Source organism: Salipiger bermudensis (genome assembly GCF_019801965.1).
GTDB lineage: Bacteria > Pseudomonadota > Alphaproteobacteria > Rhodobacterales > Rhodobacteraceae > Salipiger > Salipiger bermudensis_A.
Genome location: NZ_JAHVIA010000001.1, coordinates 1 through 113,026, shown reverse-complemented (window position 1 = coordinate 113,026; position 113,026 = coordinate 1). Strand labels below are relative to the sequence as shown.

Annotated in this window: 100 protein-coding genes and 1 tRNA gene (1 of these 101 cut by a window edge); 70 read left to right on the top strand and 31 right to left on the bottom strand. The window is 67.6% G+C overall.

Features of this window, described 5'->3' with window-relative positions:
* Positions 1-1,437, top strand: the 3' portion of a protein-coding gene (locus KUV62_RS00495) for a TrkH family potassium uptake protein (protein WP_222601733.1). The gene continues 12 nt to the left of window position 1, outside the view; the window shows 1,437 of its 1,449 coding nt (coding positions 13-1,449); the start codon falls outside the window, past its left edge; its stop codon occupies positions 1,435-1,437.
* A gap of 49 nt (positions 1,438-1,486) precedes the next feature.
* Here KUV62_RS00495 and gghA read toward each other — a convergent pair whose 3' ends face one another.
* Together gghA and KUV62_RS00485 are read right to left on the bottom strand one after the other, a co-directional pair.
* Complete coding sequence (gghA, locus tag KUV62_RS00490) at positions 1,487-3,895, bottom strand: glucosylglycerol hydrolase (RefSeq protein ID WP_222601732.1); 2,409 nt, start codon at positions 3,893-3,895, stop codon at positions 1,487-1,489.
* A 249-nt stretch (positions 3,896-4,144) separates the two neighbouring features.
* On the bottom strand, positions 4,145-4,750 hold the full coding sequence (locus KUV62_RS00485; RefSeq protein ID WP_222601731.1) for a 2-hydroxychromene-2-carboxylate isomerase: 606 nt from the start codon (positions 4,748-4,750) through the stop codon (positions 4,145-4,147).
* 310 nt (positions 4,751-5,060) lie between these two features.
* Here KUV62_RS00485 and KUV62_RS00480 point away from each other — a divergent pair, with 310 nt between their 5' ends.
* Positions 5,061-5,828, top strand: coding sequence for a 3-hydroxyacyl-CoA dehydrogenase (locus KUV62_RS00480; RefSeq protein WP_222601730.1), 768 nt, complete (start codon positions 5,061-5,063; stop codon positions 5,826-5,828).
* 416 nt (positions 5,829-6,244) lie between these two features.
* On the opposite strand, the gene KUV62_RS00475 is transcribed toward KUV62_RS00480, so the two are convergent.
* Complete coding sequence (locus KUV62_RS00475) at positions 6,245-9,322, bottom strand: valine--tRNA ligase (RefSeq protein WP_222601729.1); 3,078 nt, start codon at positions 9,320-9,322, stop codon at positions 6,245-6,247.
* Positions 9,323-10,046: 724 nt separating this feature from the next.
* Positions 10,047-10,256, bottom strand: coding sequence for a DUF1127 domain-containing protein (locus KUV62_RS00470; RefSeq protein WP_222601728.1), 210 nt, complete (start codon positions 10,254-10,256; stop codon positions 10,047-10,049).
* Between the two features lie 236 nt (positions 10,257-10,492).
* Here KUV62_RS00470 and KUV62_RS00465 point away from each other — a divergent pair, with 236 nt between their 5' ends.
* Positions 10,493-11,557 (top strand): Mrp/NBP35 family ATP-binding protein, encoded by a 1,065-nt coding sequence (locus tag KUV62_RS00465; RefSeq protein ID WP_222601727.1) that lies wholly within the window; start codon positions 10,493-10,495, stop codon positions 11,555-11,557.
* Between the two features lie 202 nt (positions 11,558-11,759).
* Here the strand turns inward: KUV62_RS00465 and KUV62_RS00460 are convergent, their stop codons facing one another.
* From KUV62_RS00460 to KUV62_RS00445, 4 genes are read right to left on the bottom strand one after another with little or no spacing between them, the layout of a single operon-like run.
* On the bottom strand, positions 11,760-12,878 hold the full coding sequence (locus KUV62_RS00460) for a DNA polymerase III subunit delta' (RefSeq protein ID WP_222601726.1): 1,119 nt from the start codon (positions 12,876-12,878) through the stop codon (positions 11,760-11,762).
* Positions 12,875-13,501 (bottom strand): dTMP kinase, encoded by a 627-nt coding sequence (gene tmk / locus KUV62_RS00455; protein WP_222601725.1) that lies wholly within the window; start codon positions 13,499-13,501, stop codon positions 12,875-12,877. The genes KUV62_RS00460 and tmk overlap by 4 nt, the downstream gene beginning before the upstream one ends.
* Positions 13,498-14,673 (bottom strand): D-alanyl-D-alanine carboxypeptidase family protein, encoded by a 1,176-nt coding sequence (locus KUV62_RS00450; RefSeq protein WP_222601724.1) that lies wholly within the window; start codon positions 14,671-14,673, stop codon positions 13,498-13,500. The genes tmk and KUV62_RS00450 overlap by 4 nt, the downstream gene beginning before the upstream one ends.
* A 50-nt stretch (positions 14,674-14,723) precedes the next feature.
* Positions 14,724-15,653, bottom strand: a complete 930-nt coding sequence (locus KUV62_RS00445; protein ID WP_222601723.1) for an SPOR domain-containing protein — start codon at positions 15,651-15,653, stop codon at positions 14,724-14,726.
* A 260-nt stretch (positions 15,654-15,913) separates the two neighbouring features.
* On the opposite strand from KUV62_RS00445, the gene KUV62_RS00440 reads away from it, so the two are divergent.
* The 7 genes from KUV62_RS00440 (at position 15,914) to KUV62_RS00410 (ending at position 21,158) form a co-directional block, all read left to right on the top strand.
* Positions 15,914-16,003 (top strand) — tRNA-Ser (locus KUV62_RS00440).
* Between the two features lie 772 nt (positions 16,004-16,775).
* Positions 16,776-17,600, top strand: coding sequence for a DUF305 domain-containing protein (locus KUV62_RS00435; RefSeq protein WP_222601722.1), 825 nt, complete (start codon positions 16,776-16,778; stop codon positions 17,598-17,600).
* Between the two features lie 2 nt (positions 17,601-17,602).
* Complete coding sequence (locus KUV62_RS00430) at positions 17,603-18,364, top strand: glutaredoxin family protein (protein WP_222601721.1); 762 nt, start codon at positions 17,603-17,605, stop codon at positions 18,362-18,364.
* A 78-nt stretch (positions 18,365-18,442) separates the two neighbouring features.
* Positions 18,443-18,766 carry a hypothetical protein gene (locus KUV62_RS00425; protein ID WP_222601720.1) on the top strand — a complete coding sequence of 108 codons (324 nt, stop codon included), beginning with the start codon at positions 18,443-18,445 and terminating at the stop codon, positions 18,764-18,766.
* An 84-nt stretch (positions 18,767-18,850) separates the two neighbouring features.
* Positions 18,851-19,282 carry a c-type cytochrome gene (locus tag KUV62_RS00420; RefSeq protein ID WP_222601719.1) on the top strand — a complete coding sequence of 144 codons (432 nt, stop codon included), beginning with the start codon at positions 18,851-18,853 and terminating at the stop codon, positions 19,280-19,282.
* Between the two features lies 1 nt (position 19,283).
* Complete coding sequence (locus KUV62_RS00415) at positions 19,284-20,672, top strand: multicopper oxidase family protein (RefSeq protein WP_222601718.1); 1,389 nt, start codon at positions 19,284-19,286, stop codon at positions 20,670-20,672.
* A gap of 51 nt (positions 20,673-20,723) precedes the next feature.
* Positions 20,724-21,158, top strand: coding sequence for a c-type cytochrome (locus KUV62_RS00410; protein ID WP_222601717.1), 435 nt, complete (start codon positions 20,724-20,726; stop codon positions 21,156-21,158).
* Between the two features lie 94 nt (positions 21,159-21,252).
* Here the strand turns inward: KUV62_RS00410 and KUV62_RS00405 are convergent, their stop codons facing one another.
* From KUV62_RS00405 to KUV62_RS00385, 5 genes are all read right to left on the bottom strand, one after another.
* A complete protein-coding gene (locus KUV62_RS00405) occupies positions 21,253-21,558 on the bottom strand; it encodes an SHOCT domain-containing protein (RefSeq protein ID WP_222601716.1) in 306 nt (101 codons plus the stop codon).
* 174 nt (positions 21,559-21,732) lie between these two features.
* Positions 21,733-22,029 (bottom strand): copper-binding protein, encoded by a 297-nt coding sequence (locus KUV62_RS00400; protein ID WP_222601715.1) that lies wholly within the window; start codon positions 22,027-22,029, stop codon positions 21,733-21,735.
* A 59-nt stretch (positions 22,030-22,088) separates the two neighbouring features.
* The gene (locus tag KUV62_RS00395; protein WP_222601714.1) at positions 22,089-23,441 is read right to left on the bottom strand and encodes a multicopper oxidase family protein; all 1,353 of its coding nucleotides are present in this window, start codon (positions 23,439-23,441) and stop codon (positions 22,089-22,091) included.
* Positions 23,438-24,841 carry a TolC family protein gene (locus tag KUV62_RS00390; RefSeq protein WP_261395124.1) on the bottom strand — a complete coding sequence of 468 codons (1,404 nt, stop codon included), beginning with the start codon at positions 24,839-24,841 and terminating at the stop codon, positions 23,438-23,440. The genes KUV62_RS00395 and KUV62_RS00390 overlap by 4 nt, the downstream gene beginning before the upstream one ends.
* Positions 24,838-25,056, bottom strand: a complete 219-nt coding sequence (locus KUV62_RS00385; protein ID WP_222601713.1) for a hypothetical protein — start codon at positions 25,054-25,056, stop codon at positions 24,838-24,840. The genes KUV62_RS00390 and KUV62_RS00385 overlap by 4 nt, the downstream gene beginning before the upstream one ends.
* A 1,161-nt stretch (positions 25,057-26,217) precedes the next feature.
* Here KUV62_RS00385 and KUV62_RS00380 point away from each other — a divergent pair.
* The 4 genes from KUV62_RS00380 (at position 26,218) to KUV62_RS00365 (ending at position 29,169) form a co-directional block, all read left to right on the top strand.
* Positions 26,218-27,921: an alkaline phosphatase family protein gene (locus tag KUV62_RS00380; RefSeq protein WP_222601712.1), complete on the top strand. Its 1,704-nt coding sequence runs from the start codon at positions 26,218-26,220 to the stop codon at positions 27,919-27,921.
* 94 nt (positions 27,922-28,015) lie between these two features.
* Positions 28,016-28,189, top strand: a complete 174-nt coding sequence (locus KUV62_RS00375; RefSeq protein ID WP_222601711.1) for a hypothetical protein — start codon at positions 28,016-28,018, stop codon at positions 28,187-28,189.
* A 128-nt stretch (positions 28,190-28,317) separates the two neighbouring features.
* Entirely contained in the window at positions 28,318-28,509 is a 192-nt protein-coding gene (locus KUV62_RS00370; protein WP_222601710.1) for a hypothetical protein, read from the top strand.
* A gap of 219 nt (positions 28,510-28,728) precedes the next feature.
* Positions 28,729-29,169: an integrase core domain-containing protein gene (locus KUV62_RS00365; RefSeq protein ID WP_222601709.1), complete on the top strand. Its 441-nt coding sequence runs from the start codon at positions 28,729-28,731 to the stop codon at positions 29,167-29,169.
* Between the two features lie 119 nt (positions 29,170-29,288).
* Here KUV62_RS00365 and KUV62_RS00360 read toward each other — a convergent pair whose 3' ends face one another.
* Positions 29,289-30,194, bottom strand: coding sequence for a LysR family transcriptional regulator (locus tag KUV62_RS00360; RefSeq protein WP_222601708.1), 906 nt, complete (start codon positions 30,192-30,194; stop codon positions 29,289-29,291).
* Between the two features lie 117 nt (positions 30,195-30,311).
* Here KUV62_RS00360 and KUV62_RS00355 point away from each other — a divergent pair, with 117 nt between their 5' ends.
* The 5 genes from KUV62_RS00355 (at position 30,312) to KUV62_RS00335 (ending at position 38,037) form a co-directional block, all read left to right on the top strand.
* Positions 30,312-31,244, top strand: coding sequence for an alpha/beta hydrolase (locus KUV62_RS00355; RefSeq protein ID WP_222601707.1), 933 nt, complete (start codon positions 30,312-30,314; stop codon positions 31,242-31,244).
* An 81-nt stretch (positions 31,245-31,325) separates the two neighbouring features.
* A complete protein-coding gene (locus KUV62_RS00350) occupies positions 31,326-32,288 on the top strand; it encodes an alpha/beta hydrolase (protein WP_222601706.1) in 963 nt (320 codons plus the stop codon).
* Between the two features lie 922 nt (positions 32,289-33,210).
* Entirely contained in the window at positions 33,211-34,956 is a 1,746-nt protein-coding gene (locus KUV62_RS00345) for a sigma-54-dependent Fis family transcriptional regulator (RefSeq protein WP_222601705.1), read from the top strand.
* Between the two features lie 140 nt (positions 34,957-35,096).
* The gene (locus KUV62_RS00340) at positions 35,097-36,896 is read left to right on the top strand and encodes an NAD(P)/FAD-dependent oxidoreductase (RefSeq protein WP_222601704.1); all 1,800 of its coding nucleotides are present in this window, start codon (positions 35,097-35,099) and stop codon (positions 36,894-36,896) included.
* 112 nt (positions 36,897-37,008) lie between these two features.
* Complete coding sequence (locus KUV62_RS00335) at positions 37,009-38,037, top strand: 2,3-butanediol dehydrogenase (RefSeq protein ID WP_315901552.1); 1,029 nt, start codon at positions 37,009-37,011, stop codon at positions 38,035-38,037.
* Between the two features lie 407 nt (positions 38,038-38,444).
* On the opposite strand, the gene KUV62_RS00330 is transcribed toward KUV62_RS00335, so the two are convergent.
* From KUV62_RS00330 to KUV62_RS00320, 3 genes are all read right to left on the bottom strand, one after another.
* Positions 38,445-40,145 carry a tetratricopeptide repeat protein gene (locus KUV62_RS00330; protein ID WP_222601702.1) on the bottom strand — a complete coding sequence of 567 codons (1,701 nt, stop codon included), beginning with the start codon at positions 40,143-40,145 and terminating at the stop codon, positions 38,445-38,447.
* Positions 40,146-40,196: 51 nt separating this feature from the next.
* Positions 40,197-40,427: a hypothetical protein gene (locus KUV62_RS00325; RefSeq protein ID WP_222601701.1), complete on the bottom strand. Its 231-nt coding sequence runs from the start codon at positions 40,425-40,427 to the stop codon at positions 40,197-40,199.
* A 133-nt stretch (positions 40,428-40,560) separates the two neighbouring features.
* Positions 40,561-41,511: a homocysteine S-methyltransferase family protein gene (locus KUV62_RS00320; RefSeq protein ID WP_261395122.1), complete on the bottom strand. Its 951-nt coding sequence runs from the start codon at positions 41,509-41,511 to the stop codon at positions 40,561-40,563.
* 254 nt (positions 41,512-41,765) lie between these two features.
* On the opposite strand from KUV62_RS00320, the gene KUV62_RS00315 reads away from it, so the two are divergent.
* The 3 genes from KUV62_RS00315 (at position 41,766) to KUV62_RS00305 (ending at position 48,399) form a co-directional block, all read left to right on the top strand.
* Entirely contained in the window at positions 41,766-45,305 is a 3,540-nt protein-coding gene (locus KUV62_RS00315) for an AAA family ATPase (protein ID WP_222601699.1), read from the top strand.
* A 108-nt stretch (positions 45,306-45,413) separates the two neighbouring features.
* Positions 45,414-46,379, top strand: coding sequence for an MYG1 family protein (locus KUV62_RS00310; RefSeq protein WP_222601698.1), 966 nt, complete (start codon positions 45,414-45,416; stop codon positions 46,377-46,379).
* A gap of 388 nt (positions 46,380-46,767) precedes the next feature.
* Complete coding sequence (locus KUV62_RS00305) at positions 46,768-48,399, top strand: hypothetical protein (RefSeq protein WP_222601697.1); 1,632 nt, start codon at positions 46,768-46,770, stop codon at positions 48,397-48,399.
* Between the two features lie 41 nt (positions 48,400-48,440).
* On the opposite strand, the gene KUV62_RS00300 is transcribed toward KUV62_RS00305, so the two are convergent.
* A complete protein-coding gene (locus tag KUV62_RS00300) occupies positions 48,441-49,334 on the bottom strand; it encodes a LysR family transcriptional regulator (RefSeq protein WP_222601696.1) in 894 nt (297 codons plus the stop codon).
* A gap of 188 nt (positions 49,335-49,522) precedes the next feature.
* Between KUV62_RS00300 and KUV62_RS00295 the strand changes: the two genes are divergently transcribed.
* From KUV62_RS00295 to KUV62_RS00255, 9 genes are all read left to right on the top strand, one after another.
* Positions 49,523-50,530, top strand: coding sequence for a hydroxyacid dehydrogenase (locus tag KUV62_RS00295; RefSeq protein WP_222601695.1), 1,008 nt, complete (start codon positions 49,523-49,525; stop codon positions 50,528-50,530).
* Positions 50,527-51,213: an RraA family protein gene (locus tag KUV62_RS00290; RefSeq protein ID WP_222601694.1), complete on the top strand. Its 687-nt coding sequence runs from the start codon at positions 50,527-50,529 to the stop codon at positions 51,211-51,213. Before KUV62_RS00295 ends, KUV62_RS00290 begins: the two co-directional genes overlap by 4 nt.
* A gap of 30 nt (positions 51,214-51,243) precedes the next feature.
* Positions 51,244-52,200: a Bug family tripartite tricarboxylate transporter substrate binding protein gene (locus tag KUV62_RS00285; RefSeq protein ID WP_222601693.1), complete on the top strand. Its 957-nt coding sequence runs from the start codon at positions 51,244-51,246 to the stop codon at positions 52,198-52,200.
* A gap of 65 nt (positions 52,201-52,265) precedes the next feature.
* Positions 52,266-52,715, top strand: a complete 450-nt coding sequence (locus KUV62_RS00280; protein WP_222601692.1) for a tripartite tricarboxylate transporter TctB family protein — start codon at positions 52,266-52,268, stop codon at positions 52,713-52,715.
* 7 nt (positions 52,716-52,722) lie between these two features.
* Positions 52,723-54,228, top strand: a complete 1,506-nt coding sequence (locus KUV62_RS00275; protein ID WP_222601691.1) for a tripartite tricarboxylate transporter permease — start codon at positions 52,723-52,725, stop codon at positions 54,226-54,228.
* 124 nt (positions 54,229-54,352) lie between these two features.
* Positions 54,353-55,327, top strand: a complete 975-nt coding sequence (gene dctP / locus KUV62_RS00270; protein WP_222601690.1) for a TRAP transporter substrate-binding protein DctP — start codon at positions 54,353-54,355, stop codon at positions 55,325-55,327.
* Positions 55,328-55,335: 8 nt separating this feature from the next.
* Positions 55,336-55,851 (top strand): TRAP transporter small permease, encoded by a 516-nt coding sequence (locus KUV62_RS00265; protein WP_222601689.1) that lies wholly within the window; start codon positions 55,336-55,338, stop codon positions 55,849-55,851.
* Positions 55,851-57,143, top strand: coding sequence for a TRAP transporter large permease (locus tag KUV62_RS00260; RefSeq protein WP_222601688.1), 1,293 nt, complete (start codon positions 55,851-55,853; stop codon positions 57,141-57,143). The genes KUV62_RS00265 and KUV62_RS00260 overlap by 1 nt, the downstream gene beginning before the upstream one ends.
* The gene (locus KUV62_RS00255; RefSeq protein WP_222601687.1) at positions 57,140-58,090 is read left to right on the top strand and encodes an SMP-30/gluconolactonase/LRE family protein; all 951 of its coding nucleotides are present in this window, start codon (positions 57,140-57,142) and stop codon (positions 58,088-58,090) included. The genes KUV62_RS00260 and KUV62_RS00255 overlap by 4 nt, the downstream gene beginning before the upstream one ends.
* A gap of 22 nt (positions 58,091-58,112) precedes the next feature.
* On the opposite strand, the gene KUV62_RS00250 is transcribed toward KUV62_RS00255, so the two are convergent.
* The gene (locus KUV62_RS00250; RefSeq protein WP_222601686.1) at positions 58,113-59,141 is read right to left on the bottom strand and encodes a LysR family transcriptional regulator; all 1,029 of its coding nucleotides are present in this window, start codon (positions 59,139-59,141) and stop codon (positions 58,113-58,115) included.
* Positions 59,142-59,251: 110 nt separating this feature from the next.
* Here KUV62_RS00250 and KUV62_RS00245 point away from each other — a divergent pair, with 110 nt between their 5' ends.
* From KUV62_RS00245 to KUV62_RS00170, 16 genes are all read left to right on the top strand, one after another.
* Positions 59,252-60,118, top strand: a complete 867-nt coding sequence (locus KUV62_RS00245; RefSeq protein ID WP_222601685.1) for an ABC transporter permease — start codon at positions 59,252-59,254, stop codon at positions 60,116-60,118.
* The gene (locus tag KUV62_RS00240; RefSeq protein WP_222601684.1) at positions 60,118-60,903 is read left to right on the top strand and encodes an ABC transporter permease; all 786 of its coding nucleotides are present in this window, start codon (positions 60,118-60,120) and stop codon (positions 60,901-60,903) included. The genes KUV62_RS00245 and KUV62_RS00240 overlap by 1 nt, the downstream gene beginning before the upstream one ends.
* A gap of 44 nt (positions 60,904-60,947) precedes the next feature.
* Positions 60,948-62,084 carry an extracellular solute-binding protein gene (locus tag KUV62_RS00235; RefSeq protein ID WP_222602349.1) on the top strand — a complete coding sequence of 379 codons (1,137 nt, stop codon included), beginning with the start codon at positions 60,948-60,950 and terminating at the stop codon, positions 62,082-62,084.
* A gap of 65 nt (positions 62,085-62,149) precedes the next feature.
* Positions 62,150-63,235, top strand: coding sequence for an ABC transporter ATP-binding protein (locus KUV62_RS00230; protein WP_222601683.1), 1,086 nt, complete (start codon positions 62,150-62,152; stop codon positions 63,233-63,235).
* On the top strand, positions 63,232-64,569 hold the full coding sequence (locus tag KUV62_RS00225; protein WP_222601682.1) for an aspartate aminotransferase family protein: 1,338 nt from the start codon (positions 63,232-63,234) through the stop codon (positions 64,567-64,569). The genes KUV62_RS00230 and KUV62_RS00225 overlap by 4 nt, the downstream gene beginning before the upstream one ends.
* Positions 64,570-65,496, top strand: coding sequence for a 3-keto-5-aminohexanoate cleavage protein (locus KUV62_RS00220; protein ID WP_222601681.1), 927 nt, complete (start codon positions 64,570-64,572; stop codon positions 65,494-65,496).
* A complete protein-coding gene (locus tag KUV62_RS00215) occupies positions 65,493-65,972 on the top strand; it encodes a GNAT family N-acetyltransferase (protein WP_222601680.1) in 480 nt (159 codons plus the stop codon). The genes KUV62_RS00220 and KUV62_RS00215 overlap by 4 nt, the downstream gene beginning before the upstream one ends.
* Positions 65,969-66,991: a histone deacetylase family protein gene (locus tag KUV62_RS00210; RefSeq protein WP_222601679.1), complete on the top strand. Its 1,023-nt coding sequence runs from the start codon at positions 65,969-65,971 to the stop codon at positions 66,989-66,991. Before KUV62_RS00215 ends, KUV62_RS00210 begins: the two co-directional genes overlap by 4 nt.
* Positions 66,992-67,327: 336 nt before the next feature.
* Positions 67,328-68,914 (top strand): arylsulfatase, encoded by a 1,587-nt coding sequence (locus KUV62_RS00205; RefSeq protein WP_222602348.1) that lies wholly within the window; start codon positions 67,328-67,330, stop codon positions 68,912-68,914.
* 145 nt (positions 68,915-69,059) lie between these two features.
* Positions 69,060-70,031 (top strand): HAD family hydrolase, encoded by a 972-nt coding sequence (locus KUV62_RS00200; protein ID WP_222601678.1) that lies wholly within the window; start codon positions 69,060-69,062, stop codon positions 70,029-70,031.
* 22 nt (positions 70,032-70,053) lie between these two features.
* Positions 70,054-71,058 carry an AAA family ATPase gene (locus tag KUV62_RS00195; protein ID WP_222601677.1) on the top strand — a complete coding sequence of 335 codons (1,005 nt, stop codon included), beginning with the start codon at positions 70,054-70,056 and terminating at the stop codon, positions 71,056-71,058.
* A 10-nt stretch (positions 71,059-71,068) separates the two neighbouring features.
* Entirely contained in the window at positions 71,069-72,046 is a 978-nt protein-coding gene (locus KUV62_RS00190; RefSeq protein ID WP_222601676.1) for a DUF58 domain-containing protein, read from the top strand.
* Positions 72,047-72,069: 23 nt separating this feature from the next.
* On the top strand, positions 72,070-72,519 hold the full coding sequence (locus KUV62_RS00185; protein ID WP_315901551.1) for a DUF4381 domain-containing protein: 450 nt from the start codon (positions 72,070-72,072) through the stop codon (positions 72,517-72,519).
* Positions 72,516-73,523, top strand: a complete 1,008-nt coding sequence (locus KUV62_RS00180; RefSeq protein WP_222601674.1) for a VWA domain-containing protein — start codon at positions 72,516-72,518, stop codon at positions 73,521-73,523. The genes KUV62_RS00185 and KUV62_RS00180 overlap by 4 nt, the downstream gene beginning before the upstream one ends.
* The gene (locus tag KUV62_RS00175; RefSeq protein ID WP_222601673.1) at positions 73,520-75,076 is read left to right on the top strand and encodes a VWA domain-containing protein; all 1,557 of its coding nucleotides are present in this window, start codon (positions 73,520-73,522) and stop codon (positions 75,074-75,076) included. The genes KUV62_RS00180 and KUV62_RS00175 overlap by 4 nt, the downstream gene beginning before the upstream one ends.
* Positions 75,073-76,362, top strand: coding sequence for a hypothetical protein (locus tag KUV62_RS00170; RefSeq protein WP_222601672.1), 1,290 nt, complete (start codon positions 75,073-75,075; stop codon positions 76,360-76,362). The genes KUV62_RS00175 and KUV62_RS00170 overlap by 4 nt, the downstream gene beginning before the upstream one ends.
* A 23-nt stretch (positions 76,363-76,385) precedes the next feature.
* Here the strand turns inward: KUV62_RS00170 and KUV62_RS00165 are convergent, their stop codons facing one another.
* The 5 genes from KUV62_RS00165 to KUV62_RS00145 all read right to left on the bottom strand — a co-directional run bounded on the left by KUV62_RS00165 (position 76,386) and on the right by KUV62_RS00145 (position 81,486).
* Complete coding sequence (locus KUV62_RS00165; protein WP_222601671.1) at positions 76,386-77,165, bottom strand: citryl-CoA lyase; 780 nt, start codon at positions 77,163-77,165, stop codon at positions 76,386-76,388.
* Positions 77,162-78,376, bottom strand: a complete 1,215-nt coding sequence (locus tag KUV62_RS00160) for a CaiB/BaiF CoA transferase family protein (protein WP_222601670.1) — start codon at positions 78,374-78,376, stop codon at positions 77,162-77,164. Before KUV62_RS00160 ends, KUV62_RS00165 begins: the two co-directional genes overlap by 4 nt.
* Complete coding sequence (locus tag KUV62_RS00155; RefSeq protein WP_222601669.1) at positions 78,366-79,889, bottom strand: tripartite tricarboxylate transporter permease; 1,524 nt, start codon at positions 79,887-79,889, stop codon at positions 78,366-78,368. The genes KUV62_RS00160 and KUV62_RS00155 overlap by 11 nt, the downstream gene beginning before the upstream one ends.
* Before the next feature lies 1 nt (position 79,890).
* Entirely contained in the window at positions 79,891-80,388 is a 498-nt protein-coding gene (locus KUV62_RS00150; protein WP_222601668.1) for a tripartite tricarboxylate transporter TctB family protein, read from the bottom strand.
* A 114-nt stretch (positions 80,389-80,502) separates the two neighbouring features.
* Positions 80,503-81,486 (bottom strand): tripartite tricarboxylate transporter substrate binding protein, encoded by a 984-nt coding sequence (locus KUV62_RS00145; protein WP_222601667.1) that lies wholly within the window; start codon positions 81,484-81,486, stop codon positions 80,503-80,505.
* A gap of 135 nt (positions 81,487-81,621) precedes the next feature.
* On the opposite strand from KUV62_RS00145, the gene KUV62_RS00140 reads away from it, so the two are divergent.
* The 3 genes from KUV62_RS00140 to KUV62_RS00130 are packed head-to-tail and all read left to right on the top strand — an operon-like array spanning position 81,622 to position 84,703.
* A complete protein-coding gene (locus KUV62_RS00140; protein WP_222601666.1) occupies positions 81,622-82,290 on the top strand; it encodes a response regulator transcription factor in 669 nt (222 codons plus the stop codon).
* A complete protein-coding gene (locus KUV62_RS00135) occupies positions 82,287-83,657 on the top strand; it encodes a sensor histidine kinase (protein WP_222601665.1) in 1,371 nt (456 codons plus the stop codon). Before KUV62_RS00140 ends, KUV62_RS00135 begins: the two co-directional genes overlap by 4 nt.
* A complete protein-coding gene (locus KUV62_RS00130) occupies positions 83,627-84,703 on the top strand; it encodes a substrate-binding domain-containing protein (protein ID WP_222601664.1) in 1,077 nt (358 codons plus the stop codon). Before KUV62_RS00135 ends, KUV62_RS00130 begins: the two co-directional genes overlap by 31 nt.
* A 37-nt stretch (positions 84,704-84,740) precedes the next feature.
* Here KUV62_RS00130 and KUV62_RS00125 read toward each other — a convergent pair whose 3' ends face one another.
* From KUV62_RS00125 to KUV62_RS00100, 6 genes are all read right to left on the bottom strand, one after another.
* Positions 84,741-85,541 (bottom strand): HpcH/HpaI aldolase/citrate lyase family protein, encoded by an 801-nt coding sequence (locus KUV62_RS00125; RefSeq protein WP_222601663.1) that lies wholly within the window; start codon positions 85,539-85,541, stop codon positions 84,741-84,743.
* Positions 85,535-86,371, bottom strand: a complete 837-nt coding sequence (locus KUV62_RS00120) for a MaoC family dehydratase N-terminal domain-containing protein (protein WP_222601662.1) — start codon at positions 86,369-86,371, stop codon at positions 85,535-85,537. Before KUV62_RS00120 ends, KUV62_RS00125 begins: the two co-directional genes overlap by 7 nt.
* Complete coding sequence (locus KUV62_RS00115; RefSeq protein WP_222601661.1) at positions 86,371-87,471, bottom strand: CaiB/BaiF CoA transferase family protein; 1,101 nt, start codon at positions 87,469-87,471, stop codon at positions 86,371-86,373. The genes KUV62_RS00120 and KUV62_RS00115 overlap by 1 nt, the downstream gene beginning before the upstream one ends.
* A complete protein-coding gene (locus KUV62_RS00110) occupies positions 87,471-88,634 on the bottom strand; it encodes an acyl-CoA dehydrogenase family protein (RefSeq protein WP_222601660.1) in 1,164 nt (387 codons plus the stop codon). The genes KUV62_RS00115 and KUV62_RS00110 overlap by 1 nt, the downstream gene beginning before the upstream one ends.
* A gap of 419 nt (positions 88,635-89,053) precedes the next feature.
* Positions 89,054-89,974 carry an SDR family oxidoreductase gene (locus tag KUV62_RS00105; protein WP_222601659.1) on the bottom strand — a complete coding sequence of 307 codons (921 nt, stop codon included), beginning with the start codon at positions 89,972-89,974 and terminating at the stop codon, positions 89,054-89,056.
* Between the two features lie 41 nt (positions 89,975-90,015).
* Positions 90,016-90,792, bottom strand: a complete 777-nt coding sequence (locus tag KUV62_RS00100) for an IclR family transcriptional regulator (RefSeq protein WP_222601658.1) — start codon at positions 90,790-90,792, stop codon at positions 90,016-90,018.
* Positions 90,793-90,881: 89 nt separating this feature from the next.
* On the opposite strand from KUV62_RS00100, the gene KUV62_RS00095 reads away from it, so the two are divergent.
* The 8 genes from KUV62_RS00095 to KUV62_RS00060 are packed head-to-tail and all read left to right on the top strand — an operon-like array spanning position 90,882 to position 99,200.
* Entirely contained in the window at positions 90,882-92,048 is a 1,167-nt protein-coding gene (locus KUV62_RS00095) for an acyl-CoA dehydrogenase family protein (protein WP_222601657.1), read from the top strand.
* A gap of 2 nt (positions 92,049-92,050) precedes the next feature.
* On the top strand, positions 92,051-92,470 hold the full coding sequence (locus KUV62_RS00090) for a PaaI family thioesterase (RefSeq protein ID WP_222601656.1): 420 nt from the start codon (positions 92,051-92,053) through the stop codon (positions 92,468-92,470).
* Between the two features lie 25 nt (positions 92,471-92,495).
* Positions 92,496-92,876, top strand: a complete 381-nt coding sequence (locus KUV62_RS00085; RefSeq protein ID WP_222601655.1) for a Zn-ribbon domain-containing OB-fold protein — start codon at positions 92,496-92,498, stop codon at positions 92,874-92,876.
* Positions 92,873-94,027, top strand: coding sequence for a thiolase (locus KUV62_RS00080; protein ID WP_222601654.1), 1,155 nt, complete (start codon positions 92,873-92,875; stop codon positions 94,025-94,027). Before KUV62_RS00085 ends, KUV62_RS00080 begins: the two co-directional genes overlap by 4 nt.
* Positions 94,024-96,144, top strand: coding sequence for an acetate--CoA ligase family protein (locus KUV62_RS00075; RefSeq protein ID WP_222601653.1), 2,121 nt, complete (start codon positions 94,024-94,026; stop codon positions 96,142-96,144). The genes KUV62_RS00080 and KUV62_RS00075 overlap by 4 nt, the downstream gene beginning before the upstream one ends.
* Positions 96,134-96,997 carry a MaoC/PaaZ C-terminal domain-containing protein gene (locus KUV62_RS00070; protein ID WP_222601652.1) on the top strand — a complete coding sequence of 288 codons (864 nt, stop codon included), beginning with the start codon at positions 96,134-96,136 and terminating at the stop codon, positions 96,995-96,997. Before KUV62_RS00075 ends, KUV62_RS00070 begins: the two co-directional genes overlap by 11 nt.
* Positions 96,994-97,755 (top strand): enoyl-CoA hydratase/isomerase family protein, encoded by a 762-nt coding sequence (locus tag KUV62_RS00065; RefSeq protein WP_222601651.1) that lies wholly within the window; start codon positions 96,994-96,996, stop codon positions 97,753-97,755. The genes KUV62_RS00070 and KUV62_RS00065 overlap by 4 nt, the downstream gene beginning before the upstream one ends.
* Positions 97,749-99,200 carry a hypothetical protein gene (locus tag KUV62_RS00060; protein WP_222601650.1) on the top strand — a complete coding sequence of 484 codons (1,452 nt, stop codon included), beginning with the start codon at positions 97,749-97,751 and terminating at the stop codon, positions 99,198-99,200. The genes KUV62_RS00065 and KUV62_RS00060 overlap by 7 nt, the downstream gene beginning before the upstream one ends.
* A gap of 70 nt (positions 99,201-99,270) precedes the next feature.
* Here KUV62_RS00060 and KUV62_RS00055 read toward each other — a convergent pair whose 3' ends face one another.
* A complete protein-coding gene (locus KUV62_RS00055) occupies positions 99,271-100,197 on the bottom strand; it encodes a LysR family transcriptional regulator (protein ID WP_222601649.1) in 927 nt (308 codons plus the stop codon).
* A 182-nt stretch (positions 100,198-100,379) separates the two neighbouring features.
* Between KUV62_RS00055 and KUV62_RS00050 the strand changes: the two genes are divergently transcribed.
* From KUV62_RS00050 to KUV62_RS00005, 12 genes are all read left to right on the top strand, one after another.
* Positions 100,380-101,510, top strand: coding sequence for a TAXI family TRAP transporter solute-binding subunit (locus tag KUV62_RS00050; RefSeq protein ID WP_222601648.1), 1,131 nt, complete (start codon positions 100,380-100,382; stop codon positions 101,508-101,510).
* Between the two features lie 73 nt (positions 101,511-101,583).
* Positions 101,584-103,536: a TRAP transporter permease gene (locus KUV62_RS00045; protein ID WP_261395108.1), complete on the top strand. Its 1,953-nt coding sequence runs from the start codon at positions 101,584-101,586 to the stop codon at positions 103,534-103,536.
* A gap of 11 nt (positions 103,537-103,547) precedes the next feature.
* A complete protein-coding gene (locus KUV62_RS00040) occupies positions 103,548-104,213 on the top strand; it encodes a 3-oxoacid CoA-transferase subunit A (RefSeq protein WP_222601646.1) in 666 nt (221 codons plus the stop codon).
* Between the two features lie 11 nt (positions 104,214-104,224).
* Positions 104,225-104,860: a 3-oxoacid CoA-transferase subunit B gene (locus KUV62_RS00035; protein WP_410000831.1), complete on the top strand. Its 636-nt coding sequence runs from the start codon at positions 104,225-104,227 to the stop codon at positions 104,858-104,860.
* Positions 104,860-105,732, top strand: a complete 873-nt coding sequence (locus tag KUV62_RS00030; protein WP_222601645.1) for an HpcH/HpaI aldolase/citrate lyase family protein — start codon at positions 104,860-104,862, stop codon at positions 105,730-105,732. The genes KUV62_RS00035 and KUV62_RS00030 overlap by 1 nt, the downstream gene beginning before the upstream one ends.
* Positions 105,733-105,782: 50 nt before the next feature.
* Positions 105,783-106,748, top strand: a complete 966-nt coding sequence (locus tag KUV62_RS00025) for an NAD(P)H-dependent flavin oxidoreductase (protein ID WP_222601644.1) — start codon at positions 105,783-105,785, stop codon at positions 106,746-106,748.
* 12 nt (positions 106,749-106,760) lie between these two features.
* On the top strand, positions 106,761-108,101 hold the full coding sequence (locus KUV62_RS00020) for an MmgE/PrpD family protein (protein ID WP_222601643.1): 1,341 nt from the start codon (positions 106,761-106,763) through the stop codon (positions 108,099-108,101).
* Positions 108,102-108,534: 433 nt separating this feature from the next.
* Positions 108,535-109,842 carry an ATP-dependent nuclease gene (locus tag KUV62_RS00015; protein WP_261395105.1) on the top strand — a complete coding sequence of 436 codons (1,308 nt, stop codon included), beginning with the start codon at positions 108,535-108,537 and terminating at the stop codon, positions 109,840-109,842.
* A gap of 217 nt (positions 109,843-110,059) precedes the next feature.
* Entirely contained in the window at positions 110,060-110,377 is a 318-nt protein-coding gene (locus KUV62_RS22650) for a hypothetical protein (RefSeq protein ID WP_261395104.1), read from the top strand.
* Positions 110,367-111,560, top strand: a complete 1,194-nt coding sequence (locus tag KUV62_RS00010; RefSeq protein ID WP_261395102.1) for a UvrD-helicase domain-containing protein — start codon at positions 110,367-110,369, stop codon at positions 111,558-111,560. The genes KUV62_RS22650 and KUV62_RS00010 overlap by 11 nt, the downstream gene beginning before the upstream one ends.
* On the top strand, positions 111,557-111,703 hold the full coding sequence (locus tag KUV62_RS22645) for an ATP-binding domain-containing protein (protein ID WP_315901550.1): 147 nt from the start codon (positions 111,557-111,559) through the stop codon (positions 111,701-111,703). The genes KUV62_RS00010 and KUV62_RS22645 overlap by 4 nt, the downstream gene beginning before the upstream one ends.
* Positions 111,704-111,832: 129 nt before the next feature.
* Complete coding sequence (locus KUV62_RS00005) at positions 111,833-112,891, top strand: hypothetical protein (protein ID WP_222601642.1); 1,059 nt, start codon at positions 111,833-111,835, stop codon at positions 112,889-112,891.
* The last annotated feature ends 135 nt before the right edge of the window (positions 112,892-113,026 follow it).

The window sequence follows — 113,026 nt, the reverse complement described above, 5'->3', positions numbered from 1 at the left end:
CGTCCCGTCGCATATGTCATCGGTCTGCTCGTCGCCACGCTGGGCGCGACCATGTTCCTGCCAATGCTCGTCGACATCGCCGAGGGGCGGGGCGAGTGGCATGTCTTTCTCGAGACCGGCCTCGTCACCATGCTCACCGGCGGCCTGATCTCGCTGGCCTGCGCCAACGCGGTGAAGGAGGGGCTGACGTTGCAGCAGACCTTCCTGCTGACCGTCGGCGTCTGGGCCGCGCTGCCGATCTTCGGCGGGCTGCCCTTCATCTTCGGCGCCACCGAGGCCAGCTTCACCGATGCCTATTTCGAGGCCATGTCGGGGCTCACCACCACCGGCTCGACGGTGTTCAGCGGGCTCGACGACCTGCCCAAGGGGCTGCTCCTGTGGCGCGGCATCCTGCAATGGCTGGGCGGCATCGGCATCATCGTGGTCGCCATGGTGTTCCTGCCCGAGCTGCGGGTCGGCGGCATGCAGGTGTTCCGCTCGGAAGCCTTTGAGACGATGGGGAAGATCCTGCCACGCGCCACCGAGATCGCCTCCTCGATTTCGACCATCTATGTCGGCCTCACGCTGGCCTGCGCCGTGGCCTACCTGCTCTGCGGCATGAACGCCTTCGACGCGACGGTGCATGCGCTCACCACGATCTCGACCGGCGGCTTCGCCAATTACGATGCCAGCTTCGGCACCTTCTCCGGCCCGGCGGAATACGTGGCGTCGGTCTTCATGATCGCCGCCGCGCTGCCCTTCGTGCGCTACGTGCAGATGATGAACGGCCATTACACCGCGCTCTGGCGCGACAGCCAGGTGCTCGCCTTCTTCGGCACCATCGCGGCGCTTGTCGCGGTGATGGCGGTGACGCTGGTCTCGATCTTCCCGCATCACCCGGAGCAGGCGGTGCGCGAGGCGCTGTTCAACATCACCTCGATCATCTCGGGCACCGGCTACGCCTCGGTGGATTACATGCAGTGGGGCCCGTTCATCATCACGATGTTCTTCTTCATCGGGCTGATCGGCGGTTGCGCCGGCTCGACCGCCTGCTCGGTGAAGATTTTCCGCTACCAGATCCTCTTCGCCTCGATCCGGGTGCAGCTGCGCCGCATCCGCGCGCCGCACGGCGTCTTCACCCCGCGCTTCCAGGGGCGCCCGGTGGATGACGACACGCTCTCCTCGGTGCTCAGCTTCTTCGCCTTCTTCGTAGTGTCGCTGGGTGTCTTGTCGGTGGGTCTCGGGATGACCGGGCTCGACTTCATCACTTCGCTCTCGGGCGCAGCGACGGCGCTGGCGAATGTCGGCCCGGGGCTCGGCGACCAGATCGGGCCCGCGGGCAATTTCGCCGGCATCAACGACACGGCGAAATGGATGCTGGCCTTCGCCATGCTCACCGGCCGCCTCGAGGTGATGGCGGTCTTTACCCTGTTCACCCTGCGCTTCTGGCGCGCCTGAGGCGCGCCAGTGCCGAACGCCTCGACAGGCGGCGCGCCAGCGCCGTGGGTCAGTGCGGCTCGCCGGCGAGATGGGTGATGTCGAGCCCGCGCGTGTAGACCAGCGCCATCGAGTCGCGCAGCACCAGCGGTCCGCCGATGTAATCCGGCCCGATGCCGGGGCCGCGGATGGTCAGGTGCCAGTCGTTGCGGCTGACGCTGTCGGGCAGCAGGTCGAGCGGGTCGAGCTCGTCGGTCGCGCCGCCCTCCATATGGCAGACGGTGAACACCTCGCCGCCCTGCGGCGCGTTGCGCAGCGAGACGAAGACCGTGCGGCCGTCGATCGGCTCGACATAGCGGAAATGGTCGTCGTCGCGCAGGTTCTGGCGCAGCCACGGGTTGTTGAGCCGGAACATGCGCAGTCGGCGCATGGCGTTGGTCTGTACCGGATCGAGCTTCGAGGTCGAGTGCGAGACGTTGCAATACTCGTGCATGTCATCCATCCACGCCCGCGCGATCTGCTTCAGCCCGCCCACGGTGATCGGGCGCGGGCCGGCCAGCGGCGGCTCCACCGCGTTGAGTAGCGTGGCGATGGTGTTGAGATCGTAATCCGTCACCTCGACCAGCGCCGGCAGGAACTCGAGGAAGCGAGCGAGATCCTCGCGGGTCTCGAAGCCCAGCTCCTTGAGCCAGCGGAAGGCGCCAGGGACGGAATAGCTGTATTCATCGACCTGCCATTTGAGCGAGATCGCCTCCTCGGCCACGACCTTGACGCCGTACTTGTCATCCTGGTTGCGGATGAAGCCCCAGCTGGCGCGCGCGGTGGCGTTGAGGAAATCCATCGGCACGCCGGGCAGGGCGGCATAGGTCAGGATCGACACGGCCGGATTGTCATAGGCCTTGTCGAGGATCTCCATCTTGGTGTCGCCGAGGCGGGTGTTGATGTTGAGCTTGGGGTTGACCTGCGTGCCCCGGCGCAGCGTGTCATGGTTGGCGGTGCCCGAGATCCAGTTGGAGCCGCGCTTGAGGATTTCCCACAGGCGCCAGTATTTCGACAGCCAGAAGGTATATATGAACGGCGTGTTGTGGGCGAAGGTCAGCGGCCCCCACTGGAACACGTCCGGATCGGTCTCCTTCTGGTTCTCGATCACCGCGCGGTAATCCGAGCTCAGCTCCCAGTCTTCCTGCGGCCAGGGCCGGCCATCCTCGAAGACGAACCACGGCCGGTAATCGACGCCGGCGACGTTCTGCACCACCTCCGACATCTCCTGAAGGTAGTCGTCATCGTGGCGCATTTCCTGCGTCGAGGCATCCCACCACTTGAAGTCCTGCGCACCGTCGACCCGCACCCCGTCGGCGCCGAAATCCACCTTGCGGCGCTGCAGCTCGAGCAGGATCGCGCGGACGAAGGGATTGTTGTAGTCGAGATTCTGGCCGTACATGTTCGGCCCGGCGAAGAAATGGCTGTTGAGCGCGTTGAGGCCCTGGTTGTCGGAGTGGCCGAACACCACGTCGAGCACCAGCATCTTGGGCCAGCGCGGGAAGTTGTGCAGCACCGCTGCAAGGTCGATCAGCTCATCCGGTCGCGCCGTCTCGAGCAGCACCGGGTTCACCGTCGCCATGCCCGAAATCACGATGTCATAGCCCCAGTTGGTGGTGTCGGGGCGCATCAGGTGGGCGGTGACGGTGTCGTCGTCGCACTCGACATCGGTCCAGAAATCCGGGCCGGCCTCGTAGACGGTGGTGGGCTCGACCGGCAGCAGCTGCACCGCGTCGTAGCCGGCGAACAGCTCTTCATCCGGCTCCAGCGACAGGCCGGCGCCGACGCGCACCGCGAGGCGCTCGAACTGGCGGGTGAGCGAGGCCAGCGTGCCGCCGGGCGTGGCGGTGGGCACGTGGACCTGCAGGATCGAGGTCGGCGGCGCGAACTTGTAGGGGCCGTCGGCCTTTCGGACCTGCTCGAAATAGCCCTTGTCCTGACGTCGCGCCTGCATCGCCGGTACGTCATAGATCTCGGCCGGGGAGAAGGCGCCATATGGCAGGGAGGCGGCGAGCGGATCGAGGATGCGATGATAGGCGCCCTCCTGGTCGCGGTAGACCAGCGCGTAGAAATCGCCGATCTGGTCGCGGCTGCCGGCCTTGAGCCCGCTGGCGGCGGCAAAGGTGAAGGCTTCGCAGCGCGCCACCGGCAGCAGCACCCGGTCGAAGCGCACATCGCCCTGGCTCGCGGTCAGGTCGAGCTCTTCCTGAGGGCGCAGGACCTCGAGGAACACGTCGCCATCGGCAATGCGCCAATCGAGCAGTTCCGGCGTCCAGAAGCCAAACTCCACCCGCTCGCCATCGACCAGCGCCCCCAGCTGCCGCGCGATCTGCTTGCCGGCGGCAAAGCGGTCGGGGGCGGTGTTGAGCACCTCTTGGCACCAGTCGGCGCGCGCCTCGGCGGCGGAAAGGTCGGCGAGGATGGCGGGCGTGTCTGTCATGGCGTCTCGGTCCTGTCTCGTTGCTCATGTGCCGCAGCCGCGCGCCCCCTCGGGCCGCGGCGCGGAATGTCTGGCGATCTGCGGGAGGGGGGATGCAATAGGGCGAACCCTCCCGGACGAACCGGCGGGCCGTCCCGCCTGTCCTCCGGTCAACCTAAGGCGCTGAGACCTGTCTGCAACGCGAAAGGCGGGGTTTCGCTGCAAGGCCGGGGCGATGTTTTGGGCAAAGCGCGTTCAGGCGGCAGAGGATCAGGCCGCGGCCTTGAGAAGCTTCTCGCGCATGAACTCGATCCGATCCTGTCCCCAGAACCGTTCACCATCAACCACATAGGTCGGAGAGCCGAAGATCTCGGCCTCGATCGCGGCCTGCGTCACCGCGTCGGCCTCATCGCGCACCGCCTCGCTCTCGGCCTCGTGCAGGATCTCAAGAGCGGGCATGTCGATCTGGCGCAGCGCCTCGCCGAGATCGCCCGGATCCGAGATGTTGCGGCCCTCGGCCCAGACCCCGCGCAGGCAGGCCAGCGTCACCGCGTCCTGATCGAGCCGGAGCCGCCCGGTGGCGAGAATGACCCGGCAGGGCAGGCGCACGTCGACCGGGTGATGCGCCGGGTTCGAGGTCATGCGCAGGCCGCGCAGCCGCGCCCAGCGGCGCTGATCTTCCATGCGGTAGCTCTGCCGCGCCTCGCATTGCTCAAGCGGATGGGTCGTCCCCATCTCGGCATAGACCTTGCGGATGTCCATCGGGAAGAAGCGCACATGCGCTCCGGCCTCGGCGGCCAGCGCCATCAGCGCCTGGTGGCCGAGATAGGTGAACCCGGAGGCCGGTGAGAAGAAATAGTCGATGGTCTTGCGCATGACGCCCCCAGATTTTCGAAACTGGCTTCGCAACCTTGATCGGCGGTCCGCGTCGGCGGCCCCGGCTCACAGGGCCCCGAACCGGATCGTGGGATCATTGACGCGCGGCGCGGCTTCGCTTGTCAACGCGGGCTCCCCGGGCAGGGCCGAGTTGCAGCATCAACTCGGAGCGATCCGGCGGAATCTCTCCCGCAGGCGCAAAGAACGCCGGAAATTTGCGCAGTTTTGAATCGCCTTCGTGACGCCGCGCTCGCCATTGTCAGCGCCGCTGCCGTGGCTATGCTCCGCCGCAAACAGGGAGGGTTTGCTGATGAAGATCGAAGATCACGTGTTCCTCGTGACCGGTGGCGGTTCGGGGCTTGGCGCGGCGGTGGCCGAGATGCTGGTGGGCGCGGGAGGCCGCGCGGTGCTGCTCGACGTCAACGCCGAGGCCGGCAAGGCCAAGGCGGAGGAGCTCGGCGAGGCGGCGCATTTCGTCATGACCGACGTGACCGACGGGGCGCAGGGCGAGGCGGCGGTGGCCGCGGCGGTCGAGCGCTTCGGGCGGCTCGATGGTCTGATCAACTGCGCCGGCGTCGCGCCGGGCGAGAAGATCGTCGGGCGCGAGGGGCCGCACAGGCTCGAGAGCTTCGCGCGGGCGGTGACGATCAACCTCGTGGGCACGTTCAACATGCTGCGGCTGGCGGCGGATGCGATCTCGAAGCAGGCGCCGGGCGAGGGCGGCGAGCGCGGGGTGATCATCAACACCGCCTCGATCGCGGCCATGGACGGGCAGATCGGGCAGGCGGCCTATGCGGCCTCGAAGGGCGGCGTGGCCTCGCTGACGCTGCCGGCGGCACGCGAGCTGGCGCGGCACGGCATCCGTGTGGTGACCATCGCGCCGGGGATCTTCGGGACGCCTATGATGGCGGGGCTGCCGCAGGAGGTACAGGACAGCCTCGGCGCCTCGGTGCCGTTCCCGCCGCGCCTCGGCGATCCGGCCGAATACGCGGCGCTGGCGCGGCACATCATCGAGAACCAGATGCTGAACGGCGAGGTGATCCGCCTCGACGGCGCGCTGCGCATGGCGCCGAAATAGGGCGGGACGTTCGGGCGCTGTGCGCCCTCGGAAGATCCGAGCGTGTACCTAGCGCGGGAACAAGGCCGCAGGCCGCTTCTCACACATCGCGGTCCGCGATGTGTTGCCGGCAGGCGTTTGCCAGCAAACGCCGAGAGGCGCGCCATCGGTCATGCTGAAAGCATGCCTCTGACATGGCCCGCCCCCCGGGCTGGCGATTTGGTGACGCTTGGGCACAGTTTCGAGGTCTTTCGGACTTGGCCGGGATAAATCGAGAGGCTCGAAGCACAGATCGCCATCCCGCAGGCCGGCGATGGCGCGGCGGCGTCCCGGAATGGTGAGGTGAGGACTGGCTCAAGGGGCAAGTGGACGAGGTCCCAAACGCAAACCGCCGCCCCGAAGGGCGGCGGTTTCGTTTCCAGCGACAGAGGAAATCCTCAGCCAATCTCGGCCAGGCGCGCCAGCGCTTCCTTGAGCTTGGCCTCTTCCTCTTCGCGCGCGGCGAGGTTCTCGCGGGTCTCCTCGACCACCTCCTCGGGCGCGCTCTCGACGAACTTGGGGTTCTTCAGACGCCCGCGCAGGCCGCCCAGTTCCTTGCCGAGCTTGGCGATGTTCTTCTCCAGACGGGCCTTCTCGGCCTCGACATCGATGATGTCGGCCAGCGGCAAACCGAAGGTCGCCCCTCCCACCGGTACGGTGACGCAGCCCTTGGGGAAGCTGTCGACCGCTGTCAGGCTCTCGAGCCGCGCCAGGCGCTTGATCAGCGCCTCGTTGTTGGCCCAGGCCGCTTCGCCCGCGGCGTCGATCTCGGTCACCAGCACCGGGACGTAGAGCCCCACCGGCACGCCCATCTGGGCCCGCGCCGAGCGCACGCCCTCGATCAAGGAGATCACCCAGCGCATCTCGGCATCCGCCGCCGGGTCGAGCAGGTCGGCGGTGGTGTAGGTCGGCCAGTCGCCGTGCACGAGCATCTTCGAGCGCTCGCCCAGCGTGCCCCAGAGCTCTTCGGTGATGAAGGGCATGATCGGGTGCAGCAGGATCAGGCACTGGTCGATCACCCACGACATGGTCGCCTGCGTCTCGGCCTTGGCGGCCGCATCCTCGCCCTGCAGGAGCGGCTTCGAGAACTCGACATACCAGTCGCAGACCACGCCCCAGACGAAGGCATAGAGCGACAGCGCCGCGTCGTTGAAGCGGTAGTCGGCCAGCGCGGCATCCACCGTCTCGCGCACCCGCGCGGTCTCACCAAGGATCCACTTGTTGACCGTGGCCTGCGGGGCAGGGCGCCCGCCTGCCAGACCGACCGCGCCGTTCATCTCGGCGAAGCGGGCGGCGTTCCACAGCTTGGTGCCGAAGTTGCGGTAGCCGGCGATGCGCTGCATGTCGAGCTTCAGCACGCCACCCAACGAGGCCATGGCCGCGTTGGTGAAGCGCAGCGCGTCGGCGCCATACTCGTCGATGATCTCGAGCGGGTCGACGACATTGCCGAGCGACTTGGACATCTTCTTGCCCTTGGCGTCGCGCACCAGCCCGTGCAGGTAGACGTCCTTGAACGGGATCTCGTCGACCACGGCGAGCTGCATCATCATCATCCGCGCCACCCAGAAGAACAGGATGTCCTGCCCGGTCACCAGCACGCTGGTGGGGAAGTAACGCTCGAGCTCGGCGGTCTTCTCGGGCCAGCCCAGGGTGCCGATCGGCCAGAGGCCGGAGGAGAACCAGGTGTCGAGCACGTCGGGATCGCGGAACACCGGGATCGCCTGCGGCCGGCGGCGCTGGTCGACGCCGGTGAAATCGGTGCCCTGCTCGAGCAGCGCGGCGAGGTGATCCTCCGCCGCCGCCGCATCCTCGACCATCAGGAACTCAGCATCCTCGCCGAAGAAGGCGTGCATTTTCTTCAGCGCCTCTTCCTCGGAGGCGGCACAGAACGAGCGCCACTCGTCGCCCAGGCCCGGCGTGTGCCAGACCGGGATCTGGTGGCCCCACCAGAGCTGGCGCGAGATGCACCAGGGTTCGATGTTTTCGAGCCAGTGGTAATAGGTCTTCTCGCCGCTCTCGGGCATGATCCGCACGCGTCCCTCGCGCACGGCATCGAGCGCCGGCCCGACGATCTGCGCGGTGTCGACGAACCACTGGTCGGTGAGCATCGGCTCGATGACGACCTTGGAGCGGTCGCCGAAGGGCTGCATGATCGGCTTGGCCTCGACCAGCGGCACCCATTGCGCCTCCTCATCCCGCGCCTCGCCGCCTTCCTCGGGCGCCACCGGCGCCTTGGCCGCGGCCTGGCCCAGCCGCGGATCGGTGACCTCGGTCATCACCGCGAGGCCTTCCTCGGTGATCTCGCGCACCACCGCCTCGCGCGCCTCGAACCGGTCGAGCCCGCGCAGGTGATCGGGGACGAGGTTCAGCGCGTCGGCCTCGTGCTCGGTGAGCGTCAGCTCGCCGCGGGCGACCTTCTGCGCGGTCTCGGCGGCCTCGGCACAGGAGGTGCCGTCGGCGCGCATCGTGCCGCGGGTGTCCATCAGGCGATACATCGGGATGCCGCCGCGCTTGGCGACCTGGTAGTCGTTGAAGTCATGCGCGCCGGTGATCTTCACCGCGCCCGAGCCGAATGTCGGGTCGGGATATTCGTCGGTGATGATCGGGATCAGGCGGCGATGCTCCTTCGGTCCCACCGGGATCTCGCAGAGCTGGCCGACGATCGCCGCATAGCGCTCGTCCGACGGGTGCACCGCGACGGCGCCGTCGCCCAGCATGGTCTCGGGGCGGGTGGTGGCGATGGAGATGTAATCACGCTCCTCCTCGAAGAGCACGTTGCCGTCCTCATCCTTCTCCACATAGGTGTAGGTCGCGCCGCCCGCCAGCGGATACTTGAAGTGCCACATGTGGCCCGGCACCTCGATGTTCTCGACCTCGAGGTCCGAGATCGCGGTCTCGAAATGCGGGTCCCAGTTCACCAGCCGCTTGCCGCGGTAGATCAGGCCCTTCTCGTACATGTCGACGAAGACCTTGATCACCGCGTCGTGGAAATTGCCTTCCTCGCCGGCCGGCGCGCCCTCGGCACCGGACATGGTGAAGGCGTTGCGCGACCAGTCGCAGGAGGCGCCGAGGCGCTTGAGCTGGTTGATGATGGTGCCGCCCGAGTGCTGCTTCCACTCCCAGATCTTCGCGGTGAAGGCCTCGCGGCCCATCTCGCGACGGGTGGCGTTGCTCGAGTCCTTGGCCAGCTCGCGCTCGACGACCATCTGCGTGGCGATGCCGGCATGGTCCTGCCCGGGCTGCCAGAGCGTGTCGAAGCCGCGCATCCGGTGCCAGCGCACCAGGATGTCCTGCAGCGTGTTGTTGAACGCGTGGCCCATGTGCAGCGAGCCTGTCACGTTGGGCGGCGGGATCATGATGCAGAAGCTTTCGTCGCGCGAGGCGTTGGCCCCGGCTGCGAAGGCGTCCGCCTGTTCCCATGCTTCGTAGATGCGCGCCTCTGCGGCGGCCGCGTCAAAGGTCTTTTCCATCGCCATGGGTCGTCTTCCCGTGCCTGCATGCATTGTCCCGCCTCGTCTACCCAATGGCGGGGCAAAGGGAAAGGCTGCACGTCCCGCGCCGCCCCCGTGGTTTTTTCTGGCCAAAAATATCCCGGGGAGTCCGCGCGCCCCGCGCGGACGGGGCAGAGCCTCGAAATCGCCTGTCAACCTGCGATGCGGCGGGGGGGGGCGGCAATGAGATGAAGAAACGAAAAACGGCGGCGCCCGGGAGGAGGAGGGGCGCCGCCGTCTGATCATTCCGACGGCCCAGGGAGGAGGAGAGGGCTTCGGAAACCGGCTGGACCGTCAGGTCCGGATTTGGGGTGCGGCGGGATCAGGGAGGAGGAGAGATCCCGCCGCGTATCGAACGCCCCAGGGAGGAGGAGAGGGGCTCCGAAACTGTCGGGCGCGTGGCCCGGATGTAGGGTGCGACGGTGCCAGGGAGGAGGAGAGGCACCGTCGCGTATCGAACGCCCCAGGGAGGAGGAGAGGGGCTCCGAAACTGTCGGGCGCGTGGCCCGGATGTTGGGACGCGGCGGGATCAGGGAGGAGGAGAGATCCCGCCGCTCATCGAACGCCCCAGGGAGGAGGAGAGGGGCTCCGAACTGTTGGGCACATGGCCCGGTGTCTTTGCGGCGGCGACCTCGGGAGGAGGAGTGAGGTCGCCGCCGGGCTCGATGCGCTCAGGGAGGAGGAGGAGAGCGCCTCGAGAAATCTGTGTTCAGGCCTCGTAGGCGGCCTGGTAGGCGATCCGGCGGATCATCGAGCGGTGCAGCCCGAGATCGCTCAGTTCGCGGTTGCTCAGCTGGCCGAGCTCGCGCAGCGTCTCCTTGTAGAGACGGCGACGGGCAGTGCGCTCGCGCAGCGAGGCGATCATACCGGCGAAGAAGCCGTTCGAGCCTTGGGTGCTGGTGTCGGTTGCGTATGCCATGTTCGTTGCTAGCCTGTGTTCGTGTATCTCTGTGTTGGCCCTAACATGTGGCAAATGCTGCGACTGCACAATCCTGCCATAACTCAATGCCGCTATGCAGCATCTGCATGGGCCGGCTGAGGGAGAGCTAAGCGAAAGCAACGCGTTAAGCGTAACAATTGAGCGGACTGTGTACGAGCGTTGCGCCTGGAGCAACGTGACGCTACGTCGGTCTGCAGAAATGGAAAGGATAGACCATGTCCCCGACACAAGAGGCGGTGAAGGCAGAGCTTGCGCGGCTCGAGCTGCCCGACGGCGGAAACCTGATTTCGCGAGACATGATTCGAGCTTTGAGCATTGAGGGAGGGGCCGTGCGTTTCGTCATCGAGGCGCCCTCTCCGGAGATCGCCAAGCACATGGAGCCGCTGCGCGCGGCGGCCGAGCGCGCCGTGATGGCGCTTGACGGCGTGGTCTCCGCAAGCGCGGCGCTCACCGCGCATGGCCCCGCGGCCAAGGCGCCGTCGCTGAAGATCGGCGGCCATGCCAAGCCGCAGGAAGGCCGGATGAACCCGCCCGGCGTGAAATCGGTGATCGCCATCGGCTCGGGTAAGGGCGGGGTCGGCAAGTCCACCGTGTCGTCGAACCTCGCGGTGGCGCTGGCGCGGGCGGGCAAGAAGGTGGGGCTGCTCGATGCCGACATCCACGGGCCCTCGCAGCCGCGCATGTTCGGCATCTCGAAGCGCCCTGCCAGCCCCGACGGCAAGACCATCATTCCGCTCGAGGCACATGGCGTCACGCTGATGTCGATCGGCTTCATGCTGCCCGAGGACAAGGCCTTGGTCTGGCGCGGCCCGATGCTGATGGGGGCGCTGCAGCAGATGATGATGCAGGTGGAGTGGGGCGAGCTTGATGTGTTGCTCATCGATTTGCCGCCGGGCACCGGCGACGTGCAGCTTTCTCTCGGCCAGAAGAGCGACCTGACCGGCGCCATCGTGGTCTCGACGCCGCAGGACGTGGCGATGATCGACGCCCGCAAGGCGCTCGACGCGTTCGACACGTTGAAGGTGCCGGTGCTCGGGCTGATCGAGAACATGTCGATGTTCGTCTGCCCCGACTGCGGATTTGAGGCGCATCTCTTCGGGCAGGGGGGCGTGGCCGCCGAGGCCGAGAAGCTGGGCCTGCCGGTGCTGGCGCAGCTGCCGATCGATCTCGACACCCGCATCGGCGGCGACGAGGGCCGCCCGGTGGCGCTGGGCGAGGGGGTGATGGCGCAGGCCTATGCCACGCTGGCGGACCGCTTCATCAAGGGCGGGATCGTCTGAGGCGCCGGTCACTCTCTATATAAGGGGAAAGGAGGGGGCGCTGCCCCCTCTTGGCGCATGGCGCCAATTCACCCCCGAGGTATTTTGCAACCAGAGAAGGGCAGGGCGCAGCGCCCCTGTTTTCTCTTCGTCAAAAATACTCCCGCCGGAGGCATCCGGCCTTCCCGGGTGCGATGCCACCGGGGCGGAGCAAGCTTCTGCCTCAGGCGACCTTGTGCAATTGCAGGATCATGTCGAGCACCAGCGCGGCCGGATCGACATTGACGGAGCGCGCGTGGCGGGCGCGGTCGCCGGCTTCCTGGGCGAGCTGCGCCCATGCGCGGCCGGTGGCCGGGTCGGGCGAAAGCCGCGACAGCATCGCCGCCTCGCCGGGCGCGGCTTCGGGGGAGGGGGGCGTGCCGGTGACGCCGGTGCGGGCGAGCCGGGCGAGCAGCGTGTCCATCAGCGTGAGGGTCAGGTCGAGCCGCGCCTCGTTGGCCTTACCGGCGGTGCTCTCGCCGAGCGCGATGGCGCGCGGGCGATCGAGCCGCGGCAGCGTGTCGAGGATCTGCACAAGGTCGCCGTAGAGCTTCAGCCCGTCGTGGTTCAGCAGCCTCATCGCGGCGCCCACCGAGCCGGAGGACAGCGCCGCCAGCGCCTGCGCGTCGGCGGCGGCCACCTCGGCGCCGGCTTGGCCGAGCGCGCGGGCCATGTCTTCGGTGTCGAGCGGCGCCAGCCGCAGCTCGCGGCAGCGCGAGCGGATCGTCGGCAAAAGCCGCGACGGCTGGTGCGCCACCATCAACAGCGTGGTGCGCGCCGGCGGCTCCTCCAGCAGCTTGAGGATGGCGTTGGCGGCGCTCACGTTGAGCTCGTCCATGCTGTCGACGATCACCACCCGGCGCCCGCCTTCCGCCGAGGACAGGGTGAAGAAGCCTTTGAGCTTGCGCACCTCGTCGACCGTCAGCTGCGTCTTGAGCCGCTTGGCCTTGTCGTCCCAGGCCCGGCGCAGCAGGAACAGCCCCGGCTCCGACAGCGCCAGTGTGCGGCGCATCACCGGGTGATCGGCGCCGATTTCCAGCGTCTCGGGCGGCGGCGGGGCGCCGAAGAGCCCGTCCTCCTCCGGATCCGGCGTCGCCAGAAGGAAACGCGCTATGCGCCAGGCCAGCGTCGCCTTGCCGAGGCCCTTGGGGCCGGTCAGCAGCCAGCCATGATGCAGCCGGCCGGTGGTGAAGGCGGTGAGGAAATCCTGTTCGGCCCTGTCCTGGCCGAAGAGCCGCACGGTCTCGCGCGGGTGCGGCGCGCCCTCGACGCGGTCGGGCTGGGGAATCTCGGTCTCGCTCATGCCTGCGCTTGTAGCGCGGCCCGCACATCCTGCGCCACCGCTTCCGGTGGGCGATTGCCGTCGATGATGCGAAAACGGTCGGAGAACTCGGCGGCCAGCGCCAGGAAGCCCGCCCGCATCTGCTGCTGCAGCGGCAGGCCGAAATCCTCGAAGCGCTCCTCGGCGGTGGCGCGGGCCTTGGCGCGGGCCAGCGCCGCCTCGGGATCCATGTCGATCAGCAGGGTGAGATCGGGCTCGACCCCGATCATCAGCCGGTGCAGCGTGTCGACCGCGCCACGCAGGTCGCCGCGCGACAGGCCCTGGTACATGCGGGTGGAATCGGCGAAGCGGTCGCAGATCACCGTGGCGCCGCGCGCCAATGCCGGGCGGATGGTGCGCTCGAGGTGATCGCGCCGGGCGGCGGTGAAGAGCAGCAGCTCGGTCTCCGCCGACCAGCGCTCCGGGTCGCCCTGCAGCACCAGCGTGCGGATTTCCTCGGCGCCGGGAGAGCCGCCGGGCTCGCGGGTCAGAACGACCTCGCGGCCAGCGCAGCGCAGGTGCTCGGCCAGCAGCCGCGCCTGGGTCGACTTTCCCGAGCCGTCGATGCCTTCGAAGCTGACGAACAGCCCCGTGCCGCCGGTCACATCGCCTCCTCGGAGGCCTGGTTCACGCGGCTCAGAAGCGCCTGGCTCACCACCATCATGCGCTTGCCGAAGCCGCCGCCGGCCACCGCCTGCTCGGCGAAGAGCGGGACGCGGTGCTCGGGCAGGCCCTCGGGGCGGATGATCAGCTCGGCCAGCTGCTGGCCGGCGCTGATGGGCGCCTTGAGCGGGCCGGTATAGACCACCTCCGCCTCGAGCATGGTGCCCGGGGTCACCGGCACCAGCAGGGTGACATCCTCCTTGGCGACCAGCCCGACGCTGTCCTCGGCGCCGAGCCAGACCTCGGCCTGGGCCACGGCGGTCTCCTTCTCGACGAGGGTGCGCTCGGCGAACTGGCGGAAGGCCCAGTTGACGATGGACTCGCTCTCCTCGGCGCGGGCGCGCTCGCTGTCGAGCCCGGAGATGGTGAAGATCACCCGGCGGCCATCCTGCTCGGCCGAGCCCACCAGGCCGTAGCCCGCCTCCTGGGTGTGGCCGGTCTTGAGCCCGTCGGCGCCGATGTCGAGGCGCAGGAGCGGGTTGCGGTTGTTGACGTTCGAGGGCGCGCGGCCGTCGAACTCGAAGCGGCGCTCGGCGAAGATCGGGTAGAACTCAGGGAAATCCTCGATGATCCTGGTCGCGAGCAGGGTCAGGTCGCGCACTGACATGCGGTGGTTCGGCGCCGGCCAGCCGCTGGCGTTCTCGAAGGTCGAGTTGGTCATGCCGAGTTGCTGGGCGCGGCGGGTCATCAGCTCGGCGAAGCCCGACTCGGTGCCGTTGGGCGACAGCGCCTCGGCGATCACCGCACAGGCATCGTTGCCCGAGAGCACGATGATGCCGCGCAGCAGGTCCTCGACGGCGACCCGGTCGGTGGTGTTGAGAAACATCGTCGAGCCGCCGTAGGACATGGCGTGCTCGGAGACCGGCAGGCGTTCGTCGAGCTGCAGGCGGCCGTCGCGGATCGCCTCGAAGGCCATGTAGAGCGTCATCAGCTTCGACATCGACGCCGGCGGCAGCGCCTCGTCGGAATTCTTGGCCATCAGCACGGTGCCGGTGGTGTAGTCGAGCACGAAGGCGGCGCGGGCGCTGGTGTCGAAGGCGCCGGCCTGGGTGGCAAGCAGCGCCACGGCGGAGGCGGCGGCCAGCATCCGGCGCAGGGAACGGGTCGGGATCATCGTTTGGGTCCTCGTCCTTGTGCGCCCCGGGCCGCGCGGGCCGGGACGGATCAGTTGGTGACGGCGTAGGCGTCGGTGAAGCCGGAGGCCTTGATCTTCTTCAGCAGCTCGGCGCGTTCGGCCGAGGTCTGGGCCGGGCCGACGATGACGCGCCAGAAGGTCTTGCCGGAGCTTTCCTGCTTGCGCACCGTCGGCACCATGCCCTGCTGACGCATGGCGGTGGCGGTGTTCTCGGCGTTCTGCTCGACGCTGAAGATGCCGATTTGGAGATAGGGCTTGTCGAGGCTCGAGGCAGGCTTGGCCGCGGGCTTCGGTTTCGGCGCCGGCGAGGCTGCGGGGGCGGCCGTGGTCGCGGCGGCGACCTGCTCTCCGCGGGCCGGGATGCCGGCGGCGCTATCGAGCGCGGCGGCGGCGCTTGCAGCGACCGGATCGAGCGTGCCCTCGCTGACATCGGGCGCGGCGGCAATGGCGGTGGTCTCGTCGCTGGCGGCCTCCGTGGTGGGGACCTCCTCGGCCGGGGCCTCCTCGCGGCGCAGTGCGATCACGTCGAGATTGGTGGGTGCGCCGGCCAGCATGCCGAGCGCCGCGGCGGCGTCGGACGAGACCTGCAGGCGCGGACCCGGCGACTGGCGCTCGCGGCGGAACAGTGCGCCGATGACGAACTGTCCGTTCTGCTGGTTGCGGATGATGACGCGCTCGGGCTCGGTGACCTCGGGATGGGCGACCCAGACACCGCCGAGCGACGGGCGTCCGTCCCAGAGGCCGGCTTCCGTGGCATGGAACACCTCGGGCGCCTCGATGTCGCGCTCGACGCTCTGCGCCGCGCGGCTGACGGTCTCGCCGCTCTCGCTGGCGCCATCCTTGGGTTTGAGGAAGCCGGGCATCTGCGCGTCATCGCAGGCGGCGAGTGCCGCCATGCCGGTCAAAAGCCACGCGGCCCGCCAAGCCGCCCCACGACGCTTCGAAAACGCTCTGCCCATGTTCTGCCCCATGCCTGTCTTGCGGGTGCTCTGCCCGCATCCCTGCGCCTGCTCGCCCCGGATCTTGCTGCCGGATGTTGCGATGGCGGCCCCTGCCTGCGCCGGGGTGGTGTGAGTTGACACCCCGATGGCCGGCCCGCCTTGCGGAGGCAGAGTAACGGTTCGGCCAGATCAAGGAAAGCCTGCAATGCCGCATCGGCGGTTTTTCCCATGCGCGGCGGCTTTCAGAATCGCGTGAGCGGGGCTAGAGCTTCGGGACCGGAGGTTTGGCAGAGTGGTCGAATGCGGCGGTCTTGAAAACCGTTGGGCGTGAGAGCGTCCCCAGGGTTCGAATCCCTGAGCCTCCGCCACTAGCTCGATTGATACGGTTCCGGCCGCGTATCATCGGCTGATTGTCCTAGATTTCGTTCGTATGTTTTGTCCCATCGTCCCGGTTGGGCTCCTTCGATTGTGGGGCGGGCTGGGTCAGGGAGAACCTGACGGGGAAGCCAAGCGGGCGTCACCTTGAGCGCCGTCTGACCAAGGCATTCATCAGGACCGCTCCGCGCGGCCACCAAACCGTCGGCGGCGGGATGTCTCTTGTCGGCGGCCCGACAGACGCAAGCCACTGGTTGCCACGTGTCACCGTGCAGCGGCGGCGAAGAGACTTTGGTGAGGGCGCTGCAAGCGAGGTTTCTTTTGACGAGGTACCAGAGCGAGCCGACGAATTTCGTCGCGTCGTACGAGGCGGCGCTGACCCGCTCGATGAAGTGGCGACCGCCGCCAAGCTCTTCCGTACTTTCGTTGAGCTCTCGACCCGCGTTTACAATGAATGGATCGCGCCGAAGGCAACGAGCCCCAAGCATCGCACGCAACGGATTTCGACTTTGCGAACGTATGCTTCGCCGCATGTCGGGACGACATTGACCTACTAACCTCGGCCGCCGGACTCACAGGTCGGCGCTGTTCAGTCGGACGACAACCGCTGGACTTCCCCCGATCCCGTATGGCGGCCGACTGGTGGACGCTGCCCTTGTTGAAACTGGTGGGCGCTGCCCCTGTCGAAATACGGATGGCCCGCGGGAACCCTCCAGCGGTGGAAGGTCGTTGAGCGAGAGATTGCAGAGACGACGGAGCCGCCCGATGCCCTATGCCAAGTTCTTCGCGATGATCGCCAGCTCGATCGTGGTGATGTTCGTGCTGATGTATCTCAACACCTACCTGCCGAGCCACGTGTTCTTCTCGGAAACCCGAACCTACATGGCGATCCTGATGGGGGCCGTCATGGCTTTCGTCATGCTGGCCTTCATGCGCGGGATGTATCCGAGCAAGGCGGTGAACGCCGCGATCTTCGTGGGTTCGGCGCTGGTCTTCGCGCTGAGCCTCTGGCTGGTGCGCAGCCAGGTGACCGTGCAGGACCGCTCCTACATGCGCGCGATGATCCCGCACCATTCGATCGCGATCATGACCTCGTCGCGCGCCGGGATCACCGATCCCCGCGTCCGGACCCTCGCCGATGACATCATCTACGCGCAGGACAAGGAAATCGCCGAGATGCGTTTCCTGATCGCCGATATCGGCGCGAACGGGGAAGCCGCGCCTTCGGCACCGTCCGAGACCGCGCAGCTCAAGAGCGCCGAAGAGGCGCTGGCGAGCGAGGTCGTCGCCAAGGTCGATCCCGAGTTCCTTACCGCCGACGAGATCGCCACCGTCCTGCCCGACGGCGCGACCTGTCGCTTCACCTATACCGAGACCAGCCCGGCGGTCCTGGCCGTCGGCCCCGAGGCGGCCGCGATGAAGATCAGCGGCGATCTCGTGCGGCTGGAGCGCCAGGGCGAGGACAGCTTTGCGGCCGGCCCGCTCTCCGCCGAGCGCCGCGATGCGGGCGATCTCTCGGACCTCATCGTCACCGCCGGATCGGACTATTCCGCCGGCTTCCGTGGCCAATATACCTGCGAAGGAGACTGAGAATGCCCAAGGACACCAGCACGACCGCCGTTCTCTACCGCATGGTCATGCCCGACCATCTCTGCCCGTTCGGGCTCAAGTCCAAGGATCTGCTCGAGCGGCAGGGCTACGAGGTCGAAGACCACCACCTGACCACCAAGGAGGAGACCGAGGCATTCAAGCGCGAACACGGCGTGAAGACCACGCCGCAGACCTTCATCAACGGCGCGCGCATCGGCGGCTATGACGATCTGCGGGTGCATTTCGAGCTTGACCCGCCCAAGGAGGAGCAGAGCGACACCAGCTACCAGCCCGTCATCGCGATCTTCTCGGTCGCGGCGCTGCTGGCGCTGGGGCTGTCGTGGCACCAGTATGGCACGATCTTCACCCTGCGCGCGGTGGAGTGGTTCATCTCGCTGTCGATGGCGATCCTCGCGATCCAGAAGCTGCAGGACATCGAGAGCTTCTCGACCATGTTTCTCAACTACGACCTTCTGGCCCGGCGCTGGGTGCCCTACGGCAAGATCTACCCTTTCGGCGAGGCGCTGGCGGGCATCCTGATGACCGCAGGCGCCCTGACATGGATCTCGGTGCCGGTGGCGCTGGTGATCGGGACGATCGGCGCGGTCAGCGTGTTCAAGGCGGTCTATATCGACAAGCGGGAGCTGAAATGCGCCTGCGTTGGCGGGTCGTCGAACGTGCCGCTGGGCTTCGTGTCGCTGACCGAGAACGTGATGATGGTCGCCATGGCGCTGTGGATGGGCGCGCGGGCGTTCATGGGCTGACGGGCTTGTGTGCTTGACCTGTTCGCCGATGATGGGACAGATTGCACGGGTCCCTTGTTCGGATAGACTGTGCGCCTCTTGTTCATCCTCCTCCTGACCGGCTGTCTCGCCGTGCTCGCCCTTCCCGGGGCGGCGATGGCGCATGGCGCGTCGGGCGACGGGGAGATGGCGCACATGGCCGGCTGCCCGGACTGCCCCGATGCCGCCAACGTTGGAGACGGGCAGGGGAGCGACGCGTCTCACGACTGTCCGCACCTGACCGGCTGCGCGGCGATGGTGCTCATGGAAACGACGAATGTGCTGCCGCTGCGCGCCGCGCCGCAACCACGCTTTCGACTGCCCGGCTCCTGGCGCATCGCCGGGATGCCGATGCCGACCGATCTGCCGCCTCCGCGCGGCTGACCTTTCCCCCTTCGGCGCGGGACCGATCCCGTGAAAGGCATTGCACCGGGCGCCGACCCGCGTGCGCGGAAAGGACATCCCCTCATGAAAACCTACCTCATCTCCGGGGCACTGGGCCTCGGCCTGGCAGCCGCCGCCTGGGCGTTTCTCGCGCCCGGCGAAACCGGCCCCGCCACGGCGCAACAGCCCGTCGGAAGCGCCCTTGCCGCGGTCAGCCTGCCCGAGACGCTGTCCTCCGAGGCGCAGCTCGGAAAGCGCGCCTTCGATGCGGTCTGTGCCGATTGCCACGGCGCGAACGGCGCAGGTTTCGACGGCGCGGGCCCGCCGCTGGTGCACGAGATCTACGAGCCCTCGCACCATGCCGACATGGCCTTCTTCGTGGCGGTAGAGCGCGGCGTGCGGGCGCATCACTGGAGCTTCGGAAACATGCCGCCGCAGCAGGGGCTGACCCGCGCCGATGTTGCCGGGATCGTCACTTACGTGCGTGAATTGCAGCGCGCCAACGGGATCGATTGAGATGACAGGACCAACCATTACACGCCGTGCCCTCTGCGCCGGTCTCGCCGCCGCCGCCGTCGCGCGACCGGCCTTCGCCAGCCCCGCGTCGGAGCTCACCGCCCGCAAGGCCTCGGTCCAGATCGCGCCCGAGGGCTACCCGGCCACCGAGGTGTGGAGCTATGACGGCACCATTCCTGGCAGCCTGATCCGCGCCAGGCAGGGCGCGCGCCTGCAACGGCGGCTGGTGAACGCGCTTGACGTGCCAACCTCGGTACACTGGCACGGCATCCGCATCGACAACGCGATGGACGGCGTCGCGGGGCTCACACAGGACCCCGTCGCCCCGGGCGCGGTGTTCGACTACGACTTCGCGCTGCCCGATGCCGGAACCTACTGGTATCACGCCCACACCAACTCGATGGAGCAGGTGGCGCGCGGGCTTTCGGGGCCGCTGATCGTCGACGAGCCCGAGGCGCCGGATGTCGACCGCGACGAGATCCTGATGCTGGATGACTGGCTGCTCGATCCCGAGACCGGTGGCTTCATCGAGCCCATCGGGCACCCGATGATGATGAGCCACGGCGGGCGCACCGGGAACCTCGTGGGGGTCAACGGGCGCTACGATTTCGCGCTGACCTCCCGGAGGCATGATCGCCTGCGGCTGCGGCTGATCAATGCCGCCAACGCCCGGATTTTCGTGCTGCGCCTGCAGGGCATGGTTGGCTGGACGGTGGCGCTCGACGGCATGCCGCTCGACACCCCGGAGGCTCTCGCTGGCGAAATCATCCTCGCCCCGGCACAGCGGATCGATCTGATCGTCGATGTGATCGCCGAAGAGGGCGAACCCGCCGGGCTCCTGATGCAACAAGACGATGACGGCTGGGTGGCGCTCGCCGACATGACCATCTCCGGCAGCAGCGCCCGGGCCGCGCGCCCTGCACCAAAGGCACTGCCGCCCAACCCGCGCACCGATCTGCCCGAGCTCGCCGGGGCGCGGCAGCTCGAGATGGCGATGGAGGGCGGTGCCATGGCCGGCATGGAGAGCGCGGTTTTCGAGGGCCAGCGTCTCGGCTTGCGCGAGTTGGCCTCGCGCGGTCAGTTCTGGGCGCTGGCCGGTCAGGCCGGGCGCAGCGACACGCCCTTCGCCAGCCTCTCGCGGGGCGAGACGGTGCGGCTGCGACTGACCAACGAGACGGTCTTTCCCCACGCCATGCACCTGCACGGGATGCATTTCCGCGAAATCCGCGCGGATGGCAGCCTCGGCCCGCTGCGCGACACGATCCTCAGCCTGCCGCAGGTGCCGCTCGAGATCGCTTTCGCGTCGGACAACCCCGGAAAGTGGCTGTTTCACTGCCACATGCTCGCGCATGCCGCATCCGGCATGACGACGTGGATCGAGGTCGCCTGACAGGGCAGGCAGGCAAATATTCATCAAACATAAGAAGAAGGACCAACAGGAATGAAGAAGACGGCAATCGCACTGGTTTTGATCACGGCTGGCACCGCTGCGCTCGCGCATAGCGGGGTCACCAACAAGGATGTCATGGCCCGCATGATGGTGATGAGCAGCATCAGCGACCAGATGAAGGTGATCGGCAGCATGGCCAAGGGGGAGACGGCCTTCGACGCGGATGCGGTGAACGCGGCACTGATCGAGATCGCCGCGCAATCGGCTCAGGTGCCGGCGATGTTCGAAACCCCGGCGACGGACCCGAAATCCGAGGCCCTGCCGGTGATCTGGGAGCAGTGGGACAGCTTCACCGAACACGCGCGCGAGGCAGAGACCTTGGCTGAGCGGCTCGCCGGCACCGTCTCGGCTCCCTCGGATCTCGGCCCGGTGCTCGGTCAGCTCGGGGCCACCTGCAAGGCCTGCCACTCGACCTACCGCGAGTAAGCCGCCAAGGCGCAGCGAGTGCTCTGCGCGCTCCATCTCTTTCCGGCTCGGGTGGTCTCCCGGGCCGGGGCTCGTATCGGACTCCGCCCTTATGTCAGCTCGACAGCAGCTTCCGGCGGGCCTCGTAATCCTCGGCGTCGATTTCGCCGCGGGCAAGGCGCATATCTAGCTCGGCACGTGCGTCAGTCGCGGACCGCGGCGCCGGTCCGCCATCGGTGCGGCGCACCAGCCAGATGACGCCTGCCACCACCAGCCCCAGAACGACGAGCCAGAGGACGGGGCCGAACAGCATGCCGATGCTGTGGCCGTAGCCCCAGTCCATCATATGGCCGGAATACTCTCCCTGATCAGCCAGCGCAGGCGTGGTCAGCACGGAGAAAAAAGCGATGAGACGTTTCATGGCATCCTCCCTATCCATGAGTCGGGAGGCCAGTTTGTGCCCATTAGGTCCACGCGACCTTGAGATGCCGCAAACGCTCTCCATCCCTCGCCGAAACAGGAGGGCCCGCCCCGGCATGTGCCGGCACGGGCCCTGGTGTCCTTTCAAGCGGGCCATGAACGACCCGTCAGCGCGTCACTCGGTCGCGATCTCGGTGACGGTCAGTTTTCCGTTCACCCGGTCCGCGGAGAAGGTGATCTCCTGACCTTCAGACAGGCTGTCCATCATCGACGGATCCGCGAGGTCGAAGACCATCTTCATGGCGGGCATGTCGAGGCTCTCGAGCGGGCCGTGATCGATGGTCACCTTGTTCCACTTGGTGTCGATCTTGGTAATGGTCCCGTGGCTCATCGGCATGTCACCATGCGACATCTGGGCGAAGGCGGCACCGGACATGGCAAGGGTGACGGCAAGGGCGGTGAGGATCTTCATGGGGGTCTCCTTTCGAGACGCTGTGTGAGGCGCCCGGCGCACCGGGGCGCCGGGAAAGGTCAGTCGTGGTTGAGGTGGTTCTTCGCGGTCAGGATGGTGGCCGGGCTGTCGTTGCGGGCCTCCTCGGGGAGCTCGCCGGTCCATTCCCAGGCCTGCGTGCCGGGGGGGTTCTGATACCAGCCGGGATCCGAGTAATCGTCGGGGGCGATGCCCTCGCGGACCTTGACCACCGAGAACATGCCACCCATCTCGAGCGGCCCGAACGGGCCCCAGCCGGTCATCATCGGCACGGTGTTGTCGGGCAGCTCCATCGACATCTCGCCCATGTCGGCCATCCCTGCAGTGCCCATCGGCATGTAGCCCGGCTGCTGACGGCGGATCATCTGGGTCAGCCTGCGCTTGTCGGTGCCGATGAACGTGGGCAGGTCGTGACCCATCGCGTTCATCGTGTGGTGCGACTTGTGGCAGTGGATCGCCCAGTCGCCCTCATGCACCGCGTCGAACTCGTAGGCGCGCATGGCGCCCACGGGAATGTCGATCGACACCTCCGGCCAGCGGGCACTCTTTGGCACCCAGCCGCCATCGGTGCAGGTCACCTCGAAATCGTAGCCATGCATGTGGATCGGGTGGTTGGTCATCGTCAGGTTGCCGCAGCGCACCCGCACCCGGTCTCCCTTGTTCACCACGAGCGGGTCGATGTCGGGAAAGATCCGGCTGTTCCACGTCCACATGTTGAAGTCGGTCATTTCGGCGACGCGCGGGATATAGGTCCCCGGATCGATGTCATAGGCCGCCAGCAGGAAGGCGAAATCGCGATCGACCGGCATGAAGGCCGGATCGCGCGGATGCACGATGAAAAGCCCCATCATGCCCATCGCCATCTGCACCATCTCGTCCGCATGGGGGTGATACATGAAGGTGCCAGACTTGGTCAGGTCGAACTCGTAGACGAAGGTCTTGCCCGGCGGGATCGCCGGGTGCGAGAGGCCCCCGACACCATCCATCCCCGAGGGCAGGATCAGCCCGTGCCAATGCACCGAGGTGTGTTCCGGGAGGCGGTTGGTGACGTAGATCCGTACCCGCTCCCCCTCGACCGCCTCGATGGTGGGGCCGGTGGACTGGCCATTGTAGCCCCAGAGGCGCGCCATCATGCCATCGGCCATGATGCGCTCGACCGGCTCGGCGACGAGATGGAACTCCTTGACGTTGCCATTCATGCGCCACGGCAGCGACCAGCCGTTCAGCGTGACCACCGGGTTGTAGTCGGGCCCGTTTCCGGGGCGTGGCGGAACCTGTGTGTAGGGGCTGTCGGTCGCGGCCGCCTCGGGCAGATCGCGGAAGCGGGTTTCGGCGGCCGCCGCCGAGGCCAGGACGGCACCGGCGCCGCCTGCGAGGAGTTGTCTGCGGTTCATTCGCTGTCTCCCATGGATGCGCCGCCCCAGATGACGGCGGCAAGGTCGGCCTCGGCGCGCCAGTAATCGGCCTTCGCTTCAGCGGTCGAGAGCTGCGCTTCGAGCCCGTCTCGGGCGTCAGAGATCAGCTCGAAAGTCGAGGTCAGCATGCCGTTGTAGCTCTTGAGCGCCTCGGCATCGATTTCGCGGCGCAGCGGCAGCACCTCGTCGCGCCAGTGCCGCGCGATGCGGTATTTGCCCGTCACCGCTGCATGGGCGGAGCGAGCTTCGGAGCGCGCATCGACCGCCTGCTGCGCCAGCTCACTGGCGGCGCGCATGTAGGCGAGCTCTGCCCGGCGCGAGACCAGCCTGCCCGTGTCGTAGATCGGGATCTCGAGGCTGGCGTCCAGCACGCGTTCGGTCTCGGTGTCACCCTCGTCGCTGCGTGTCGCATCGACACCTGCGACGATCTCGATGTCGCTGAGCATCCGCGTGGCGCTGTCCAACCGGTATTCCCGCGCCACGGCCTCGAGCTCGAGGCGGCTGATCGCGAGGTCGGTCCGGTGCTGCATGGCGAGCCGCTCGGCGTCGCTTCGGCCCGGTTGCCTCCCGGGCAGTGACGGCAGCGCATCGGGGACGTAGTAGGCGATGTCGCTCTCCCACAGCCCCATCAGGCGCGTCAGTCTTTCCTTGGCGAGCTGCGCCTCGAGCCGGGCATCGGCGCGCTCGGCGGCAAGCTCGGCGGTGAAGACATGCTCCCGCGCCTGATCGGCTCGGTTCATCGCCCCGGTCCGCCCGAGTTCGGCGGCGAGTTCCGAGGCGGCGTCGGCAGTGTTCTGTGCCCGGCCGATCAGGGATGCCGCCTCGAAGGCAGAGACCGCATCGATCCAGGCCTGCCGGGTCTCGGCCGCAAGGGACACGGTCTCCCCAAGCGCGGCGAGCTGGGCCTGCCGAAAATGCGTCTCGGCAATGGAAATGCGCGCGTCGCGCGTGGCAAGATCGAGGATCGCACCCGTCACGGTGGCTTCGAGCGAGCGGGCCAGACCGGCTTCTCCGATGCTCCCGAGCGACAGCTCGAGGCTGGCGGGTGTGCCGATCGCGGCTTCCCACAGGTCGGTCGCAGAAAGCCCGAGCTCGGCATATGCCGCCTGAAGCCCGCGATTGTTCATCAGGGCGACCTGCACCGCGGTGTCGGGGCCGATGGTCTTTCCGGCGATCAGGCCGCGCACACGGGCTTCGGTCGCAGCGATCTCGGCAGCGGATTGCGCCCAGGCGCTCTCGTTTCCGGTTGCGCGCCGCGCGCCATCGGTCACGAAGGCGAACCCGGCCCGGGGCGCAGAGGCAGTGGCGATGGTCGCCTGATCGGCGCAGGCCGCGATCAGGAGGGGAAGCAACAGCACGGCGGCTCTCGGGCGGGTCATGACCCGGCTCCCGGCGCCTGCGCATCGTTGAGTTGCCGCCAATCTGCGGGTTCGGCAATTCTATGTGCCGTGTAATCGATCGCCGGGCCTGATGGCGCTGGCGTGAACGTGTCGGGAGAGGCGGCGCGGGTCAGCGGCCCCGCCACGGGAAGCGCCACGGGCTCTGTGCAGCCCGCAAGCACCAGCGGCACGGCAGCCGCGAAGAAGATTTTCATTCAGAAACTCCGAAAGCACGATTTTCAGGACCGGCACGCTGGCGCGTGCCATGACGGGAAAATCAGGCTTTCGGCGGTCGCCTTAGGCCCGGCGGACCGGTCAGGTCGACGTTGTCGCTGTCGCTCCAAGTGGACAGGACGGGCGACACTTTGGAGAACGGCTTGGGCTGTGTGGAAAACGCGGCGGCGTCGGGCAGACATCCGTGGTCGCAACAGGTGGAGCCATCAGCGAGCTCATGCGCGGCTTCGGACGCTTGCGACGGCGATGCGGAATGACCGTGATGCATGTCATGTGCCTGAGCATGCTCCGTAACCGCCATCGATGCGCGGCACGGAGCATGTGACGACGTCTCCATTGCCGCGACCGGAGAGATCACGAGCATCAGTCCGGACAGCGAAAGAACGATCAGGAGCAGGAGACGTTTCACCATAGGTAGATCGATGGACCAAGAGTGACGGCCTGGCAAGTCACGTCGGCGTCAGGATGACACGCTCTTCTCTAGAGCCAAGACGCATCGATTTGGTCGGTCGCGCGTGATCCTCCGTTCGGAAACGAGCGGGGAACATGTCAGCTCTTTTCTGGCTGAGCTATGCGCCGATGGCGCGTCTGTAGCCTGACTTCGCAAATCGCAAGGCAAGCCCCCGGGGTGATGGTTGGCGCGTTCTGGGTGGCGTAATATTTTTTAATCGCAAAGATTTGCGGTGGCGAGAGACGCTATGGGCGTAGGGCCCGAAAAGATGCACGACTACCGCTGGAAGCGTTGGAACGACAGGGGGCTTCGCCCGGATCATGGCGTTTCTGGCGGCCAAGCATGGTGAGGAGTTAGCCGTGCTGATCGACGCAACTCATCTGAAGGCGCGTCGCACAGCGTCGAGCGCCGCGGGGAAGGGGGGCATGGGGCTCTGCTCAGGGTGTAAGGGGCTCCTGATCCCGTTCCGGTTGGCCCGAGGCCTATCTTTACTCAAGGCCAGCCACGCATGAGTTGCCCGCATCATCTCAAGAGGGCAGGAAACGCTCCCTGCCAGTGGCGAACCAATGGCGAAAGTGGGACGCGGCCACCGTTCGCCGCGGCTGGCCGGTCGAGGAGAAGAAAAAGCCAACGGTAATATTCGAGGTCGTGTATCCTTTGAACGCAACGTGCTTCGAGGGATGGAGGAACCATGGCACAGCTAACCGGAATCTCCCGAACGGCCTGCGCGCTCTTTATCGGAACCGCTGCGCTCGCTGGACCCGCCTTCGCCCAGAGCAAGCCGCGCCTGATCCTTCAGATCACCGTGGACCAGCTGCGAGGCGATCTGCCCACGCGCTACCTCGACCGTCTTGGCGCCGGAGGCTTTCGCTACCTGCTCGAAGGCGGCATTCATTACAACAACGCGCATCACACGCACGCCAACACCGAGACCATTGTCGGGCACACGACACTTGCCACCGGCGCCACGCCGGCTGCGCATGGCATGATCGGCAACCTCTGGTTCGACAGGGCGGCCGGGCGCACTGTCTACAACATCGAGGACCCGGACTATTCGATCCTGACCAGCGGGGCAGATGTCGACGCGTCCACCGAGATCGACCCGACGCAGCGTGCAGCCAAGAGTGACGGGCGCTCTCCGCGCACGATCCTGACCTCGACCTTCGGAGACGAACTCTCTGTCGAGACCAATGGGAAGGCGAAGGTTTTCGGCGTTTCGATAAAGGATCGTGGCGCGGTGTCGATGGCCGGTCATACCGGCAAGGCCTTCTGGTTCTCGAAATCGGCCGGTCAGTTCGTGACAAGCAGCTACTACTATGACAGCTACCCCAGCTGGGTCGACACATGGAACGCGAAGGCGTTGCCGCAGAGTTTCGGCGGGCAGAGCTGGGAGCTGCTCAACCCCATCGACACCTACATGTTCGGCGAGAACGACGACCAGGAGTGGGAGCCCGACTTCGCCGGTTTCGGACGCACCTTTCCCCATCCTCTGGGCGCGGCGGAGGACAAGTATTTCACCACGCTGCTGACGCTCAGCCCGCCGGGTGACCGGATCACCGCCGATTTTGCCAAGACCCTGATCGACGCGGAGGGCCTCGGCGATGACGAGATCCCTGATTTTCTGGGGGTCAGCTTCTCCGTGACAGATTACGTGGGCCATTTCTTCGGTCCCTCGAGCCTGGAAGCCGAAGACAACCTCATGCAACTCGATCGGACGCTGGCCGACCTGTTCGCATTCGTCGATGCGGAGATCGGCCTGGAGAACACCTTGATCGTCCTCTCCGCAGATCACGGCGCCCCGGAAGCGCCGGGCTATCTGTCCTCGCTCGGGATGATGGGCGGCTACGTCGCTCCAGGCGATTGGGACACAGCTCCAGCCGTGGCCCGTCTCAAGCAACGGTTCGGGATCGATGGCACACTGATCGAGGGCTATGATCATCCCTACCTGTTTCTCTCCGAGGCTGCTCGGAGCGCCCCCGACATAGACCAAGCGGCGCTCGAGACCGCGATTGCGCAGGAGCTGGTGGCTTTCGAAGGTGTGGCATACGCGGTGCCGAGTTCTCGGCTGCGCGAAGGCTCCGTTCCCGACAATGCGCTCATGCGGGCCGTGCTGAACAACTATCACCCGGATCGCTCGGGCGACATTTACTTAGTGTTCCAGCCTGAATGGTTCATCAACGACATGGACGGGCTTTCGGTCTCGGTCACCCATGGCTCACCTTGGCGCTACGATACGTTCGTGCCAATCCTCTTTGCCGGGTTCGGCATCGAACCTGAGATTGTCTCACGACGTGTGCATACCGTAGATGTGGCGCTGACATTGGCGACGATCGCGGGGACACGGCCACCGTCGGGAGCGGCCGGCGAGGTCCTGTTGGAGGTCTTGGGGCAGTAGGACTGAAGTCAATCTGAGCTCCCGCCCGAAAATCGGACACTGAGATAAGCGATGATTTGCAGCCTGCTGATCTTCGACGAGGAAGAGATCGGGTATGTCGAAACGCAAGCAGCCCGGATTCGAGTTCGAGGTGAAGGTCGCGCTGGAAGCACTGAAGGGCAAAGAGACGGCGACCGTGCTGGCGAACCGGTTCGGCGCGCATCCGAGGACGATCCGTCAATCGAAGCGCGCGCTTTTTGAAGGTGCGTCCGGCATTGTCGAACACTGAGGCCGCATGAGACCCGAGATCGAAGCGGGGCAGGTTAAGGAACTCCACGCCAAAATCGGGAAACTGGCGGTGGCCAACCCTTTTGGGGAACGAAAGCTGAAGCCGCGGGGCGGGAGGTGAGGCGCGGTATGATCGAGCCGGACCACGCTCAGCTGTTCATCGGGCAGCAGTGCAAGCGGCTGTCGAAGGCGCGCTCGTCTTTCTACGACACGGCCAAGGCGGAGACCGAACAGAACCTCGGCCTGATGAGGCGGTTCGACTCGCCGCTTCTCGAGACCCCGTTCTTCGGTGTCATCTTGGGTCATCCGGCACCTGCATAACGACGGCCACCTGGTGTACGATAAGCGCATCCAACGACTGATGCGCCTCATGGGATTGGTGCCGATTTACCAGAAGCCCAACACGAGCAGGCCGGCGAAGGGGCACAAAACCTAGCCCTACCAGCCCAGAGGGTTGAGGGTTGAGCGCCCGAACCAGGCCTGGTGTTCGGACACCAGCTTCTGCCCATACGGCGCGGGTTCCTCTAGCTCGTGGCAATCATGGACTGGCACACCCGAAAGGTTTCCTGCTGGCGGATCTCGAACACTTTGGAGGCCGAGTTCTGTGTCGACGCGCCGACCGAGGCCATCCACAAGGTCGGGCCGCCCGAGATCATGAATACGGATGAGGGTTCCCAGGTCGCGTCCTTCGCCCGGACGGACCGGCTGCGCCACTCTGTCGTGCGGATCTCGATGGATGGGAAAGGTCGGTTCCTCGACAACTCTTTAATCGAGAAGCTGTGGCGGACCCTGAAATACGAGTGCGTCTACCTGCATGCTCGGGACACAGGATCGGAGACGAAGGCTGCGATCCGGAAATGGATGACCTTCTACAACCGCCAGCGCCCTCATCCAGCACTTGGCGGTAAGCCTCCGGCGCTGGCCCACTTGCAAAGAAATGAACTCAACCAACCCCATCAGCCGGTGCATCGAGCGGCTTGAATTGCGCCAGTTCCTGTCCATCGATTGGGGGGAGCTGACTACGGCAGGTGCCGCGCGGGGAGAGCTGCTGCCCCGCCTGCGGTCATGTCTTCGAGAACTCTCAGGCGGCAGGCGTCGATTCAGCCGAGTCGTCGCAGCCGGGCCTTCAACGCGTCCACGACAAGCCGGAACGCCGGTGAGCTGTGCCGCCGGTTCGGGTAGTAGAGGTGATACCCGGGCAGCGGCGGTGTCCAGTCGGCAAGCACCTGGCTCAGCGCGCCCCGTGCGAGATCGTCTTCGACCTGGTCTCGCGGGAGATAGGCGAGACCTTGTCCGAGAAGAGCGCTGGTCCGCATGAGTTCGACGGTGTTGAAGCTGAGCGCACCCTCGACCCGGACCCTCTTTGTCTCGCCGTTCTTTGCCAGCCGCCAGGCGTTGATCGTGTCCGATGACGGCAGACGCAGGTTGATCGCCCGGTGCTCGACGAGGTCCTCCGGCGTCTTCGGTACGGGGGTCTGCGCGAAGTAGCTCGGGGACCCGACGATCGCCATCGGGATGTCGGGGCTGATGCGCACCGAGATCATGTCCTTCGCGACCTGCTCGCCGAGCCGGACGCCGGCGTCGAAGCGGTCGGCCACGACATCGACGAGCCCGTAATCGACGATGACCTCGACATTCACGTCGGGATAGCCCGGGAGCACCTCCGCCAGTGCCGGAATGAGGATGGTCTTCGCCGCGTGTTCAACCGAGGTGATGCGGATCTTGCCTGACGGCGTGTCGCGGAACTCGCTCAACTCGGCGAGATCACTGTCGATCTCGCGCAGCAGCGGGCCAAGGCGCCGGACCAGCCTGTCGCCCGCGGGCGTCGCGGCAACGCTGCGCGTCGTGCGCGCCAGCAGGCGCAATCCGAGGCGGTCCTCGAGCCGCCGCACGATCTGGCTCAGTGCGGATTGCGAGATGCCGAGGCGTGTCGCGGCCTTGGTGAAGCTGCCCTCTTCGGCGACCGCCACAAAGGCCGTCAAATCGGCAATATCCTCGCGCCGCATTCATCACCTCACTTATAGGTCCATGAAGAACTTACCGTCTAATCACTGAGAGGCTCAAGCGTCATATTGGCTCCATCACCAACGGATCGGTTCGATCCCACCTCCAAGGAGACGACCATGACCAAGATCACCTTCGCCAATACCAACAACCCGAACATCGAGATGTCGGCCGTCATCAACCTGCCGGAGGGCTTTGATAAGGGCGCCAAATACCCGGCCATCGTCGTCTCGCATCCCGGCGGTGGCGTGAAGGAACAGACCGCCGGCACCTATGCCGCGGAACTGGCCAAGCAGGGCTTCGTAACCATCGCCTATGACGCCTCCTACCAGGGCGAGTCTGGCGGCACCTTGCGCCAACTCGAGAACCCCTACATCCGCACCGAGGATGTCAGCGCCGTCATCGACCACCTGACCATGCTGGATTATGTCGACACCGACCGGATCGGTGCCATGGGGATCTGCGCGGGTGCCGGTTACACCGCCAACGCGGCAATCAACGATCACCGGATCAAGGCCGTCGGCACGGTCAGCGCGGTCAACATCGGCGCGATGTTCCGCAACGGCTGGGGCAATGACGTTGCCGATGCCGACGCGCTGCCCTTCCTCGAAGCCGGCAGCGCCGCCCGCACCGCGGATGCACAGGCGCTCGCCACCGGCGGTGATCTGGCACAGATCCCGATGGCTCCGCTTAAGGAAGAAGATGCCCCCAACGAGGAGCTTCGCCAGGCCTGGGAGTATTACCACACCCAGCGCGCGCAATGCGCCACTGCTCCGGGCTACGGGCTGGCGCGCAGCCTGACCCAGCTGGTCAGCTACGACGCCTACAACTTCGCCGAGGCCTTCCTGACCCAGCCCCTGCAGATCGTGGCGGGCAGCGTCGCGGGCAGCAAGTGGATGAGCGATGACCTCTACGCCCGCGCCGCAAGCGGCGACAAGACGTTCCACGTCGTCGACGGCGCCAACCACATGGACCTCTACGACGGCGCCAAGTTCGTCGACGAGGCGGTGAGCGTGCTGGCGCCCTTCTTTCAGGAAAAGCTCGGCGCCTGATCCGGCGCAGACGACGCGCGCCTCGCCCGGATCGCGGGCGGGGCGGCCTCTGCCAATTTGACACCCAAAGGAGTTCAAACCATGGAAAGCGTGACATTTCAGAACCCAGACATGGCCTGGCACATCGCGGCGGACATTCACCTGCCGCCGGATTTCGACGCAGGCAAGCGCTACCCTGCAATTGTCAGCATCCACCCCTTCGGAAGCTGCAAGGAACAGACATCGGGCAGCGTCTACGGTAAGGCGCTCGCAGCAAAAGGCTACGTCGTCATTGCCTTCGACGCGAGCTATCAGGGCGCGTCCGGTGGCAGCCCCCGCTGGACCGAAAGCCCCAGCCAGCGGGTCGAGGATGTCAGCCACGTGATCGACCACGCGGTGACGCTGCCTTACGTCGATGCGGACCGGATCGGGGTCATCGGCGTCTGTGGCGGTGGCGGCTACGCGCTGAATGCCGCGTTGACCGAGAAACGGATCAAGGCCGTGGTCGGGATCACCCCGGTGAATCTCGGTCGCCTCTTCCGAGAAGGCTTCAGCGGTTTCGATCCGGTCGGCGCACTGACCGCCATGGCCGCGCAGCGCAGCGCCGAGGCGCGCGGTGCGGAGCTGCAGATCAACGAACTGCTGCCCGCCAGCCTTGAGGCGGCACGCGAGAACGGGATGACCGAGCGCGACGTCTTCGAGGCGACGGACTACTACAAGACGCCGCGCGGCCAGGCACCCGGAGGGGCGACACGCATGGTTTTCAGCCATGCCCAGAAGACCCTGTCATGGGATGCGTTTGCCTTCGCCGAGACGCTGTTGACCCAACCGATGATGGTGGTCATCGGCCAGAAGGTCGGCGCCTTCGGGGCCTATCGCGACGGCATGGAAATCTACGGCCGCGCGATGGCATCGAAGGACCGGCAACTGGTCGAACTGCAGGATTGGTCCCACTACGACCTCTACGACCGGGAAGAGCCGGTCGGCTTGGCGCTGGAGAAGATCATTCCGTTCTTCAAGACGCATCTCGCCGGAGATGACGTCGCCGCTGCCGAAGCTGCCTGACGACAAGACGGCTCGGTCCTGCGCTGCGGGATCGAGCCGCAGATTTCGGCAAGCTCGGCGGCGTTTTTTGGGTCAGCCGCTGATCTTTCTGCCCGGAGGCTGTATGGGCCCGCTTTGCGCGCGGCGCCGTCAGGCGGCGATGCAGCACAAACCTCAATCTTGCCATGGAGGAGCCATCCACACGGGACTGTTGGAGACGTCGTGCTTGGCAATATGACATGCCATGGCCGGTTCGCATCTCTGTTTGACCCGGCTGGCGGTCTCTTCCTTGGTCAGTCAGATTGGCGCGGGCGCCTTCGCGAGATCAGCCACGTCCGGGACATCAACGCGGCTGTCCCCGATGACCGGGAATGCATGAGTCTCGAGCGTGTTTGTCCATAGATCCCGAACTTTCCCGTTTCTGAGCAAGGGAGACATTGCTGCGACGACTGTTCTCGCAGCCTCGCGAAAGGTTGGAGTGATTGCTTCCTGCGATCTTGCCTCTGCGTTGCGCTCGTGGATGGGGGCACGGCCCCGTGGGCTAATCTCGCGCGCTTCCGCTGCAAGGCGTCATGCATCGGCGAGGACAGTCTCGGGGAAGGTCCCCAGCCGCATAGCGCGACGCGTTCCTGAAACGGGGGAATCAAAGCGCAGAACGGAATTGCCCGAGCCTTGATAGGAGCCTTGCATTCAACCTTCCGGAGCTGTGCCCACACGGTCTGGATGACGCGATGAGCCCGAGCGCCGGGCTTTTTTCCGCGGTCTACGATCCGAGAGTGGGGCTTCTTCACCGCCCGGCACGAGCGCAGCGCGTCGTCGTCGGCGGTCTCGAATAGAAGGTCTCCGGGAAAAGCGGGCAGGATCCGGGTCGCCCGGTATCGACCAAAGTTCATCCGGCGTTTGGCGCGGCCCGTGTTAGGATATCCGCCGAGGAGGGGGGCTGATGACCGGGCACAAGCATGTCGAAGAGATCGCGCAGGTTCTGGATGGTCGCACCACCGGGCGGGACAGCTATGTCGATGCCTCCTGGCGGCGCTGTGTCGAGCTCTACGGCATGGACCCCGCCCGCAGCGAGCCCGCGCATATCGTCACCGAGGCCGAGTTTCGCAGCCATCGCGATCAGGCCGACTGGATGATCGGTGCCGCCCGCGCCAGCCTGCAGAGCCTGTTCCGGCAGGTCGCGGGGCAGAACTACGTCCTGCTGCTGACCGATGCCAAGGGCGTCTGCGTTGACTTCTTCGGCGACAGCCTTTTCGTCGACGAGCTGCGCGGGGCAGGGCTCTATCTCGGGTCGAACTGGTCGGAGGACCTTGCCGGAACCTGCGGCGTGGGGGCCTGCATCGTGACCGGCGAGCCGGTCACGGTTCACCAGGATGACCATTTCGGCAATGCCCACACCGCGCTCTCCTGCACCTCCGCGCCGATCTATGACAGCCTCGGCCAGCTCGCCGCGGTGCTCGACATCTCCCTGCTGCGCTCGCCGTCGCCCAAGAGCAGCCAGAACCTCGCCATGTCGCTGGTGACGGCGGCGGCACGGCGGGTGGAGATGGCCAACCTGATGGCCTCGAGCCGGCGCGAATGGGTGCTGCGGTTCTCCTCCAGCCCGGAATTCCTCGACGTGGACCCGGAGGGCGCGATTGCGCTCGACGGCTCGGGCCGGGTGATCGGCGCCACCCACGCGGCGACGCGGATGCTCTCGCGCGGGGGCAGCCTGATCGGAGAGCGCATCGACGGCCTGCTCGGGATCGGCGTCGACGATCTGCCCGACCTGATGCGCGACCGTCCGACCGAGGAACGCGTCGTGGCGCTTGGCGATGGCGGCGCGGTCTTCGGCCACGCGATCGCTCCACAGGCCCCGCGCCGACCGCGCAGCGAGGCCTCGTGCATGGCGCGGCGCGGCGGGGGTGTCATGTCCGGGCTCGCCGGTCATGACCCGGCGATGACCCGGTTGCTGTCGCAGGCGGAGCGGCTGGCCGGGACGCCGGTCCCGCTGGTGATCTGCGGCGAGAGCGGCAGCGGCAAGACCAAGCTCGCCCGCGCGCTTCACATGGCCTCGCGCCGGGGGGGCTTCATCACCGTCGACTGCGCCTCGGCGGGGGCGGCGGAGATGGCGGAGGCGCTCGCAGATCAGCCCGGCCCCGCGACGCTGCTGCTCCGGCGCATCGAAGACCTCTCCGCGCCCGCCGCCCGGGCGTTGCCGGGCCTGCTCGACGCGCATCCGGAGCTGCGCCCGGTCGCCACCAGCGGCCTCGCGCCGAATGCGCTGCTGTCGCACGAGACCCTGCCTTGCGCGCTCTACCACCGGCTCGCCGGAGCGGTGTTTGAGCTGCCGCCCCTGCGCGAGCGGCAGGATCTGGGCTGGCTGATCGAGCGGTTGCTGCGCCGCCGCTGCGGCGGCGAGATGCGGCTCACGCCCTCGGCCCGCGCCGAGCTCACGGCCCGCGACTGGCCCGGCAACCTGCGCGAACTGGGCCATGTGCTCGACGTTGCCTGCGCGCTGGCGGAGGGCGACGTGATCGACCTTCCGGATCTGCCCGAGCCGCCGCGGCCCTTTGTCGAGGAGCAGAGCCTCGAGGCGGTGCTCGACGCCTGCAACTGGAACATGGCCCGCGCCGCACGGCGGTTGGGGGTAAACCGATCGACGGTTCTGCGCCGGATCCGGAAGGAAGGGTTGCGCGCGCCGAACTGAGGCGTTGCGCGGCGTTGCGTTTGCAACATGCTGCGATGCCGCAACCTGCGAGACAGCCAAAATCGCCGGATTCCCGTGGCAGTTCGGCGGCCTGGCTCGCCACACTCTCCTCATCACATTGCCTATGAGGAGGATACGCAATGCTCGACTCGACCGTCACCGCCGAGGTGCAGGACATGCTCGACAGTCTGAACGCAGCCCTTGAGGCGGGCGACGCGCAGGCTGCCAGCGCGCTCTTTGCCACCGACAGCTACTGGCGCGACCTGATCGCCGTCACCTGGAACCTGAAGACCGTGGAAGGGCCTGCCGGCGTGCAGGACATGCTCGCGGCGCAGCTCAAGCACACCAAACCGCGCGGCTTTGCCATTCAGGAGGGGGAACTGCCCGGAGAGGATGGCGGCGTCATCACCGCCTGGATCACCTTCGAGACCGCCGTCGGGAGAGGCTGGGGGCTGATGCGGCTGAAGGACGGCCGCATCTGGACGCTGCTGACCGCGCTGCAGGAGCTGAAGGGCTTCGAGGAGAACCGCGGCAAGCGCCGCCCGATGGGGGCCGAACACGGTGCCGCGAAGAACCGCAGGTCGTGGAAGGAAAAGCGCGAGGCGGAAGCGGCGGAGCTCGGCTACAGCGAGCAGCCCTACACCGTCATCATCGGCGGTGGGCAGGGGGGCATCGCGCTGGGCGCGCGGCTGCGGCAGCTCGGCGTACCGACCATCGTGCTCGACAAGCATGACCGCCCTGGCGACCAGTGGCGCTCGCGCTACAAGTCGCTCTGCCTGCACGATCCGATCTGGTACGACCACCTGCCGTATATCAAGTTTCCCGACAACTGGCCGGTGTTCACGCCCAAGGACAAGGTCGGCGACTGGCTCGAGATGTACACCAAGGTCATGGAGCTCAACTACTGGACCCGGTCCGAGGTGCAGAAGGCGGCCTTTGACGAGGCCAGCGGCACCTGGGAGGTCACCGTCAACCGCGACGGCGAGGAGGTGACGCTGCGCCCGACCCAGCTGGTCCTCGCCACCGGCATGTCGGGCAAGGCCAACATCCCCTCCTTCCCGGGCATGGAAAGCTTCAAGGGCACGATCCAGCATTCCTCGCAGCACGAGGGGCCGGACGCGTGGAGCGGCAAGAAGGTGGTGGTCGTCGGATCCAACAACTCGGCCCACGACATCTGCGCCGCGCTCTGGGAGGCCGATGCTGACGTGACAATGGTGCAGCGCAGCTCGACCCATATCGTGCGCTCCGATACGCTCATGGAGATCGGCCTCGGTGCGCTCTATTCGGAGGAGGCGGTGGCCAGCGGCATGACGACCGAGAAGGCCGACATGGTCTTCGCCTCGCTGCCCTACCGGATCATGCACGAGTTCCAGATCCCGCTCTACGACCAGATGAAGGAGCGCGACGCCGCGTTCTATGCCGGGCTGGAGAAGGCCGGGTTCGATCTCGACTGGGGCGATGACGGCTCGGGCCTGTTCATGAAGTATCTGCGTCGCGGCTCGGGCTATTACATCGACGTGGGCGCCAGCCAGCTCATCATCGACGGCGAGGTGAAGCTGGTGAAGGGGCAGGTCGAGCGCTTCGACGAGACCGGCGTAGTGCTGGCCGACGGGACGCATCTTGATGCCGATCTCGTGGTGATGGCCACGGGCTACGGCAGCATGAACGGCTGGGCCGCAGATCTCATCAGCCAGGAGGTGGCCGACAAGGTCGGCAAGGTCTGGGGGCTTGGCTCCGACACCACAAAGGATCCCGGCCCCTGGGAGGGCGAGCAGCGCAACATGTGGAAGCCGACGCAGCAGGAAAACCTCTGGTTCCACGGCGGCAACCTGCACCAGTCGCGGCACTACTCGCTGTACCTCGCGTTGCAGCTGAAGGCCCGGATGGAGGGCATCGAGACCCCTGTCTACGGCCTTCAGGAGGTGCATCACCTGTCGTGATGCCCCTCTCCGGCGCGCCGTCACGGCGCGCCGCGCGCCCGGCCAGTCCTCCCGCCGGGCGCATCCTTTCTGACATCGGAGAAAAGAAATGAAAGCAGCACGTTGGCATGGCGTGAAGGACATCCGCGTCGAAGATATCGCGGACCCGACGCCGCAGGCAGGCGAAGTGAAGGTCAAGGTGGCATGGACCGGGATTTGCGGCAGCGACCTGCACGAATATCTGGCCGGGCCGATCTTCGTGCCGGTGGAAGAAGACCACCCCCTGAGCCACGACAAGGCGCCGATCACCATGGGGCACGAGTATTGCGGTACGGTCGCCGAACTGGGCGAGGGCGTCACCGGGCTCGCGGTCGGCGACCGCGTCGCGATCGAGCCGATCTTCGCCTGCGGGAGCTGCCCGGCCTGCCTGGAGGGCAAATACAACCTCTGCGACAGCCTCGGCTTCGTCGGCCTGTCCGGCGGTCATGGCGGGTTTGCCGCGCATAGCGTCGTGCCCGCGCGCATGGTCCACAAGATGCCCGAGGGCCTGTCGATGGAACAGGGCGCGCTCGTGGAGCCCGCGGCCGTCGCGCTGCATGCGGTGCGGCTGTCGAGGATCAAGGCCGGCGACAAGGCGGCGGTGTTCGGTGCGGGTCCGATCGGGCTTCTGGTCGTGGAGTCGCTGCGGGTCGCCGGTGCATCCGAGATCCACGTCGTCGAGCCCTCGGAGGTGCGGCGGCAAAAGGCGCTGGATCTTGGCGCGACCTCGGTGATCGATCCGGCGGCGACCGACGCCGTCGCGGAGATCCGCGCTGCCACCGGCGGGGTCCATGTGGCCTTTGAAGTGACCGGCGTGCCCCGGGTCCTGCCGCAATGCATCGAGGCGACCCGCCACGAAGGGCAGGTCCTGGTGGTTTCGATCTGGGAGCAGGAGGCCTCGTTCCAGCCCAACACGGTCGTGCTGAAGGAACGTCAGGTGCAGGGCACCATCGCCTATCGCAACGTCTATCCGGCGGTGATGGCGCTGATGACCCAAGGCTATTTCAGCGCCGACCAGCTGGTCACGAAGCGCATTGCGCTGGAGGATATCGTTGCAGAAGGCTTCGAGGCGCTGGTTGCTGAGAAATCCCATGTGAAGATCCTGGTCGAGGCGCCGGACTGACGTCCCTCCGGAAAGAATGCCCGCCGCCACTGTCTTGGGCGGCGGGCGTGCCCGGCGGCACGCCCGGCAGGACATGGTGATTGCTTTGCGGATGATTGCCAGTCGCTCGGGGTTTCGGACAGGTGGGGCGGGGCGCTCTGCTGCTATTCCACGGTAGGCGCCGTGCCGACGGGAGATTCGCCGCACCGCCCGTTGACTGTGCCACGGTGGCCCCTGCGCCGGATGAGGCGTTGAAGGGCGGCGTCTTCGGATCGATCGTCAGTCGTGTCAGTCGCGTTAGCGTGTAGGCCGTTGCGGAAGATGACCAATGCGTCGCGCCGTCTTCGTGATCGCCCTGACACGGGCGATCCCGAGACCCGGCAAGGTCAAGACGCCGCCCCCCCGGGGCGACGTCCGGTGTTTGCGGCTCAGAGCCGGTCGAGCGCGGGCGTGCCCTCGCCCAGCCAGGCGCGGTCGAACTGGTCTTCCAGCGTGCTGGCCCGGGCCGCATCGCCGTCGCGGCGGGCAGCCTCGGCGAGGCCCCAGAGCGCCCAGGCGTTGCTGGGATGGCTGCTCAGCGCCGCCTCGAAGGCCGCCTTCGCGCCCTCCGTGTCTCCGGCCTGCAGGCGCACCGCGCCCAGCGTCTGGCTGACCGGATAGTACCAGTAGGGCGGTTCCATGTAGGCGATGGTCGCCTCGATGGCGATCGCCTCCTCCAAGTGATGCTCCGCCGCCGTCCAGTCGCCCTGCGCCTGCGAGATGCGCGCCTCGACGATGTGCTTGGCGATCCCCAGCACGTCACGCGCCGGCAGATACTGCGCCTCCAGATCCGACAGCGCGGCCTCGGCGATGATGCGCTCGATGGCGTGCTGTTCGGCGATGGCGCCGTCGAGATCGCCGCTCAGCGCCATCGCGGTGCCGCGGGCGTAATGCCAGTGGCCCTTGACGAAGGGAAAGGCATCGCCCGGGTCGGCGAGGGCCAGGATCTCCTCCGGCGCGCTGAACTGCGCATGCGCGGTATAGGGCGCCGTCTCGATCGCCTGGACCCAGGCCAGTTCGGCCGAGACCTCGTCGGAGGTCACCGCGGCGAGCTTGTCGGCCGCTGCCAGCGCCTCGTTCTTCAGGCCGGCCATCTGGGCACCGACCAGCAGGAAATGCAGGTTGTGCGGGTAGTAACCGTAACGATAGAGCGCGCTGGCCCCGTCACCGGCGGCGGCGAGATAGGCCTCGTCGGCCGCGATGGCATCGGCGTTGACCGCGATGGAGTCGGCGTAGCGCCCGACGCGGTTGTAGATATGCGCCGGCATGTGGACGAGATGCCCGGCCATCGGGACGCTGCCGCGCAGCGTGTCCGCCGCCGCCTCGGCCCGCGCAGGGTCGGCAGAGGCTTCGACCGCATGGATGTAGAGGTGCAGCGCCGCCGGGTGATCGGGGTCGATCTCGAGCGCCTGTTCGAGCGCCGCGAGGATCTCGGCGCCTTCGCCCTTCGGCGTCAGGCCATCGGCCTCCCAGTAATCCCAGGGCTGACGGTTCATCATCGCGTCGGCACGGATCACGTGGATATTGGCGTCGTCGGGATATTGCCGGGCAAGCTCGTTCATCGCGCCGGCGAAGGCGCGGTCCAGCAGCGCCCGGTCGCCCCCCTCGAAGGCGTAGCGCAGGGTCAGGGCGCGGGCGAGCCGCCACTCCTTCTCCGTCGAGGCGAGCTCGACGGCGTCCCAGGCGAGTTCGGCGCTGCGCTCGGCGTTCTCCGGGTGCATCCCGTCATTGAGGTTGGGGCCAAGCGCATAGGCCTCGCCCCAGTGGCAGGGCGAGCAGGCCGGGTCGGCCTGCTGCGCGGCACGGAAGGCCTGCGCCGCGGCGGCGTGGTTGAAGCCCCAGAGCAGCGCGATGCCCTGCTCGAAGGCGGCGCGTGCCTCGGCGACGTCGGTGCCGGGATCGAAGCCGAAATCGCCGTAGCCGCCATTGGCGACGATGGCGGGCGCGTCGGCGGCCGGCAGCTCGGTGGCGGCATGGACGACACCGGGCTTGAAGAGCTCGGTCTTGCGGTCGGCCTCGTGGGCGAGCGCGGGGGAGACGAGGGCGCTGGTCGCGAGCAGGGCGAGAGCGCGGGGGAAGGGGAAGGTCATGTCAAAATCCTTTGCGAAATGAAGGCGGGCGCCGGGGGCGCCCGGCAGGTGTCAGAAGGCGACGCCGCGGTAGCGGCGCTGGCCCGGCGCGGGCGGCGGGGCCGCCACGCGGGGCCCGCCGGTATAGGCGATGCCGCGGTAAACCAGCGGGACGCCGTCGCGGCGCGGCGCGGGCGCACGGGTGCCGCGCGCGTAGGCGGCGCCGCGGTAGCGCATCTGGACAGTCGGCTGGTCGGGCAGGGCACGCCCGAAAGCGGCTTGGTCGAAATCAATTGCGGTCATGGAATGGCTCCTTGTGTGTCGGTTCTTGAAAATGACGCCGAGAGAAATTCGGCCTGGCCGGGGCGCGACCCGGCGCGGGGCGTAAAATGCGGGGGCACCTGCCGCCCCGGGTGGGCCGGGGCGGCAGGCCGTTTCAGGCGGCGCGGATGGGCGCGCAGCAGTCGGCCATGGCTTCGACATGGCGGTGATCGGTGCCACAGCAGCCGCCGAGCACCGAAAGGTTGGGCAGGATCCGGCGCAGCCGGGCGAAATCGCGGCCCAGCTCGTCGGGGTTGCCGTCGTCCAGTTCCTCGGCCTCGTCGAGCTCGGCATGGCTGAGCCGCGAGGCGTTGGCCCGGACCCCGCCGATCCGCTTCAGCCAGTCGGAGCCGGCCTCGAGCGCTTCGCGGAAATGGTCCGGGTGGGCGCAGTTGACCATGAAGTAGGCGGCAGCCCCGTCGGTCAGCGCGTCGCTCTGGGCGATGGCCTCGCCCAGCCCGGTGCCGTCGGGCAGACGCCCGTCGGTCTCGACGGTGTAGGACACCACCACCGGGAGCCCGGCCTTCACCGCGGCGCGGATCACGCCCACGCCCTCGGCCACGGTCGAGATGGTGAAGGCGCTGACCATGTCGGCATCGGTGTCGGCGAACCAGCCGATCTGCTCGCCATGGTAGGCCTCGGCCTCGTCGGCGGTCATCGCGGTGTCGGGCTTGTAGCCGTCGCCGCGCGGGCCGAGATTGGCGGAGATCACCACCGGGGCGATGCCACGGGCGGTGCCGCGCAGGTCCGACAGGAAGCTGATCGCCGCGCGGTTGATGCGCGCCAGCGTCTCCGGGTCATGGCCGAGCCCGGCGCCCCAGTCGCGGCTTGCCCGCCAGGTCGGCGCCTCGAGCACGAAGCCGGTGCCGTGATCGGCGGCGATGGCGAGGTGGCGGCGGTAGTAGCGCGCCAGGATCTCGCGCCCCTCGGGGCTCTCCATCAGCGGGTAGGCCGCGAAGGACGGCAGGTCGAGCCCCTCGAAGAAGATCAGCGTGGTCTCGAGGCCGGAATCGGTCAGCAGGAGTTCGCCGCCAAGCTGCGGCAGGTTGTTGCGATGCGAAGTCATGTGGATCACCATGGAAACGGATGGCGCAGCGCGAGGCGCGTTGCGGGGTCGATGGAACGGTATTCGGCCAGCCCGGACGGGGCGGACCCGGGGCGGGGGGCGTGAAACCGGCAGGCCCGGCGATACCGCCGGTTCAACCAGAAGGATTTCTTGAAAGTTTGCATTAACGTGTCACCTATCTTGAAAATGTATGAGCCTTCTGACCCTTCGGCGTGAAAGGGCGCGGTGGACCGGCGTGAAAGGTGCGTGAAACTATGCAGCTCTGGATTGAGTGCCTTGGCGGCCTGACGCTGTTGCGGGAGGGCGCGCCGGTTCCGCTCCGCGCCCGCAAGGCGCGGATCCTGCTCGGGCTTCTGGCCGCGGCGCGGCGCCGCAGCATGCCGCGCGGGCGGCTCGCGGCGCTGTTGTGGGAAGAGAGCGACGCCGAGCAGGCGCGGGTCAGCCTGCGCCAGGCCGTCGCGCAGATCCGGCGTGCGGGGGGCGAGGGCTGGATCGAGGCGGAGGGCGACGAACTGCGCCTCGGGCCTGAGGTCGCCACCGATCTTGACGCGTTCCAGGCGGCGCTGTCCCGCGGCGATGCTGCCGAGGCGGCGCGGCTCTACCGTGGCCCGTTTCTCGACGGGCAGGGCTCGCTGTCATCTGATCTCGGCCAGGCGATCGACGCCGACCGCGCCCGGCTCGCCGGGCTGGCATCGACCGCGCTGGCGGGCGAGCTCGACCGTGTTGGCGACGGGCCGGATGCCTCGGCGCTGGCGCACCGGCTGCTGGGGCTCGATCCGCTCAACGAGACGGCACATCGCCGGCTGATGCAGATCGAGGCGTCGAGCGGCATGCGGCGCGCGGCGCGGGCGCGCTACGAGGCGCTCGAGGCGGCGCTGCAGCGCGATCTCGGGGTGCGCCCCGAAGACGAGACACGGTCGCTCTACGACCGTATCCGCCGTGGCCTCGGCGAGCGCGCGGCCACATCCGAACCCGAGGCGGCCGAGGATGCGTCCGGGCCGGCCTACCTGTTGCTGGGCTTCGAGACAGATGGCCCCCGCGACTGGTCGGCGCTACAGGCTGCAGCGCTGGCCGCGGGCGGCGAGGCGCTCGACGCGGGCCCGGCGGAGCTGGCCTTCCTCTTCGTCGGCGAGGAGCTGCGCGCGGTCGCCGTTGCGGCGCAGGAGATCGCGGCGGCAGCCGATTGCGGTCTCGGCTTCGGCCTGGTCGGCGCGGCGGACGTGCCGCCGGAGGGACGGACGCTGGTCGAGGCGCGCAGGATCGCCGCGCTGGCCGGGCCGGGGGATGTCTTGCTGAAGCGGGACCTCGCGGCGCGGCTCGGACTGGCGGCGGCGCCGGATCAGCGGGCCGTGGCGCTGCGCCCCGGCGCCGCGCCGGCCCGGCCCGACCTGCCACTGATCGGGCGCGAGCTGGAGCTGGCGCAGGCCGAGGCGGCCATTGCCGCGGCTCGGCAAAGCGGGCGCGGCCTTGCGATCCATGTTTCGGGCGAGGCCGGCATCGGCAAGAGTCGGCTCGCGGCGGAGCTGCTGCGCCGCGCCGACCAGGCCGGGATCGGCGTCGCGGCGATCGGCTTCGACGCCTTCTCACCCGGCGCCCGCCACCCGGCCCAGCGGCTGGTCGCGGCCCTGCCGGCCCCGCCGAAGCCGGCGCCGGATGCCACGGCGACCGAGCGCGCCATGCTCGCCTGGCTGAGCTCGCCCGAGATCGGCCCCGAGGATGCGCTGCGCCTCAGCGCCCTCGATCCCGACATCCAGCAGCGGCTGATGGTCGAGGGGCTGGCCCGGGCGCTGAAGCAGGCCGCCGCGACGACCGGCCTTTTGGTGTTGATCGAGGATTGCCACTGGAGCCCGCTCGGCGCGGGGGATTTCCTGCTCGGCCTGCTCGGCCATTTGCAGGACAGCCCGGTAATCCTGCTGCTGACCGAGCGGCCCCGCGATGGCAGCCTCGATCTGCGCCTCGCCGCGCGGGCCCAGGCGGGCGTGGTGCGCATCGCCCTGTCGCCGCTGCCGGTGGCGGCGTCCGAGGCGCTGGTCCGGGCGGTCGCGCCGGGCATCGACGCGGCCGGGGCGGCCATCGAGCGTGCCGGCGGGCACCCGCTCTTCCTGATCCGTCTGCTCGAGGCGGGCTGGACCGAAGGCGCGTTGCCCGCGTCCGTGACCGAGCTCGTGCAGGAGCAGATCGAGCGCCTGCCGGAGGCCGACCGGGCCGCGATCCGGCGTGCCGCGATCCTCGGCGCGGCCTTCGATCCGGAGGATTTTGCCGCCATCTTCCCGGCCAGCCCGCGTCCGCGCCAGAGCGGTGACCTGCTGCACGCCACCGGCGCCGGTCTCGCTTTCGGGCACGATCTGGTGCACCGGGCGATCTACGAGTCGATCCCGCCGGAGATCCGCCGCGCCGACCATGCCCGCGCCGCGGCGCATTTCCGCGCGCGCGACGCGATCCTCTGGGCCGACCACGCGCGGCAGGCCGGAGACGATGCCGAGGCCAGCCGCGCCGCCGCCGCCGCCGCCAACACCATGATCGCCGCGCGGCGCTTCTCGGCGGCCTATCCCTATATCGAGGCCGGGCTGGCCAGCGACGGCGATCCCGAGGCGGTGGCGGAGCTGCATTCCTGCCGCGCCGGCCTGCGCCGGATCCGCGGCGAGATGGCCGGCGCACTCGACGATTACCGCGCCGCCCATGCCCGAGCGACCCGGCCCGAGACCCGCGCCGCGATGCTCTGCCGGCAGGGGCTGGTGCTGCATCGGATGGGCCGCGGCGACGAGGCGGACCGCGCCCTGGATGCCGCCGAGGAGATCGCCGATGACATCGGCCTGACCGGGCTCGGCCGCGCCGAGATCCACGAGCAGCGCGGCAACCGCGCCTTCGTCCTCGGCGCCAACGATGCCTGCCTCGCGCATCACCGCGCCGCGCTGGCGGCGGCCGAGGTGACGGGAGATCCGCGCGGCATCGCCCGCGGTCACGGCGGCATCGGCGATGCCTTCTACGCGGCAGGCCGCTTCGCCAGCGCCCACCGGCACTTCTCGCTGGCCATCGAGACCGCGGAGCGGGCCGGGCTCGGGCTCGTGCGCGAGGAATATCTCTTCATGCGCGCCTTCTCCCTGTTCTTCGCCGATCCCGGCCCGCAGGCGCACCTGCTGATCGACATCGCCGTGGACAGTGCCCGCCAGTGCGGCGCCACCCGCGCCGAGATGATCGCCCGCGAATGCCGCGCCGAGATGCGGCTGATGAACGGCGACGAGGCCGGGCTCGAGACGGATATCGCCGCCATCGAGGCGCTGGCGCTGTTGCGCGGAGAGACCCGCTTTTCGAAGGACGTGGAAACGCTGCACGCCTTCCTCGCGCTGCGCCGCGGAGATGTCGCCTCGGCCCGGGCGCGCCTCGAGGCGCTGCTCCCCGGAGCCGAGACCGACGCCTATGTCGGCGGCACGATCTTCGGGCTTGCGACGCTGGCCGCTGCCGATCGCGAGGGGCGGGACGCGGCCATCGCGGCGGGGCTGTCCTGCACGTCGCGCCGCTCGCTGGCACATGCTGTGGTCTGGTTCCACGCCTGCGTGCTCGAGCGCGCCATCGCGGATAACGACCACCCACTTGCCCGGCGTCACGCCGAGGCGCTTGCTGCGTTTTGTGACCCAGAACCTGTCGGGCTGGTGACGCTCTACCTGCGTGCGATCGAGCTCGTGCTCCAGCCCGCGCCGCCAGAGGAGCTGCTGGCGCATGTGCAGCGCCTGCGGGCGGCGAAGCTGGGCGATGTGGCATCCATGCTGCAGCGGCAGGCCGGCTCGGGGCGCTAGGGAGGCCCGCCGAAGGGCAGAGGCGCCCCTCCGCGATCCGCTTCGCGGCTTGCGAGGGCCGGCCCGATGGCCTACGGGGCAGCAAACCAAGACAGCAGAGCGATCCAGATGACCATCAGCACCCTCGTTACCCATTCCGGCGGCTTCCATGCGGATGAAGTGCTGTCGACCGTCATCCTCACCCGTCTGTTTCCCGAGGCCGAAATCGTCCGCAGCCGGTCTCCCGACTGGATCACCCCGGCCGAGGGCCGGCTGATCTACGATGTCGGTGGCGCCTACGACGTCGCGGCCGGGATCTTCGATCACCACCAGCGCGAAAGCCCCCTGCGCGACGACGAGACGCCCTACAGCTCCTTCGGGCTGGTCTGGAAGCATTTCGGCCTAGACTACCTGCGCAGCTTCGACATCCCCGAGCCCGAGCTGGAAGCAATCCACGCCTCCATCGATCGCAGTTTCGTGCGCCCGGTCGACCAGGTCGACAACGGCACCGTCAGCCTCGCCGAGGCGGGTCCGCTGTCCTCGATGACCTTGCCCGGCCTGATCGAGACGCTGAAGCCGGTGTTCGACGATACCGACCCGGAGAGCGAGACCCGAGCCTTCCATGCCGCGGTCGGCATCGCGCGGCAATTCGTCGAGGCCCGCGTCAACCGCAGCGCCGCCAAGCGGCGCGCCGAGGTGCTGGCGATGGAGGCGATCCAGGCGGCCGGCACCAGCCCGATCCTCGAGCTGCCGATGGGAATGCCGTTCCGTCCCGCCGTGATCGAGGCCGGCGCGGATCACCTGCTCTTCGTGGTCACGCCCCGCGGCGGGGACTGGACCCTCGGCGGCATCCGCAAGCACGAGCAGGGCTTCGAGCAACGGGCCGATCTTCCGGCCGCCTGGGGCGGCCTGTCCGGAGCGGCGCTAGAGGAGGTCTCTGGGGTGCAAGGCGCCAAGTTCTGTCACAAGGCGCTGTTCATCGCCGCCGCCTCCAGCCGTGACGCGATCCTGAAGATGGCCGAGCTCGCGGTGGAAGAGGCCCGCCGCCTCGAGGCTGCAGGCGGCGCCGAGCCGGCCCAGGCCGCAGGGCGCTGAGGTCTCGGCCGGGGGACCGGCCCGGCGCAGCGGGCCGCCATGTCGTCCGAGCTGGCCAGAAGCGCCGCGTGCGCGCGGGCGTCTCGGGCGCCGCGCGGCTGCCCCGCCGTCGATCCTCGGCGCCATCGCTCCCTCGGCAGGGGGCGTGGGGCCTGACGCGCCTTCGAGCTGCACTTGCCATCATCGCCGCCGGAGAGCGTTCTTCGCGCGCCTTGGCTGAGGCGGTGGCCCGGAGCCGCGCCAGCGGGTCGAAGCCGAAAGATCACCGGGCGGGTCGCGTGCCCGCGCGGTGGCCTTCGGTCCGGCACGAGGCCTGCGCCGAAGCTATTCATGCCACCGCCAGTCTCGATCCGTGCTAGGCTCGTTCCGACGACAGGGAGATCCGGAGATGGCGTATTTCGACCTCGGCAGGTTTCACCGCCCGGCCAGCGACAGCCCCGAGGCCCAGATCTGGGCGGATCGCGGCATGGTCTGGCTCTTTGCCTATAACCACGAGGAAGCCATCGTCTGCTTCGACAAGGCGCTCGCCGCCGATCCCGGCTGTGCGCTGGCGCATTGGGGCATCGCCTATGCGATCGGGCCGAATTACAACAAGCCGTGGGAGGTCTTCACGCCCGAGGAAAAGGCGCCGGCGCTGGCGCGCGCCCACGCGGCGCTGACCGCCGGGCGCGCGCTCGGGGATGCGCAGCCGGTGGAGAGGGCGCTGCTCGAGGCGCTGGCCGCGCGCTACCCGCAGGATCCCGGCATCGAGGATTACCAGCCCTTCAACGACGGTTTCTCCGCCGCGATGAGACCGGTCTACGCGGCTTTCCCCGACGATCTCGACGTGGCCTTCGTCTATGCCGAGGCCCTGATGAACCGCACCCCCTGGCAGCTCTGGGACCTGCAGGCCGGCACCCCCAATCCCGAGGCCTCGACCCCCGAGGCGATGGCGGTGCTCGAGCGCTGCTTCGACACCGATCCCGCAGCCTGGGATCATCCGGGGCTCCTGCACATGTATATCCACCTCATGGAAATGTCGCCCTTCCCGGAGCGGGCGCTGCGTCACGGCGACCGGCTCACCGGGCTGGTGCCGGATGCCGGCCACCTGGTGCACATGGGCACCCATATCGACGTGCTCTGCGGCGATTATCACAACGTTCTGGTGCGCAATCTTGCGGCGGCCGAGGTCGATGACCGGTTCAAGGCCCATGCGGGGGCGGCGAATTTCTACGCGCTCTACCGCATCCACAACCTGCATTTCGCGCTCTACGGCGCCATGTTCCTCGGCCGCAAGGCCGATGCGCTGAGCGCGGCGGTGCGCCTGCGCGGCGAGGTGCCGGACGAGGTGGTGCGGGTCTACCCGGACCTCTTCGAGACCTTCGTCGCCGCCCTGCCGCATGTCTATATCCGCTTCGGCATGTGGTCCGAGGCGCTGGAGCTGGAGCTGCCCGAGGATACCGAGCTCTACACCACCACCAACGCGCTGATCCTCTATGCCCGCGCCGTGGCGCTGGCCAATCTCGGCCGCCATGACGAGGCCGAGGCCGCGGGCCGGGCCTTCGACGCGGCCTATGCCGCGGTCCCCGAGGAGCGGATGCTGTTCAACAACTCGGCCCGCGACGTGCTCGCGGTGGCCGAGAGGATGATGCGCGGCGAGCTCGCCTTCAAGGCCGGGCGGCGCGAGGAGGGGCTGGCCTGTCTCAGGCAATCGGTCGCCCTCGATGACGGGCTGATGTACGAGGAGCCGTGGTCCTGGCCGCAGCCGACCCGCCATGCGCTCGGGGCGCTGCTGATGGAGGCGGGAGCCTATGACGAGGCGGAGACGGTCTACCGTGCCGATCTCGGGCTGATCGAGACGCTGCCGCGCCCGAGCCAGCACCCGCGAAACGTCTGGGCGCTGCACGGTCTGCACGAATGCCTGCAACGCCGGGGCGAGACGGTGGAGCGGCGGCACATCCGGATGCTGCTAGACCAGGCGGTGGCGCGCGCCGATATCCCGATCCGCGCAAGCTGTCTCTGCCGCTCGAAGGCCGCCTGAGGCGCCGCGCGCGGCCATCGGCCCGGGCGCCTTGCCTCTCTTCAGGACAGCCCGCGGGGCAGGCCGTGCTCGCCGCAGAGCTCGGCCAGCACCGCGTGCATCCGGGCGATGATCTCCTCGCGCGGCGAGACGGTGCGCTCGACGATGCCGATGCGGCGCTTGATCTGCGGCCGCCCGAAGGGCAGGCGCAGCAGGTTGAGGTCTTCCGGCTCCTGCAGCGCCTTGTGCGGCACCACCGAGATTCCGAGCCCCTGGCGCACACAGGTGACGATGGCGCCGATGGTGTCGATCTCGGCGATGTCCTGCGTCACCACGCCGAGGCGCGAGATCTCGGTGTCGATCATGTTGGCCAGCGGCACCGCGCTGCGGAAGCGCACGTAGGGCAGGGCGCGCATCAGCTCGGTCGGCTCGTTTTCCTGCGTGCCCGGCGGCGCGATCAGCCAGAGCGGCTCGTGCAGGAAGGGGCTCCAGCGCAGCGCCTGCGGAAAGCCTACATGCTCGGCCACCACCGCCGCATCGAGCCGCCCGGCTGCCACGTCGGCGATCAACGTCGACGACAGTGACACCCGCAGGCTTGTCTTGAGCGCCGGATACTGGTGCCGCATCCGCACGATGGCCTCGGGCAGCAGGTTGAGCGCGCTCGACCGCACCGAGCCCAGCATTAGCGTGCCGGAGATCTGGTCGCCGCGCAGCGCCGCCTTGGTGTCTTCTTCTCGGCGCAGGATGTCCTTGGCCATTTCGAGCACCTGCAGACCTTGCGGCGTGAGCTTCGGCGGGCGCGCGCTGCGATCGAAGAGCTGGATGCCAAGCTCTTGTTCCAGCGCCTGAATCTGCTGGCTCACCGCCGAGGGTGTCAGTCGCACGACGTCTGCCGCCTGGGCAAAGGTGCCGTGGCTGTCGATGGCGATCAGGGTCTTGAGCTGCCGGGTGTCCATGAGGATATCCAGTTTTTCTTAATCTGATAACCAGAATTCCGCGCTGTCGTGAAGGAAAAGTTTTCTATATCACGTTTCGACAGGAGGAATGCCGCACCCCGCTGGGAGGCTGGGCGCGTGCTTCACAGACACAGAGTGATCAGAACCAGCGTCCCGCCGTCTTTCGGGACGCGCAGGAGACATGCGCGATGAGCAAGACCATTCTCGTAACGGGCCCCGATCTCGATCCCGCAGCCGTGGCGCTGGCGACGGAGCATGGCTTCGATCTCGTGCACACCCCCGCCTATGCCGAGAGCGCGGTAATCTCCGAGCACCTCAAGGACTGCGGCGCGGTGGGTATCGTCTCGCGCATGGGCCGGATCGACGCCGACGTCATGGACGCGGCGCCGCATCTCAAGGCGATCTCGAAGCACGGGGTAGGGGTCGACAATATCGACCTCGCCGCCGCCGCGGAGCGCGGGATCCCGGTGCTGGTCGCGACGGGCGCCAACGCGGTCTCGGTGGCCGAGCACGCCATCGCCCTGATGCTGGCGGCGGTGAAGCGGGTGCTGCCGCTCGATGCCGGGCTGCGCGCCGGGCGCTGGGAGAAGCCGGGCTTTGCCGGGCGCGAGCTCGACGGTGCCACCATGGGCCTGATGGGCATGGGCGCCATCGCGCAGGCCACCGGCCGCATGGCCAAGGGGCTGGGCCTGAAGCTCGTGGGCTTCGATCCCTACGCGCCGGACAGCGTCTTCGACGAGCTGGGCGCCGAGCGCTGCGACAGCGTCGACGCGCTGCTGGCGCAGTCGGACGTGCTCAGCCTGCATTGCCCGCTGACCCCTGAGACCCGCGAGATGCTCAACGCCGAGAGCATCGCGCGGATGCCCAAGGGGGCCTATGTGGTCAACACCGCCCGCGGCGGCCTGATCGACGAACCGGCGCTGGTGGCCGCGATCCGCTCCGGCCAGCTCGCCGGGGCCGGGCTCGACACCTTCGCCTCCGAGCCGCCGGCCGCAGACCACATCTTCTTTGACGAGCCCGCCATCGTCCTCACCCCGCATATCGGCGGCGTCACCCGCGAGGCCGGCGCCCGCGTCGGTGTCGAGGCGGTGCGCGGCATCATCCAGATCGTCGAGGGGCAGGAGGTGCCGCAGACGCGCATCGCCAACCGCAAGCTGCTGGCCGCGGCCCCGACGCTTGAAAAAGTGGAGAAATGAACATGACCATCGGTTTCCGCATCCTGAACCGCGAACGCACCGCCTCCGAGGAGCTGGTCGCGGCCTTCGCCAAGCTGCCGGTGGCGAATGTCTCCGACAGCATGTCGCGCATGACCGCCGCGGGCCCGAGCCTGCGCCCGATGCACGCCTCGGGCGGCATGGCCGGCGTGGCGCTGACCGTGAAGGCGCGCCCGGGCGACAACCTGATGCTGCACAAGGCCATCGACATGGCGGTTCCGGGCGATGTCATCGTCGTCGACGCCGGCGGCGATCTCGCCAACGCGCTGATGGGCGAGCTGATGCTGGCCTACGCGATCAAGAAGGGCGTGGTGGGCTTCGTGCTCAACGGCGCGATCCGCGATGCCGACAACTTCATCGAGACCAACCTGCCGACCTTCGCCGCGGGCATCACCCATCGCGGCCCCTACAAGGATGGCCCCGGCGAGATCAACGTGCCGATCGCCATCGACGGCATGGTGATCCACCCCGGCGACATCATGATCGGCGACCGCGACGGAGTGCTCTGCGTGCCGATCGACGAGGCGGAGGACATCCTGGCCCGGACGCGGGCCAAGTCCGACGCCGAGATCAAGCAGATGGCGGCCATCGAGGCCGGCACCAACGACCGCAGCTGGGTTGACCGCGCGCTCAAGGAGCGCGGTTGCGCCTTCCCGGCTGACTGAACGACAAGCGTGTAAAGAGGAGGAGAACACATGCTCAAGCACATCAAATCGGCGACCCTCGCCGGCGCCATGGCACTGGTCGCAGGCGCGGCCTTTGCGCAGGACTACCCGAGCAAGCCGATCGAGGTGATCGTCGGCTATTCCGCCGGCGGTGGCACCGACGTGATGGCCCGCACCGCGGCGCCCTTCATCGAGAAGTATCTCGGCGACGGCGCCAGCCTCGTGGTCAAGAACATGCCCGGCGCCAGCGGCCAGATCGGTGTCACCGAGGCGGCCAATGCGGATGCCGACGGCTACACGCTCGGCACCTTCAACCTGCCGGGCATGATGGCCCGCACCATCGACCGCGAAGCGGCCTATGACCGTGACAGCTTCACCTATCTCGCCAACGTGGTGAACGATCCCAACGTGATCGTCACCACCAAGGGCGGCGGGCTCGACAGCATCGACAAGCTGGTGGAAGAGGCCAAGGCCAACCCCGGCGCGGTGACCGTGGGCATGTCGAGCCTCGGCGGCGACGATCACTTCATGCTGATCAAGCTGCAGGAGCTGACCGGCGCCGAGTTCACCATCGTGCCGTTCAAGGGCTCGGCCCCGGCCCGCACCGCGCTGATGGGCGGCCACGTGGCGATGGGCATCCTGAACATCTCGGAAGTGGCCGAGTTCCAGGAAGAGCTCAACGTGCTCGGCGTTGCCACCGAGGAACGCTCGGACTTCGCCCCCGACCTGCCGACCTTCCAGGAGCAGGGCTATGACCTGATCAACGGCTCGATGCGCGGCTTCATCGCGCCGGCGGGCCTGCCCGAGGACGTTCAGGCCAAGCTGCTCGACGCCTTCGCGCAGCTCGAGACCGACGAGGAGTTCCTCGCCGCGATGAAGGCCACCGCAAACCCGGTCGAGGTCGTCACCGGCGACGAGTTCAAGACGCTGACCAGCGATCTCTACGATCTCGCCAAGGGCGTGTGGGAAGCCACCCCCTGGAACTGAGCCAGCCCGGCGCGGGGGCCTGATCCCCGCGCCACCCCTTTTCCCCTGATTTCGGAGCCAGTGCCATGTCCAATCGCCTGACCCGCCCCGAGACCCTCACGGCCCTCGGCATCGTCGTGGTCGCCGCCGGCTTCCTCGTGCCCGCCGCCGCGCTGCGGCCGATCTCGGCGCTGCTGCCGGTGGCCATGCTGGTCGGCCTGATCGGCCTGTCCGTCATCCTGCTGATCTCGGATCAGCGCAAGGCCGCCGCCGGCGAGGCCGCGGCGCCGATGAGCAAGTCGCCGACGCGCGTCGCCGGGGCCTTCGCCCTGATCGTCGCCTACGCGGTGGCCACCGATCTCATCGGCTTCTACGTCAGCACCGTCGTCGCGGTGCCGCTGACCGCCTTCCTGTTCGGCTACCGCAACCCGCTGGGCCTCGCCCTCGCCACGGTGATCGTGGTCGGCGCGATCTGGCTGATCTTCGATTTCGGCATGTCGCAGGAGTTTCCTGCCGGCCGCCTCTGGGCCGCGTGAGGGCGCCATGTATTCCGAACTTCTCCATGCCCTTCCCGAAGTCATCGGCTTCAGCAATTTCGCCGCCGTCATCATCGGCGTCATCGCCGGCATCGTGGTCGGCGCCATGCCCGGCCTCAGCGCCACCATGGCGATCTCGGTGCTGGTGCCCTTCACCTTCGGCCTAGAGCCGCTGGTGGCGCTGGGACTGATGGCCGGCATCTACAACGGCGCCATGTATGGCGGCGCCATCCCGGCGGTCCTGCTGCGCATCCCCGGCACGCCGGCAGCAGTCGCCACCACCTTCGACGGCTACCCGATGGCCCAGAAGGGCGAGGGCGGCTTCGCGCTGCAGGTCGCGGTGGTCTCCTCGGCCATCGGCGGCATCGCATCGGCCTTCGCGCTGATGCTGCTGGCGCCGCCGCTCTCGAAAGTCACGCTGCTCTTCGGCCCGTCCGAGGTCTTCTGGGTGGCGGTGTTCGGCCTGGCCTCGATCATCTTCCTGCTCGGCGGCAACCCGGTGAAGGGCCTGATCTCGGCCTGTTTCGGGGTCTTCGTCTCGGTCATCGGGGCAGACCCGATCTACGGCACGGACCGCTTCACCTTCGGCCAGCTCGAGATGCTCGACGGCATCTCAATCGTGATCCTGCTGGTCGGGCTCTACGCGCTGCCGCCGGTGATCGACCTGCTCGAAACCCCGCTCAAGACCGACGGGGTGGAAAGCTCGAAGCTCGGCACCGAGCCGATCTGGAAGGCGATGCCGCGCATGAAGGGCTTCTGGAAGACTTGGCTGCGCTCGTCGGTGATCGGCATCTGGATCGGCATCCTGCCCGGCGCCGGCGGCTCGATGGCGGCCTTCATGTCCTACAACGAGGCGCGCCGCAGCTCGAAGCACCCGGAGCGCTGGGGCGAGGGCGAGCCCGAGGGCGTGGCAGCGTCCGAGACCGCCAACAACGCCGACACCGCCTCAGCCCTGATCCCGGCGCTGACGCTGGGCATCCCGGGCACCGCCGTGGCCGCGGTGATGCTGGGCGGCCTGCTGGTGCATGGCCTGCAGCCGGGCCCGATGCTCTTCCGCGAAAACCCCGACGTCGTCTTCGGCTTCATGTGGCAATTCCTGTTCGGGGCGATCCTGCTGATCCTGCTTGGCGGCTCGCTGGCCACCAACAGCTTTGCCCGGCTGCTGAACCTGCCGCGCCCGCTGCTCGGCTCGGTGATCATCGTGCTGATGCTGATCGGGGTCTACTCGATCCACGGCCGGATGTTCGACGTCTACCTGATGCTGGGCTTCGGCGCCGTGGGCTGGGTGATGGACAAGCTCAAGTTCCCGCTGCCGCCGGTGGTGCTCGGGCTGATCCTCGGCGGCTTCGCCGAAGAGAACCTGCGCCTCGCCCTGCGCATCGGACGCGGCGACTGGAGCGTGCTGTTCCAGAACACCACCAGCCTGATCCTCGTGGCGCTCACCGTCGCGGTGGTGGTCGGCCCGATCGTCAAGCGCCGCATGATCGACCGTCGCAAGCACGCCGAAAGCTGACGGCAAAGGACAAGTCTCCGGAGGGGCGGCGGGATAGACCGGCCCTCCGGCCCCGAGAACGGCGCACCCCGCGCCGGACAATCGCAAAGTGAGGCACCCCAGAGGTGCGAAGGAGGAAAACGCGATGAAACTGATGACCCTCGGCGCCTCGGCGCTTCTTCTGGCCTCCACGGCCGTAGCCCAGGCCGACAACTGGACCGCCTACACCTACTCCTCGGTCTCCACGACCTCGGCGGTGAAGGGCATGAACCGCATCGCCGAGCGCGTCGCGGAAGAGACCGGCGGCGATCTCGAGATCACGCTGCATCTCGGCAAGACCCTGCAGATCGCCTCGGCCGACATCACCCAGGCGGTGGGCGACGGCATCGTCGACATGGCGGCGGACTTCTTCTTCTCGGGCAACGTGCCGATCGCGCGGGTGCTGAACCTGCCGATGCTGATCGAGAACGACGACGAGTGGGAAAAGGCCTATGCCGCCATCGAGCCGACGCTGGTCGAGGCCTTCGCGGGGCAGGGCGTGGTGCTGCTGGGCGGCTACCGCTACCCGGAGCAGACCATCTTCACCACCTTCGAGATCGATGATCTAGCCGATCTCGAGGGCCACAAGATCCGCGTGACCTCGCCCGAGCAGGGCCACTTCATCGAGGAATTCGGCGGCGCGCCGATCACGCTGTCGGGCTCGGAAGTGCCGACCTCGCTGGAGCGTGGCGTGATCGAGGGCGTGCTCACCGCCAGCGCCGGCGGCGCCAAGAACTGGCACGAGTTCCTGCCCTACAACTATCGCTTCGCGGTGAACTACGGCAACTCGATGATCATCGCCAATGCGGATGCCTTCGAGGCGCTGTCGCCTGAAACCCAGGAGACCCTGCGCGCCATCGTCGCCGAGGAGGGCCCCGCGACCACCGCCGCCTTCCTTGAGGACGAGGAGGCACAGAAGGCGTCGCAATCCGAGGCCGGCATGACCCTGATCGACGCCGCCGAAGGCGATGCCGCGATGGCCGGTGAGAAGCTGGCGCCGTTCTGGGAGCAGTGGGCCGAAGAGAACGGCCCGGATTATGTCGCCGCGCTGCAGACCGTGCGCGACGCGATCGGAAAGTGAGCAGGTGAATGATGGACGAACGTAACAGCGGGCCGGCATCGGCCGGTCCCGTCTTCGACGCGGCGGCGCTGGCCACCCGGGTGATCAGCGGCGCGGTTCTCGCGGCGCTGGTCGGGCTGGTCTGCCTCGAGGCCTTCCTGCGGGGGGTCTTCAACTACTCGCTCGGCTTTGCCGAAGAGCTGACGGGCTATTGCGTCGTCCTTCTCACCTTCTTCGGAGCCGCGCTCGCCCTGCGGGCGGGCGCGCTCTTCCAGGTGCATTTCCTGTTCGACAGCTACTCCCCCGGGGTCCGGGTCTGGGTGCAGCGGATCTTCGTGGTGATGGCGCTGATCGTCTGCGTCATCCTCGCCTGGAAGGCCAAGGACCTGACCCTCAGCTCGTTCTCGCGCAACCGCTTCGCCGCCACCGTGCTGCGCACGCCGCTGTGGATCCCGCAACTCATCCCGCCGCTGGGCTTCGGCCTCATCGGCATCTTCCTGGTCGAGCAATTCCTGCTGACCTTCCGCAAGAAGGACACCGCCTGATGGAAGCGCTTCTCGCATTCGGCCTGCTGATCGGGCTGATCCTCGGCGGCATGTGGGTGCAGTTCGCCGTCGCCGGCGCCGGGCTGGTCTATATCTACCTGCTGGGCGGTTTCGGCGGCTTCCGCGCCCTCGGCATGGTGAGCTGGGGCGCCGCCAACAGCTTCACCCTCGCGGCGATCCCGCTCTTCGTGCTGATGGCCGAGATCCTGCTGGGCTCGGGCCTGGCCAGCCGGCTCTACAACGGGGTGGCGCCCTTCATGCGGCGCCTGCCGGGTGGCTTGATGCACACCAACATCGCCGGCAGCGGCATCTTCGCGGCGATCTCGGGCGGCTCGGCCCCCACCGCCGCCGCCATGTCCACCGTCGCCCTGCCGGAGCTGACCAAGCGCGGCTATGACAAGCGCCTGGTGGCGGGCTCGCTGGCCGCTGGCGGTACGCTGGGCATCCTGATCCCGCCCTCGATCACCATGATCATCTACGCGACCTTCACCGAGACCTCGATCGCGCGCCTCTTCGCCGCCGGCCTGCTGCCGGGCATCCTGCTGGCGCTGTGCTACATGGGCTTCATCGTCGCCCGCGTGCTGCTCAACCCCAAGCTGGCACCGAAATCCGACGAGCGCGCCTCGCTCGGTGATCTCGGCCGGGCGCTGCTCGACATCGTGCCCTTCCTGCTGCTGATCGTCATCGTGCTGGGCAGCATCTACGGCGGTTTCGCCACCCCGACCGAGGCCGGCGCGGTGGGCACCATCGGTGCCATTGTCATCGCCGGGATCTACGGCAAGCTGAGCCTGAAGCTGGTGACCGACGCGCTGTCGCGCACCGTGCGGATGAGCGGCAACATCCTGTTCATCGTGTTCACCTCGATGATCTTCGCCTATGCCACCGCGCTCTCGGGCGTCGGCGAGGATCTCGTGGGGATGCTCGAAGAGGCCAATGTCTCGCGCACCACCTTCCTGCTGATCATCATGGTGGTCTTCGCCATCCTCGGCTGCTTCATGGAGGGGCTCGGGATGATCGCGATCATCGTGCCGGTGATCTTCCCGGCGCTGCTGGCGCTCGAGGTCGATCCGATCTGGTTCGGGGTCTTCGTGGTGATCCTCGTCGAGCTTGGCCAGCTGACGCCGCCGCTGGGGGTGATCCTCTTCGTGGTCGCCAGTTCCTCAGATAAGGTGCGGGTCGAGGACGTGATCATGGGCACGCTGCCGTTCTTCGTCATCATCCTCGCCTTCATGCTGCTGCTGATCGGCTTCCCGCAGATCGCGCTCTTCCTGCCGGAGTTTACGTTCGGATGACCCAGCACACCTATCCCGCACCTAGCCCCGTCGTCATCGACGCCACCGTGTTCACCGAGCTGCCCGCCGCGCTTCGCCGGCCCGGTATCTCCTCCTACTGGGCCGAGAAGAACCGGCGCGGGCAGCCGGTGGACAGCTTCCTCGAGGGGCCGTCCTTCGACCGCGCGGGCAATCTCTGGTTCGTCGACATCCCGTTCGGACGGGTGTTCCGCGCGACGCCCCAGGGCGAGGTCACCCAGATCGCCGAGTATGACGGCCAGCCCAACGGCCTGAAGATGCACGCCGATGGGCGCATCTTCCTCGCCGATTACCAGAACGGCATCCTGCAGCTCGATCCCGAGAGCGGCGCGGTGACGACGGCGTTGGGGGATGCGGATACCGAAGCCTTCAAGGGCTGCAACGACCTGCATTTCGGCCGCGACGGCGCGCTCTACTTCACCGATCAGGGCCAGACCGGCCTGCAGGATCCCAGCGGCCGGGTCTGGCGCTGGCAGATGGAGACCGGCGCGCTGACCTGCCTGATCGACAAGGTGCCGAGCCCGAACGGGCTGGTGCTCGATCTGGCCGAGCACGTTCTGTTTCTCGCCGTGACCCGCGCCAACGCGGTCTGGCGTTTGCCGATGGCGGCCAGTGGCCGGGTCAACAAGGCGGGGCTCTTCATCCAGTTCACCGGCGGGCGCGCCGGACCGGACGGGCTGGCGCTGACCGATGCCGGCGGGGTGGTGGTCTGCCAGACCGGCATGGGGCTCGTCTGGGTGCACAACGCGCTGGGCCAGCCCATCGCGGTCGTGCGCTCACCGCGCGGGCTCGGCACCACCAACTGCGCCTTCGGCGGCGAGGGCGGCCGCACGCTCTACATCACCGAGAGCGACAGCGGCAGCATCTTGCAGGCCGAGTTCCCGCCGGAGCTGGGCATTGCCGGCGCGCCGATCTTTGGGCTGAGCTAAGCCGCGCGGCGCGGCGTCGACCTCACGGGGCGCGGCGCAGCGCCGGCGGCACCATGGCGCTGTCATAGGTGCGCTCCTCGATCGGCACGCGGGCGATCATCTCGTCGAGCATCTTCAGCAGGATCTCCTCGGCGCGGTTCTTCACCGCGCGCGGATTCCAGACCACGTGCACGTCGATCGGCGGCAGATCCTCGTAGGGCGGGGTCTGCCAGAGCTGCCCGTCGGCGACATCGCGCGCCGCCACGTGGACCGGCAGCGGCCCGATGCCGAGCCCGGCGATGATCATCCGCCGCACTTCCTCGAGATTCGACGACGTCCCGGTGATCCGCTCGCCAAGCAGCGATTGCGCCCGCATCAGCGTCACCGGCTTCAGGACATCGTGCAGCTTGTCGGTGTCGAAGCTGACCGTGGTGCAGCCGGCGAGATCGGCCCTCGTCAGCCCTTCGCGGCCGAAGAGCGGGTGGCGCGGCCCGCAGAACAGGCCGAAGAACTCGCGGTAGAGGCGGCGGTATTCCAGCCTCGGGCTGCGGTCGCGCACCAGGCAGACCGCGAAGGAGGCGCGCTTGGCGGAGACCTCTGTCAGCGCGGTGGCGCTCGAGACCACGTTGATCGACAGGCTGGCCTCGGGATGTGCCTCGTGGAAATCGGCCAGCAGGTGATCAAAAACCGGGCACACCACGTGGCTGGCCACGGCAATGGTCACATGTCCGCGCACCGCGTCGGTCATCTCGCGCATCAGCGTCGAGAGGCGCAGGATCGAGCCGTTGATGTCGAGCGCCTCGCGGTAGAGCAGCTCTCCGGCCTCGGTCAGGGCATACTTGCCCGGCCCGCGCTCGATGAGCTTGCGGCCGATGCGATCCTCGAGCCTTTTCAGCGCGGTAGACACCGATGGCTGGGTCAGCCGGAGGCGCTCGGCGGCGTCGGTGACCGAGCGCGCCTCGGCCAGCACGACGAAACTGCGCAGCAGGTTCCAGTCGAGCTCGCGGGCGATGCGGTCGGGGTCATAGGCCGATCCGGGGTCGGAAATGGGATCGCTACCAGGTTTCATCATTGATCCGGTCTATATCCATAATTTTCATTATCTATTGGATCAATGAAAACCAGCTTCCCAAGGTGCCGTCAATTCCGGTTCTCCGGATCGCAACCGAACGGGACACCCTCATGTCGATCGAAGCCCGCGAAAGGCGTCAGCCGTGGATCCTGCTGTCTCCGGCGCTGACCGCGATCACGCTGCTGCTCTTCGTGCCGCTGCTGTTCATCGTGGTCTACAGCTTCTGGCTGCGCACCGCGACCGGGGCGGACCAGTCGGGCTTCTTCCTCGACAACTGGCGCGAGGCGCTGAGCGATCCGTTCTACCGTGACATCCTGCTCTTCACCCTGAAGATCGCGGCGATCACCACGCTGGTCTGCGCCGTGATGGGCTACCCGGCGGCCTATTTCATCGCCCGCTCGCGCGGCAACAAGGCGGTGCTGCTGCTGTTGCTGATGCTGCCGTTCTGGATCAGCTACATCATTCGCACGATGAGCTGGATCAACATCCTCGGTGTCTCCGGTGCGCTCAACACGCTGCTGCTCTGGGCCGGGGTGATCTCGGAGCCGATCCAGATGCTCTACAACCAGACCACGGTGATCCTCGGGCTGGTGCATTTCCTGCTGCCCTTCATGATCCTCAACGTCTTCGTCAGCCTCGACGGCATCGATGTCTCGCTCGAGGACGCGGCGACCTCGCTCGGGGCCACCCGCTGGCAGGCCTTCGTGCAGGTGACGCTGCCGCTGTCGCTGCCCGGTCTCGCCGCCGGCGGGCTGCTCTGCTTCGTGCTCGCGGCGGGGACCTACATCACGCCGCTGGTGCTGGGCGGCCCGACCGACGCGATGTTCGCCAACCTAGTCTACGAGGCGATCATCACTCAGCTCAACTGGCCGCTGGGCTCGGCGCTGAGCCTGATGCTGCTCGCGGTGCTGGGGCTGCTGGTGATGATCTACAACCGCTACCTCGGCATGGCGCAACTGATGAAGGGGCTGGGCTGATGGGCTGGCAACTGATCCGCGGCTACGCGCTGCTCGTCTATGTCTTCATGTTCCTGCCGGTGGCTGTCGTGGTGCTGCTGAGCTTCAACGCCTCGCAGTTCGGCAGCTTCCCGATCACCGGCGTCTCGCTGCGCTGGTTCGGCGAGCTGGCGCAGAACGAGGCCATCCTGCGCGCCTTTCGCACCTCGATCATCCTCGGCCTGCTGACGGCGCTGATCTCGACCACGCTGGGGGTGCTCGCGAGCCTCGCGCTGGTGCGCTACCGGGTGCCGGGCGAAAACGTCATCTCGACCCTGCTGATCGCGCCGATCCTGGTGCCCGAGGTGGTGCTGGCGGTGGCGCTGCTGCTGTTTCTCAACTTCCTCGGCATCAACAAGAGCTTCGGCCTGCTGCTCTTCGGCCATGTCATCTTCACGCTGCCCTTCGTCATCCTCGTGGTGCAGGCCCGGCTGATGGCCATTCGTCGCGATGTCGAGGAGGCCGCCATGAGCCTCGGCGCCTCGCCGGTGCAGACCTTCTTCCAGATCACCCTGCCGCTGATGCTGCCGGCGGTTCTGGCCGGTGCGCTCTTCGCCTTCACCATCAGCTTCGACGACATCACCGGCACGCTGTTCTGGAAGCCCGGCGGGGTCGAGACGGTGCCGACGCAGATCTTCGCCATGCTGCGCAACTCGATCTCTCCCGAGATCAACGCGCTCGGCACGGTGATGATCGTGATGACCGTGGGCCTGCCGCTGCTGGGCGCGGCGGTGGCGCGCATCCTGTCAAGAAAGAGCGGCACCTGAAGCCGCGACGCAGACTGACCAACAAGGAGAGAGACATGACGAAGATCGACAACACCACGCGCTACGAGCGCCTGCGCGAGCGCTACATGAACGGCGACATCGACCGCCGCTCGTTCCTCGGGCTGATCGGTGCGGCCGGCGCCGCCTACGGGTTGGTGACGCCCTACCGCGCCTTGGCGCAGGACGTAACGCAGGTCCGGTTCGATGGCTGGGGCGGGGTGGTCTCCGAGGCGTTCCGCAAGCATGCCTTCGATCCCTACACCGCCAAGACCGGCATCGAGGTGGTCGACGGCACCTTCGGCGGCGGCGACGAGTATCTAAGCCGGGTCAAGGCCAGCCAACCGGGCGAATACAACATCGCCCACCTGTCGGGGGTGTTCGACTATGCCCGCTATGCCGGGCTGGGGCTGACCTCAGAGCTCAACGAGGCCAACATCCCCAACCTCGAATACGTCATCAAGAAGCTGGTCGACGTCTACCGCCCGATCACCGACGGCAAGATCTCCTGCGTGCCCTACGATTACGGCACCACCGGCATCGCCTATAACCGCAAGTTCATCTCCGACGAGGAGATGCAGGAGAAGGGCGCGAAGATCCTCATCGACGAGGCCCTGAAGGGCAAGATCTCGGGCTGGGGCGACTGGCGCACTCGGATCTGGTTCGGCGCGCTGCAAACCGGGCAGGATCCGAACAACGCCACCGACATGGAGGCGGTCTGGGATGCGATCCGCGCCCATCGTGACCTGTCGCTGAAATACTGGACCTCCGGTGCCGAGCTGATGTCGCTGCTGGCGGAAGAAGAGATCTACGTCACCGAGGGCTGGTCGGGCCGGATCTACGCGCTGCAGGAGCAGGGCCACGACATCGGCTACATGGACCCACCCAACGGCTATGGCTGGCAGGAATGTCTCTTCGTGCTCAAGGGCTCGCCGATGGAGGCCTGCGAGGAGCTGCTGAACTTCATGCTCGCCCCCGAGACCTCGATCGCCGTGGCCGAGGGGCAGAACTACCCGCCGGCGCTCGACCCGCAGAAGGTCGATCTCGGCGCCAAGATCCCGACGCTGCCGGCCTTCGATCCGAGCGGCACGCTCGAGGGGCTGACCTTCGCCGATCCGACCTACTGGAACGGCAACGAGGCGGAGTGGTCGAAGACCTTCGGCCGCGTCCAGAAGGGCTACTGAGCCACCACGGCGGGGGCGCGTGCCGCCCCCGCCAGCTTGATTTCTCCCACTCAGGACGTTTGCGCATGAGCTCCGTCACCCTCCGAAACGTGGTGAAACGCTTTCACAAGTTCACCGCGGTTCACCAGATCAACCTCGAGATCCCGGATGGCGCCTTCGTCACCCTGCTGGGCCCCTCGGGCTGCGGCAAGACCACCAACCTGCGGATGATCGCAGGGCTTCTCGACCCGAGCGAGGGCGAGATCCTGATCGGCGGCACGCGGGTCAACGACGTGCCGATCCACAAGCGCAACCTTGGCATCGTGTTCCAGAACTACGCGCTCTTCCCGCACAAGACCGTGGCCGAGAACGTCGCCTTCGGCCTGAAATATCGCGACGTGCCCAAGGCCGAGATCCCAGCCCGTGTGCAGGCCGCGCTCGAGCTCGTGCAGCTTCCGCATGTCGGCGAGCGCTATCCCAAGGAGCTCTCCGGCGGCCAGCAGCAGCGCATCGCGCTGGCCCGCGCCATCGTCATCGAGCCCGACGTGCTGCTGCTCGACGAGCCGCTCTCGGCGCTCGATGCCAACCTGCGCGAGGACATGCGGGTCGAGCTAAAGCGCATCCAGGAAAAGATCGGTGTGACGACGGTCTTCGTCACCCACGACCAGTCCGAGGCGCTCGCCATGTCGGACCAGATCGTCGTGATGAGCGCCGGTCGCATCGAGCAGATGGGATCGCCCGAGGAGGTCTACAACAACCCGGCCTCCGAGTTCGTGGCCAACTTCCTCGGCGCCTCCAACATGCTGCCGGCGTCCTGCACCGCGCTCGGCCCGCAGGGAGCGTCGCTCGAGGTGGCGCCCTTCGGCGCCGTCACGATCCCGGCGCAGAAGGCCGAGCGGCTGGGCGGGCAGGGGCTGGCGCAGCTCGTGCTCAGGGCCGAGAAGCTGCGCGTGCTGCACCCGGACGAGGCCGGAGAGGGCATGCTCACCGCGCCGGCGACGGTCGAGACGGTGGACTACCAGGGCCAGACCGTCCGCTATTTCCTGCGCGTCGGCGGGCGCCAGCTCCAGGCCATCAACATGATCGACGACAGACCCTTCGAACAGGGCGCCGAGGTTCGGGTCGGTTTCTTCGCCAAGGACGCCTCGGCCCTTCCAACGGAGGCAAAATGAGCCACCTTTTCTACCAGGGGCACGGCCGCAAGCCGATGCTCGACCAGGCCCGCGGCGTCTACATGTGGGACACCGACGGCAAGCGCTATCTCGACGGCTCTTCGGGGGCGATGGTCTGCAATATCGGCCACGGCAACGCCACGGTGCTCGAGGCGATGCGGGTCCAGATGGAGCGCGCGACCTTTGGCTACCGGCTGCATTTCGAGACCGAGGCCAGCGAGCGCCTCGCCGCCAAGACCGTCGAGAAGATGCCCGAGGGGCTGACCAAGGTGTTCTTCGTCTCGGGCGGCTCGGAGGCCATCGAGAGCGCCATGAAGCTGGCGCGGCAATATGCCGTCTCGGTCGGGCAGGGCAGCCGCTGGAAGGTGATCTCGCGCAGCCCCTCCTACCATGGCTGCACGCTGGGCGCGCTGGCGGTTACCGGCTACCGCTCGCTCACCGACCCCTTCGCGCCGATGATGCGCGAGATGCCCAAGGTGCCCGCGCCGCGCGCCTATCTCGACGGGCTCGACCCGTCCGACCCGGCCACCGGCACGCACTACGCCGACATGCTCGCGGCGCAGATCGAGGCCGAGGGGCCGGAGAGCGTCCTGGCCTTCATCCTCGAGCCGGTGGGCGGCGCCTCGACCGGGGCGCTGGTGCCGCCAGAGGGCTACATGGCGCGCATCCGCGAGATCTGCGACCGCTACGGCGTGCTCCTGATCATGGACGAGGTGATGACCGGCGCCGGGCGCACAGGCGCCTTCCTGGGCTGCGAACACTGGAACACCCGGCCCGACATCGTGGTGCTCTCGAAGGGCTTTGCCGCCGGCTACGCGCCGCTGGGTGGCATCGTCGCGCCGGACTGGATGGTCGAGCCGGTGCTGAGCCAGGGCGGCTTCGCGCATGGCTTCACCTATGCCGGCAACCCGCTGGCCTGCGCCGCCGGGGCCGCGGTGCTGGACGAGATCGACAGGCAGGGCCTCGTGGCCAACGCCGCCCGCATGGGCGAGACGCTCCTCGCGCGGCTCTCGGCGCTGGCGCAAAAGCATGAGATCATCGGTGACGTGCGCGGCAAGGGGCTGCTGACCGCCTTCGAGTTCATGTCGGACCCGGTGAGGAAGACGCCGCTGCCGAAGGAGCTGCGCGCCTTCGACCGCTTCGTGCAGATCGCCTATGACAACGGGCTCATCGTCTATTCCCGCCGCACCCGCGACGGCATCGAGGGCGACCATATCCTCGTCTGCCCGCCGCTGATCCTCACCGAGACCCACCTCGACGAGATCATCGACGGGCTAGACCTGTCTCTGACGCAGTTTCGCGCCGAGTTGCCGGCGCTGGACGAGGTGGTGTGAATGTCGAAGATCCTGATCACCTGCGCGCTCACCGGCTCGATCCATACCCCCAGCATGTCGCCGCACCTGCCGGTCACCGCCGAGGAGATCGTCGAGCAGGGGCTAGCGGCCGCCGAGGCCGGCGCCGCGATCCTGCACCTGCACGCGCGTGACCCCGAAACCGGCAGGCCCTCCGCCAGCCCCGCGCATTTCAACGCCTTCCTGCCGCGCCTCAAGCAGGGCACCGGCGCGGTGCTCAACCTCACCACCGGCGGCAGCGCGGTGATGACGCTGGAAGAGCGTCTCGCGGCGCCCAAGGCGGCGGAGCCGGAGATGTGCTCGCTCAACATGGGCTCTATGAACTTCGCGCTCTACCCGATGGCGGCGCGGATCAGCGACTGGCAGCACGACTGGGAGCAGCCCTTCCTCGAGGGCTCCGACGACCTGATCTTCAAGAACACCCCGCGCGACATCGCCCATGTGTTGACCGAGATGGGCGAGAAGCGCGGCGCCCGGTTCGAGTTCGAATGCTACGATGTGGGCCATCTCTACATGCTGCGCCATTTCGTCGATCGCGGGCTGGTGCAGGGGCCGATCTTCCTGCAGTTCGTTTTCGGCGTGCTGGGCGGGATTGGGCCGGACCCGGAGAACCTCGACCACATGAAGCGCATCGCCGACAAGCTCTTCGGGGATGGTTACCAATTCTCGGTGCTGGCCGCCGGGCGGCACCAGATGCCGCTGGCCAGCATGGCCGCGGCGATGGGCGGGCATGTGCGGGTCGGGCTGGAAGACAGCCTGACCATCTCGCGCGGCACGCTTGCACGCTCCAACGCCGAGCAGGTCGCCAAGATCCGCCGCATCGTCGAGGAACTCGGCCGCGAGCCCGCCACCCCCGACGAGGCGCGCGCCATGCTGGGCCTCAAGGGCGCCGACAGGACGGCGATATGACCCTGCGCTTCGACGTGGCCCTCGAGGCCGATGTGCCGCGCCTGCACGCTGCCCTTGCGCGGCTCTCGCAGGTTCTCGGCGACACGCACCGCGCCGGCGAAGGTGATCTGCGCCGCGCGGGCTTCGGAGCGCACCCGGCGTTTCGCGCCGTGCTCGCCAGCGACGGCGAGACGACGCACGGCGTTGCCCTCTACTCGCCGAGCTTCTCGACCTCGCGCGGCGGCGTGGTGGTCTATGTCTCCGACCTCTGGGTCGATGCCGCACTGCGTGGGTCGGGGCTCGGCCCGCGGCTGCTGGCGGCGGTGCTGCGCGATGCGCAGGCCTGCTGGGGGGCGGGGCGAATGAAGCTCAACGTCTACCACGCGACGCCGCGCGCCCGCGCGTTCTACGAACGGCTGGGCTTCACCCCGGCCGAGGCACAGACCGAGATGCATCTCGATGAAGCGGGCTGCACGGCCCTGAAGGACACCCGATGAAAGCCTATCTCGATCCCCGCCAGGCGCGCCACGACCCGCAGCATTTCATGGCCAACGGCAAGCTCTATCCCAGCCCGGAAGAGCCGCGCCGCATCGAGGTCCTGAAAGCCGCCGCCGAAGACGCCGGCTGCTCCTTTGAGGCGCCCCGGGATGCCGGGCTCGGCCCCATCGCGGCGCTGCACTCGGCCGAATACCTGGCCTTCCTGCGCAGCATCTACACCCGCTGGCAGCGCATCCCCGATGCCGGCCCCGAGGTGATCCCCAACATCCACCCCGCCAACCGCAGCGACGGCTATCCCAAATCCGCCATCGGGCAGGCCGGCTACCACCAGGCCGACACCGCCTGTCCGATCGCCGAGCACACCTTCGAGGCGGCCTATTGGTCGGCGCAGAGCGCCATCGCCGGGGCCGACCTGATTGCTGGCGGGGAGGGCGCCGCCTATGCGCTGTCGCGCCCGCCGGGGCACCACGCCTTCGGCGATCTCGCCGGTGGCTTCTGCTTTCTCAACAATGCCGGCATCGCCGCCGAGCGGCTGCGCGCGGCGGGGCTGCGCCCGGCGATCGTCGATGTCGACGTGCATCACGGCAACGGCACGCAAGGTATCTTCTACGCCCGCGACGACGTGCTGACCGTCTCGCTGCACGCCGATCCGGCGCGGTTCTACCCGTTTTTCTGGGGCCACGCGCAGGAGCGCGGCGAAGGGCGCGGCATGGGCTGCAACCTCAACCTGCCGCTGCCGCGCGGCACCGATGACGCGGGCTATCTCGCGGCGCTCGAGGTTGCGCTCGAGCGGGTCCGCAGCTTTGGCGCCGAGGTGCTGGTGGTGGCGCTCGGGCTCGACGCCTCGGTCGATGATCCATTCAAGGGGTTCGCGGTGACGCAGGACGGCTTCGCGCGCATCGGTGCCGCCATCGCCCGCACCGGCCTGCCGACCCTCTTCGTACAGGAGGGGGGCTACCTGAGCGCCTCGCTTGGGGCCAACCTCACGCGCACGCTGAGCGGCTTTCAGGGTACTTGATGCGGACCGCCATGGGCGGGCCGGACGGGGCCGCGTGACAGGCCGGTCAGGGCGGAGAACCGCCGCAGAAGCCGCGGCGCGGGTGCAGGGCCTGAGCCGCGGTGGACGGGCTTGGCGCAGCGGGCCGGGGGCGGCGGCGGAGGCAAGCAGCAGCGGCCATGAAACGGGGCGCGACGGTCCTTCTTGAGAGCCGCTGTCAAAAGGCTGTCGGGCCGAAATCTCCTTTAGATTGCAAGGGCAAGCGAAAAAGATCCACCTGTGATGGAAAAAAATCCCTCCTCACTTTTACGTTGGGTTAACCTTCACTCATCTTTGAAATCTGGAGACGATTCCATGATGAGATTTTCCTACGCGACCATTATCACCCTTGCTTCCGCGACGATGGCCTTCTCGCAGGATAGCGACGCCGCCAAACCCAATATCCTGGTGATCTGGGGCGACGATGTCGGCCAGTCCAACATCTCGGCCTACACCATGGGTCTGATGGGCTATCAGACACCGAACATCGACCGCATCGCGGACGAGGGCATGATCTTCACCGATTACTATGCCGAGCAATCCTGCACCGCCGGCCGTTCCTCTTTCATCATGGGCCAATCGGTGTTCCGCACCGGCCTGTCGAAGGTCGGCCTGCCCGGCGCCGAGGAGGGCATGCAGATCGAGGATCCGACCATCGCGGGCATGCTGAAGGCCGAAGGCTACGCCACCGGCCAGTTCGGCAAGAACCACCTTGGCGACCGCGACGAGCACCTGCCGACAAATCACGGCTTCGACGAGTTCATGGGCAACCTCTATCACCTCAATGCCGAGGAAGAACCGGAACATGAAGACTATCCGGGTGATATGGTTATGCCCGACGGCAGCACCTTCCGCGAGACCTTCGGACCGCGCGGCGTGCTGCATTCCTACGCCGATGGCGAGATCGAGGACACCGGGCCGCTCACCCGTCAGCGCATGGAGACCGTCGACGATGAAACCGTGGCCGCGGCCATCGACTTCATCCAGCGCCAGGAGGACGCGGGCGTGCCGTGGTTCGTCTGGTGGAACGGCACGCGCATGCATGCGCGGACCCACGTGCCGGACGACGTGCGCGCGCAGGCGGACGAAATGGCCGGGCGCCATCTCGACGAGTATTCCGCCGGTATGCTGCAGCACGACATGAACGTGGGCCAGTTGCTCGACAAGGTCGACGAGCTGGGCATCGCCGACAACACCATCGTGTTCTACTCGACCGACAACGGCCCGCACATGAACACTTGGCCCGACGCCGCGATGACACCGTTCTGGGGCGAGAAGAACACCCAGTGGGAAGGCGGCTGGCGGGTGCCGGCCATGGTGCGCTGGCCGGGCAAGGTCGAGCCCGGCTCGGTCTCCAACGAGATCGTGCACCACATGGATTGGTTCCCGACATTCCTCGCCATCGCCGGCAACGAGACGGTCAAGGAAGACCTGCTCGAGGGCGTGTCGGTGGCCGAGGTCGGCGGCGGGCGCGACTACAAAGTCCATCTCGACGGCTACAACATCCTGCCGCTCTTGACCGGCGAGAGCACCGAGAGCCCGCGTGACGAGATCTTCTACTTCACCGACGATGGCGACCTCGCGGCGCTGCGCTGGAACGACTGGAAGATCACCTTCCTCGAGCAGAAGGCCTGGGGCACGCTGCGCGCCTGGATGGAGCCGCTGACGCCGCTACGCACGCCGCTGGTCTTCAACCTGCGCCGCGATCCCTACGAGCGCGCCTACCGGACGTCGAACACCTATTACGACTGGATGTTCGACCGCGCCTACATGCTGGTGCCGGCGCAGCGCTACGTCGGAAACTTCCTCGCGACCTTCCAGGAGTACCCGCCACGGCAGGAGGCGGCGTCCTTCAGCCTCGACAAGGTCATGGAAAAGCTCTCGCAGCCGACCGGCTCGCAGTAAGCCCGGCCTTCGCGGCCGGCCCGCACCCGGGCCGGCCGCATTTCCCCAGTCCTCAGCCGGGGCCGACACGCGTCGCGGCGCTGGAACCGCTCCGTTCTGCTCCCGCCGCTGCAAGCGTGCCCCTGCCTTTCAAGGGAGTTTCAAGATGCGCATGTTATCCATGGCGACCGCCATGGCGACGCTGCCGCTCGCAGCCCTTGCCGACCCGCTTCCCTCGTGGAACGACACCGGCGCCAAGGCCAGCATCATCGAGTTCGTCGAGAGTGTGACCGACCCGGCCTCGGAGACCTTCGTGCCCGAGAGGGACCGCATCGCGACCTTTGACAACGATGGCTGTCTCTGGACCGAGCAGCCGGTCTATTTCCAGGCGCTCTATGCCTTCGACGTGCTGAAGGAGAAGGCCGCCGAGGATCCCGCGATCCTGAGCACCGACGTGCTGAAGGCCGCCGCGGAGGGCGACATGGAGACCGTCATGGCCAATGGCCTCGACGGGCTTCTGGAGGTGATCAACGTCTCGCATGCCAACACCACCGTCGATGCGTTCCAGGCCGACGCCTATGACTGGCTGACCACCGCGACCCACCCCACCACCGGCATTCCCTATGCCGAGATGGTCTATCAGCCGATGCTCGAGCTGCTGAGCTACCTGCGCGACGAGGGCTTCACCACCTACATCGTCTCCGGCGGCGGTATCGATTTCATCCGCGCCTATGCCGACGAGGCCTACGGCATCCCGCCTTGGCAGGTGGTCGGCACCGAGGGCAGCACCAGCTACGCGGTGGTCGACGGCGTGCCGCAGCTCAGCAAGGACGGCGGCATCACCTTCGTCGACGACAAGGAAGGCAAGCCGGTGGGCATCATCCGCCATATCGGCCAGCGCCCGATCTTCTCTGCCGGCAATTCGGACGGCGATTTCGCCATGCTCGAATACACCACGGGCGGCGACGGCGCACGCTTCGGGATGCTGATCCATCACACCGATGCCGAGCGCGAGTTTGCCTATGATCGCGAGGGCCATATCGGCACGCTCAATCGCGGCCTCGACGAGGGGCCGGGGCGCGGCTGGACTATCGTCGACATGGCGCAGGACTGGGCCAGGGTGTTCCCGTCGGACTGACGCGCGGAAAGGGAAGGACGGCATGGAAGGCATGACCGAACACGGCACGCGGGCGCAGATCGAGGCGCTGCGCGCCCGCATGGGCGAGGCGATCATCGGCCAGCGCGAGGTGGTCGAGCGGCTGCTGATCGGGCTTCTGGCCAATGGCAACCTGCTGGTCGAGGGCCTGCCGGGCCTTGCCAAGACGCGCGCCATCAAGGCGCTCGCCCGCAACCTCGAATGCGATTTCTCCCGCATCCAGTTCACCCCCGATTTGCTGCCCTCCGACGTGACCGGGACGGAGGTCTATTTCCAGGGTGAGGGCGGTGGCGCGTTCCGCTTCGAGGCCGGGCCGATCTTTGCCAACCTCGTGCTCGCCGACGAGATCAACCGCGCTCCCGCCAAGGTGCAGGCGGCGCTGCTCGAGGCGATGGAGGAGCGGCAGGTGACGGTCGCGGGCACCACCCACAAGATGGAGCCACTCTTCATGGTCATGGCGACCCAGAACCCCATCGAGCAGGAGGGCACCTATCCGCTGCCCGAGGCGCAGATGGACCGCTTCCTCATGCATGTGAACATCACCTACCCGCCGGTCGAGGACGAGGTCGAGGTGATCCGGCTGGTGCGTGCCGAGGAGATCGCGGCGCAGGCCGGGGCGGGGAATGCCGCGTCGGAGGTTCCCGCGCCGATCCCGCAGGAGGCGGTGTTTGCCGCTCGCGGCGAGATCGCCGCGCTGCGGGTCGCGCCCGAGATGGAGCGCTACATCGCCGACCTGGTCAACGCCACCCGCGTGCCCGCCGCCTTCGGCGATGACCTCAAGCGCTGGATCGAGGTCGGGGCCAGCCCGCGCGCCTCGCTGGCGCTCGACAAGTGCGGCCGCACCCATGCATGGCTCTCGGGCCGCGATTACGTCGATCCCGAAGACATCCGCGCCGTGGTGGCCGACGTGCTGCGCCACCGGCTCGGCCTCAGCTACGAGGCGCAGGGCGAGGGCGTCAGCCCCGACGCGGTGGTGGCCGAGATCATCCGGCAGGTGGCGCTGCCCTGAGGGGGGAACGATGAAGGACCGCGCCGCCCGTATCCGCACCGGCACCCTGCCAAAGGCCCCGCAGGTCTCGGAGGATCCGCGCATCCACGCCGATCTTGCCCACCTGCGCAGCCTCGAGGGGCCGGCGCGCGGGCTCAGCTTCCTGCCGCGACAGCCGGCGCGATCGGTGCTCAACGGCCGCCATGCCTCGCGGCTGCGCGGGCGCGGGCTCAATTTCGAGGAGCTACGCGACTACCTGCCCGGCGACGATGTCCGCAGCATCGACTGGAAGGTCACCGCCCGCACCGGGCGCCCGCATGTGCGGGTGATGACCGAGGAGCGCGATCGCCCGGCGCTGCTCGTCGTCGACCAGCGCATGTCGATGTTCTTCGGCACCCGCCGCGCGATGAAGTCGGTCACCGCCGCCGAGGCCGCCGCGATGGCCGCCTTCCGCATCCTTGACCAGGGCGACCGGGTGGGCGGCATCGTCTTCGGCGACGCGCTTCTGGCCGAGATCCGCCCGCAGCGCAGCCGCGCCGCGCTCAACCGCTTCCTCACCGCGCTCTCGGAGGCCAACGGGCTCCTGCATGCGGAGGCGCCCAACACCGAGCCGATCGGTCTGACGCAGGTGCTGCGCGCGGTCGCCCGGATCGCCAGCCGCAATCACCTGATCGTCGTGCTGAGCGATTTCGACGGCACCGACGCCGAGACCGACCGCATCGTCTCGGCGCTGGCGCGGCACAATGACCTGATCCTCGTGCCGGTCACCGATCCCAGCGCCGGGGAGCTGCCGGCGGGGATGCGCCTCGTCGTCACCGATGGCACGCTACAGGCCGAGATCGACACCAGCACAACGGCGACTCGGCAGGCGCTCGCGGAGATGTCGACGGGACGGCTTGCGGAGCTGTTCGACTGGCAGCGCCGCTTCGGGGTGCCGATCCTGCCGCTCTCGGCCGGGGAGGAGACCCTGCCGCAGCTGCGCCGCCTGCTGGGGCTCGGGCCGCGATGAACGAGGACGCGCCAGAGAGCCTCGTGTCGCTCATCGACCAATTGATCGAGCCGCCGCCGCCGTCTCCGGTGCCACTGGTGCCGCAGACATGGGGCTGGGCGGCGCTGGCGCTCCTGCTGCTGGCGCTGGTTCTCGCGGGCCTCTGGCGCTGGCATCGGCACCGGGTGGCAAATGGCTATCGCCGCGCTGCGCTCGCGGCGCTGGCTCAGGCCGGCAGCGTGGCGGAGCTGGCGACGATCCTGCGCCGGGCGGCGCTGGCGGCCTATCCGCGGGCCGAGGTCGCCTCGCTCACCGGCGGCGACTGGACGGCGTTCCTGTCGCGAAGCGGCAGGGGACCGTTCCCCGAGGCGGCTGGCGAAGAGCTGCGCCGCGCGCCCTACCGCGCGCCGGGTGCCGCGCCGTCTCCCGAGCTTCGCGATGCCGCAGAGCGCTGGCTCAGGACCCATGCGGCGGTGCGGGAGGGGCCGCGATGATCTCGCTCGCCGCGCCCTGGCTCCTGGCTCTGCTGCCGCTGCCGTTGCTGGTCTGGCGCTTCACGCCTCCGCATCGCGAGCGCGAGAGCGCACTGCGCTTTCCATTCTTCCGCCGCACCGCCGCTGCCGCCGGGGCCGAGCCGCGCGCCGGGGCGGTGGTGCTGTCGCGCCCGCGGATCTCGGCCTTCACCGCCGCTCTGTGCTGGACGCTGGTGATCCTGGCGCTGGCGCGTCCCGAACGGGTCGGCGCGCCGATCACCATCGAGACGGCGGCGCGCGACGTTGTGCTGGCGATCGACATCTCGGGCTCGATGGACGCGCGCGATTTCGCCACGCCCGACGGCGCGCGCATCCAGCGCCTCGCAGGCGTGCGGCAGGTGGTGAACGGCTTCGTCGCGGGCCGCGAGGGTGACCGCATGGCGCTGATCGTCTTCGGCTCCGCCGCCTACCTTCAGGCGCCGCTGACCGACGATCTCGCCACCATCACCGCGCTGCTCGAGCGCACCGAGGTCGGCATGGCCGGGCCGCACACCGCGCTCGGCGATGCCATCGGCCTGTCGATCCGCACCTTTGAGACCAGCGAGATCGACCAGCGCCTGCTCATCCTGCTCTCCGACGGCTCCGACACCGCCAGCCGCATGAGCCCGGTCAACGCCGCCGAGATCGCCGCCGACCGCGGCGTCGAGATCTACACCATCGGTGTCGGGGATCCCTCGGCCACCGGCGAGAACCGGGTCGACATCGCCACCCTGCGCGCCGTGGCCGAGCGCACCGGCGGGGAATATTTCTTTGCCGAGGACGCGGCCTCGCTTGAGGCCGTCTACGACCGCATCGACGAGCTGGCCCCGCGCGAGACCGAGACGCTGTCGTTCCGCCCGCGCCAGTCGCTATCCTGGGTCCCGATGGGGCTGGCGGCGCTGCTGGGGCTGGGCGCGGTGCTCTGGCTGCAGCTGCGCACCCGGCGACGGCACCGCGCGGCGCGCCCCGTGGAGGAGCCCGCATGACCGAGCTGTCGCTGTTCCTCGAGGCGTTCCACCTCCTGCGGCCGCTCTGGCTGCTGCTGATCCCGCTCGTGATGCTCGTCTGGGTGTGGGTGCGCCGCCCGTTCCGGCGCGACACCATGCAGGCCGACGCCATCGCCCCGCATCTGCGCGAGGCGCTGACCGTGGGCCGGGCCGAGCGCCGGCGGCTGAAACCGATCGACAGCACCGCCGCGATCCTGATCCTTGCGGCGCTCGGTGCGTCCGGGCCCACGTGGTCGCGCCAGCCCGATCCCTTCGCGGCGCAATCGGCCCCGGCGGTCGTGGTGCTGGCGGTGACGCCGAGCATGGAAGAGACCGACCTGCCGCCCTCGCGGCTCGAGCGCGGCAAGCAGAAGATCCGCGATTTTCTCGAGCTGCGCGCCGGCGCGCGCACCGCGCTGGTGGCCTATGCGGGCAGCGCCCACGTGGTGCTGCCGATGACCGAGGACCCGCAGGTCATGGTGCCCTATCTCGAGGGGCTGAGCCCGGCGGTGATGCCGCGCGAGGGCGCGGTCGCCGGCGAGGCGCTGGCGCTGGCGCAGGCGATGCTGGCGGAGGAGAGCGCACCGGGGGGCATCCTCTTCGTCACCGACAGCGTCGATCCGGCGGATGTGGCGGCGCTCGACGCCAGCGCCGCGCCGCTCGCCGTGCTGGCCACGCGCCCCGAGAGCAGCCGCGATCGCGGGCTCGACGCGCTCTCGGCCCCTGTGGTCGCGGTCACCCCCGATCAAAGCGATATCCGCAGGCTCGACGGGCTGCTCAATGCCGCCTACCGGCGCGCCCAACTCGACGATGCCGCCCAGCCCTGGGAGGACCGCGCCCACTGGCTGGCCTGGCCCGCGGCGCTGATCCTGCTGCTCTGGTTCCGCCGCGGCTGGACCATGAGATGGGCGGCGCTCGCGGCGCTGGCGCTCCTGATGCCGCAGGGCGCGCGGGCCGAGGGCATCGCTGACTGGTTCCTGACCCCCGACCAGCAGGGCCGCATCGCCTTCGACAACAAGCAGTACGCGCGCGCCGCCGAGCTCTTCGTCGATCCGCTTTGGCGCGGCTACGCGCTCTACAGGGACGGCCAGTATGACAGCGCCATCGAGGTGCTGAACCGGATCGAGACGGCGCAGGCGGCGTCGATCCAGGGCATCGCGCAGATCAAGGCGCGGCATTACCGCGACGGCGTGCGTGCCTTCGAGACGGCGCTGGCGCGCGATCCCGACTATCCCGGCGCGGCCGAGAACCTCGAGACCGCGAAGCGCATCGTGGCCTATGTCGAGGCGGCGCAGGCGGCGTCCGACACCGGGGAAGAGAGCGGCATCGGGGCCGACGAGGAAGTCTACGACAACGAGAGCGGGCAGGGCGAGGAGACGCTGCGCCCGCAGGGCAGCGAGGCCGGCGAGGGGCTGCTGACGGCGGATCAGTGGATGAGCACGGTCGACACCAGCACCGGGGATTTCCTGCGCATGCGCTTTGCGCTCGAGGCGGCGCAGCGGCAGAGCCCGGCGGCGCCCGCAGATGCGGCCCCGGCGGAGGAGGACCAATGAGGCGCCTGCTGCTCCTGCTCTGCCTCGTCCTACCGCTGCCCGCCGCCGGGCAGGAGGCCGACATGCAGCCGAGGCTCACCGTCGATTTCCCGCAGACCGAGGCGATCCCCGGCCAGTCGCTCAGCCTTCGGCTGACCGTGCTGGTGCCGAGCTTCATGCCCAAGCCGCCGGTCTGGCCGAGCCTCGAGGCGCCGAACCTTTTGGTGCGCCTGCCGTCGCGCTCCACCAACCCGGTCTCGGAGCGGGTGAACGGCGAGACATGGTCGGGCGTGTCGCGCCATTACCGGATTTCGCCGATGGTGCCGGGGCCCATGACGCTGCCGCCGCAGCAGGTCGTGGTGACGTGGCAGGATCTCGAGAGCGGCACGCCGCAACAGGCCACGCTGACCACCGAGGCGATCTCGTTTGCCGGGGTGGTTCCGGAGGGGGCGGAGGGGCTCGATCCCTTCATCGCCGCCGCCGAGCTGACGCTCGTGCAGGAGATCGAGGGCGACCCTGCTGTCATGGTGCCCGGCGACAGCCTGAAGCGGCGGGTGACGGCGGAGGTGCAGGGCGTCTCGCCGATGTTCCTGCCGCCGCTGCTGGGGGCGGTCGATCTGCCCGGTGTCGCGGCCTACCCGGACGCGCCGCAGCTGTCCGAGCAGGATGACCGGGGCGTGCCGAGCGGTCGCCGGGTCGAGAGCGTGAGCTACCTTGCCGAAGCCGGGGGCGGGGGGGCGCTGCCATCGGTGAGCCTCGACTGGTATGACACCGACGAGGGCGCGGTGAAGACCGCCTCCGTACCGGGGCTGGAATTGCAGATCGACGGCCCTCCGCCGGGGCGGGGCGCGTCGCTGGATCCGCTGCGGATCGCGGTGCTCCTGGGGGCGGCGGCGTTGGGGCTGGGCCTGCTGGCGCTGCTCTGGCGCTTCGTGCTGCCGGTGCTGTCGCGGCGCAGGGCGGCGCGGCGCGCGCGTGTTATGGCCTCCGAAGGTCACGCCTGGCGGGCGCTGCAGCAGGTGATCGCAAAGCGCGACCATGCCGCGCTGCGCCCGGCGCTTGATCTCTGGGCCGAGCGGATCGAGGGCCCCGATCCGCGCCGCGCGCGGGAGGTCGAGGAAGCGCTGCTAGCGCTCGGCGCTCAGCGCTATGGCGGTGCCGGGGGCGGCACGGCCAAGGCCGCGCCATGGTCCGCGCTGAAATCGGCGCTCGAACTGGCGCGCCGCCAGACCGGGCACCGGGAGGCGAGGTCAGGGCAGTTGCCCGCGCTCAACCCGACCCGCGCACCGTCGGCTCCCGCGCGGTGAGGCGCGGCGCAGGGGAGGCGGGGTCAGTCGCCGTCGTAGGTCCAGCGATAGGCCGGCGGGGTCGGGCCCTTGTTGCGGCCGCCCTGCTCGGTCTGCTCCCAGGCGTGGGCGAGGATGCCGACCGAGCGCGACAGGCCGAAGAAGCCGCGCGCCAGCGGCGGCGGGCAGCCGAGCTCGGCATAGATCACCGCCGTGGCGCCATCGATGTTCATCGGCACCGGCTTGCCGCGCTCGGCGGCGAGATGGGCCTCGATGCCGCGCCCGATCTCGGCATAGACACCGGCGACCGCACCAGCCTCGGCGGCCTCGTCGACCAGCCCCAGCAGCCGCGGCGCGCGCGGGTCGACTGGCTTGTGGAAGCGGTGGCCGAAGCCGGGGATGAACTTGCCATGCTCGGCGCGCCATTCGTCGAGCACCCGGGGTAGGGCGTCGAGCCCCGCCGCCTCGATCTGCCGGTAGAGCGCCACCGCCTGCTCGCCGGCGCCGCCATGAACGTCGCCCAGCATGTTGAGCCCGGTGGCCATCGCCGATTGCAGCCCGATGCCGCAGGTCGAGGCCATGCGCGCGGCGGCGATCGACGGTGCCTGTGGCCCGTGATCCACCGCCGAGACCAGCGCCGCCTCGAACAGCGCCTCGCGCGGCCCCTCGATCTGTTCGCCGGTGACCATCAGCCAGATCATCCGGGCAAAGCCGACATTGCCGATCAGCTCCTCGACCGGTGTGCCGCGCAGCGCGATGCGGCCCGGCTCCATGTCGATGATGCTGGTGCGCCACCAGTCCTTGACGTCGTTGCGCTCGGTCATGTCACGCCCTCGCTCTGCATCTCTTCGATCTCCGCCTCGGTATAGCCCAGCTCCGCCAAGATGGTTGCCGTGTCGGCGCCGAGCGCCGGGGGAGGGGTGTCCACCGTCGGGCGGGCGCCGTCGATCATCGCGCCGATTCGCATCAGGTCGATGGCCCGGTCGAGCCCCGGCGTGTCGTCGAAGCGGGCCAACAGGCCGCGCTCGGTGATCTGCGGATGCGCCAGCACCTCGGGCAGGCTCAGCACCGCCCCCGACGGCACGCCGATACGGTTGAGCTCGTCTTCCCAGTCGCGCGCGGGGCGAGTGGTGAGCACGGTCTCGAGCTCGGCCTTGAGGCGCAGCCGGTTGGCCTTGCGCAGCTCGCGGGTGGCGAAATCGGGGTGTTCGAGCAGGTCGTCGCGGCCGAGATGGCGGGCCAGCAGCTGCCACTGCTCGTCCTTGTTGGCGGCGATGTTGATCAGCGTGTCGGCGCATTGGAAGGCGCCCGAGGGGGCCGAGGTCGGGTTCTCGTTGCCCTGCGGCTGCGGCGTGACCCCGCCGACAAGGTAGTTCGAGACCACCCAGCCCATCGTCGCCAGCACCGAGTCGAGCATCGAGACGTCGATGAAGGCGCCGCGCTCGGGCGCGTTGAGCGCCGCCGAGATCGCCATCGCGGCGGTCAGCCCGCCCACCGTGTCGGCCAGCGGGTAGCCCACGCGCAGCGGCGCGCTCTCGGCATCGCCGGTGACCGACATGACGCCCGAGGCGCCCTGGATGATCTGGTCATAGGCCGGACGGTGGGCCCATGGTCCGTCCTGCCCGAAGCCCGAGATGGCGCAGTAGATCAGCGCCGGGTTCTCGGCCTTCAGCGTCTTGTAGCCAAGCTCCAGCCGGTCCATCACGCCGGGGCGGAAGTTTTCCACCAGCACGTCGGCGCTGGCCACCAGGCGCTTGAGAACCGCCTTGCCCCGGGGGTGCTTGAGGTTGAGAGTCAGCGAGGTCTTGCCGGCGTTCTGGGCGAGGAAGGAGATCCCCATGCCCTGTTTCGACAGCTCCGCATCGGCGCCGAGATTGCGCGCGAGATCGCCGCGGCCGACCGCCTCGACCTTGATCACCTCGGCGCCCAGATGGGCAAGCTGGTGACAGGCGAAGGGGCCGGCCAGGACGTTGGTCAGATCAAGCACACGGAGGCCCGCAAGGGGCCTCCGCGCGGTGTTGGGATCAATCGCCATCGGCGACCCCCTTGGCCCGGGCGCGGGCGCGGCGGGCGCGGAAGCTCGGCAGCAGCACCAGCACCGCGGCGAGGATCAGCAGGCCCAGCGTCATCGGGCGCTCGAGGATGAAGTCGAGACCACGATAGAGCTGCATCGAGCGGGCGAAGTTGTCCTCGAGCATGGTGCCGAGGATGAACCCGATCAGCGCGGGCGCCAGCGGGTAGTCGGCAAAGCGCAGGATCGTCGCGAGCACCCCGAGCCCCACCAGCATGAGCAGCTCGGTGGCGTTGTTCTGGCCGATATAGGCCCCCATCAGGGTGAAGAACAGGATGAACGGGATCAGGTAGTTGCGCGGGATCGCGAGGATCTTGGCGATGTAGGGGATGAGCGGCAGGTTGAGCACCAGAAGCACCAAGTTGCCGATATACATCGAGATGATCACTGCCCAGAAGATATCCGGCTCGTCGACCATCAGGCGCGGGCCCGGGGTCACGTTGAGCGCGATCAGCGCGCCGAGCAGGATCGCCGTGGTGCCCGAGCCGGGGATGCCCAGCGTCAGCAGCGGCACGAAGGAGCCGGTGCAGGCGGCGTTGTTGGCGGTCTCCGGCGCGGCAAGCCCCTTGACCGAGCCCTTGCCGAACTCCTTCTGCTCTTCCTCGGTGGCGATGTTGCGCTCGACCGCGTAGCCGAGGAACGAGGCGATGGTGGCGCCGGCCCCCGGCAGCACGCCGATGAAGAAGCCCTGCACCGATTGCCGGCCGATCACCGGGATCATGGCGCGGCCCTCTTCGCGGGTGAAGCGCAGGTTGGTGATCTTGCCCGAGCCGCCGCCCTCGCCCTGGCTCGAACGGGCGGGGTTGAGCACGAGGAAGATGGCCTCGGGCAGGGCGAACATCGCCATCGCGAGGGTGATGAAGGAGATGCCCGACTGCAGGTCCATCAGGCCCAGCGTGAAGCGTGGCATGTTGAACAGCGCGCCTTCGCCCACGGTGGCGAGGATCAGGCCCAGCAAGGTCATCATCAGCGCCTTCGCGACCTGTCCGGTGCCGGCGAAGGCCGCGATGGCCGAGAGCCCCACCACCATCAGCGCGAAATATTCCGCCGAGTGGAACAGCAGCGCCACCGACGACAGCGCGGGGGCGAAGATCGCCAGCAGCACCGCACCGATGGTGCCGCCGCAGAAGCTCGAGACGGCGGCGATGGTGAGCGCCTTGCCGGCCTGGCCCTTGCGGGCCATCGGGTAGCCGTCGAAGGCGGTGGCCACGGTGCCGGCGACCCCCGGCGCGTTGAGCAGGATCGACGAGGTCGAGCCGCCGAAGATGGCGCCGTAATAGACCCCGGCCAGCAGGATGAGGGCGGCGGTCGGGTCGCCCATCGAGATGGCGACCGGGATCATGATGGCGATGATCGACATCGGGCCGAGGCCCGGCAGCATGCCGATGAAGGTGCCGATGAGGCAGCCCGCGACGACCATCAGGAGGTTCTGGAAGGAGAAGGCGGCGTCGAGGCCGATCAGGATACCGTCAAGCATGTCAGAGTCCCATGAAGTAGGGCAGCGGCCGCAGGAAGATGCCCAGCACCTCCTGCACCAGGTACCAGACGAAGCCGGCGGCGATCAGCGAGACCGGCAGCATGACGTGCCACTTGCGCTCGCCGAGGATGGCGCTGCCACCGGCGAGGAACACGGTGGTGGCCAGCAGGAAGCCCGCCGGGCGCAGCGCCAGCGCGTAGACCACCATCAGCGCCAGCAGCGCCAGCGCCTGGCCGAGATTGTACTCGTGCAGGCGGCGATAGTTGATCTCGGCGGCGTCGGGTTCGCCGTCCTTGCTCTCGTGGTGTTCGAGGCCGAACAGCACGATCAGACCGACGACGATGCCCATGATCGCGAGCACCTTGGGGAAGGTCGACGGCCAGACCGGGTTGCGCTGCATGAACGGGGGCAGCAGCTCGTCCATGGTGAAGAAGGCCAGATAGCCGTAAGCGGCACAGAATGCGATGAAGACAAGCGCGATCCAGCGGTCGAGCGCCATGACGTCCCCTCCCTTGATGTCTGGTAGTGATTTTGCGGTGTAAAAACCGGATCCGGAGGGCCGGTGGTGGTCGGCCCTCCGGAGTGGCTTAGGTCAGTCGATGGGTTGGGGAGATCAGAGGAAACCCAAAGTCTTCATCAGGTCGCCGATCTCCTTTTCCTGTGCTTCCAGGAAGGTGCGGAAATCGTCGCCCGGATTCCAGATGTTGACCCAGCCGTTCCGGGCACGGACCTCTTCCCAAGCCTCGGTCTCGTACATCTTCTCGAGTGCAGAGATGTACTCGGCAACCTTCTCGTCGGAGGTGCCGGGGGCCGCGAAGAAGCCGCGCCAGTTCACGAAAGTGGTGTCGATGCCCTGCTCGGCGAAGGTCGCCGCGCTGTCATAGGCGGGCACACGCTCGGGGGCGGAGACGCCCAGCACGCGGACCTCGCCCTGCTCGGCCAGCGCGATGGCTTCAGAGAAGCCGGTCGAGAGCGCGTCGATCTCGCCCGAGAGCAGGCCGGCCATGGCTTCGCCACCGGCATCGTAGGGGATGTAGTTGAGCGCGATCGGGTCCTCGCCCGCCGCCTGCATCACCATCGCCGCGACGAGGTGGTCCATGCCGCCCGGCACCGAGCCGCCGCCGATGGCGAAGTCGGGGCCCTGCTCGGCATAGGAGGCCAGCAGGCCGGCCATGTCGGTGATCTCGCTGTCGGCGGGCACCACGAGCGCGGCGTAGTCGCCGATCGTGCCGGCCACCAGCGTCAGGTCGCGAAAGCTCTGCGGGAACACCCCGGTCAGCGAGCGGATGACGATCGGGGTCGAGTTGACCATCAGCGTGTTGTCGAGGCTCGCGGCGTTCTCGATCATGTAGGCGATCGCCTTGCCGCCGCCGCCGCCGGACATGTTCTCGTAGCTGGCATTGCCCACGAGGCCCGAGTTGGTCAGCGCCTCGCCGGTGCCGCGCGCGGTGCCGTCCCAGCCGCCGCCGGCGCCGCCGGGAACGACGAAGTGAAGCTGCTCGAGCACCTGCTCTTCTTGGGCCGTGGCCGCTCCGGAGAGTGCAATCGTCGCGGCAGCCGCAGCCATCACGACCCGACGGGTCATGTTCGTTTTCATCTGGAATCCTCCCATTTGACAGGCGGTCGTCTTCCGCCCATGCTTCGATTGACCACACAAACCTGACACGGGCCTGACACGTCTCGCCCCGTCGCTCGGGAAGGTTTCGAGAGGCTTAACGGGAGTGATGAGGGCGTGCGGTTCCTTCTGGTTGAAGACAATGGCGAGCTGGCCGAGGCGGTCAGCAACCGGCTCGCGCTTGACGGCCACGCGGTCGATCACGCGGCCAGCCTCGCCGAGGCCGAGCACTGCCTGTCGGCAACCTCCTACGACCTGATCCTGCTCGACGTGATGCTGCCCGACGGCGACGGCCGGGATTTCCTCGCCCGCTCGCGGGCGCATCTCGAGACGCCGGTGATCGTCCTGACCGCGCGGGCCCGCGTCACCGACCGGGTGGGGGCGCTCGATCAGGGCGCCGACGACTACATCACCAAGCCGTTCGATTTCTCCGAGCTCGAGGCGCGGGTGCGCGCGGTGTTGCGCCGTCGTGGCGGCTCTGCGCGCAACGAGATCGCGCTCGGCGAGGCGCTGTTCGATCCGATGTCGGGCTCCCTGCGCGCCGGCGACGAGAGCGTCACCCTGCGCAACCGCGAGACCCGGCTTCTTGAGGTCTTTGCCCGTCATCCCGGCCAGACCTTCTCGAAGGGCCAGCTGCTCGACCGGCTGTTTTCCTTCGATGCCGAGGTCACCGAGAACGCCATCGAGGTCTATGTCGGGCGGCTGCGCAAGCGCATCGGCCCGCTGGGGCTGCGCATCGAGACGGTGCGCGGCTTCGGCTACCGCCTCGAGACCGCCCCCGAATGATCGCCCGCCTGTCGATCGGACATCGCCTGACGGTGCTTCTTGCCGGGGTGGCTGCGCTGCTGTCGCTGCTGTCATGGTGGATGGTGTCGGAGCTGGCCCGGCAGGCGGCGGCGCGCTCGCAGGACAACGTGCTCGCGGCCTCGGCCACCACCATCGCCGAAACCATCCGCAGCGAGCAGGGCGAGGTGCGACTCGAGCTGCCTTATTCGGCGCTGTCGATGCTGGGCGCGATCAGCGAGGACCGGGTGTTCTACAAGGTGGTCGCGGGCGAACGGGTGTTGACCGGCTACGAGGATCTGCCGGTGCCCACGGACGGCCCCGCCGGCGCGCGGGTGGCCTTCGAGACCGGTCAGTATTCCGGCGAGGCGATCCGCATGGCTTCGGTGCGGCGCACGGTGCTGGCGGGGGCCGGGCCGGTGCCTGTCGTTGTCACCGTGGCGCAGACGCTGAGCGGGGTCGATGCGGTCTCGGGGCAGTTGTCGCGGCTGGCGGCGGCGCTGTCGCTGGCCTTCTTCGTGGTCGCGGTGGGGCTGTCGGTGTTTGCCGCGCGCGCCTCGCTCAGACCGCTCAACGCCTTCGCGCAGGCGGTGTCGCGGCGCGGCCCGACCGATCTGCGACCGCTGCGCCGTGACGCGCCGCCGGAGCTGGCGCCGCTGCGCGGTGCGCTCAACCGGCTGATGGAGCGGCTCGGCCAGTCGATCCGGCGCTCGGAGGATTTCATCGCCGAGGCCGCGCACCGGGTGCGTACGCCGCTGGCCACGGTGCGGACACAGGCCGAGATCGCCCTGCGCAGCGCCGAGAGCGAGGAGGCGCGGCAGCGCCTGCGGCGGATCATCCGCGCCGTCGATGAAAGCTCGCGCTCCGCCGGACAGCTGCTCGATCACGCCACCGTCGCCTACCGCGCCGAGGATCTGGCCCGCGACCGCATCGACCTCGGCGAGCTGGTGGCGCAGGCCGCCGCCGCGCTCGAGCCCACGGCGACGATGAAGGACATCGCGTTCCGCATCAGGGCGATGCCGGCCTGCGTGGTAGGCGACGCGGTGCTGCTCGAGTCGGCGCTGGGCAACGTGCTCGACAACGCGGTGAAATACTCGCCCGACGAGACCAACGTGTACATTACGGTGACGGCCGAAGAGGGCGTTGCCCGCATCACCGTGACCGACGAGGGGCCGGGCCTCGGCGACGGGCCGACCGAGACCCTCACCGAGCGCTTTCGGCGCGGCGGCAACATCGAGGGCGTGGTGGGCTCGGGCCTCGGCCTGACCATCGCCGCCGACGTGCTGGCCGCCCATGGCGGGCGGCTCGATCTTCGCAATGCAGACGAGGGAGGTGGCGCATGCGTGACGCTTGTCTTGCCGGCGGCCTGAAGCGGGGGCTGAGGCGCGGGCTGACGGTCGGGCTCGGCCTCTGCCTGAGCGTCTGGGCGACGCTGGCGGCGGCGCTCGAAGTCGAGGATCGCCGGATCTTTCCCGGCACCACCGACCGCACGCTGAGCATCGTCTCGACCGCCGATCTCGAGGTCTTCGAGCCCTATATCCTGCGCTTCCAGCAGCGCCGGCCCGACCTGACCGTCGACTACACGGTGGCGTCCTCGGTCGAGCTCTACCGCGGCATCCGCGACGGCGCGGAATTCGATCTGGCGATCTCCTCGGCGATGGATCTGCAGCTAAAGCTTGCCAATGACGGCCACGCGCAAAGCCATCGCTCCGACCGCACCGACGCGCTGCCCGACTGGGCGCGCTGGCGCGACCTGATCTTCGCCTTCACCGCCGAGCCCGCCGTGGTGGTGCTGTCGTCGCGGGCGCTGGACGGCGCGCCGCCCCCGGCCACGCGGCAGGAGCTCATCACACTGCTGCGCGACAACCCCGAGCGCTTCCGCAATGCCATCGGCACCTATGATGTGCGGGACAGCGGGCTGGGGTTTCTCTTCGCCACGCAGGAGGCGCGCTCGACCGACGCCTACTGGCGCCTCAGCGAGGTCATGGGGCGTCTGGCGCCCGAGCTGTATTGCTGCTCGGGGCAGATGGTCGATGACGTGATCAGCGGCCGGTTGAGCCTCGCCTACAACGTTCTGGGCAGCTACGCCGCCGACCGCATGGCGCAGGAGGGGCGGGCGGATATCCAGATCGTGCAGATGCAGGACTTCGCCAACCTGATGCTGCGCACCGCGATCATCCCCGCGACCGCTCGCGAGACCGGCGCGGCGCGCGCCATGCTCGACATGCTGCTCGAGCTGGGGATGCGCGAGGCGGACGGCGCATGGCCGCTGCCGCCGCTGAGCCAGGGCACCGCCGGGTTCGGGCCGATCCGGCTGGGGCCGGCGCTGATGGTCTATCTCGATCCGCTCAACCGGCGCGCCTTCCTCGCCGAGTGGGAAAACGCGCTGGAGCAGGAGGCGGCGCAGGCGCCCTAGCGCCGCCCGCGCTGGCCTGTCGCGCGCCGGGAAAGGCTCAGGCCGGCTCCACCTGCGCGAGGATGCTCTGCGCGCGCAGCCGCACCGGCGCGTCGACCATCGCGCCATCGACCGAGACCGCGCCGTCGCCCGAGGCCATGACCCGGCGGGCCCAGTCGATCTCGGCCTCCGACGGCAGGAAGGCGCGGCGCGCCTCGGGGATCTGCACCGGGTGGATGCAGAGCTTGCCGGTCATGCCCATGGCGCGGGCGTGCACCGCGTCCTCGTAGGTCTCGGAGAGATCGTCGAGCCGCGCGGTGACGCCGTCGACGGGCGGGGCGATCCCGGTGAGGCGCGAGGCCAAAACCAGCTCGGAGCGCGCCGGCAGCAGCACTTCGCGCAGATGCTCGCAGCCGAGATCGGCGCAATAGTCGATCGAGCCGAAGACCAGCCGACAGACCCCGGGCAGGGCGGCGATGGCGCGGCACTGGGCAAGGCCCAGACCGCTCTCGATCAGCGCCAGCACCGGGGCCTGACCGTCAAGCGCCCGACACACCGCCGCGACACTGTCAGGCCCCTCGGCCTTGGGCAGGATCACCCCGGCGAGGCTCAGCCCGCGCAGCGCGGTGAGATCGTCTTCATGCCACGGCGTGCCGGTGGCGTTGATCCGCACCAGCACCGGCAGATCGGTGAAATCGCTGCGCAGCGCCGCGCGGGCGGCCTCCTTCCGGTCGCGGGCCACGGCGTCCTCGAGATCGAGGATCACCGCATCGGCTCCCGAGGCCGCCGCCTTCTCGAAGCGGTCGGGCCGGTCGGCGGGAACGAAGAGCGGGGTTCGGATCGTATCGGAGCTCACCATTCCGCTCTCGCCTCCATCGCGACGGGACCGCCGGGCGCGGCGCTCCAGAGCCGCATCGCGCCGTCTTCCTCGCGGGCGTGCAGCACCAGCGGGTGGCCGGAGAACGCCGGCGACAAGCCGCGAAACTCGAACCGCGCGGGCGCTGCGCTGCGCAGGTCGGCGGCGTATTGCACCAGCAGCGCCGCCTGCAGGGGCCCGTGCACCACGAGGCCGGGATAGCCTTCCTCTCCGGTGACGTAGGGCAGATCGTAGTGGATGCGGTGGCTGTTGAAGGTCAGCGCCGAGTAGCGGAAGAGCAGCTCGGGCGACGGATCGACCTCGCGTCGCATCGCCCCCTCGGGTGCGGGCGGCGGCGTTCTGGGCGCGGTGCCCGGCACCGGCGCATCGCGATAGACGATGTCCTGCCGCTCGCTCAGTACCGCGCGCCCCTCGGCGGAATAGTCATGCGTGACGGTGACGAAGCACAGCGTGCCGCTGCGGCCCTGCTTGATCCGCACGTCGTCGATCACCGAAGTCCGGGTGACTGTCTCGCCGACACGGGCTGCGCTGTGGAAGGCGATGGCGCCACCGGCCCACATGCGGCGGGGCAGGGTGATGGGCGGCAGGAAACCACCGCGATGCGGGTGCCCGTCGGGGCCGAGCTCGGAGGTGGCTGCGACCGGGTGGCAGAGCGCGTGATGCAGTAGGAGCGGCGCCTCGGCGCCCGCAAAGCTCTCGCCGTCGCGGTTGAACGTGGCGAGGAAGCGCTCCGTGAGCACCGGGGTCAGCAGCTCGGAGGCGCGCTCCTCGCGACCGATCCACCCCTTCAGGTGATCGAGGTTCATGTCCATCACACGACCTCCTCGAGCGGGGCGAGCCGGGGCACCGGGCCGAAGCGCGGGGCCTCGCCCTCCCAGACCGGGGCCGGCGCCGGGTAGGAGACCGGGCCGTTCGGGGTTTCGACGGTGATGCGGCGCAGGTGCGGGTGGCCCGAGAGCCCCTCCATGTCGTTGACCCGCGCCAGCGCCACGTCGGCGCGCAGGAGCGCCGCCTCCGCCTCGTCGGCGGTGAGCGCGGCGAAGCGGGCGGAGAGCACGGCGTCGGTCTCTGAACGGTTGGCGACCCGCGCCACGTTGGTCGCGAAGCGCGGATCGGTGGCGAGGGCGGGCAGGCCGAGGAATACGTCGCAGAGCTTCTTCCACTCGCGGTCGCTCTGGATCGAGAGCAGGATCTGCGTGCCGTCCCGGGCGGTGAAGACACCGTAGGGCGCGATCGAGGGATGGGCGAGGCCGACGCGCTCGGGGCTCTTGCCGCCCTCGTGGTTGAGAAGCGGCACGGTGAGCCAGTCGGCCATGACGTCGAACATGGAAATCGAGATATTCGCGCCCTTGCCGGTCACGCCGCGCCGGATCAGCGCCTCGAGGATTGCCGATTGCGCCGTCGCGCCGGTGGCGATGTCGACGATGGAGATGCCGACGCGGGCCGGCTCGGTCGGCCCGCCGGTGATCGAGCAGAGCCCGGATTCCGCCTGCACCAGAAGATCGTAGGCCTTGCGGTCGGCCATCGGGCCGCCTTCGCCATAGCCCGAGATCGAGCAGGTGATCAGGCGCGGGAACTCGCGCGTCAGCCGCTCGAAGGGAAAGCCGAGCCGGGCCAGCGCGCCGCGCTTGAGGTTTTGCACCAGCACATCGCTTTCGCCCAGCAGCCGGGTGAGCGCCTCGCGGCCCTCTTCCGACATCAGGTCGAGCGTGCGCGAGCGCTTGCCCCGGTTGAGCCAGACGAAATAGCTCGACTGGCCGTTGGCCACATCGTCATAGCCGCGGGCGAAATCGCCCTCGGGCCGTTCGATCTTGATCACCTCGGCGCCGGCATCGGCCAGCCGCGAGGTGCAGAAGGGGGCGGCCACCGCCTGTTCGATGGACACCACCTTCACGCCTTCGAGCGGCCGCATCAGAACGACCTCGGCAGGCCCAGCACGTGCTCGGCGACATAGGACAGGATCAGGTTGGTCGAGATCGGCGCCACCTGGTAGAGCCGGGTCTCGCGGAACTTGCGCTCGACATCGTATTCGCAGGCGAAGCCGAAGCCGCCGTGGAACTGCAGGCAGGAATTGGCGGCTTCCCACGAGGCCTTTGCGGCGAGGTATTTCGCCATGTTGGCCTCGGCGCCGCAGGGTTTTCCGGCATCGTAGAGCCGGCTCGCCTTGCGGCACATCAGGTTTGCGGCCTCGACCTCGATATAGGCCTCGGCGATGGGGAACTGCACGCCCTGGTTCTGGCCGATGGCGCGGCCGAAGACATTGCGTTCGCTGACGTATTTCACCACGCGATCGGTGAACCAGTAGCCGTCGCCGATGCACTCGGCGGCGATCAGCGTGCGCTCGGCGTTGAGCCCGGTGAGGATGTACTTGAAGCCCTTGCCCTCTTCGCCGATCAGGTTCTCCTCGGGGATCTCGAGATTGTCGAAGAACAGCTCGTTGGTCTCGTGGTTGACCATGTTGGGAATCGGCCGGACGGTCATGCCCGACTGCATCGCCTCCTTGATGTCGACGAGGAAGATCGACAGCCCCTCGGACTTCTTCTTTACCTCCGAGAGCGGCGTCGTGCGGGCGAGCAGGATCATCAGATCCGAATGCTGCACCCGGCTGATCCAGACCTTCTGGCCGTTGATGACGTATTTGTCGCCCTTCTTGACGGCGGTGGTCTTGAGCTGGGTGGTGTCGGTGCCGGTGGTGGGCTCGGTCACGCCCATCGACTGCAGCCGCAGTTCGCCGCTAGCGAGCTTGGGCAGGATGCGCTGGCGCTGTTCCTCGGAGCCGTGCCGGACCAGCGTGTTCATGTTGTACATCTGGCCGTGGCAGGCGCCGGAATTGCCGCCCGCGCGGTTGATCTCCTCCATGATCACCGCCGCCTCGGTCAGCCCGAGGCCGGAGCCGCCGTATTCCTCGGGGATCAGCGCCGCCATCCAGCCCGCCTTGGTGAGCGCATCGACGAAGGCCTCGGGATAGGCGCGCTCCTCGTCGATCTTGCGGTGGTACTCGTCCGGGAAATCGGCGCAGAGCGCGCGGACCGCATCGCGGATATCCTGGAATTCGTCGCTGTCGTGGTCGTACACGTGGGTCTCCTCCGGGTCTTTCGGGGATCATCCGACGGAGCGATTCATAATTCAAATATCTAGGTGGTCTTTCAGAAATGCTTTGAGGGTATGGGTCGGGAGTTGATCTTCAGTCCCGCGCGAGTGTCTAACGCTGGAGCAATGTGATTGCGCGGAACCAAGCCCGCAGGGCGCCGCGCCGATGTCATGCTGGAAGCATGCCTCCGGCAAGACCCGCCCCCGGGCTGGCGATTTGGTGGGGCCAAGTCCAAGGTGTCGAGGTCTTTCGGACTTGAGGCAGATAAATCGCGAGGTTCATGGCGTCGGAGCGCCACCCAGCGGGCCGGCGATGGCGCGGCGGCGTCGTCCCGAATAGAAAACGCGCCCACAGTTTCCTGAGGGCGCGTTTCGATCTCTTCGAGCTGTTTGAGCGTTCGGTCTTACACCGGATCCCAGCAGAACACGTCCGCAGACACGTCGAGCGGCACGTAGCTCGCCTTCAACGACGGGATCGCGTGGCTGGCGACGCTTTCCACGTCCCAGCCCTCGCCGCGATGGACGGAGCGGGTCGGGCGCGGCTGCGACATCAGGAAGATCTCGTTGTTGCGCACGGCAAAGATCTGGCCGGTGGTGTCGGCGCCCTCGTCCGAGGCGAGGTAGAGCGCCAGCGGGGCGATCTTCTCGGGCTTCATCTCCTTCATGCGGTTCACTCGCTCTTCCTGCTCGGGGCTGTCGACCTTGATCGAGGAGGTCATCCGGCTCCAGGCGAAGGGCGCGATGCAGTTCGACCGGATGTTCCAGCGCTGCAGGTCGAGCGCCAGCGATTTCGACAGCGCCGCAACGCCGAGCTTGGCGGCGGAGTAGTTGGCCTGCGCGAGGTTGCCCACCAGTCCCGAGGTCGAGGTCATGTGGATCAGGCTGCCCGAGCCCTGTTCGCGCATCACGTCGGCGGCGGCGCGGCTGACGTTGAAGGTGCCGTAGAGGTGGACCTTCACCACCGCGTCGAAGTTCTCGTAGGTCATCTTGTGGAAGAACTGGTCGCGCAGGATGCCGGCGTTGTTGACCACCGCGTCGAGCCGGCCGAACGCGTCGGTGGCCTGCTTGACCATCGCCTTGGCACCCTCCGGGTCGGAGACATCGTCGCCATTGGCGACGGCCTTGCCGCCGAGCTTCTCGATCTCGGCCACCGCGTCCTGCGCGGCGGCGCTGGATTCGCGCTGGCCGTCGAGCGAGGCGCCGATGTCGTTGACGACCACAGACGCCCCGGCGCGAGCCGCTTCCATGGCGATGGCGCGGCCGATGCCGCCGCCCGCGCCGGTCACCAGCATGACCTTGCCGTCGAGGGGTTTCATTTCAGACATGTCTCCTCCGTCTTGTCCTGAATGCGTTTCGTGATGGGGTGTCAGTCGCCGGTCCGCAGGCCGAAGACGCCGCGCTCGATCTGCCGCCCGGCCTCGGCGAGCGCCGCGCCGACCCGGTCGAGGCTCTCGTCGGTCTGCTGGCCGGTGATGGTGATGCTGCTCATGCCGAGCCGCGGCACACCCGCCGCATCGACCGAGAGCGCGGCGACGATGTCGAGGCCACGGAACAGGTGGCCGCGATCCTGCGCGGTGCCGCTCTCGCGCGCCGCCTGCACGTCGGCCCAGTAGGTCTCGAACGCCGGCTCGTCCTGCCAGCGCACGCTGTCAAAGCCCTTGCGGGTCTGCGCCTTTGTCAGCCCCATGCGCGCCGCGTAGACCCGGCCGACGCCGCCGGCAAAGACCGGCAGCCGGCTGCTGCGGGCCATCACCGCCTGCACGATGTTGGGGGCGGTGAAGCGGTCGATCAGCACGATGCGCTGGTTGGCGGTGATCTGCCAGAGCGCGATCGCCACCTGATGCTCCTGCGCGATGGCGGTCAGCGTCGGGCGGATCAGGTCGGACGGGTTGGCGCCGAGCAGGGGGGCGGCGAACTCCATCAGTCCCATGCCGATGACATAGGTCTTCGCCTCGGGATCGAAGCTCAGAAGCCCTTCGTGGCTCAGCGTGCGCAGGATGTTGAACGCCGAGGAGACGTTCAGACCGGCCTCGCGGGCGATCTGTGTCGCCCCCATCGGGCGGCCGCTCGCCGCCAGCAGGCGCATGATGATCATCGCGTTCTGAACCGCGGGTACGAGCTTCTGTCCGGTATCGTCGACCATGTCATTCCTCATGGAGAATTGCATTTACCATACAGAATTCATCTGCTAGAGCAAGGGCAGACTGAAGGCATCCCGAGGGAGGAACGAAGATGGCGTCAGGTGTGGATAGCGATGTTTTCGAACAGCTTGTGGCAACCGTGGAGCGATTCGCCCGCGAGCGCCTGATCCCGGCCGAGCACCGGGTCGAGGAGGAGGACGACATCCCCGAAGAGATCGTCACCGAGATGAAGGAGATGGGGCTCTTCGGTCTGTCGACGCCGGAGGAATACGGCGGCATCGGCCTCAGTGTGCCGCAGGAGGCACGCCTGATCGAAACGCTGTGCTACGCCTCGCTGACCTTCCGCTCGCTGATCGGCACCAATGTGGGTATCGGCTCGCAGGGCATTGTCATGGACGGCACGCCGGAGCAGAAAGAGCAATGGCTGCCGGGGGTTGCGAGCGGCGACGTGATCGCGTCCTTCGCGCTGACCGAGCCCGACAACGGCTCCGATGCCGGCGGCATCCGCACCTCGGCCAAGCGTGACGGCGGCGATTTCGTCATCAACGGCACCAAGCGCTACATCACCAACGCGGTGCGCGCCGGCGTGTTCACCGTCTTCGCCCGCACCGATCCCGACAAACCCGGCGCCGATGGCGTCTCGGCCTTCATCGTGCCCGCCGATACGCCCGGCATCACCGTCGCCAAGCCTGATCGCAAGCTCGGCCAGAAGGGCACCAAGACCTCGGACGTGATCTTCGAGAACGTGCGGGTGCCGGAAAGCGCCATAATCGGGGGGCTGGGCAATCTCAACAAGGGCTTCCGCACCGCGATGAAAGTGCTCGACCGGGGCCGCATCCATGTCGGTGCCATGGCGGTGGGGCAGAGCCAGCGCATGCTCGACATCGCCACCGACTACGCGCTCGAGCGCAAGCAGTTCGGCAAGCCGATCGGCGAGCACCAGCTGGTGCAGGGGCTGATCGCCGACTGCCAGGCCGAGCTGCACGCCGCCCGCGCGCTGGTCCGCGCCAGCGCCGACACCTTCGACCGTGAGGGCAAGGCCATCGTCGAGGCCTCCTGCACCAAGTATTTCTGCACCGAGGCCGCCGGCCGCATCGCCGACCGGGCGCTGCAGATCCATGGCGGCGCCGGCTACATGGCGGAGTACGATATCGAGCGGCTCTACCGCGACATCCGCCTGCTGCGCATCTACGAGGGCACCAGCCAGATCCAGCAGCTCGTGATCGCGCGGCGCACGCTGGCGCAGCGGGCGGCGTGAGCATGGGCTCGCATCCGACACGCAGCCTCGAGGAGATGCCTCCGCGCTCGGCCTTCGCCGCGCTTCTCGGCATCGAGGTCGAGACCTGCACCCCGGAGGAGGTGGTGTGCTCGATGCTGGTGACCGAAGCGATGGGCAACCGCAACGGGGTGCTGCATGGCGGCGCGCTGATGGCCATCGCCGACACCGCCGCCGGCACCTCGGCCTTCATCAACAGCCCCGTCGAGGTGTCGAACACCACGGTCGAGGCCAAGACCAATTTCATCCGGCCGGTGCGGGTGGGCGACAGGCTCACCGCGCGCTGCGTCCCGGTCCATGTGGGCCGCATGACGCTGGTGCTGCAGGTGACGCTGACGCGCGGCGACGGAAAGGTCGTCGGCAGCACGTCGCAGACGCACCTGTTCCTGGGCTGGAAAGACTGACCGAACAAAGGAGGAGGGGAGAGAGATGACCGAGACCGATATCTCCAAGCTCGGACCGCAGGCCGCCTACGAGGCGTATCTGGCCGCGGGCCGTTTCATGATCCAGCGCGCCGCCAGCACCGGCGAGTACGTGTTCTGGCCCAAGGTCACGTCGCCGACCGGCGCCACCGATCTAGAATGGGTCGAGGCCAGGGGCACCGGCACGATCTACGCCATCACCGTCAACCGCGCCCGCTCGGGCGCCTACAACGTGGCGCTGGTCGAGCTCGACGAGGGCGTGCGCATGATGTCGACCCTGCCCGGGGTCGAGACCGCCGAGATCGGCGCGCGGGTCAGGGCCCGCATCGAGGACACCGAGGAGGGCCCGCGCGTGGTCTTCGACCTGGCCGGGGAGGATGCGGCATGAGCATGGACAGCATGCGGGGAAAATCCGCCATCGTGGGAATGGCCACCGCCGGCGTCGGCGAGGCGCCGGGCTTCTCGGCGATGGAGCTTCTGGGGCAGGCGGCGGTCAAGGCCGTCAACGATGCCGGGCTCAAGCTGCAGGACATCGACGGCGTCTTCGCCGCGACCTCGAGCCACGCCTTCCCGACCATGAGCGTGGTCGAGTATCTCGGCCTCAAGCCGCGCTTCTTCGACGGCACCAACGTGGGCGGCTCGAGCTTCGAAATGCACCTGCTGCAGGCGACGCTGGCGCTCGAGGCCGGGCTTTGCGACGCGGCGCTGGTCTGCTACGGCTCGAACCAGCGCACCGCCGGTGGGCGCCTCGTCTCGATGAGCGAGCCGCAATGGCACGAGACCCCCTACAAGCCGCGCCACCCGATCACCGCCTACGCGCTGGCGACCAGCCGGCACATGGCTGAGTTCGGCACCAGGCGCGAGGATCTCGCCGACGTGGCGCTGGCGGCGCGCGGCTGGGCCAACCTCAACCCCGAGGCCTTTGCCCGCGGCCCGCTCAGCAAGGACGAGGTTCTGTCGGCGCGGATGATCTCGGACCCGCTGACCAAGTCCGATTGCTGCCTCGTCACCGACGGCGCCGCCGCCTGCGTGCTGGTGCGCGCCGACCGGGCCAAGGATCTGCCGGGCAAGCCGGTCTACTTCATGGGGGCCGGTGGCGCCAATTACCACCGTTCGATCGTGGCGATGCCCGATCTCACCACCACCGCCGCCGCCGAAAGCGGCCCGCGGGCGATGGAGATGGCCGGGGTCAGCCAGAAGGACATCGACGTGGTGATGCTCTACGACGCCTTCACCATCAACACGATCCTGTTCCTCGAGGATCTCGGCTTCTGCCCCAAGGGCGAGGGCGGGCGCTTCGTTCGGGACGGGCGCATTGCGCCGGGCGGCGAGCTTGCGGTCAACACCAATGGCGGCGGGCTCTCCTGCGTGCACCCGGGGATGTATGGCCTGTTTCTGATCGCCGAAGCGGTGGCGCAGATCCGCGGCGAGGCGGGGGAGCGGCAGCAGCAGGATTGCAACATCGCGCTCTGCCACGGCAATGGCGGCACGCTGTCGAGCCAGTGCACGGCGATCCTCTGTTCGGAGGCCGCGCTATGACCGATCTGTCCCTGATCGACGGGCTCATCGCGCCGAAATCCGTAGCCATCATCGGCGCCTCGGAGGATCCGGGCCGCATCGGCGGACGCCCCATCGCGGCGATGCTGAAGGCCGGCTACACGGGCCGGATCCTGCCGGTGAACCCCAAGCGCGACACGGTGCAGGGGCTGCCCTGCTACGCCAGCGTCGATGATCTGCCCGAGGCGCCAGAGGCGGCGCTGATCGCGGTGCCCGCGAAGCTCGTGCCGCAGACCATCGAGGCGCTGGGCCGCAAGGGCTGCAAGGCCGCGACGCTGTTTTCGGCGGGCTTCGCCGAGACCGGCGCTGAGGGCGAGGCGGCGCAGCGGGAGCTCGTCGCGCTCGCCGGCAAGCACGGCATGCGGCTGCTCGGGCCGAACACGCTCGGCGTCTACAACGTCGATATCGGCTATTACGGCACCTTCTCCTCGTCGCTCGACACCGGCTTTCCGCGCCCGGGCAATATCGGCATCGCCAGCCAGTCCGGCGCCTTCGGGGCGCATCTCGGCGCGCTGGCGCGGGATCAGGGGCTGGGCTGCTCGGTGCTCATCACCACCGGCAACGAGGCCGACATCACCGTGGCCGACGCCATCCGCTGGATGGCCGAGAGCGACAGCATCGACGTGATCTGCACCTATATGGAGGCGGTCAACGACGCGCCAGCGCTGCTCGCCGCGCTCGACGTGGCACGCGCCGCCGGCAAGCCGGTTCTGGCGCTGAAATCCGGCCGCTCGGCGGTGGGAGCGCGGGCCGCGGCCTCTCACACCGCCTCGCTCACCGGCGACGCGGTGGTGGCCGACGCTGTGCTCTCGGATCACGGCGCGATCATTTTGCGCGACCCGGAATCGATGATGGATATCGCCTACGCCGCCTCTAAGAAGGTGCTGCCGTCGCAGCACTCGCTCGGCGTGGTCACCGTCAGCGGCGGCGCCGGCATCGTGGCCAGCGACGAAGCCGAGCGCATCGGTCTGCCGATGCCCTCGATGCCCGAGGACGCGCAGGCGAAGCTCCTCGAAGTCCTGCCCTACGCCTCGGCGGTCAACCCGCTCGACTGCACCGCGCAGGCGCTGAACGAGCCGGCGCTGCTCGAGCAATTCACCCGCGCCGGTCTCAAGGAGGGCGGCTATGGCGCCGTGCTCTGCTTCCTGACCTACGTGGCGGGCAGCGAGCGGCTCTCGAAGGTCATTCTCGAGGCGATGGCGCCGCTGCGCGCTGCGTTCCCCGATCGCATCATCGCCTTCTGCGCGCTGGGCGATCCGGAGGTGCTGCGCCGCTACGATGATGCCGGCATCCTGATCTTCAACGATCCCTGCCGCGCGGTGCGCGCGCTCGATGCGGTGCTGCGCCTCGGCGCGGCGCAGGCCTCGACCGCGAAAGCGGCGCCGCCGGAGCCGAAGCCCGTGCAGCTGCCCGTAAGCAGCCCCGACGAGGCCGAGGCCAAGGCGCTGCTCGCCGAGGTGGGTATCAACGCCGCACCCGAAAAGGCAGTGCAGAGCGCGGAGGAGGCCGTCGCCGCCGCCGAAGGCTTCGGCTTCCCGGTGGTGATGAAGATCCTGTCGCCCGACATCCTGCACAAGTCCGATATTGGCGCGGTCAAGCTCAACATCCGCGATGCCGATGGCGTGCGCGCCGCCCATGCCGACATCCTCGCGGCCGCCGCGACCCATGCCCCCGAGGCCCGGGTCAGCGGCGTTCTGGTGGCCAGGCAACTCTCGGGCGGGGTCGAGTGCCTGATGGGCATCAACCGCGACCCGACCTTCGGGCCGGTGGCGGTGTTCGGGCTTGGCGGCATCTTCGTCGAGTTGCTGAACGACGTGGCGCTGCGCGCCTGTCCCTTCGGCCCCGAGACGGCGCGCGAGATGATTCTGTCGATCCGCAGCGCGGCGATCCTGCAGGGCGCACGCGGTGCCGCTCCGGCCGATATCGACGCGCTGGCCGACATGCTCTCGAAGCTCTCGGTCTTTGCCGCCGGCGCCGGTGAGCGGCTGGTCTCGATCGATCTCAACCCGGTGCTCGCGATGCCGGAAGGGCAGGGCGCCTACGCGCTCGACGCCGTCATCGAGCTCGACGCGCAGGAGGTCACAGCCGATGGCCATTGACTATGATCACCTGATGAATTTCGACATCCCGGAAGTGCGACAGAGCTATGGCGCCGAGGAGGTGGCGCGGTTCGGGCTCACCGTGGGCATGGGGCAGGATCCGATGGACCTGCGCCAGCTGGCCTATGTCGGCGCGCTGGCCGACGATGCGCGGGCGATGCCGGCCATCGTCAACGTGCTGGGCCATCCCGGCTTCTGGCTCGGCAACCCCGACACCGGGGTCGATGCGCTGAAGCTGGTGCATGGCGAGCAGGGCATCACGCTCCACCACCCGATCCCGCCCGAGGCGACCATCGTGGGCAAGACCCGCGTCACTGGCATTGTCGACAAGGGCGAGGGGCGCGGCGCGCTGCTCTACTACGAGAAGGAAATCCGCGACGCCGATACCGGTCTGCATCTGGCGACCTGCCGGGGCACCACCTTCCTGCGCGGCGATGGCGGTTTCGGCGGGCCGGACGGCCCGGTGAAGCAGGCGCACACGCTGCCCGAGACCGAGCCGGATCACGTGTTCGACACGCCGACCCGCCCCGAGCAGGCGCTGTATTATCGCTGGAACGCCGACCCGAACCCGCTGCATCTCGATCCGCGCGTGGCCGAGAAGGCGGGCTTCGAGCGGCCGATCCTGCACGGGCTCTGCACCTTCGGCTTCGCGGCGCACGCGCTGCTGGCGGTGATGTGCGACTACGATGCCACGCGCTTCGGCTCGATGGACGCGCGCTTCACCGCCTTCGTCTACCCGGGCGAGACGCTGCGCACCGAGATCTGGAACGACGGCAGCTTCCGCACGCGGGTGCTCGAGCGCGACAAGATCGCCATCGGCAACGGGCTCTTCAAGCGACGGGAGGCGGCATGAGCATCGAGATCAAGACCGACGGGGAGGGGCTCTGCACTCTCATCCTGAACGAGCCAGCGCGGCGCAACCCGATCGGCCATGCGAGGCGTCAGGAGCTGCGCGACGCGCTCGCGGCGGCCGCCACCGATGACGCCGTGCGCGCGGTGGTGCTGACCGGTGCCGGCGGGCATTTCTCGGCCGGGGGCGACATCCGCGATCAGGGCGAGCGCAGTCTCGGCAGCCATCGCGAGCGCTTCGCCGTGGTCGCCGACATGGTGACCCGCATGGCGCGTTTCCCAAAGCCGCTAGTGGCGGCGGTCGAGGGCTGGGCGGCGGGGGGCGGCTTCGCCCTCGCCATGGCCTGCCCGATGGTGGTGGCCTCGCGCGAGGCGCGCTTCACCGCCGCCTTCACCAAGATCGGCCTGATCCCCGACATGGGGCTGCTGAGCACGCTGCCGGCGCGCATCGGCGGCGCGCGGGCGCGTCGGCTGCTGCTCGACAACCGCGTGATCGAGGCGCAAGAGGCGCAGGAGATCGGGCTGGTCGACGGTCTGGCGGATCCCGGCGAAGCGGCCCGCGTCGCGGGCCGGCTGGCGCTCGATGAGGCCGCCGGGGCGCCGCTGCCGCGGCAGTTCATCCTCGACTGGTTCGCCCGCGATCTCGCCGAGGCGCTGGACTACGAGGCGACGCTGCAGCCGATGCTGATCAACAGCGCCGACGCCGCCGAGGGCCGCGCGGCCTTTGCCGAGAAGAGGCGGCCGCAGTTCCGCGGATGCTGACGGCGGGCGGCAGCCTCTCCCCCGGCACGGCCGGCGAGGATGGCAGCGCGAGGTTGCGGCGGGGGCTGATGGCGGCGATCATGCTGGCGGCGCTGGTGCTGGTCTTCGTCGACTCGCAGCTGGTGACCGGCGCTGCGGTGGCCGCGCTGGTGCTCTACCTCGTGCTCGCCCGGCGCCAGTTCGGCTTCGGGACATGGGTGCCGGTGCTGATGGCGCTGGCCGGGCTCGTTGCCGCGCTCTGGCAGGGGATCGACGCGGCGCTGCTGTGGCAGGGCGCCGACCGGATGCTGTTTCTCGCGGCGCTCATCGCCATGCTGGGCACGCTGCGCTCGGCCGCCGCCATCGCCCCCGAGGTGCGTCGTGCCGGGCTCTACGTCACCGGCCAGCCCGCATCGCGGCGCTATCTCGCGATGACCGGGGGCGGCCATCTCTTCGGCGTGCTGATCAATTTCGGCGGGCTGGCGCTGCTGCTCGATCTCGCCACGCGCTCGATGTCGTCGGAGGCGGCGGCGCAGTTGCCACCCGAGGCCCGCGAGGCGCGGCTCAGGCGGATGACCATGGCGGTGGTCCGGGGTTTCTCGCTGATCTCGCTCTGGTCGCCTTTCGGTTTTGCCACCAACGCCATCCTGCTCGCGGTGCCGGGGCTGAGCTACTTCAGCTTCGGCCCGATCGGCTTTGCCATGTCCTTCGTCTTCATCGCGATCGGCTGGCTGTTCGATTTCCTCGACGGACGCCGCTTCCGCCGTCTCGGACTGCCGCGCCCGAGCCCGCCGCCGGGCAGCTGGACCGGCGCCGCGGCGCTGGTCGGGCACGTGCTGGCGCTGGGCACGGCGGTGTTCCTCGTTCACGAGGTCACGCCGCTGAGCTTCCAGCAGGGGCTGATCTGCGCGGTGCCGTGCTACGCGCTGCTCTGGGCCGCCGCCGCGACCCGCCATGCGCCGGGCGGGCCGGCGGGGGGCGTCGCCGAGGCGGCGCGCGCCACCTGGGGGCGGCTCGGCGGGCTGGGCTCGGAGGTCGGCGTCTTCGCCTCGGCGGGCTTCCTGCCGGTGGTGCTGCTGGCGCTGATACCGGCCGAGGAGCTGCGGGCGGCGATCGCTGGGCTCGGGCTCGGCCCGGTGACGCTGGCGCTCGGCATCGCCGTCGCGATCTTCGGGCTGGCGCTGGTCGGGGTGAACCCGATCGTGGTGGCCTCGGTGCTGGGGGCGATCGCATCGCAGCTCGCGGTGCCGGGGCTCAGCGATACCGCCATCGCGCTGGCGATCACCGGCGGCTGGACCGCGGTGATCGGGCTTTCGCCCTTCATCACCACGCTGGTGATCTGCTCGGCCATCGTCGGGCGCAGCACCACGACCATCGGGTTGCGGTGGAACGGCCCCTATTGCCTGGCCATCCTGACGGTCTGGTCGCTGATGCTGGCGGGGCTGATGCTGGGCGGTCTGATCTGATGCATCGCTATAGATGCTTCAGAAGTATGATTGCAGTTTCGAAAATGCCTTTAGGGCATTCTATTCGTATTCAAAGTGTGGTCCCGGGCCATTGGCCGGAGGCAACCATCGCGTGCACCTCGGAGGTGAGGAAATCGGCGAAGCTGGTGGTGAGCCGCGAGCCGGGGCGGTTCAGCGGTGTCATCAGGACCAGCGTGCGGTCGATGGTCCGCCGGACGATTGGGCGGGCGATCAACCGGCCCTCGCGGACGTGGTGGATCACGCTGACCAGCGGCAGGATCGTGGCGCCGAGACCGCGCTCGACGAAGGCGAGCATGGTGGGCAGGATGTCGATCTCGAGCACGACGTTGAGATCGATGCGGTCTTCCTGCGCAATGGCCTCGACCCGTCCGCGCAATCCGTGCTCGGGATTGGGCAGGATGAGAGGCTGCTCGAGCGCGTCCCTTGCATGGATCGGCACGCCGTCGCGCGCGCCTTCGGTATTGGCCGATTGGATCAGGAAAAGCTGTTCCATGATAATCGGTTGCGCCTTGATCGAGGGTGATTTCTGGCCCTCGTAAGCGACCCCCAGATCGATTTTTCCGCGCAGCAGCCAATCCTGCACGTGGCCGCTGAATCCCGAGATGATCCGCAGCTTCACCTCGGGGTAATCCTGCATCGTCCGCTCGATCAGGTGGGTGGCCAGAATCTCTGAAACCGTGGGCGGCAGACCCAGTGTCACGGTGCCCGAGAGAGGGGCGCTATGACCCGAGATATCGCCCGCCAGATCCTCCATCTCCTCCAGGATCGCCTTGGCCCTGCGGGCCAGCCGGATGCCCTCCTCGGTGGGCATGACCCCGCGCCCGTGACGGCGCAGAAGCGACACGCTCAGCTCCTCCTCGAGCGCCTTCACCTGCCTGCTCAGGGCGGGCTGCGCGATGTTCAGGCGCTCGGCCGCAGCGGTGATGCTGCTGAGCTCGACCACCTGGACGAAGTTGCGGAGCTGGCGGAAATCCATTCATGCCTCATCTGTATCTCTGATATGTTTATAATGCATTTGAATCATACGTGCCAGTCAGACACTGTCGCTCATAGGGAGAGAACTGTCCGGCCGGTCGCTGAGAATTCGTGATCGTTGCCCGAGCAAGGCCGCAGGAGGATGCGCCGCCGGACAGGCACTCGCCACACAGGGAGGATTACATGAAGACCAGATTCAAACTCGGGGCCGCCGCCGGTGGCCTGATGGCGCTTTGCGGCCTGAGCGCATCCGCGCAGGAGCTGCCGAACACCATGGTGTGGACGTCCTACGATGTGGGCTCCGCCGGTTACGCGGAAGCCTCGGCCATCGCTGACGCCTTCGGCAAGCAGTTTGGCACCCGTGTCCGCATCCAGCCCTCGGGTAGCGGCATCGGTCGTCTGCAGCCGCTGCTGCAGGGCCGCGCCGACTATGCCTTCCTCGCCACGGAAGCGTTCTTCATGTCCGAGGGTGCGTTCGACTTCGCGACCCCGGAGTGGGGCCCGCGCGAGCTGCGCGCCGTGGCCGGACGCCCGGCGGGCATCACGCTGATCGCCGCCGGGGATGCCGGCATCGAGACCGTGGCGGATGCCCGCGGCAAGCGCATCGCCTTCGTTGCCGGCAACCCGTCGGTCAATGTCAAATGCGAGGCCATCCTGGCCTTCGGCGGGCTCACCCTCGACGATGTCGAGGTGGTGACCTTCCCGACCTACGCCTCGGCCATGTCGTCGATGACGCGCAACGAATCCGACGCCACCTGCACGACGCCGACGACCAGCCAGCTCTACGAACTGGCGGAGAGCCCGCGCGGCATCCACTACGCGCCGCTCGAGGCCGACAACACGGCGGGCTGGGAAGGCCTGCTGAAGGTGCTGCCGATCATGGGGCCGTCCGATGAAGACGTCGCCGCCGGGCTCGAGGAGGGCGAGATCGCCAAGATGGCCGCCTATCGCTACCCGGTGATCACCACCACCGTCGATAAGTCGGCCGACGAGGTCTACGCCTTCATCAAGGGGCTCGACGAGACCTACGATCTCTACAAGGACGGCACCGCGACGATGGCACGCTGGACCCTCGAGAAATCCGGCAAGCCGGCGATCGACGTGCCGTTCCACGAGGGCGCCGTGCGCTACCTCAAGGAGAAGGGCATCTGGACCGAAGAGGACGACGCCTGGAACGAGAAGCGCACCCAGCGCATGAACGCGCTCGTCGAGGCCTGGGACAGCTTCAAGTCCGAGAACGAGGGCCTGTCGGAAGAAGACTTCGCCGCCGCCTGGATGGCGCGCCGCGCCGAGATCGTCGCCGGCCTGAACTGAGCCACCGACCGCTGATCGTGCCCCCGGCGGCTCGTCCGCCGGGGGACAATTCTTGCCAGATCAGGACGAGATCATGGATTCCGAACAGACCACCGCGGCCGCTGCGCCGGAGGCGAGCCCTGCACCCGCACAGCCCGACTCCGCCATCCAGACGGCCATCCGCGCGATCGTGATGGTGCTCGGCGCCCTCGGCGTCACCATGGCGATCAACCAGCAGTTTCTCCTCAATATTTTCGGGTTCCAGCCGCTCGGCAACGCCTATCTCTACTACCTGATCGGCATCTTCCTCGCGCTGTCCTTCCTGACGCTGCCCGCCACCGCCATGAACCCGCGCCGGTTCTGGTGGCTCAACGTGATCCTCGCCATCGCGGCGATGGGCAGCGCCGGCTGGCTGGGCTTCCACGGGCTCGACATCATCCAGAAGGGCTGGGAATACGACGCGCCGCTGGGCGCCGACATTGCCGCCTCGGTGCTGATCGTGCTGGTGCTTGAGGGCGTGCGCCGGGCCGGCGGCCCGATCCTGCTGTTCACCGCGCTGCTCTTCGGGACCTATCCGCTCTATGCCGATTACATGCCGGGCTTCCTCTGGGGCACCGAGTATTCGCTGATCGGCACCGTCCGCGCCCATGTTCTGGGCGTTGAATCGATCATCGGCATCCCGATGCAGGTGGTGGCCGAACTGGTCATCGGCTTCGTGATCTTCGGCTCGGTGCTGGTCGCCACCAAGGGCAGCGATTTCTTCATGGAACTGGCCTCGGCGCTGCTCGGCCACAGCCGTGGCGGGCCGGCCAAGGTCGCCGTGATGGGCTCGGGCATCCTCGGCTCGCTCTCGGGCAGCGTGATCTCCAACATCCTGACCTCGGGGCCGTTCTCGATCCCGACCATGCGCCGGGTGGGCTATCCCTCGCATTACGCCGCCGCCGTCGAGGCCTGCGCCTCCACCGGCGCCACCTTGATGCCGCCGGTGATGGGCACCGTGGCCTTCGTCATGGCCTCCTTCCTCGGCGTGCAATACTCGAGCATCGTCATCGCGGCGGTGATCCCGGCGATCCTGTTCTACGTGGCGCTGCTGTTCCAGGTCGACATGTACGCCGCGCGCCGCGGCCTCAAGGGCCTGCCGCGCAGCGAGACACCGCCGATTTGGCCGGTGCTGAAGACCGGCTGGCCCTACCTGCTGAGCCTTGCCGTGCTGATCTTCGTGCTGATGGGGCTGCGCATGGAAGCGCGCTCGCCCTACTACGCCTCCGTCGTGATGCTGCTCGCAACCGCGTTCCGCAAGGAAACCCGCCTGACCCTCAGCCGCGCCAAGGACCTGCTGCTCGACATTTCCTGCAACATCGCGAGCCTCGTGGCCGTGCTGGCGGGCATCGGGCTGGTGGTCGGCGGCCTCTCCTATACCGGCGTCGCCGGGGCCTTCTCGCGCGAGCTGCTGCTCTATGCCGGTGGCAACACCGCGCTGATGCTGATCGCGGGGGCGGTGACGAGCTTCGTGCTCGGCATGGGGATGACGGTGACGGCCTGCTACATCTTCCTGTCGATCCTGCTGGCGCCGGCGCTGGTGCAGGCCGGGCTCAACCCGATCGCCAGCCACCTCTTCATCCTGTACTGGGGCATGCTGTCCTATATCACGCCCCCGGTGGCGCTGGCGGCGATCACCGCGGCCAACGTGGCGGGCTCCAAGCCGATGAAGACCGGTTTCCACGCCATGCGCCTCGGCATGCCGCTCTTCGTGCTGCCCTTCATCTTCGTCTACGACCCGGCGCTGATCATGGAAGGCAGCTGGCTGGAGATCATCGAACGCGTCGGCCTCACGGTGCTGGCGATCTGGGCGATCACCTCCGCCTTCGAGAGCTGGATCTACAAGGTCGGCCGCATCGGCATCGCCAGCCGCATCGCCTTCGGGGCAGGGGGCATCCTGATCCTCTTCCCCGAGCTCACCACCAGCCTGATCGGGGCGGCGGTGCTGATCGGGGTCATCGTGGTCAACCTCGGCCTTGGCCGTCGCCGCGACACCGTGAAAGCCTGAGGGAGGACCAGATGGACAAGAGTGTCGACGACCTGGCGCGCGCGGTCGCGCCGGTCACCGACGGCGCGTCGGTGATGATCGGGGGCTTCGGCTCCTCCGGGATCCCTTTCGGGCTGATCGATGCCCTGCTCGAGCAGGGCGCCACAGGGCTCACGGTGATCTCGAACAATGCCGGTGCCGGCGAGACCGGCATCGCCAAGCTGCTGAAGGCGGGCCGGGTCGCCAAGGTGATCTGCTCCTACCCGCGCACGCCGGGCTCGATCTGGTTCGAGCAGCGCTTCGAGGCCGGCGAGGTCGAGCTCGAGGTGGTGCCGCAGGGCACGCTGGCCGAGCGCATCCGGGCCGCCGGCGCCGGGCTCGGGGGCTTCCTGACGCCGACCGCCTACGGGACCAAGCTCGCCGAGGGCAAGGAAACCCGTGTGATCGACGGGCGCGGCTACGTGCTCGAGGCCCCTCTGCCGGCGGATTTCGCGCTGATCCGCGCCGATCGCGGCGACAAGTGGGGCAATCTCAACTTCCACGCCACCGCCCGCAACTTCAATCCGGTGATGGCGATGGCGGCGAAACACGCCGTGGCTGAGGTGCGCGAGCTCTCCGATGCACCGCTCGATCCCGAGAGCGTGGTTACGCCGGGGATCTTCGTGAAGGGCGTGGTGGAATACGGGGTGAGACCATGAACGTGATGACGATGAACGCGCTCGACGACGCCCAGCTCGCCGCCCGCGTCGCGCAGGACATCCCCGATGGCTCCTACGTCAATCTCGGGATCGGCAAGCCCACCCATGTCTCGGGCCACGTGCCCGAGGGGCGCGAGGTGATCTACCACTCCGAGAACGGCATCCTCGGCGTCGGCCCGACGCCCGCTTCGGGCACCGAGGACCCGGAGCTGATCGACGCCAGCAAGCGCTATGTCACCGCTGCTCCGGGCGCGGCTTTCTTCGAGCATTCCGACAGCTTCGCGATGATGCGCGGCGGCCATATCGACATCGCCGTGCTCGGTGCCTATCAGGTGGCCGAGAACGGCGATCTGGCCAACTGGGCGACGCTTGACGAAACCTATCCCCCGGCGGTCGGTGGCGCGATGGACCTTGTGGTGGGGGTGCCGAAGATTTTCGTCATGATGCGCCACGTGAACCGCGACGGCAGCCCCAAGCTCCTGAAGCGCTGCACCTATCCGCTCACCGGCCTCGGCGTGGTGAGCCGGGTCTATACCGATCTCGCGGTGCTCGACGTCACGCCCGAGGGGTTCCGCCTCGTCGAGCTCACCCCCGGCAACAGCCTCGACGCGGTGCAGGCCGTGACCGAGGCGCGCATCCTCGCCTGATGGTCCGGGGCGCGCCTGCCGGGCCGCGCACGCGCAAGGCCGCCGAGCCGGTGCCGAGCGCACCGCCGGAACGCAGCCCGTTCTTTCCGCTCTTCGTCTCCGCCGACCGGCCCGACCTGTTCGAGAAGGCCTGCAACGCCGGCGCCGATGCGGTGGTGATCGATTTCGAGGATTCGGTGCCGCCCGAGAGCAAGGCGCTGGTGCGGCGCATCCCGCAGAGCGCGCTGCCGGCGCAGCGCCCGGTGCCGATCTATCTGCGCCTCAACGGCGCCGGCACGCCGTGGTATCGCGATGACGTGGCCTTCGCCCGCGGCGCGGGCTTCGAGGGCGTGGTGCTGCCGAAGGTGGAGAGCGTGGCGCAGCTCTTGGCGCTGCGCGAGGCGCTGGGGGAGGGGCAGACCATCATCGCCCTCATCGAGACCATGCTGGGCCTCAGCCGGGTCGAGGAAATCGCCTGCGCCGCCGACCGGCTGGCCTTCGGCTCGCTCGACATCTGCGAGGATCTGGGCTGCGCCCACACCCGCATGGCGCTCTTGCCGCTGCGCAGTCGCATGGTGCAGGCGGCACGGCTGGCGGGGCGTCCGGCACCGCTCGACGGGGTGACCGTCTCGGTGGTCGACGCGGCGCTGATCTCCGATGAGGCGATGCATGCGGGCGAGCTGGGCTTCGGCGGCAAGTGCCTGATACATCCGCGCCAGATCGCCCCGGCGCGGGCCGGCTTTCGCGCCGAGCAGCCCGATCTCGACTGGGCGCGCAACGTCATCGCCGCGGAGGCCGGAGAACTCACCGCGGCCGACGAGGCAGAGCTCATGCACTCGCCGGTGGTGGCCCGCGCGAGGCGGCTGATGAACCGCGGCAAGGCAGGATTGTAGGCGCGGGCGGCCCCCGGAGCGGGCCCCGCGTCGCGGAAACGGAGAGGACCATGACACAGCAAACCCCCATCGAGGCGCTCGGCACCGGGCTCAGGCTGCCGCTGATCGGCGCGCCGATGTTTCTCGCCTCGGGCGTCGACCTCGTCGTGGCGCAATGCTGCGCCGGGGTGATCGGAACCTTCCCGGCGCTCAACGCGCGGCCCGCCGCGCAGCTCGACGGCTGGCTGACCGAGATCGAGACCCGGCTCGACGCCTATCGCCGCGACACCGGCAAGCCCACCGCGCCCTTCGGCGTCAACCTGATCGTCAACGATTACAACACCCGGCTGGAAGAGGATCTCGCGACGCTCGTGCGCCACGAGGTGCCGCTGGTCATCACCTCGCTCTCGGCACCCGACAAGGTGGTCGAGGCGGTGCATGGCTATGGCGGGCTGGTGTTTCACGACGTGGTCAAGGCGCGCCACGCCCGCCGCGCCGCCCGCGCCGGGGTCGACGGGCTGATCCTCGTCTGTGCCGGGGCCGGCGGCCACGCGGGCACGCTCAGCCCGTTTGCGCTGGTCGAGGAAGTGCGCGCCTTCTGGGAGGGGCCGCTGGCGCTCTCGGGGGCCATCGCCAACGGCCGTTCGATCCTCGCCGCTGAGGCGCTGGGCTGCGATTTCGCCTATGCCGGCACCGTCTTCATCCCCACCGAGGAGGCCATCGCGCCGGAGGCGCACAAGCAGATGATCGTGGAGGCGGGCTCCGACGAGATCCTCTACACGCCGATGTTCTCGGGCACCCATGCCAATTACCTCGTGCCAAGCATCGCGGCGGCGGGTGTCGATCTCGACGAGGCGCGGCTGGCGCAGCCGCGGCGCATGGGCGCCAAGACCGACCCCGACCGCCCGAAGGCGTGGTCGCAGGTCTGGAGCGCCGGCCAGTCGGTCGGCCAGTCGACCGCGCTCGAGCCGACCGCCGCGCTCGTGGCCCGGCTCGAACGCGAATACCGCGCCGCCCGCGCGGCGCTCTGCGGCTGACAGGATCCCACGATGACACTTGCTGAAACGCTCGGCCACTTCGCCGCCGATTGCCCCGCCGACGACCGGGGGATGATGCGCTTCGTCGGCTTCTCGCTGTTCGACTGGGCCACGGTGGGCCTCGCGGGGATCGACGAACCCGTTGCCCGCGCCGCCCGCCGCGTCGCGCTTGCCGACGCGCCGGCACAGGGCGGGGCAACGCTCTTCGGCGGCGGCCAGGCGGCGCCCGCCGCCGCGGCGCTGGCCAATGGCGCCACCAGCCACGCGCTCGACTACGACGACACCCATTTCGGCCATATCGGCCACCCGAGCGTCGCGGTGATCCCGGCGGCGCTTGCGCTGGCCGAAACGCGCGGCGTAGGTGGCACGCAACTGATGCAGGCGCTCGCCGTCGGGCTCGAGACGGCCTGCCGCGTCGGTGCGTGGCTCGGGCGGCCCCACTACGAGGCGGGCTTCCACCAGACCGGCACCTCCGGCGCCTTCGGGGCGACCGCCGCTGCCGGCCGCGTGCTGGGGCTCGACGTGGCGCAGATGGCGCAGGCGCTGAGCCTCGCCGCGACCCGCGCCGCGGGTCTCAAGAGCCAGTTCGGCACCATGGGCAAGCCGCTCAATGCGGGCTTCGCCGCCGAGATCGGGGTCACCTGTGCGCGGCTCGCCGAGGCCGGGGCGGGCTCGACCCCCGAGGCCATCGAGGGCGCACAGGGCTTCGGCCCGACCCATGCCGGCCAGGCCGACGCCACCGCGCTCGAGGGGCTGGGGGACGCCTGGATCTTCCCGGCGATCTCCTACAAGTTCCACGCCTGCTGCCACGGGTTGCACGCCATGCTCGAGGCGCTGCGCAAGGCGCAGGCGGAGGGCATCGCGCCGGAGGCTGTGGAGGCGGTCGAGATCCGCACCCATCCGCGCTGGCTCGCGGTGTGCAACCAGCCCGCGCCCGCGACCGGCCTGCAGGCCAAGTTCAGCTACCGCCTGACCGCGGCGATGAGTCTCGCCGGTCTCGATACCGCCGCGCTCGATGTCTACAGCGATGCCACCTGCGCGCGCCCCGATCTCGTGGCGCTGCGCGACCGCGTGACCGTGGTGGCCGATGCCTCGGTCGACGACACCGCCTCGGAGATCCGCGTCACCACGGGAGGCCAGGTGATCACCGCCGCGCATGACGTGCTGGGCGACAGCGATCCCGAGGTGATCGAGCCGCGCCTGTTGGCGAAATCCGCCACTCTGCTCGGCGACACCCTCAGAGCGAGGCTCTGGGAGGAAGTCTGCCACATCGACCGGACGGGCGGCCCCGCGTCTCTGGCAACGCGGCTCGCGACAGGCGCCGCGAGAGAACCGACCGCCGCCCTGCGATAACGATTCAGGGGGGGGGCAGGGGGCGCTGCCCGGCAGTTGATTGCACTGTGCCTCAGGTTCCTCGCTCCTGTGACACGAGATACGGCGGCGCGGAGGTCAACACCCCGGTTCGCTAGGGTGCTGCGGCTCGATCAGACCGTCGCGCTGCGTACAGTGCATGTCGGGTCTCGTCCCCCAAGCCGTCCTACGTGTCTAGCGCAGCAAGCCCATCAAAGAGCGACACCAAGGGCGGGAAGCGGAAGCTCGCTGCGGACGCGAGGAAAATTCACTTGGTTTGGGAAAGCAGACATCCTTATGGACTTTGCTTCGACAAAGTAGATTTTTGCTTGGCGACTCAATAACACAAATGACATTTTCAACTGGCACTGACCCCTGTAGTCTCGCCCCCAGGCGTGTATCTATCTCATCAATTTGGGCGAAACAGGAATTCTAATTGTACATTCAGCGTCTCAAGATTTCGGGCCTGCGTGGGGTAAAGCACGCAGACATGACTTTTGGCAAACATTCCGTTCTTGTAGGGCCGAACAACAACGGCAAGACAACGATTATTGAGGCTCTTGCCCTGCTGCTGGGAAGAGACCGATTGGTTCGGCGCTTGACTGAACATGACTTTCACAAGAGCAGACCCATCGAAACATCTCGGATCCTAGTCATTGCCACCATCACAGGCTTCCCGGAGAATGATCCAGGGCATAGCCCATCTTGGTTTGCGATCGGTCGCGGAGGCGTTGAGAAGTGGCTCAACCCAAATACAGGCAGCATTGCCGCATCAGCAGACGGTCAGCACACTGAGCTATGTGTTCAGATTGCATTTTCAGCCCGTTTCGATCTCCAGGAACTCGAGGCCGAAACCGTCAGGTTCTTTGTGGATGATGAAGCAACTCTTGGTGATCCATTCCACGAAGACACTGTTGTCACGCCGATCTCCTCGAAGACGCTTCAAGAACTTGGCTTCTTCATGGTCCCCGCGTCCCGAACATGGGACAAATGGATTTCGTTTACTTCAGAGCTGTTTCGGCGTCTCGTTGCAACATTGGGTGGCCTCCCAGCTACTGCTATACGCGATGCAAGAGAACGTCTTTGGGAACCGGAAGCTGGTCAGAAACTAGAAGAACAAGACGGCCTTACAACAATTGTCGAGCAGGCCAATGATGAACTTGGAAAACTCATGCCATCATCGCCAAGGCTTCAACTTCGCATAACGGGGACGGACAGCAATTCAGTCCTCGAAAGCGTCATACCACATTTTGCCCACGGAGAAGGGCCAACACTCCCTTCCGCACGCCAAGGAACAGGTTTGACTTCTTTACAAAGTCTACTATTGCTGATGCAATTTGGAAAGGCCAGAGCAGATGCGAATAGATCATTCGTCCTCGCGGTAGAGGAACCTGAGCTGCACATTCAACCTTCTCAACAAAAGCGGCTCGTCAACCGCCTAAATGCTCTCTGTGATCAGACTATTGTCACTACACACTCACCGCTAGTTGCGGCGATGTTCCCTGTCGAAGCAACTTATTTTGTAAAAAAACGACGATGGACAGATGTCTGTTTCTCCATTGTCAAAGACAGCACCCGCAGGTCCGACCAATCACAAGCAACACCTCTTTTTTGCTTGGCGACAAAATCTAATTGCCGCGCTGATGCATCAGCGTGTTCTGATCCCGGAGGGCATCAGCGATGTCGCTTGGCTAGAGGCGCTTCAAACTGCCTTGGAACTAAGACAAAGTTGGGACTCGCCTGAAGATGAGCAATCCAAGTTCTCGACGTTTGTTGGGGTCGTGCCCACGGACGACGCAAAGATCGCTGAGACGCATGAAGTGGTCAGACGTGTCCATCAAAATTGCGCAATCCTTGTTGACGGCGATCAAGCCGGAAGGGGTTACCTAACGCAATTGAATGCGGCTGATCCATCGCCTAGCGCGGCAATCATATGGCCAACAGATTGGAAAATTGAGCACGTGATCACTTGGATCGCGGAAGCAAACCTTGCACAAGTGTTACCCCAGTTGGCTGGGGCCAATGGCACGGCAATCGGTAGCGCGGCAGAACTTACTGCTTTCCTGGAAGGCAGGAAGTCCTACGCTCCTACACAAGAAATCACCTCGTCAATTCTGATGGGCGAGCCCGCATGCCGCATACGGGCAGCCCTGTTGCTTAATGCACTTTGTGACACTCTACTTGATCCATCAGTCCAGAGTTCTCCGCTTTTTATCCGAGAGACGGAAGACGGTGCTGCGATGCCGACCTTCCGGTTCGAGCCGCTCAATGACATTTGACTTCTTCGAAGGGCCGGCCGGGTCGGGCAAGACCTTCAGCATGGTGGCTCATGCCCGGCAATTGATCGAAAACGATGCTTTGGGTGAAGGTCAATGTATGCTCGCCCTTACCTTTATGAACGGTGCGCGACGGCGGCTGACTTCAAGCCTGAACGCCGAAGCATCATTTAGACGAAGATTTGACTGTCTCACCTTTGACTCTTTTGCTCAGTCGTTGGCCAAACGAAGAAGTGCCAAACTGACCGATGAAATGCGGCGGCAGGCCGAGGGGCTAGGCCAATTCCATGGGCCTTGTTTCTTGGCCAGTGAGCTCCTGAAAGATCCAGAGGTTTGCCGCTGGGTAGCCCGAACTTATCCAATCGTGTTGGTCGATGAGGCTCAAGACCTTGATGTCCATCGGCAAGGGATCGTTCTTAGTTTGAAGGAATGCTGTACGACTGTTGTTGCCGCAGACAGTTTCCAATGCTTGAGCGACGGCCAAGAGACGGCGGAGTTCATCGACCGGTTACTAAGTGCGGGAACCACTCACACTCTGACCCAAAGTCACCGAACGAACAAGGCAGGTTTGCTGGCCGCCGCTTTGGCTGTGAGAAACGGTGAAGATATACGGGCCGTATTGAATGAAGAAGCTATCGGGAAGACTAATAGGGTTCATTGGATCGGCGAAGGTATTGAGCTTGTGGAAGTTCCAGCCACGGTAAGAAATCCAGGACTGCTCGCATGGACTTTGGCATTTCAACTGACACAAGGCTGTAACGACGTTGCATTCCTCACGCCGGACTCGACGAGCGCCATCGTTCGGAACGCAATTAAGATCGCGGGAGAAAGAGAGTGGAAATGGCCTAAGGGCGGGACCTTTGGCCCCTTCTCGATAACGTGGGAAGGTGGCGACAGTGCAATTGAGCGCGAGCTGACTGAGGTAGTAGAATTTCCAGATAGAGCGTCATACGACGAGGTTTGTGCATTATTGGATGAGCACTCGACGCACCCAATGGTCAAAACAGTGAACCGGCGTGTCCGCAGGCTTTATCGGGTGACGGGTCAAGCCGAGTTCGAGAAGTCCCAAATGGTTTCCTTTATCGCCGATGCTGTCAGAACAAACACACGCCTTGGCTTAAAGAAGAGCGCAAAAATCAAGGCTATGTCCATCCATGGAGAAAAAACAGAGAATTCGACAGGGTGATCGTCCTGTGGCCACAATCAGCAACTGGAAGTGACGAGCACAAACGGCGCTTGCTATACAACGCAATGACCCGCGCGAAGAGTCATTGTACAATTATCGTTCTTGGAAATGGGCGGCTGGTTTCATCTCCTTTCGCACCTTGAATAATCAACTCTGACAACGACCAAGCGCTCTGCGCCTAATTGGGTGATAAAAGCGGAGGAGGAGCAGCAAGGCTATTTTTCTCTTGATCAACCAAGCGGCACTTACCAACATTCAAAGCAGGCAAAAAAATGAAAACACGCGGCGAAACCATCACGGAAGATGCAAAGCATACTCTTCACAAACTCAGGGTTCTCACCCATCAATCATTTTCTCGAGCAGATCTATCGGCACTGATCGAACCTTTCACATCCCGCCTTGAATACTACCTAAAATCCGTCGTTTTTCCGACAATGAGTCGCAGAATGGGTCTCAATGATCTTATTGATAATCTCTCATCATTGGGCTTGGCGGCTCCTCACGTGACGTCCCTGCACACACTGCGGCAGCTATACAACAAGTCAAAACACGACCCTGATGTCGATCTAACGTCTCAAGAATGCATCCGTTCGTTTGAAGCTGCTGTCGTTGCTCTTCGAGCGATCACGACACTTGGCATAACTTCGATTGATGCACCTCAAGAGCCAAGCTTTAATACGGTTGTTTATGTTGGTTTCTGGGACCACTACGTTGGCGGAGAAACAGAAGTCGGTTTGTTTTTGCCTAGCAACCATTGGATGGGAACGACGCCCATCAGCACCTTTCATTTACACTGGACGAGTTGGGATCACCTAAAGCCCGCTTTAGCTGATCATCCGCGTTATTCGAGGGGTGAGGAAGCATTGAGCTCGACACTTTGGAAGTCATTTTCCGATGAGGGGGACTTTCTAGACGCGGGTGTTTGGGAGGGGGATGTGAGAGAATTGTTGGAACTACTTTCTACGCATAATGACGAGAGCCTAGAAGAAGCGGTAATTCCGTTTTTGGCGCGCCGGAATAATCTGATCTCAGTCGGCATCGCGCTTGTTTCTGCTGCCGTTGACACCGTCCGCGCTATCCCTACTGCAACTGAGGCGGATCTTCGAGATGGCATCTCTGAACGCGCTAAGACGGAATACGCTGCAGAGGTACAAACCCCTCATGGCCAAATGATACTAGACAGCGTGATTAATTGCGTCGAAAGCATTCCGCACAATGAACGCGCCGCTATCTCGGGGCCTGCATTTCGCATTTACTCAAAAGAGGAAGACGGGGAATTGGATGTCCCAATCAAGCTTGCTGGAACAACGCTGACCTGGCTAGTTTCATAGCAATCGCTAGCTCCGATGACCTGCTCCCCTGAAAAGTCCGCGGTTTGAAGTTAGCCTGTTCTCCAAACGAGGAGACAGACGATGCGGAAAAGCCGTTTTAGCGAAGAGCAGATCATTGGCATCCTGAAGGAGCAC

What these genes read in the sequence shown, in the direction of transcription:
- gghA (WP_222601732.1), bottom strand. Translation starts at nt 3,895, where the DNA reads ATGACAGACACGCCCGCCATCCTCGCCGACCTTTCCGCCGCCGAGGCG.
- KUV62_RS00485 (WP_222601731.1), bottom strand. Translation starts at nt 4,750, where the DNA reads ATGCGCAAGACCATCGACTATTTCTTCTCACCGGCCTCCGGGTTCACC.
- KUV62_RS00480 (WP_222601730.1), top strand. Translation starts at nt 5,061, where the DNA reads ATGAAGATCGAAGATCACGTGTTCCTCGTGACCGGTGGCGGTTCGGGG.
- KUV62_RS00475 (WP_222601729.1), bottom strand. Translation starts at nt 9,322, where the DNA reads ATGGCGATGGAAAAGACCTTTGACGCGGCCGCCGCAGAGGCGCGCATC.
- KUV62_RS00470 (WP_222601728.1), bottom strand. Translation starts at nt 10,256, where the DNA reads ATGGCATACGCAACCGACACCAGCACCCAAGGCTCGAACGGCTTCTTC.
- KUV62_RS00465 (WP_222601727.1), top strand. Translation starts at nt 10,493, where the DNA reads ATGTCCCCGACACAAGAGGCGGTGAAGGCAGAGCTTGCGCGGCTCGAG.
- KUV62_RS00460 (WP_222601726.1), bottom strand. Translation starts at nt 12,878, where the DNA reads ATGAGCGAGACCGAGATTCCCCAGCCCGACCGCGTCGAGGGCGCGCCG.
- KUV62_RS00450 (WP_222601724.1), bottom strand. Translation starts at nt 14,673, where the DNA reads ATGATCCCGACCCGTTCCCTGCGCCGGATGCTGGCCGCCGCCTCCGCC.
- KUV62_RS00445 (WP_222601723.1), bottom strand. Translation starts at nt 15,653, where the DNA reads ATGGGCAGAGCGTTTTCGAAGCGTCGTGGGGCGGCTTGGCGGGCCGCG.
- KUV62_RS00435 (WP_222601722.1), top strand. Translation starts at nt 16,776, where the DNA reads ATGCCCTATGCCAAGTTCTTCGCGATGATCGCCAGCTCGATCGTGGTG.
- KUV62_RS00430 (WP_222601721.1), top strand. Translation starts at nt 17,603, where the DNA reads ATGCCCAAGGACACCAGCACGACCGCCGTTCTCTACCGCATGGTCATG.
- KUV62_RS00420 (WP_222601719.1), top strand. Translation starts at nt 18,851, where the DNA reads ATGAAAACCTACCTCATCTCCGGGGCACTGGGCCTCGGCCTGGCAGCC.
- KUV62_RS00415 (WP_222601718.1), top strand. Translation starts at nt 19,284, where the DNA reads ATGACAGGACCAACCATTACACGCCGTGCCCTCTGCGCCGGTCTCGCC.
- KUV62_RS00410 (WP_222601717.1), top strand. Translation starts at nt 20,724, where the DNA reads ATGAAGAAGACGGCAATCGCACTGGTTTTGATCACGGCTGGCACCGCT.
- KUV62_RS00405 (WP_222601716.1), bottom strand. Translation starts at nt 21,558, where the DNA reads ATGAAACGTCTCATCGCTTTTTTCTCCGTGCTGACCACGCCTGCGCTG.
- KUV62_RS00400 (WP_222601715.1), bottom strand. Translation starts at nt 22,029, where the DNA reads ATGAAGATCCTCACCGCCCTTGCCGTCACCCTTGCCATGTCCGGTGCC.
- KUV62_RS00395 (WP_222601714.1), bottom strand. Translation starts at nt 23,441, where the DNA reads ATGAACCGCAGACAACTCCTCGCAGGCGGCGCCGGTGCCGTCCTGGCC.
- KUV62_RS00390 (WP_261395124.1), bottom strand. Translation starts at nt 24,841, where the DNA reads ATGACCCGCCCGAGAGCCGCCGTGCTGTTGCTTCCCCTCCTGATCGCG.
- KUV62_RS00385 (WP_222601713.1), bottom strand. Translation starts at nt 25,056, where the DNA reads ATGAAAATCTTCTTCGCGGCTGCCGTGCCGCTGGTGCTTGCGGGCTGC.
- KUV62_RS00380 (WP_222601712.1), top strand. Translation starts at nt 26,218, where the DNA reads ATGGCACAGCTAACCGGAATCTCCCGAACGGCCTGCGCGCTCTTTATC.
- KUV62_RS00375 (WP_222601711.1), top strand. Translation starts at nt 28,016, where the DNA reads ATGTCGAAACGCAAGCAGCCCGGATTCGAGTTCGAGGTGAAGGTCGCG.
- KUV62_RS00370 (WP_222601710.1), top strand. Translation starts at nt 28,318, where the DNA reads ATGATCGAGCCGGACCACGCTCAGCTGTTCATCGGGCAGCAGTGCAAG.
- KUV62_RS00365 (WP_222601709.1), top strand. Translation starts at nt 28,729, where the DNA reads ATGGACTGGCACACCCGAAAGGTTTCCTGCTGGCGGATCTCGAACACT.
- KUV62_RS00360 (WP_222601708.1), bottom strand. Translation starts at nt 30,194, where the DNA reads ATGCGGCGCGAGGATATTGCCGATTTGACGGCCTTTGTGGCGGTCGCC.
- KUV62_RS00355 (WP_222601707.1), top strand. Translation starts at nt 30,312, where the DNA reads ATGACCAAGATCACCTTCGCCAATACCAACAACCCGAACATCGAGATG.
- KUV62_RS00350 (WP_222601706.1), top strand. Translation starts at nt 31,326, where the DNA reads ATGGAAAGCGTGACATTTCAGAACCCAGACATGGCCTGGCACATCGCG.
- KUV62_RS00345 (WP_222601705.1), top strand. Translation starts at nt 33,211, where the DNA reads ATGACCGGGCACAAGCATGTCGAAGAGATCGCGCAGGTTCTGGATGGT.
- KUV62_RS00340 (WP_222601704.1), top strand. Translation starts at nt 35,097, where the DNA reads ATGCTCGACTCGACCGTCACCGCCGAGGTGCAGGACATGCTCGACAGT.
- KUV62_RS00330 (WP_222601702.1), bottom strand. Translation starts at nt 40,145, where the DNA reads ATGACCTTCCCCTTCCCCCGCGCTCTCGCCCTGCTCGCGACCAGCGCC.
- KUV62_RS00325 (WP_222601701.1), bottom strand. Translation starts at nt 40,427, where the DNA reads ATGACCGCAATTGATTTCGACCAAGCCGCTTTCGGGCGTGCCCTGCCC.
- KUV62_RS00320 (WP_261395122.1), bottom strand. Translation starts at nt 41,511, where the DNA reads ATGACTTCGCATCGCAACAACCTGCCGCAGCTTGGCGGCGAACTCCTG.
- KUV62_RS00315 (WP_222601699.1), top strand. Translation starts at nt 41,766, where the DNA reads ATGCAGCTCTGGATTGAGTGCCTTGGCGGCCTGACGCTGTTGCGGGAG.
- KUV62_RS00310 (WP_222601698.1), top strand. Translation starts at nt 45,414, where the DNA reads ATGACCATCAGCACCCTCGTTACCCATTCCGGCGGCTTCCATGCGGAT.
- KUV62_RS00305 (WP_222601697.1), top strand. Translation starts at nt 46,768, where the DNA reads ATGGCGTATTTCGACCTCGGCAGGTTTCACCGCCCGGCCAGCGACAGC.
- KUV62_RS00300 (WP_222601696.1), bottom strand. Translation starts at nt 49,334, where the DNA reads ATGGACACCCGGCAGCTCAAGACCCTGATCGCCATCGACAGCCACGGC.
- KUV62_RS00295 (WP_222601695.1), top strand. Translation starts at nt 49,523, where the DNA reads ATGAGCAAGACCATTCTCGTAACGGGCCCCGATCTCGATCCCGCAGCC.
- KUV62_RS00290 (WP_222601694.1), top strand. Translation starts at nt 50,527, where the DNA reads ATGAACATGACCATCGGTTTCCGCATCCTGAACCGCGAACGCACCGCC.
- KUV62_RS00285 (WP_222601693.1), top strand. Translation starts at nt 51,244, where the DNA reads ATGCTCAAGCACATCAAATCGGCGACCCTCGCCGGCGCCATGGCACTG.
- KUV62_RS00280 (WP_222601692.1), top strand. Translation starts at nt 52,266, where the DNA reads ATGTCCAATCGCCTGACCCGCCCCGAGACCCTCACGGCCCTCGGCATC.
- KUV62_RS00275 (WP_222601691.1), top strand. Translation starts at nt 52,723, where the DNA reads ATGTATTCCGAACTTCTCCATGCCCTTCCCGAAGTCATCGGCTTCAGC.
- dctP (WP_222601690.1), top strand. Translation starts at nt 54,353, where the DNA reads ATGAAACTGATGACCCTCGGCGCCTCGGCGCTTCTTCTGGCCTCCACG.
- KUV62_RS00265 (WP_222601689.1), top strand. Translation starts at nt 55,336, where the DNA reads ATGATGGACGAACGTAACAGCGGGCCGGCATCGGCCGGTCCCGTCTTC.
- KUV62_RS00260 (WP_222601688.1), top strand. Translation starts at nt 55,851, where the DNA reads ATGGAAGCGCTTCTCGCATTCGGCCTGCTGATCGGGCTGATCCTCGGC.
- KUV62_RS00255 (WP_222601687.1), top strand. Translation starts at nt 57,140, where the DNA reads ATGACCCAGCACACCTATCCCGCACCTAGCCCCGTCGTCATCGACGCC.
- KUV62_RS00250 (WP_222601686.1), bottom strand. Translation starts at nt 59,141, where the DNA reads ATGATGAAACCTGGTAGCGATCCCATTTCCGACCCCGGATCGGCCTAT.
- KUV62_RS00245 (WP_222601685.1), top strand. Translation starts at nt 59,252, where the DNA reads ATGTCGATCGAAGCCCGCGAAAGGCGTCAGCCGTGGATCCTGCTGTCT.
- KUV62_RS00240 (WP_222601684.1), top strand. Translation starts at nt 60,118, where the DNA reads ATGGGCTGGCAACTGATCCGCGGCTACGCGCTGCTCGTCTATGTCTTC.
- KUV62_RS00230 (WP_222601683.1), top strand. Translation starts at nt 62,150, where the DNA reads ATGAGCTCCGTCACCCTCCGAAACGTGGTGAAACGCTTTCACAAGTTC.
- KUV62_RS00225 (WP_222601682.1), top strand. Translation starts at nt 63,232, where the DNA reads ATGAGCCACCTTTTCTACCAGGGGCACGGCCGCAAGCCGATGCTCGAC.
- KUV62_RS00220 (WP_222601681.1), top strand. Translation starts at nt 64,570, where the DNA reads ATGTCGAAGATCCTGATCACCTGCGCGCTCACCGGCTCGATCCATACC.
- KUV62_RS00215 (WP_222601680.1), top strand. Translation starts at nt 65,493, where the DNA reads ATGACCCTGCGCTTCGACGTGGCCCTCGAGGCCGATGTGCCGCGCCTG.
- KUV62_RS00210 (WP_222601679.1), top strand. Translation starts at nt 65,969, where the DNA reads ATGAAAGCCTATCTCGATCCCCGCCAGGCGCGCCACGACCCGCAGCAT.
- KUV62_RS00205 (WP_222602348.1), top strand. Translation starts at nt 67,328, where the DNA reads ATGAGATTTTCCTACGCGACCATTATCACCCTTGCTTCCGCGACGATG.
- KUV62_RS00200 (WP_222601678.1), top strand. Translation starts at nt 69,060, where the DNA reads ATGCGCATGTTATCCATGGCGACCGCCATGGCGACGCTGCCGCTCGCA.
- KUV62_RS00195 (WP_222601677.1), top strand. Translation starts at nt 70,054, where the DNA reads ATGGAAGGCATGACCGAACACGGCACGCGGGCGCAGATCGAGGCGCTG.
- KUV62_RS00190 (WP_222601676.1), top strand. Translation starts at nt 71,069, where the DNA reads ATGAAGGACCGCGCCGCCCGTATCCGCACCGGCACCCTGCCAAAGGCC.
- KUV62_RS00180 (WP_222601674.1), top strand. Translation starts at nt 72,516, where the DNA reads ATGATCTCGCTCGCCGCGCCCTGGCTCCTGGCTCTGCTGCCGCTGCCG.
- KUV62_RS00175 (WP_222601673.1), top strand. Translation starts at nt 73,520, where the DNA reads ATGACCGAGCTGTCGCTGTTCCTCGAGGCGTTCCACCTCCTGCGGCCG.
- KUV62_RS00170 (WP_222601672.1), top strand. Translation starts at nt 75,073, where the DNA reads ATGAGGCGCCTGCTGCTCCTGCTCTGCCTCGTCCTACCGCTGCCCGCC.
- KUV62_RS00165 (WP_222601671.1), bottom strand. Translation starts at nt 77,165, where the DNA reads ATGACCGAGCGCAACGACGTCAAGGACTGGTGGCGCACCAGCATCATC.
- KUV62_RS00160 (WP_222601670.1), bottom strand. Translation starts at nt 78,376, where the DNA reads ATGGCGATTGATCCCAACACCGCGCGGAGGCCCCTTGCGGGCCTCCGT.
- KUV62_RS00155 (WP_222601669.1), bottom strand. Translation starts at nt 79,889, where the DNA reads ATGCTTGACGGTATCCTGATCGGCCTCGACGCCGCCTTCTCCTTCCAG.
- KUV62_RS00150 (WP_222601668.1), bottom strand. Translation starts at nt 80,388, where the DNA reads ATGGCGCTCGACCGCTGGATCGCGCTTGTCTTCATCGCATTCTGTGCC.
- KUV62_RS00145 (WP_222601667.1), bottom strand. Translation starts at nt 81,486, where the DNA reads ATGAAAACGAACATGACCCGTCGGGTCGTGATGGCTGCGGCTGCCGCG.
- KUV62_RS00135 (WP_222601665.1), top strand. Translation starts at nt 82,287, where the DNA reads ATGATCGCCCGCCTGTCGATCGGACATCGCCTGACGGTGCTTCTTGCC.
- KUV62_RS00130 (WP_222601664.1), top strand. Translation starts at nt 83,627, where the DNA reads ATGCGTGACGCTTGTCTTGCCGGCGGCCTGAAGCGGGGGCTGAGGCGC.
- KUV62_RS00125 (WP_222601663.1), bottom strand. Translation starts at nt 85,541, where the DNA reads ATGGTGAGCTCCGATACGATCCGAACCCCGCTCTTCGTTCCCGCCGAC.
- KUV62_RS00120 (WP_222601662.1), bottom strand. Translation starts at nt 86,371, where the DNA reads ATGGACATGAACCTCGATCACCTGAAGGGGTGGATCGGTCGCGAGGAG.
- KUV62_RS00115 (WP_222601661.1), bottom strand. Translation starts at nt 87,471, where the DNA reads ATGCGGCCGCTCGAAGGCGTGAAGGTGGTGTCCATCGAACAGGCGGTG.
- KUV62_RS00105 (WP_222601659.1), bottom strand. Translation starts at nt 89,974, where the DNA reads ATGTCTGAAATGAAACCCCTCGACGGCAAGGTCATGCTGGTGACCGGC.
- KUV62_RS00100 (WP_222601658.1), bottom strand. Translation starts at nt 90,792, where the DNA reads ATGGTCGACGATACCGGACAGAAGCTCGTACCCGCGGTTCAGAACGCG.
- KUV62_RS00095 (WP_222601657.1), top strand. Translation starts at nt 90,882, where the DNA reads ATGGCGTCAGGTGTGGATAGCGATGTTTTCGAACAGCTTGTGGCAACC.
- KUV62_RS00090 (WP_222601656.1), top strand. Translation starts at nt 92,051, where the DNA reads ATGGGCTCGCATCCGACACGCAGCCTCGAGGAGATGCCTCCGCGCTCG.
- KUV62_RS00085 (WP_222601655.1), top strand. Translation starts at nt 92,496, where the DNA reads ATGACCGAGACCGATATCTCCAAGCTCGGACCGCAGGCCGCCTACGAG.
- KUV62_RS00080 (WP_222601654.1), top strand. Translation starts at nt 92,873, where the DNA reads ATGAGCATGGACAGCATGCGGGGAAAATCCGCCATCGTGGGAATGGCC.
- KUV62_RS00075 (WP_222601653.1), top strand. Translation starts at nt 94,024, where the DNA reads ATGACCGATCTGTCCCTGATCGACGGGCTCATCGCGCCGAAATCCGTA.
- KUV62_RS00070 (WP_222601652.1), top strand. Translation starts at nt 96,134, where the DNA reads ATGGCCATTGACTATGATCACCTGATGAATTTCGACATCCCGGAAGTG.
- KUV62_RS00065 (WP_222601651.1), top strand. Translation starts at nt 96,994, where the DNA reads ATGAGCATCGAGATCAAGACCGACGGGGAGGGGCTCTGCACTCTCATC.
- KUV62_RS00060 (WP_222601650.1), top strand. Translation starts at nt 97,749, where the DNA reads ATGCTGACGGCGGGCGGCAGCCTCTCCCCCGGCACGGCCGGCGAGGAT.
- KUV62_RS00055 (WP_222601649.1), bottom strand. Translation starts at nt 100,197, where the DNA reads ATGGATTTCCGCCAGCTCCGCAACTTCGTCCAGGTGGTCGAGCTCAGC.
- KUV62_RS00050 (WP_222601648.1), top strand. Translation starts at nt 100,380, where the DNA reads ATGAAGACCAGATTCAAACTCGGGGCCGCCGCCGGTGGCCTGATGGCG.
- KUV62_RS00045 (WP_261395108.1), top strand. Translation starts at nt 101,584, where the DNA reads ATGGATTCCGAACAGACCACCGCGGCCGCTGCGCCGGAGGCGAGCCCT.
- KUV62_RS00040 (WP_222601646.1), top strand. Translation starts at nt 103,548, where the DNA reads ATGGACAAGAGTGTCGACGACCTGGCGCGCGCGGTCGCGCCGGTCACC.
- KUV62_RS00035 (WP_410000831.1), top strand. Translation starts at nt 104,225, where the DNA reads ATGAACGCGCTCGACGACGCCCAGCTCGCCGCCCGCGTCGCGCAGGAC.
- KUV62_RS00030 (WP_222601645.1), top strand. Translation starts at nt 104,860, where the DNA reads ATGGTCCGGGGCGCGCCTGCCGGGCCGCGCACGCGCAAGGCCGCCGAG.
- KUV62_RS00025 (WP_222601644.1), top strand. Translation starts at nt 105,783, where the DNA reads ATGACACAGCAAACCCCCATCGAGGCGCTCGGCACCGGGCTCAGGCTG.
- KUV62_RS00020 (WP_222601643.1), top strand. Translation starts at nt 106,761, where the DNA reads ATGACACTTGCTGAAACGCTCGGCCACTTCGCCGCCGATTGCCCCGCC.
- KUV62_RS00010 (WP_261395102.1), top strand. Translation starts at nt 110,367, where the DNA reads ATGACATTTGACTTCTTCGAAGGGCCGGCCGGGTCGGGCAAGACCTTC.
- KUV62_RS00005 (WP_222601642.1), top strand. Translation starts at nt 111,833, where the DNA reads ATGAAAACACGCGGCGAAACCATCACGGAAGATGCAAAGCATACTCTT.